Source organism: Persicirhabdus sediminis, assembly GCF_016595495.1.
GTDB classification, from domain to species: Bacteria; Verrucomicrobiota; Verrucomicrobiia; order Verrucomicrobiales; family Akkermansiaceae; genus Persicirhabdus; species Persicirhabdus sediminis.
The window spans coordinates 1-115,343 of record NZ_JAENIM010000042.1; the positions used below are offsets into that span (position 1 = coordinate 1).

The window sequence follows — 115,343 nt, forward strand, 5'->3', positions numbered from 1 at the left end:
CAGCGCACAATTCAATCTTTCCTACTCCACTTAGTTGTTTCTTCGCTTCTGAACATGCTAGTCAGAATCACAAATTACTTTGTTTCATCTGGCACACTCCTTGCTTAGAACTAGGAACTAAGTTAAGTACACTCTGTAAAAGAACTAATACGAGGAGATAAAAAACCCGACTGGCTACTGGAGCTCGTCGGCGTTTGCTTCTCTCTCGTGCCCCCTTTCGGCTGGCGGGGCGCAACCTACTCAAAATTCGGATTTGCGCAAGATAAAACTACACCGAAAGTGACAAAAAATTCACCCACCACCCGCAAAGCCCACAAAATCAACCCTTAGCGATTTTCACAAAAATCCACCACCTCACCAATCCACCCGCATCACAGCTGGCCAAAATACAATTTTGCCAAATCAACATCCACCACATCCCCAGTAAAATCGCCTAACCGCCAGCCATTTCAGCAAAATATCCAGCCAGAAACTCCCAGCCAACAAAGCCTCCCGCCTCACTCGATGTGAATAAGTGGTGAATAACTCCAGCTGGCTGGTCATCAGCTGAAATCACCAGCGCACGAAACCTCTCCCCAGAAAATTTCAGCCAACTGAGGAGCTGTAGGCAAAAGATCTGTTTCGCTCTTTCAGAGCTTTTTTCTTTAGGGCTCCTTCTCCTTGGGTTGCGTTGCCCCTTCGGGGCTGCCTTACCCAAGGCTAGGCTATTTCACGCCTTCGGCGTAGGCATGCACATAATTAACACGCTGGATATATATTGCGCTGGCCCGAATTAAACCCAGCTAGCATTGGAACCAGCTAGAATCAAACCCAGCTAGCATTATCCCAGCTAGCACTATCCCAGCTAGCATTATCCCAGCTAGCATTGAAACCCAGCCAGCATTGAAACCCAGCCAGAATCAAACCCAGCCAGAATCAAACCCAGCCAGAATCAAACCCAGCCAGCATTAAACCCAGCCAGAATGAAACCCAGCCAGCATTGAAACCCAGCCAGCATTGAGACCCAGCTAGAATGAAACCCAGCTAGAATTGAACCCAGCTAGCAATTGAACCCAGCTAGCAATTGAACCAGCCAGCATTAAACCCAGCTAGCAACTTTAACTTGCTTGGTTCCGTGATTTGCTGGAGAAATTCCCCCGCCATTCGCTGATTTCATTTCCTCATCTAATCTTGTGGCGAAATTTCTGGGCGATAATGTGCAACTTTCATATAAGTAATGTGTTCCATGCTACGTAACCACAAGGAGAGATGAAAGATCACAAGAACATTGAGGATGACCCAATCTGGGATCTCCTAGAAAAAGCCCCTAGCCAGAAAGCCAGCGGGAGCTTCAGCCAAGACGTGCTGCGCAGTGTGCGCATGCTCGAGGATGAAGGAAAATCCCTACCATGGTGGCGGCAGTTTTGGCTACCTCAGGCATTGGCTCTTGGAGCAGCGGCTTGCATTGGTTTTGTTCTGGTCGTTCAGCAGCCAGATGGTGTCGAGCCAGCAGGCATGGCTAATCATCAAAACGAATCATCAATGATTGCGGAGCCAAGTAGCGTAGCGCTTGCTGACTCACTGGTCACCAGTTCAGATAGTGACGAGTTCGGCGAATTGCTGATTGAAGAAACTTTAGCCATTGCGGCGACTAATCCCGATGAATTTACCCGCGGAGAAATTGCCGCGTTGATTGGATTCTAAGCTGGGTGTTAACTAAATATCTCTAGGCGAACCTGCAAACTTCAGCGGGTTCGCCTATTATTTTGCCCACTATTTATCAGCTCGGCACTGCCGCCATATAGCTGAAAGTTTGTTCTGACTGTGTACCTTAAAACAGTGTTTCGGTACTTTCCCTCTTCCCTTCGGAGGAATTTGGGTGTAGTTGAATGGAAACTTTGCACCCATGTCTGAACACACTGTATTAGATCACGTCGACCAATACCTACAAATCGGTAACGAGTATGAATGCTCTGACATTCACTTGGCTACCGCCTCTCCACCAATCTGGCGCCGTCACGGCAAGCTGCAACCCATTTGGGAAGATCACCAGCCTCTCTCAGAAGAGGACATGGATAGACTGACCAAATCATTCCTCAGTGAAAAGGAATGGAATCGCCTGCAAGAGATTGGCGATGTCGACTTTGCCTACCAAAATTCTCTTGGCCGCTTCCGATGTTCGGTGGTTCGCCAGCGCCTAGGCTACGACATCACCGCACGGATGATTAACCCAACGGTGAGAACCATGGCTGAGCTCGGCCTACCAGAAGAATCACTCATTCCTCTCACCCGTTACCAGAACGGACTCATCCTCGTCACCGGCCCTGTGGGATCAGGGAAATCTACCTCGCTGGCCAGCATGATCGACTTCATCAATGCTGACCGAGAAGACCACATCCTGACGCTGGAAGATCCAGTGGAATTTGTCTTTGAATCTAAAGGCTGCCAGATGACCCAGCGTGAGGTGCATACCCACACCGAGTCATTTGAGAAAGCACTGCGCGGCGCCCTGCGTGAAGATCCAGATGTCATCATGGTGGGGGAAATGCGTAACTTGGAGACCATCCAGCTGGCACTCACTGCTGCGGAAACTGGCCACCTTGTTCTCGCCACGCTGCACACTGGTAATGCGCCACGTACCCTCGACCGGGTGCTTGACGTTTTCCCAACTGACCAGCGCGAACAAATCCGCATCATGGTATCCGAATCATTGCGCGGCATCCTCTCACAAGAGCTGGTTCCACGCATCGACGGCCAAGGCCGCGAACTCGCTGTTGAGCTGCTGGTGAATACAGCTGCGGTTTCCAACTGTATTCGCGAAGGTAAAACCTTCATGCTGCCTGGCGTGATGCAGACTGGTAAAAACGTCGGCATGATCACCAAAGATGAATCGCTGCGAGACCTCTACGCTAAAGGGCTCATCAGTGCTGAAGAAGCGCTCTACCGCTGTGAAGAACCTGCGCAGATGAATGCCTTCCTGCAATCGTAACCCGTCATCAAATTTTAACTCATTTTTCTAGACTACTATGGCTACTATCGACGCCCTTTTCCAATATTTGATCGACCAAGGCGGATCCGACTTACACCTCTCAGAAGGCCAACCACCTAAACTTCGTGTGCACGGTGCGGTTTCGGCTATTCCTGAGCAGCCAGTACTCACCCACGAGTACATCAAAGACATGCTCGGTGAGATCTGCGATCCTACTGCCTTTGAAAAATACCTCGAATCAGGCGACCTCGACTTCGCTTACGAGATGAATGAAACCGCACGTTTCCGCTGCAACTACCTGAAGCAACAACACGGCCTCGGCGCAGTTTTCCGTCTCATTCCTACTAAAATCCTCACCCTCGAGCAGCTCAATGTTCCAGAAGTAATCAAAAACTTCGGCCACATGCGCTCAGGATTGGTGCTCGTCACCGGTCCTACAGGCTCTGGTAAATCCACCACGCTGGCTGCGCTGATCGACTACATCAATACCAACTACAACCGCCACATCGTGACGATTGAGGAACCGATTGAGTTTGTTCACACATCCAAGCAATCCATCATCACCCAGCGCGAAGTGCCTATCCAGACACCAAGTTTCGCCGACGGCCTGCGCGCCTCCCTGCGTGAAGATGCCGACATCGTTCTCGTGGGTGAGATGCGTGATTTGGAAACCATTTCCCTCGCGCTCACCGCTGCGGAAACCGGTCTGCTCGTCTTTGGTACCCTGCACACCAACAACGCCCGCAAAACCGTTGACCGTATTGTGGACGTTTTCCCAGCTGACCAGCAGAGCCAAGTGCGCACCATGCTCGCCGCCTCACTCAAAGGGGTAGTTGCCCAGCTGCTGATGAAGCGCAGTGACAAACCTGGCCGCTGCGCGGTCAATGAAATCATGTTCTCCAATACCGCCGTGTCCGCGATTATTCGTGAAGGTAAAACTCAGAAACTCTACGACGTCATCATCGGTGGTAAAGCCGAAGGCATGCAGTTCATGGACGAAGCCATCTGGGAAAAACTCCAGCAAGGCATGGTTTCCCCTGAAGAAGCGTACATGAAAGCGATTGATAAAACTCGCTTCAAACGATTCCTTCCAGCTGAAGCCGCCCATCTTGGCGACGCCTCTGGCGAAAACCCAATGGGACATTAAACTCATCCATTCAGACATTTGCAAAAAGCGTGTGACCAGCTGGTTACACGCTTTTTTTTGATCTTAAAATTAAACCGTTTAGACCAATTAACCAAAACGCCGACATAGATCACACAAAAAGGCAGCTATTTGTCCACGGCTGCGCGTTGATAAACGTGTCTATATAAACTCCCCACATCATCCATCTCACCATCATGAACACTTTGAAAAAATCGATTGCAGCTGGCTTTTTTGCCCTCACAGCTACGGCCATGACGTCGCAGGCGCAGCAGCCCAATATCATCGTCATTCTCACCGACGACATGTGCTACAATGCCATCAGCTACACTGGCGGCCCAGTCGCCACGCCAAACCTAGACAGCCTCTGCACCGAAGGCACCTTTTCCCCACAAGGATACTCTACCCACGCCGTCTGCGCGCCAGCTCGAGCAGGTCTGATGACTGGCCGGTTTCAGGCTAGATTTGGCTACGAAACACTCACTGATACCAACGAGATCGCCAACAAATACGACTACGGCGTGGATACCAATGAAATCATGCTGCCGCAGGTGCTCAAGGAAGTTGGCTACAAAACCAGCTTTTTTGGCAAATGGCACCTTGGAGGCAACGACAAATACGCGCCATTCAACCGCGGATTTGACTACACACTCGGCTTCGAAGGCCGCTGCTCGTACTTCAGACTCAGCTCCGGCAAATACCCACTTCTGAAAAATGGCAAACCCGTCAAAGGGCTCGCCGATGATGTCTACCTCGGCGACTACCTCGCTGAAAATGCCAGCAAGTTCATTCATGAAAATAAGGACACTCCCTTTTTCATGTACTTTGCAGACTATGCCATGCACGGGCCATTTCAGGCACCCAAGGCTGATATTCCCAAAGGAAAACATTCCTACCACGGGCTCGTCAAAGCCTTCGATCGCACCGTAGGCACCCTGCTCACCGCGCTCGATGAAAGCGGCCAGCGCGACAATACCTTGATCTTTTTCATGAGCGACAACGGCGGCATAACCAAAGAAGAAATCATTGAAGCAGGCTTCAACAATGGCCCATTGCGCGGCGGCAAAGCCCGTTATACCGAAGGCGGCATCCGCGTGCCATACGCCATCAGCTGGCCAGCTCAGTTTGGCGGCAAGGGAGATTTTGACTACCCAATCTCATCACTCGACATCTTCCCCACCTCAGTAGCCGCCGCTGGTGGAAAATTGCCAAATGACCGCGAGTACGACGGCATCAACCTACTGCCCTACCTCAAAGGCGAAAAAACCGGGCTGGAAAAACGCACACTCATGTGGCGCGCTATCGACGGCCACGCCATCCGCAAAGGTGACCATAAACTCGTCTGGGTTCGCGACAAAGCCACCACCCGTAAGCTCGACCTCAAAGAAGGCATCAATCCAAAAAAACGCCCTGAGAATTACAAAATCTTGCCGCCACGCTACCAGCACCGCAAACAAGATGGATATTATTTCCCCGCCGAACTCTACAACCTCAGCAAAGATGTAGGCGAAACCAATAACATCGCCGAGCAAAACCCTGAGATCGTCAAGGAACTCATTAAAGAGCTCGACCGCTTCGACAATCTCAGCAGCCAGCCACAATATCAGCTCAATAAATAAACTTCAGCTGGCTCGGAAAGAATCCAGCCAGCTGAACCTTCGTTAGCTCAGAGTCATCTAGCCAGATTTCCATTGATCATCTAACGATCTAATCTATCTTTTTCTCAGATGTCTGAGGAAAAGATAGATCTAGCTAGTAGTGAATATGAGCATGAGCTCGAACCGCCCAAACTAACGGCAAGATCTAAATTCAACACTATATTTCAGATCTCCCTCGCTGGCAGTTGGCTGCTGCTTGACGTTCTGCGCGACGCCCCCTTCCCTTGGCATAAGTATCTAATCATTTTAACTATCATACTTGGCTTTTTTGCGCTCGTCTACGCCCACCGACGAGCTGGCTCACCATTTTCCCACCAGCTCCAACGATTTAATGACTTTTGGAATCGTCCGGTTCAAATCATTCCTAACGAAATCAAAACAATCCAGTTCCGGCGCTGGCCAAAGAAGAGTCCGCGATATCTGATTCGCTGGAATGATCAATCGCTGTCGCTCATTAGCAAAAGTGCCGACGGTAATATCGAGGAAATCGTCCAGTCCAAATGGGACGAGCTCGTCTCTATCATTACCGATCAGGGAGGTTATGATATTCACTTCAAGGGAGGCCGATGCATTCGCCTCTATAATGACGAACTCAGCAAAGAACTCGACGACCAGCTAGAAAAACACCGAAGTAACTAAGCTGCTAACTGGCTGGAAATAAACTTCAGCTGGCTCGGAAAAATTCCAGCCAGCTGAACCTTCGTTAGCTCAGAGTCATCTAGCCAGATTTCCATTGATCACCTAACGATCTAATCTATCTTTTCCTCAGATGTCTGAGGAAAAGATAGATCTAGCTAGTAGTGAATATGAGCATGAGCTCGAGCTCAAGTCACCCGAGCTAACGGCAAGATACATATTCTTCAGAGTATGCCTGTTCGGCTTATGGTTATGGTTATGTTCCCAGTTTTTTCTGCGCTATGGTCGCTTTGAATGGCAGCAATTTCTGTTCTTCCTATCCATCATACTCGGCTTTTATGCGCTCCGCTACGCATGCAAAATAGCCTACCGACGAGCTGGCTCACCATTTGCCCACCAGCTCCAACGATTTGAGGACTTTTGGAAAAGTCCGGTTCAAATCATTCCTAACGAAATCAAAACAATCCAGTTCCGGCGCTGGCCAAAGAAGAGTCCGCGATATCTGATTCGCTGGAATGATCAATCGCTGACGCTCATTAGCAAAACTGCCGACGGTAATATCGAGGAAATCGTTCAGTCCAAATGGGACGAGCTCGCCTCTATCATTACCGACCAGGGAGGTTATGATATTCACTTCAAGGGAGGCCGATACATTCGCCTCTATAATGACCAACTCAGCAAAGAACTCTGCGACCAGCTAGAAAAACACCGAAGCAACTAAGCTGCTAACTGGCTGGAAATACGCTCACACTAACTTCCTCCAGCTAGAACCCACCATCCACGCGCCCGCGGTTCTTTTTGGTTTCGCTGCGCATTTTTTTTGCCTTCTGGCGTCGCTTCTCAGAGCCACGTGTCGGCTTAGTCGCTTTGCGTTTTTTCTGCTCCACAGTCACCCCTTTGATGAGCAAATACAGCCGCCGCAATGCCTCGTCGCGGTTTTTCTCAAAGCTGCGAAATTCCTGCGCTTTGATCACAATCACACCATCTTTAGTCAAGCGCTGGTCGCTCATCGCCAGCAGCCGCTCGCGGTAAAAATCTGGCAATACCTTGGAGTTGGTCACATCAAATCTCAAGTGCGCCGCCGAGCTCACCTTGTTGACATTTTGCCCACCAGCTCCCTGAGATCGCACCCCTTGGATTTCGATCTCATCCGCCGGAAGAGTAAGTTGGTTCGAAATTCTTAACATCTTTTACAAAATCTATCATAACTCATTTCCTCCCAGCTGAAACCTCAAAGATAGCTAAGGCTCGCGACCCTTTTAGAATAAGGGAATAACTGACACTAGAAACCCCAGTTCTAGCCATGTCTCAACCCGTGCATTTGCGCATTCTCTTCTGGGCTGAAAATATCTACCGTCCCGCCCATGAATCATCCACATCTCATCGGCCTGCTCGTTGGCGGCGTTCTGCCAGCCTTTCTGTTTGGCTTGGCCAATCTATTTCAAAAATCAGCCGGCAACCACCCCATCTCCATTGGCATCTACCTGATCATGATCAGCATTGGCGTCGCCATCGTAGGTGCCGTCATCGCCATCACCGGAGACAAACAAAACATCAGCCTAGCGGCAGCACTGCCATCCATCGGCGTTGGGCTCTTCTGGGCCGCTGGTGTCGCCTTTGTTTTTGTCGGCCTCAGGCACTATGGCGCGCCCATTTCCAAGCTGGCTCCGCTGTATAACCTCAATACCCTCGTCACCATCGCCTTCGCTTTATTCATCTTCTCAGAGTGGAAAGATACCAATTTCCCCAGCCTCATCAGTGGCTCGTTTTTCCTCATCCTCGGCGGTGTATTGATCTCCAAATAATCCCGCCGCATCGTCGGCTCAGCCAACAACAAAATCCACCCGACACCGCCTAGTCCAACAAGCGCCAGCTGCAACCGCCAGCAGCCACCAACGGCACCAAGCGCCGGCGCAAAAAAATACCTCTCACCAGAAAACGGAAAAACCGAGCGGACACCCGCCCGCTCGGCCTACCATAATATTGATGAGATAACTAGTATCGAGAGAAAATACCCCACTTCTACATCCACGCAAATGGTTTTTCTCTACAAAAATCTCCCGGGTCAAAAAACACTAAAACCCACCCCAGAAAAACCCAAAACGACCCGACCCCTTTTGCAGCTGATCCCTTTAGTTATCGCAATCTCGCGGGTTATCGCTTTCAGATGCCTGACATCTTTTTCCAGAAAAACCCAAAACGACCCGACCCATTTTGCAGCTGATCTCTTTAGTTATAGGGAATCTCGCGGGTTATCGCTTTCAGATGCCTGACATCTTTTTCTCTCTTTTTCCAGCTGGCTGGGGTTACTGCTAGTCAACTGTTCTCACGCCCCTTCAGGGCTTGTGATCTGTTTGCGGCCCGTCCCCAGCCCTGCGTTGCCCCTTCAGGCCAGCCTTGGACTGGGCTGCAATATCTCGGCCCCTTGGGCCTTTGCTTGAACCTACCGTGACATGCAAAATTCCAGCCAGCGCAAAGTTCCAGCCAGCGCAAAGTTCCAGCCAGCGCAAAGTTCCAGCCAGCGCAAAGTTCCAGCTAGCGCAAAGTTCCAGCTAGCTAGCCCGCAGGGCTAATGGACTTTAGCCGCGGGTCAGCGAGCCCCAGCGAGTGCAACCCGTGGATAACAGCCCCCGATATCGTGTTTCCCGGAGGGAAAATGGATAACCCGGCTACGTGAAGACATTGTTTCTAAAATCACAGCAGACTCGGCGCGTCAGGATGTGCCAGCCGCTAGCTGAAAGCGCCGAAGGATCGGCGCGCTCCAGAGCCTTCGGCCACAGTTGCGATGTCTCATATCGACAATTGGCAGAGCTCGTTTGGACCAGTTATATCAACAATAGGCAGAGCTAGTCTGGGCTAGCACAAAGCTCCAGCTAGCTAGCCCGCAGGGCTAATGGACTTTAGCCGCGGGTCAGCGAGCCCCAGCGAGTGCAACCCGTGGATCCCCGCCCCCGACATCATATTTCCCGGAGGGAAAATGGATAACCCGGCTACGTGAAGACATTGTTTCTAAAATCACAGCAGACTCGGCGCGTCAGGATGTACGAGCCGCTAGCTGAAAGCGCCGAAGGATCGGCGCACTCCGAGAGCCTTCGGCCTCAGTTGCGATGTCTCATATCAACAATTGGCAGAGCTAGTCTGGGTCAGCGCAAGGTTCCAGCTAGCTAGCCCGGAGGGCTAATGGACTTTAGCCGCGGGTCAGCGAACCCCAGCGAGTGCAACCCGTGGATCCCCGCCCCGACATCATATTTCCCGGAGGGAAAATGGATAACCCGGCTACGTGAAGACATTGTTTCTAAAATCACAGCAGACTCGGCGCGTCAGGATGTGCTAGCCGCTAGCTGAAAGCGCCGAAGGATCGGCGCACTCCGAGAGCCTTCGGCCTCAGTTGCGATGTCTCATATCGACAATTGGCAGAGCTCGTTTGGACCAGTTATATCAACAATAGGCAGAGCTAGTCTGGGCCAGCACAAAGCTCCAGCTAGCTAGCCCGCAGGGCTAATGGACTTTAGCCGCGGGTCAGCGAGCCCCAGCGAGTGCAACCCGTGGATCCCCGCCCCCGACATCATATTTCCCGGAGGGAAAATGGAAATCCCAGCTACTCAGAGTCAGGGCACTTCAGTTTCCGCGCCTATCTATTTCTCCTGCTTCTCAGCATGAACCGACTTATCCATCACTTGCGCTTGGACAAGCAGAGCTGCGTCTTTTTTAAACTTCGCGGTGACAGCATTTTCCATCTCAATGAACTCAGCTCCCGGCCTGAAAAAGGTCCTAACTGTGGTCATGATCAATTCAGAATCCGTGGTGCCAAAGCCAGCTTTAAGATCTGCTTCAATGAATTTCAAGCTACTAACATACCTCTTGTGCGCAAAATCAGATACTCCCCCCCCTGCTTCATCAGATGAGGCAAAACAAATGCGCCCTGACCGCCATTCACCACTTTGTATAGAGGTAGTGTGGCAGTTGAAGGGTCGGGTAGATCACCCTGAAATATGGGTGTATGGTACCACTTATCGGCAATAGTCTCCACCTTTCGTATGAACATCAATGAAGGCGCGCACTCATACATCGGCACAATACCAAAACTATGCCCATCCTCAACCAAATCTAGGACATGCACGACGGCTCTAATATTAGATAGATACTGGCCTTCATTAGCGCATACCGCGATTTCATCCTCAACAACCATACCGTCTTTCGACCACAAACATTCCTCAACCTTCAACGACTTAGTCTTACAATCGAGATTTATTTCATTTACCAATACCACGGCATCAGCATAACAGAACAAAAAGGCTAAGTTTCTCGATAAGCCACGGATTTCAAGTGGCTGCGATTGATCAATTCCATCATCATGCCCGAAATGAGCCTGCGATGGCAGAATCATGAGCCCCATCAAAAATATTAAATAATAACAATTTTTCATATTACATTACGGTTGTGAGCAACAAGACTAACACTGAATCAGGTTAGAAATCAAAGATCAATTAGCTGCCTGAAAGACCGAGAGCAAATGAAATCCAGCCAGCGCAAGATTCCAGCTAGCTAGATCATTGTCCTATGGGAAAATGGATCACCTCGGGAAAATACATGCCTCACCCGCGAGGAGAATCCTCTGAAACATGGATTTCAATCCTTTCTGGTCAACGTGCGTTCAGATGCCTGACATTCCTTACGGCAAGTTAGATATTGCTATACTAGCAACCTGCCTATCCATGCTACAATTAGACAGAAGCCTATACCAATGATTTGGGGTATATGAAAACCTGATTTTAAATAATTTTCCTCTGGTGCATCTGGGTTCACCAACAATTTAACAGATGTTCCCTTTTTATAACTTTCTAGAAAAGAATTTAATTTCTTTCGTGAAGTAAAGTGCTGAGGTGTCATCTGTAGAGATACTCCCTCATAGCTGATACCGTTAAATGTATAGTGGCATATAACTTGAGGCTCATACATTTTTTCAGATCCCATCTGAGGCGATCCTTTTCGTGCTGAGTAATAGTCTTGTATTGCTACAGTTTTTATAACCCCTAGCGTCTCCGCATAAGTGGCCCTAGCATAAAGGTGCCCTCCTAGGGTCTTAACGAGTCCGAAACAAGTAAGAATACTTCCACAGATTATAAGATAGCCAAAAAATTTCGCAAATATTGTAAGCTCTACCTTTCAGCAAAAGAAGTCCTCAAGACTGAATCCTCAGCAACATCTACAATCACCAATCCGCCGGAGCCATCACTGACAACAAAGCCTGAATTCAGTAGAGCTTGTAGTTTCTGTACATCATTTAAGGGCAAATAGGTTCCATCAAATGACGGGGGCAACAATCTAGAATTCAAAACCTTTCCTTCGAGCTCGATAAAAATTGATGCTCGGACGCCAGTTTTCAGCGGACTGGCTTTATAATCATCAGCGGATTGATAAAGGACAACTAATTGATGACTGCCATTTCCACCTTCGCCCTTGAAACTCACTTCGCCAACGCAGTAAATATCAGCGAGGGACTTATTCCTGCTGTTTTCTTTATACACTTGGGGGCTTGGGAACAGCTCTTTCGTTTTTGTAAATATTTCGTGAGCTTTCTCATTACTGTCATAAGTATCTGGAGCATGGAATGATAACCACTTATCAAAATCAATATTGGGCTTGGCCAGAGGAAACCTAGCCGCTTGCATTGCCCCAATCCAGCGTTCACTCTTCCCGTCTGGGTCTTCTTCGACTTCAGACCATAACAAGTGAACTGGATGCTCATATATCTCAAGAGATAGCTTAGCCTTAATTTCCTTGAGGTAGGTCAGCTCAGCCTCGATCTTTTCAGCGCTGAGACTCACTTGCGTAAGAAGTAAACTTCCTACATAGATGAATAATTTCTTTAATCTCATTATTGTATGGTGTGAATTTTCAATGGCTCAGTGGGAGCCACCCCAGAGAGATCTCACTTGTCAGCAGTCACCACCGAAAGTGGTTGCTTTGCCATGAGCATCGTCAGCTTGGCTGAGTCTAGCACATACTTCTTCACCACTGCATTATCCAGCGCGAGAAAGTTTTCAGCCCCTAGGGTATAGAACACTTTGATAGAATGATAGATCATTTCTCTGTCTGTGGTGCCAAACATGCTTTTGCCCTTTTTCACCTCATAGGGCTGCCCCATCTCAGCGTAGATGTCGTAGAGCCCTTCCTCTACAGCTTTAGCCTGGTGCGTCATCGTCAGGCGTCCACTACCTGCCATGACACACTTATACACCGCAGCGCCCTTCAAAGTGTCACTTTCAGCGTATGGCCCGAGATCAGTAACACTTTTCAGAAACATAAGGCTTGGAACGTTTCGATAGATTAGCATTTCCCGTTCAGATGGAGCGTCTGTATCATCTGCCACTCGTAACTGTCTCGATTCGTCTTTGTACTGAATAGAATCATTAATGATCACCAACTTAGGCTCTATCTGAGCTCCCTCACGTTGCCAAACAACATCTTGGACATCAACAGCTAAAGAAGCTGGATCTTTCAAACGATCCTCCCGCAAAACAGACACCACAACATCAGAGCTATTGAGCAAGTAGGCGAGGTTATCCCTAACTCCTGTTAGCTCCAGTGGAATTCTATTCCCGTCCTTATCATAGGTAATTTCATCTGAAGCACCGCTAGCAAAGCCCGCCAGTAAAGTACTATTCATGACCACAAACAAACTAAGAAATGCTATAAGCTTCATATTGTTATATACTCTATTATAGAGCGATAACGGATTTATAAGTATCGGACATCATCTAGCAAGTCTGTATTTAGTCTAATACAAATCAGACCCAAAAAAGGCTAACAAACACCAGCTGGATCAGGGCACAACTCGCCCCTAGCCAAAAAAACTAAATCACAGTTCGTCAGCGACGGGCTCAGATGCCAGCCAGCTAGATCTCACTTGTCAGCAGTCACCACCGAAAGTGGTTGCTTTGCCATGAGCTCCGTCAGCTTGGCTGAGTCTAGCACATACTTCTTCACCACTGCATTATCCAGCGCGAGAAAGTTTTCAGCCCCGAGGGTATAGAACACTTTGATAGAATGATAGATCATTTCTCTGTCTGTGGTGCCAAACATGCTTTTGCCCTTTTTCACCACATAGGGCTGAGTCATCTTAGCATAGACATCGAAGGTCCCTTCCTCCGCAGCTTTAGCCTGGTGCGTCATCGTCAGGCATCCACTACCTGCCATGACACACTTATAGACCGCAGCGCCCTTCAAAGTGTTACTTTTCGCGTATGGCCCAAGATCAGTAACACTTTTCAGAAACATAAGGCTTGGAACGTTTTCATAGATTAGCATTTCCCGTTCAGATGGAGCGTCCGTAACATCTGCCGCTCGTAACTGTCTCGATTCGTCTTTGTACTGAATAGAATCATTAATGATCACCAACTTAGGCTCTATCTGAGCTCCCTCACGCTGCCAAACAACATCTTGGACATCAACAGCTAAAGAGGTTGGTTCAGCCTTCAAACGATGCTCCAACAAAACAGAAACCACAACATCAGAGCTATTGAGCAAGTAGGCGAGGTTATTCCTAACTCCTGTTAGTTCAAGGGGAATTCTATTCCCGTCCTTATCATAGGTAATTTCATCTGAAGCACCGCTAGCAAAGCCCGCCAGTAAAGTACTATTCATGACCACAAACAAACTAAGAAATGCTATAAGCTTCATATTGTTATATGCTCTATTATAGAGCGATAACGGATTTATAAGTATCGGACATCATCTAGCAAGTCTGTATTTAGTCTAATACAAATCAGCCCCAAAAAAGCTAACAAACACCAGCTGGATCATTGGCCTATGGGGAAATGGATCACCTCGGGAAAAACACGTGCCTCACCCACGAGGGTGAATCCTCTGGTGCATGGATTTCAATCCTTTCTGGTCAACGTGGGTATACACCTGCGTGGTGGCAATGTCGGCGTGACCTAGCATTTCCTGAATCACTCGCAAATCCGCACCATTCTGCAGCAGATGGGTCGCAAATGAATGGCGCAACAAATGCGGGTAGATTTTGCTATCAAAGCCAGCCAGTTTGGCGCGTTGTTTCACAATCTCACGCACCCGCTCAGAGCTCAGCCTGCCACCGCGGATGCTAAGAAATAACCACGATGCCGTGCGCGATTTCACTAACTCTTTGCGCTCGCTGGCGAGGTATCGTTGAATCGCCTTCAGCGCTTGATCACCAACTGGAACCAAGCGCACCTTCTCCCCTTTGCCCGTCACCCGGATGATGCCTTCGTCGAGGTCGATGTCCTCCAGCCGCACACCACACAGCTCGCTGAGCCGCAGGCCAGATGCGTAAAACAGCTCTAACATCGCCCGGTCTCGTTTACCTAACGACCGAGTCGTATCAATGCTCTCGAGCAGCTGAGCTAGCTGGTTTTCATTCATCGTTTCCGGCAGATGCGTGGTGGTTTTCGGCGCAATCAATGGCTCAGCGGGATCACTAACTAGCTCACCACGCGACTGCAAAAAGCGGAAAAAAATCTTCAAATGCACCACCACAATGCGCTGCGTCGATGGTTGCCAGCCACGCTCTGCCGATTGCGATTTTAAAAACTCACGCAGCTCGTCTACCCCCAGCTCGCGCCATTCAGTTAGCTTACGGTCAGCGGCAAAATCAGCTAGAAAACTCAACGACTGCACCACCGAGCTCTGGTAAGCCTCAGACAAACCACGCTCAATCGCCAAGTGGCGGATAAATAAATCAATTTCTCGCTGCATGCACTAGCATCACAGTCCAGCCAGCTGGTCTGGTCAAGCACCCGATGCCCCGACCTGCGCTAGCTAGCGGATTCAGCACAGCTCTATCATCACCAATCTAGCTGAAAATTTCACCAACTAACACAACAGCTAAAGTAAATCTGCGTAATCTTAGATTAGAACATTTATCTAGCAAGCCGATGCTCCTAGATTTTCATACTATAGAGAAAGGCCCAAGGGGCCGAGATATTCCAGCCCAGTCCAAGGCCGAGCTGAAGGCTCAACGCAGGGCTGGGTTAGAGATCAAAGAAAGTTGGAGGCCTGAAGGGCCGAGAGAAAGTATAGCCCAGCCAACTCAAGTTTCCAGCCAGCTCAAGTTTCCAGCCCTCTCAAATTCCCAGCCAGATTACGTTTCCAGCTAGCTCAAGGTTCTGGCTAGAGCGAATTCTAACTAGCCCGGAGGGCTAATGGACTTTAGCCGCGGGTCAGCGAGCCCAGCGAGCGCAACCCGTGGATAGCCGCCCGTGACATCGTATTTCCCGGAGGGAAAATGGAAAAGTGGGCGACACGGAGGGTAAATGGAAAACCCGGCTACGTGGAGGCATTGTTTTTAAAATCTCAGCTGACTCGGCGCGTCAGGGTGTGCGGACCGCTAGCTGAAAGCGCCGAAGGATCGGCGCGCTCCAAAGCCTGCGGCCGCAGTTGCGATGTTTCATATCGACAATTGGCAGAGCTCGTTTGGTGCTGCTCAAGGTTCCAGCTAGCTAGCCCGGAGGGCTAATGGATTTTAGCCGCGGGTTAGCGAGCCCAGCGAGCACAACCCGTGGTAGCCGCCCATGACATCGTATTTCCCGGAGGGAAAATGGAAAAGTGGGCGACACGGAGGGAAAATGGAAAACCCGGCTACGTGCAGACATTGTTAGTCAAAATCTACACTAAGCTGGGATTAAACTAGCTGTAGATCTATCCATTCCCCAACCCATAAAGCACTCTCATCCCGATCAGCTCCTTATCATCTAATGACATCATAGACTTATATTGAATAAAGAAATCAGCTAGATCATGCAGGAACTGATGAACTTGGCTGTTATACCTCCTAACTAACTCGACATACTCTTGGTCTAAAAGATTAGATACAAGCGTGACGTCAGATAATTCTATCAATGGATATTCCCTATTCGCGCTGGATAATGGGCCATCCTTGCACTCTATCCACTCCCTGCATTTAACTATGAAATGTAGAATATAACCTGCTAAATAATACGTCCTTGGGCTCAGCGGCATATATGATAAAACCGTCCATACGGGAGTTCCCTCACTCGTATACCAAGGAAAAGCATCAAATCGGGAATGCAAAAAAACCTCCTCAAACTCTAGGTATTCATAGTCGCTGTAAAAGAATGATTCAAAGCTCTGCTCACTAGGCACAGCCATTTCTCCCCACACAACTTGCAGTTTATTTTCAAGTGCATTTAGGTCATGGACCAGCTTTGTAAAGTCGTCTTCCATCTATTAAGTCCCAGTCTTTATATTGATATCTAATTTATTGCCGGGGGAACATGAAAATGGGTCCATTAATTATCCTTGAACAAAACCAATACGAATACGCTTTAAGAGATCAGCTTGAGGATAATAGACGCCCTCCTCAATCCCATAACACACAAATCTTTGGGTCTTCTGAGCGATGCCAACATGGATAGATTCAGCTCATATTTTAATTTGTGCGTCTACTTGTCCACATAACAGCTCTTTCAATGATGTCTTTAGTGAGCTTTCCATTCTCCTTCGAGTTCTGAAATATACTTCGACATTTTGACGTCAATCGAGTCCAGATCACAAACAAAGCCTGATTTTGACTCGATTAACAACTTAGGAGTCCCTGTGATTTTAGCGGTTCCCCGCACTTTTGTCTCAGGCGTATTGGGCGACAAGATAACAATTGAGCCGATCGGCGTAATACTCACTGAGCCACTTAATTTACCAGCGAGCTTACTATGAAACTTTCTATCAAGGCTTGCATTCCCCAGCTTTCTATCCGCAGTCACCTTAATATGAATTGGTAGATCTATTGAGTAAGGAATATTCAATGTGGCCTTCTCCCAGCCTTCAATATTGTGAACATTTTCACTCCACCCTGGGGAAGCTGAATTCCTAGAGCCTTCACAATAGGTATATACTCCACTCATAAATACAGCAGCAGGGCTCTCCCCGTTGAGCTGCTTTTTGAGTTTAGTCGCACATGATTTTGCCGCCGCATCAGTTTGTCTATCAAACTCCTTGGCTCCAGCTAGAATCTGCTCTGCTAGATTCGTTGACGCTTTTGCTCTAAGATCAGCGACAAGTGCCGCATCCCATTTTTTTTCCTTCGCCATTTTATCGATCTCAGCTTTCAGCTGTGCTTGTAAAGCGGCTTCATCAATCTTCACGTTTGTCATCAGCTCTTTCATCTTAGCCGATACGCTTTGAGTGAAATCTGCCGTGATTGTGACATCGCAATAGGCTGTCTCGTTTTTCTTAATGCAAACATCGTCAGCAATCACTGATGCGGCGCCAAAGAGCAGGCAGCCTGCCGCCAATATATTTTTAAATATAGATTTCATTAGATTCAATTAGACTGAGTAAGCATCATGCTAGCAGCAAACACAATCATCATTCACGTCAACTTGTTAGCGTAAATCACTAAATTTTCACACCTACTTTGGATTTGTCATTCCTGACGGCACGGTTTCAGCACCTTCATCTTCATGGAGTAGTAAAATTGGCTCACATCAACAAGCAGCTAGCCATCTCAAACTAACACCGCCAGTCCTAACTGGGGAAATACCGACAGCTAGCCCCACCCTCAGTATCTATCTCTTTCTGTTTGACAAAAAATATCTATCGTAAAGAAACGGGATCATCAAAAATGATTAGAGACAGACCCCTTCCTCCTCGAGGATTGGCTCGCGCATATTCAACAGCCGCAATCAAATATTAGGCACCTTTACAACCGCTTACCCTACCATGTACAACACTCTCATTCTGATAGACCCAAGTACTCAGATAAATAGCGACACCCTCGCTGCCGCAATGAAGAAGGCCTTCGCCTCTAGTGAAAATCAATCCCCTGAGCTGATCAGGCAGGGCAATCAACTCACCCTAACTTGGCCGAGTTTCACTCTAAACTTAAACCTAGCAGATGATAGTCACATCCTTGAAGAGTCTCGTGAACTAGCGGCCATGTTCGCCCAAAGTCACGCAAAAGAACATGCCATTGCCTCATGCTCTACACGCGTTGAGATCCATAGCTCCGAGGACCCTTCAATGGCTCACTTCAATGATTTTTGTTTTGCGGTTTCAGCCATCGAACAGCTAGGCACGGTTTACACCTTTGACTCAGGTACGGGTAAGTTTCTAAACCTTGAAACATTAGAGAATAAACCCTTGCCTGCTACATCTCCCGTTATCAGCCCCGCTACATCACTTGGTTCAACTTGGGTATATATCATTATCGCCGTGATTATCATCAGCCTAGCCATCGCTAAGATGTCATTTGGCCAAACAAGCACCTCTAGCCCATCACCCGATAGTGATAAAAAGATGCATTCTGAGGCCTTCGCCAAAGTAGTGAACGAACTCGAGGCAAGCGGCTATTTTAGCCACCTTGCGCCAGACAAACAAATATCAGTAAAAAAATATCTCATCGAGGCGGGCTACTTCTTTCCAGAAGAAACCGAGAGGGTCTTCTCTGCCGATGCGGAAGATTTAGCTGAAATCGGGGTATTCGAATTTATTGGGCAGATATCTCCAGCCTTAGCGGCTAGAGGCGTCTATTTGCCTACACGAGAGCAAGCACTGAGGCCCATGCGAAAGTTAGACGAGTCAACAGGAGAAGTAATTACCTACACTCCGACTCGCTTAGTGCTCGACGACACATTACCGGACGATGGCGACGTAAACTACTTGAGACCATGCAAAGAGAGCCCCAACAGAGACTCGGAAGTATATGAAGTGCAAATCGGCCGCCATACTCAACTTATAATATCTGATAGTTTCCCAAGCGAACTGATATGGGAAGCCGCTATCAACCATACTATAATATTTCTTAATAAGCTCCTTGAAGACGCTAATTCAGAAGATCGAGCTTACGGGCTATACGCAGATAATGATGCTCACATCGTATTACTTTCGCCTCAACAATTTACCCTTATTCAAAAAGGCAACCTCATCCCTGACGGAGAAAAACCTTGGGAAGCTAGGTTGATAAATATCTCACAGTGAAGCGCCCCAAATAGAGTTATTAAATCAAGGCGCTAGACGCATAGATCAGCCTGCCCTGAATTTCCACATCATTGATGAAAGGCCCAAGGGGACGAGATATTACAGCCCAGTCCAAGGCCGAGCTGAAGGCTCAACGCAGGGCTGGGTTAGAGATTAAAGAAAGTTGGAGGCCTGAAGGGCCGAGAGAAAGTATAGCCCAGCTAGCCCAAGATTCCAGCTAGCTAGCCCGGAGGGCTAATGGACTTTAGCCGCGGGTCAGCGAGCCCAGCGAGCGCAACCCGTGGATAGCCGCCCATGACATCGCATTTCCCGGAGGGAAAATGGAAAATCCGGCTGGCTGTATCGCTGGTCAACGGTTGTCTCGCCCCTTCAGGGCTTCTGATCTGTTGGTGGCTATTACCCAGCCCTGCGTTGGGCTTTCAGCCCGGCCTTGGACTGGGCTGGAATCTCTCGGCCCCTTGGGCCTTTTGCTGAACCTAACATGACACCAGCAACCAAAGTCAGATGTAGGAAAGGACCACCGTCCCCCAGCCCACTCAAGTTTCCAGCCCGCTCAAGTTTCCAGCCCGCTCAAGTTTCCAGCCAGATTACGTTTCCAGCTAGCTCAAGGTTCTGGCTAGAGCGAATTCTAACTAGCCCGGAGGGCTAATGGATTTTAGCCGCGGGTCAGCGAGCGCAGCGAGCGCAACCCGTGGATAGCCACCCGTGACATAGCGTTTCCCGGAGGGAAAATGGAAAAGTGGGCGACACGGAGGGTAAATGGAAAACCCGGCTAGGAGGAGGCATTGTTTTTAAAATCTCAGGTGACTCGGCGCGTCAGGGTGTGCCAGCCGCTAGCTGAAAGCGCCGAAGGATCGGCGCACTCCAAAGCCTGCGGCCTCAGTTGCGATGTTTCATATCGACAATTGGCAGAGCTCGTTTGGTGCAGCCTTGCGGGAAAATCCTGCATTTTTAGGCATTTGCAGAAATAAAATTAGCGTCGACCAGCGGGCACCTGAGATGCCAGCCATTCAGCCATTCAGCCATTCAGCCATTCAGCCATTCAGCCATTCAGCCATTCAGCCATTCAGCCATTCAGCCATTCACGACTCAGCAATCCAGCAGACTAAGCAGCGGATTGTGGTTCCACCTCGAGTGGTGAGAGTCGGCGGAAGTGGACCACACCGACACGGCGGCCGTTTGTATTGGTCACTTTGGCTTCGTAGCCGGAGACGATGAGGCTTTCGCCGGGTTTGGGGATGCGGCCCATCTGGCGGGTGATGTAGCCACCGACGGTGCTGACTTCGCCGCTTTCCAGCGTCAGCTCAGGTTCTAGCCCGCTGAGTTCGTTGAGTGTGAGCCCGCCTTCGCAGACAAACTCACCTTCGGTGATGCGGCGGAATGATACTGATTCGTTATCAAATTCATCGTGAATGTCGCCGACGAGTTCTTCGATCACATTGTCGAGGAAGACGAGGCCAACGGGATCGCCAAACTCATCCACCACCATAGCGAGGTGGGCGTGTTCTTTGAGGAAAAACTGCAGCAGACCATCGAGGCGCATGGTCTCAGGCACTACTTTGAGCTCGCGCTTGATGCTCATGAGGTCTGGGTCTTCAGCGCTCACTAGCTTGAGGATGTCTTTGATGTGGATCAGCCCCAGGGCGCGGTCGAGATGACCTTTGACGATAGGAAAACGGGTATGCTTCGAGCGCGTGGCGGTTTCAATATTTTCCTGAAATGGCGCGTCTACATCGAGCACAATCACCTCGCTGCGCGGTGTCATTACGTCTTTTACCGACAGGTCGTTGAGCTCGAGCGCGTTGATCAGGATCTCGCGCTCGGTATCGGTGACTTCGTCTTGTTTGCCACTTTCGGCTACCAGCTCGGCGAGTTCTTCCGCGCTGTGGGCGAGGTCTGACTCACTCACTGGCTCGATGCGCAGGATGTATTTTAAAATAACATCAGCGGCCCACTGCAGCGGTTTGATCACTTTGGTGGAGAACCACGCAAAGGCGAGCAGCGGACGCGCCAGCCAGAGCGCTGTAGGCTGCGCAAATCGGATGCCAATGGTGCGCGGGATCAGCTCACCCAGAACGACGTGCAAGACCGCCAGACACATGAATGAGGCAATCAAAGCCACCACATAGATGCCCATGCCGCCAAAGATGGCGAAGTCTGAGAAAATAGGAGCGAGGAAGCTGGTGGCAAATGGCTGGCCCATAAACCCTAGCGCCAGCGAGCTCAGGGTGATGCCCCATTGGCAGACCAGCTGGTATTCAGATAAATTGTCGGCAATCGCCAGAGCGGCACGGATGCGCTTGGTGGGGCCAGTGCGCTCGTCTAGCTGAGATTTCAGCTGCGCTGGACGCACTTTGACAATGGCGTACTCAGCCGCCACAAAAAGGGCATTGAGAAATAATAATACCGCTACACCAGCGGTGTACCACGCTAGCTCGCCGGTGAATAAATCACGCGGGATAGCGAGAGCGCTTGGCGGGAGAGCTGACAAGCAGTCAGAAACACAAGATTCAGCAGCCACAATGGTCGTAGACTCGTGCATGCTTACATCTTTTCATAAACTCCATCATCGCGCTTCTCGAGCACGGTGAAACCAGCCTTCTTGGCATCGGTTTGGGAAAACGGCTTAGTCACCGTAGGAGTATTGATTTTACTAATGACTTTGCGCACAGGGTGGCGGCAAAGCGGACACTTTTCAAGTGGTGGCCGATCAACAGGACGACGTAATTCAAATCCACGCGAGCATCTAGGACAACTGTGCTCTGGGTCGTCGGGCTGTTCAGAAAGGTATTCGTAAATTGGCATAAATAGGACGCAAGGTGGGGATTTTCACCCACCTTGCGCCGAAATAATAACACGTGCTGAGAATAAATTACCAGCTCGATTTTGTAACTCCTGGGATCAGACCGTGAGACGCGAGCTCACGGAAGCTGATACGGGAGAGCTTGAAGCGACGGAGGTAACCATGACGGCGACCTGTCACTGCACAGCGATTAACAACACGAGTAGGGCTAGCATCGCGTGGCAGCATGCTCAGGCCGATGTAGTCTTTCTCGTCCTTGAGTTGCTGACGGAGCTTTGCATACTTCTCAACAGTCTTCTTTTTGCGCTCGTTGCGCGCGATCCAGCATTTCTTAGCCATAGAGGAGGCGGTGTTTAATGGTTTTCAGCCGATAAGCAAGGCTTTTTTAAAAAGTTTTGCATTTCAGCCAATATTTTTATTTTTTGCGAGCTTCTTCATCCAAGAAGATTTCAGCCATTCTGAAGCTTCGACGCGCTAACTCTCGCGCATCTTTGTCTTGAATCAAGGCCAATCCTTCTTCGTTAACTTCTCCGTAGAATATTTTCCATGCACACTTCGAGAGTTTCTCGGGGTCGTACTTAGGTTTTTGCGGTTCCGCAGGCTTTTGTTCACCATCATTGCCGCGGTTGCGGTTGCGTCCGCGGTTACGTCCACGGCGTTGGTTTGGCTGATCACCAGATTGCTCTTGGTTATCGTTGCCCTCAGCTGCTGGCTGGTCACCGGCTGCATTCCCTGCCGCTGGCTGCTCGCCACCGTCTTGTTGAGCTTGCTGCTGGTTCTGCTGCGCTTTTTTGCCGCCCTTGCGAGCTGCTTGTTTTTTGCGCTGCTGGCCTTTGCCTGAGTTTTCCTGTGCTTCGCCAGCTGGCTCAGCATTGCCGTCAGCGGCTTGCTGGTCAGACTGCTTGGCTTCGCGGCTGCGTGCATCACGCACACCCACTACAGGTCCTTTGCTCTCGCCGGCATCTGCTGGCTTAGCTGGCTCTTTTGAGGCAGGCTTGGCGGCAGGCTCTTCCTTAGCTGGCTCAGCAGCCGCAGCTGGTGCACTAGAAGCAGGCACCTTCAATGGCTCTGAGGACACTGGAATCACTCTGCTCTCCACAACTACCACAGGCTTTTCAGCTGCAGGCTTAGTCACAGGTGCTTTCTCTGATTTTGGCTCACTAGAGCTCGCAGGAACATCTTCCACAGGAGCTTTTGGTGTTTCAGAGGCGGCCACATTTGCAGAAAAGAGTTCGGGAGTTTCAGCGGCGGCTTCAGCTTCACTCTGGCGAGCGGCTTTCTTAGCAGCAGCTTTTCTCGTATTTTTTTTCTTTGCCGGAACTTGCTGGGCGTCGGATGTCTCCTCGCTCACTGGCAATTCTTCGGCTTTTGATTCTTCTGTCATTCTTTATCGGGATGAGGCTGTGAGAATGCGCAAGATATTCGTTGTGTAAAGATCAATTGTCCCGCCACTAGCAATCGTGAGAAATTTCCTCCTACGCGTTCACTCTCACAGGAACCCAACAAAAATCACCGCACCTGAATCATTGTCAAAATAACCATTCCTGATATGCCTTTAAGCATGCAAAATGAGATCGTTTCGTGGCTCCAACAACTTGTCCAAACACCCAGTGTGAACCCACTGCACAGCCAAAATCCTGACCACGCTGGAGAAGCGCGCATGGCCAAGGTCGTTAGCCAATTTCTCACCGAGGCCGGCTTTGATGTCACTCTGGAAGAAGTGGAACCAGGCCGCTGTAATGTCATTGCCCGCTGCCCTGGACCAGCTGACCGACCACGGATCTTTTTTGGCCCCCATCTGGATACCGTCAGCGTCAAAGGCATGACCATCGAGCCATTTTCTGGTGAAATCCGCGACGGCAAGCTGTGGGGACGAGGCGCCTCCGATACCAAAGGCCCCATGGCCGCCATGCTCATGGCGCTGAAAAACTGCGCCGACCACCTGAAAACTTCCGCCGTCGCTGCCGATTTTGTCGGCTTTGTCAGCGAGGAAACCGACCAAGCTGGGGCAAAACATTTTGCCAAAAATCACGCCGATGAATACAACTTTGCCGTCGTCGGTGAGCCCACCTCACTGCAAGTCGTCAACGTCACCAAAGGGTGCCTGTGGGCACAGCTAGACGCCACAGGAGTCGCCACTCACGCGTCGCAGCCGCATCTCGGGGAAAATGCCGTGCTCAAGCTCTGCAGCGCACTCACCGCCCTGCAGGCACAATTTGCTCCGCAGCTGGCAGAATTCACCCACCCAGTGCTCGGCGCCACCAGCCTGAACATTGCCACCATGCAAGGCGGCACGCTGCCCAATATCGTGCCAGCCGCAGCCAGCGCGCGGCTCGACATCCGCTTCACCCCCAGCCTGCATGACGCCGGCGGACCATTCGCCCTGCTGGAAAAATTCCTCCACGACTACCCGCTAGACATCAGCGCCAAATCACTCACCTGCAACCCACCCATGGAAGTGGCCGCAGATCACCCGATGATCACCAAACTCTGTGCCGCTGGCCCAGCCACCAGCTGCACCGGCGCACCGTGGTTCTCAGACGCCGCCCACCTCAATGCCGGCGGCATCCCCGCCATCTGCATCGGCCCCGGATCCATCGACCAAGCTCATACCTGCGACGAATTCATCCAGCTCGACGATCTCGAAGATGGGCTCACATTTTTTGAAAAATTCATCCGCTCGCTGTAAAAATCAATGAGGGCAATCAAAGCCAACAGCTAGCTAGCTAGACGATCTATTCCAGCTGGAAAACTCCGCCGAAAATAACAAATCGTCCCAGCTAGCCCATACATCGCTGATTCACGCCAGCTAGATTTCGCAATACGCCGCAGGCGTTAAACAGCCTAGCCTAGCGTAAGGCAGCTCCGAAGGAGCAACGCAACGCTGGGTCAAGACGACAACTCAAACAGAAGCTCCAGCGGAGCGAGACAGCTCGACAGGCGTCAAACTAGCTGGCAACCCCGCCACCAACGAACTCCACGGCTTCCATTTTACCTTCGGCAAATCCATACTAGCTGCGTCCAACCACGGGGGCGCTCGCAAGCTCGCTTACCCGCGGCTACAATCTTATGAGCCCTTCGGGCTTTCCGCTTCTCAGGCTACAGGAAAACAACTAACATCTACAGGCGCACGATGTCATAGACCATCACAGCTGAATAAACCTACCACAGCTTAAGCCTTGTCGGCTAAGTCTAGCTAGCTAATCATTAGGGCGCTCATTCACCGCTTCTCATGCCTAACTCTCGACATTAAACATTGAGGCGCCCACTCACTAACAACGGGGGAATGCCCGACCTATTGCTCCAAAACCATGCCATCACCTAAGCATCCAGCCTGCCCTCATTGCGCCAGCTCTGATATTGCGCCGTCCGCTAAAAAATATCGTCTCTACCCGAGCGCTCTGGTCTCCATTTTTGGTTTTGTACTGGCAATCTTTCACCGAGCGTCACTGTCTAACAACTACCTCTGCAATGACTGCCTAACACCCTTCTCCCGGCGCAGCAAAGCAGCTGGCTGTTACTACGCCCTATTTATCTTAGGCCTCATTCCTCTGGCCCTTTTCAGCTCCATAATCATTCTCACCTTATTGTTAGGCAGATAGTGCTTAGCGCAAGAATAGCTAGCTAGACGCTCTAATGATTATAGCCCGCAGGGCTGCCAGACTTTAGCCGCGGGTCAGCGAGCCCTGCGAGTGCAACCCGTGGATCCCTAGCAGCAGGTTGGTTCCCCGTAGGGGAAATGGAAGCGATACAATTCACCCTGCTCAACTTTCTTACTAGACGGAGGTCGATCACCTAAGCAAATGGTATCATTGATCGTTAGTAAGATCATGCCTGATAGATTCCAGATTAATAGCTTAGCCAAAAGCACCCCATCAAGCAGCCCATCAAGCAGCCTTGTCATTTCAGACAGAAAACATCTAACTGAATAAGTTAACCATGGATTTCACCAAGATAAACCAGCGAGTATTTGATAGAGCAATACGCCTATCATTATTGTTAGTTCTCATTTGGACGCCTACTCTATTAGCTAGGGAAAACAAGAAGCCACCTGAAGTAGTGATGGGGAAATACGATACAGATGTTATTTTCTATTTTGTCAGCCAAGAACGAGTTCCATTAGAAGCGAGCAAATATATGCAAAGCCTGCCAGCAGACAGTATCTCTAAGATATTTGACATGTTGAATACTAAGAAAATTTACGGCGGAGGAGGAATTAGGATCTATAGTTTGGCTTTTGCTCAAATGATGCGTTTCGAAGAAGAGTCAATAGATTGGAATAGGAATGAGGTGATGCCAAAAGTAGTTCGCTTTTTAGATGGATGCTTAGAAGCAGGGCATGGCATAACAGTCGCTTTCGCTCTATCTAAGTTCCCAGCGAACCAGCTCTATGAGGCGAACCTTGTGACTTTTGCAAAAAAATGTGAACTCAGTGATGATGTTTGTGCAAGTATACAGGGACGAGCATACCAAGAAGCCTATGCAGCACATCAAAAAACTCTATCCGGACAGAAGACCAAGTGAAACAGTAGGCGCCCTTTTACTTATAGCCCAGTCCCGCCACATCCCCCCACTACCACGGGAGCTCAAGCACCTAGCAGCTGGTTAATTTGCGGGCTGGCTGCATGAACTAAAGCGGTGCTAAAGCACGCGCACTCTAGACGCCGTGAGCTTAGCTAGACCATCAGCTCATGGGCAGCTGACGCGCTCGCTCAATGGCTCTGCAGCTGGTAAGCAAATACTTACTGCGGGCTATGAGAGCAGGCGTCAATCCACCCGCCAACTTCGTCCACTAATCCAGCACCATTTGCCCGCCAACAGCAGATGGCCCGATTCATGTAAACTGGCACAACGAGCCCTCTGGCATAAAATTGCTGTAGAACAGCAATAAGGCTTGCTGCGGCTGTTCCCCGCGCCCATACAAAGGTACGTAAGGTTTTTTTAGGATCACATTTTACATGAAAATATAATGCAATTAACTATTCTTTCTCGCGCCCCGCAGTGCTACTCAACTCGTAGACTTGTTGAAGCAGCTAACAACAGAGGGCACGAAGTGCTGATCCAGGACCCGTTGCGTTTCGCCATAGACATGGAAGAGGGCGAGCCAGATCTCTATTACAGAGGGAAAGCCATCGATGTTCCTGACGCTATTTTGCCGCGCATCGGCGCATCGGTCACTCGCTATGGCACCACCGTGGTTCGCCAGTTTGAGCAAATGGACGTCTATACTCCAAATACGGCGAGCGGCATTGGTAATTCTCGCGATAAATTGAGAAGTTTACAAATTTTGTCACGTCACGACATTGGCATCCCACGCACCGCATACGTCAGCCAAAAGAGTGATGTAGCTGGCGCGATCGAGCGAGTTGGTGGCACCCCAGTGATCATCAAGCTGATCGAAGGCACCCAAGGAGTTGGAGTCATTTTAGCCGACAAACCAGAAATTGCTAAGGCGATTATCGAGACATTGCACAGCGCGAACCAAAACGTTCTCATTCAGAAATTTGTCGCTGAGAGCAAGGGCAAAGATGTGCGCGCATTTGTCATCAATGACCGTGTGGTTGGTGCGATTCGCAGAACCGCTCAAGGGCAAGAATTTCGCAGCAATGTCCACCGTGGCGGCTTAGCTACCGCAATCACCTTAGATCCAGATTATGAAAAGGCAGCCGTTCGCGCAGCTCAAATCATGGGTTTAAAAGTCTGTGGCGTGGACATGCTCGAGGGCAAAGATGGCCCTCAGATTATGGAAATTAATTCATCGCCTGGTCTGGAAGGAATTGAAGGGGCCACCGGCCTTGATATCGCTGGCGAGGTGATTGATTTCATCTGCGATCAATCCAACATGCCTGAAATTGATTTGCGACAACGCTTAACCGTGAGCCGTGGCTACGGAGTGACCGATATTACGATTCACGAAGGCAGCATGTTCATCGGCAAAACGATTGGTGAAACTGGCCTGCGCGACCAAGATGTGGTAATCCTAACACTGAAGCGTGGCGACTCCGTAATATCTAACCCTAAGTCAACACGACTGCTGGAGGCCAATGATACGCTGCTTTGTTATGGCAGGGTTGATAACATGAAATCGATGATCCCAGATCGACCAAAACGTCAGCGCAAACTGAAACCGTTGCCGGCAACTCCGGTCACTGAAGGCACAACTCTTGAGGAAAAAACCACATTATGAGCAAACAGCGGCGTAAAAAATTGCCCATCGATAGCTGGGGGGATGAGAGCGTTGACCGAGGAGAGAAGAAAAACATCCTACTAAAAGCGGGTGAAACCTTTACCGGAGTAGAAGTCCTGCTGCCGCTGATGGTTTGGCGTGGCATGGAAGACGGCCCCGTGCTCGGCATCACAGCTGCGGTACATGGCGATGAAATCAATGGCACTGGAGCCATTCGCAGCCTGATTCAAGAGCCGCCATTCGAGCTGAAGCGCGGCACGCTGATTCTCGTGCCTGTGGTCAATGTCTTGGGCTTCGAGCGCCATAGCCGCTATACACCTGATCGCAGAGATCTAAACCGCACATTTCCTGGCAGTAAAAATGGCAGCCTAACGGGTCGCCTTGCTCACTTGATCATGAAAGAGGTTGTCGGTCGCTGCGATTACCTCGTAGACCTGCATACCGCAGCCGTACGCCGCACCAACTTTCCTAACGTACGTGCAAATATGGATGACGCCGACTGTGAACGTCTAGCAGAGGTTTTTGGTGCTGAGGTGATCGTCAACAATACTGGTCCTGAGGGATCGCTCCGCCATGAAGCGTGCCAAGCTGGCTGCCCAACCATCATTCTTGAAGCTGGTGAGGCATTAAAGGTCGAACCCTCCGTGCAAGGGATTACGCAAAGAGGGCTGATACACATCATGTCTGAGTTAGATATGATAGACGTATCTGATGACTTACGCCCAGATACCTCACCACACCAAATGATTGTGCAAAGCTCTAGCTGGGTGCGCGCTAGCAATGGTGGATTTTTGAAATTTCACGTCGCCCCCGGAGATACGGTGGATAAAGGTCAACCATTGGCAACAAATACAGGTTTGTTAGGTGGTGAAATCGAGACCATCGTCAGCCCATGCCAAGGGATTGTGTTAGGCATGACCACCATGCCAGCAGTTTCTCCAGGTGATCCTATTTTGCATATTGCTCTCCCTGATACTCGTAAGCAATTCAGGTCACTAGAAAAAAGTGTAGACGGGCTTGAAGAAGATACTCTCGAGAACCAAGTTCGCGATCATCTAGCTACAAATATTACCGTAGTAGATCACATCGAGCTTGATGAGGACGAGATTGAAATCAAAGAAAGTGACGAGGCATGAAGCAAATGACAACCATCGGATGGAGAGAATGGGCGAGCTTGCCAGACTGGGGAATCGTCATTCGGGCGAAGGCTGACACAGGAGCAAAGAGTAGCGCCATTGACTGCTCTAGCATCGAAGAGCTAGCTGGAGATCGAGTTCGCTTCACCTTGCGGCTGTCATTGAAAAGCAACGAAACCCTAACTCTTGAAACCCCCATTGCGATGCGTAAACATGTGCGTAGCAGCACCGGACATGGCCACGACCGTATCTTCGTAGAGACCACTCTGGAGCTCGGAGGTGCGGAAAAGAAAATCCTTGTTAGCCTGACTTGCCGCAAGAGAATGAATCACCGAATGCTGCTCGGGCGCGAGGCTCTAGCTGGGAGTTTCCTTGTCGACAGTAGCGTCGACCATTGGGCGACGCCACGCGTGAAAAAAGCGCTAAAGTGAAACTAGATCGCTGCCAATACAGCTGAGCCCAGCCAGTAGTGATAGAGATTCAAATTCCAGCTGGAGTCAAATTTCAGCTGGAGTCAAATTTCAGCTGGAACGACGCCTCAACTCCTCACTGGTTTTCATAGCCCTTGGCATAGGCACTAAAGAGCCTAGCAGCTGGTTAATTTGCGGTCTGGCTGCATGAACTAAAGCGGTGCTAAAGCACGCGCACTCTAGACGCCGTGAGCACCTCATGGCGGCTAACTAACTTTACGCTGTTGGGCCGACGATTCTGGCTGGCACGCCGCGCACTAACATGCCAGCTGGCACATCTTTGGTGACCACGCTGCCGGCGCCTATCACCACCTCATCACCCACGGTGACTCCGCCGACGATGGTCACATTGGCACCTATCCAGACTTTATTGCCAATAGTGATAGGCTGGCTGGATGTGGTATAGGGCGCATCTCCGTTAGCTGGCTCAGAGACGACGCGCTGGCTAGCATCTAGCGGATGACGCGCACAGCACAGCTGCACACCGGGACCTAACAAACAATCCGCACCAATTTTGATATTCCCCGAGTCTTGCAAAAAACAATTCACGTTGATGAACGTGCGCGGACCAATTTCCACATGCGCCCCGTATTCGCAGAAAAATGGTGGTTCTATCCAAACATCCTCAGCCAGCTGGCCGATGATGGGTTGTAGAATTTCCATGCGATCGCGGCGCGCCATCGATTGGCCAAACTCAGCTAGGGCAGCGCGCGCCCGCCAATACAGCTCAATGAGTTCGTCATCGCGGGTATTGTAGTTTTCGCCAGCTAGCATTTTTTCGCGCTCAGTCATACTCCATGTATAAATCCATCTCGCCAATCTGCAACACCATCAGCGTTTGATGATTGTTACTTGAAAATCTGGCTGGCTGGCAGCAGATTGCCCGCATGGACGATCTATTCTCGTATGCTGAAGAGCAAGCAACCCAATCCGACGATTCCCCCGCTGCGCAAATTGCCCAGCTGCGCGAACAAGTTGCCCGCCACGATAGACTTTATTACAACGAAGCTCAGCCAGAAATCTCAGATGCGGATTACGATAAACTCTTCCGCCAGCTAGAGCTGCTAGAAAAAAAACACCCCGAGTTGGATGATGCCAACTCACCAACCAAACGTGTGGGTGGCGCGCCGCTAGATTCGTTCTCACAAGTCGAGCACATCCTGCCGATGCTCTCCATCGATGATGTCTTTTCTGAAGAAGAAATGACCAGCTTCTACCAGCGCGTACAAAAGGCACTGGGAGAATCATCCATCCCAGTCGTCGTTGAACCAAAGATTGATGGTGTCGCCGTTAGTCTGGTCTACCGTCACGGTCAGCTGGATTACGCAGCTACTCGTGGTGACGGACGTCACGGCGACGACATCACTAACAACGTCAGAACGATTGGCCGCATTCCGCTCACGCTTCCAGCTGGCGCGCCTGAGCTGCTCGAAGTTCGCGGGGAAATCTTCATGCCTAACTCTGGGTTCGCTAAAATGAACGAAGAGCGCGATGAAGCTGGACTGCAGACATTTGCCAACCCACGAAATGCCACCGCTGGCACCCTCAAACAACTCGATCCTAAAGAAGTGGCCAAGCGCCCGCTAGACTTCATCGCTCACGGCATCGGCGCGTATGAAGGCGACGAGCTCGACAACGAAGATCAATTTCACAAACTGCTAGACCAGCTAGGTATCCGCCGCAACGACCCGATCTGGCACTGCGATTCACTCGATGGTGTTCTATCAGCCATCCGCGAGCTAGATGAAAAACGCCACCACTTCGACTACGGCACCGATGGCGCTGTGGTGAAACTGCTAGACTACGAACAACGTGGCGAACTGGGTGCCACCTCACGCGCACCGCGCTGGGCATCCGCCTACAAATACCCACCCGAGCAGGTAGAAACATTGCTGCGCAACATCACCATTCAGGTAGGCCGCACCGGCGTGCTCACCCCAGTTGCCGAGCTAGATCCGGTTCACGTATCCGGCACCACCGTGTCACGTGCCACTCTGCACAACGAAGAAGAAATCCAGCGCAAAGACGTTAGACTTGGCGACACCGTGGTCATTGAGAAGGCTGGCGAGATCATCCCAGCAGTGGTCAAAGTAGTGCTCGATAAACGTCCAGCTGACGCTCAGCCATTTGATCTGGTAGACTACGTCGATGGCAAATGCCCGTCGTGCTCGGGTCCAATTTCCCAACAAGAAGGCATGGTAGCCTGGCGCTGCACAAACTTCACCTGCCCGGCGCAAGCGGTCACCAAGATCGTTCACTTTGCCTCACGCAAGGCGCTCGACATCGACGGACTCGGCGAATCTATCGCCGTGAAGTTAGTTGAATACGGGCTGGCGCAAACACCGCTCGATTTGTTCCAGCTATCAGAACAGCGGCTTGCCGAACTAGAGCTCGACCCCGCAGTGAATAAATCTGGCGCCGAATCAAAAGCCCGCCGACTTGGTGAAAAACGTGCCGAAACGATTCTAACTTCACTCAACAACGCAAAGAACAAAATGCCATTAGCGCGCTGGATCTTTGCCATGGGCATTCCACAAGTGGGCGAGTCTGGCGCACGCGAGTTGTCGCGCCTGCACGCATCGCTGTTTGATCTATCAGCTAGCGAAATCCTCAAAGACATCCAGCTGGCATCCCAGCTAGAAGCCGAGCGCAAGTTTGTCTCACCAGGGAATAAATCTAACCCACCAGCTAACGAGGTGGAGAAAGAGAAACGGAAACGCCAGGTCGAAGACATCAAAGACCAGCTGGTCGTCGTCAATACCAGACTCGAGCCCTATCAGGTCAGCTCAGAAGTGGGCCCAGCCACGGTGCAGAGCCTGCTCAGCTACCTACAATCCGACGCGGGCCAGCACATGCTCGCCCATCTTCGCGAGCTAGGCATCAACCCGCAGTCAGAGAACTTTGCGCCGCTTCCAGCTGAAGCTGGCGAGTTAAAATTCACCGGCATGACCTTTGTCATCACCGGCACACTTTCGCAGCCAAGGTCGGCATTTAAGAAGCGAATCGAAGAAGCTGGCGGAAAAGTTTCAGGTTCTGTTTCAAAGAAAACCAGCTTCCTTTTATCCGGCGAAGGTGGTGGTTCAAAGTACGATAAAGCCCAGTCTCTCAACGTTTCCATCCTCGACGAAGCCGCCTTTGAGACGATGATTAATAGTTAAGTTGAATCAAATTCATCCAAAAAAACTCCCCTCCTGACAAACTTGTGTTTATCTTGGCATGTTCGCTGCTGTGCAGCTGGCATGTCCCAAGTTAAGCTCAATGTTCTTGCGGTGAAGAACCCATCAATCCGCACCCTACACTTCACGTGGATTGCGTTTTTCATCACCTTTATGGTGTGGTTTAACCACGCGCCACTCGGTTCCTTCATTACTGAAGCCTTCAATCTAACCAAGGCTCAATGGAAAGCCCTACTCATTGTTAACGTCGCCCTAACTATTCCAGCTAGGATTATCGTCGGCATCTTGGTCGACCGCTTCGGCCCCCGCCTAACTTACTCAATATTACTCTTCATTGCAGGTATCACCTGTATCGCATTCTCCCTCTCACAGAGCTACGAACAACTAGCCATCACCCGATTCCTCATGGGCTTCACCGGTGCTGGATTTGTTATTGGCATCCGCATGGTTGGTGAATGGTTCCCTGCTCGCCAAGTTGGTCTAGCAGAAGGTATCTACGGTGGCTGGGGTAACTTCGGTTCAGCAGCATCCGCCATGATTGTGCCATCACTCGCTACCTTCTTCGCCTATAAGTTTGGCGGCGAACACGGCTGGCGCTACGCCATTGCTACCACTGGCCTCATCTCCATGGTTTATTCCTTCATCTACTACGCCAACGTTCGCAATACCCCTAAAGGAGCTACTTACTTCAAGCCGAAGAAAGCTGGCGGCCTAGAAGTAAGCACACGTCGCGACTTCTACTTCCTGCTTATCATGAACATCCCGATGTACCTTGCACTCGGCCTGTTAGCATGGAAACTTTCCCCATCAGGTGTAAGCCTCATCTCCACTAACATCATGTATGTCTGTTATGCCGCTCTGCTAGCGCTGTTCATTTTCCAAGTCACCCAGCTGTACAAAGTAAACAAAGACATGCTGAAGAATGGTGTACCAGAAATGCACCGCTATCCATTCCGCCAGGTAGCCATCCTCAATGTGAACTACTTCATCACCTTTGGCTCTGAGCTCGCAGTGGTTTCTATGCTGCCATTTTTCTTCATCGACACCTTCGGGTTAGACCCAGTGAAAGCTGGCATGTTAGCCGCTGGCTTTGCATTCATGAACCTCGTTGCTCGCCCAGCTGGCGGTCTTCTGAGTGATAAATTTGGCCGTCGTGTCACCATGCAGATCTTCATGGTTGGCCTCGCCATTGGTTATTTCGCTATGAGCCAGATCGGTAGCGCATGGCCTCTAGCACTTGCTGTTGGAGCCACCATGATGTGCTCATTTTTTGTCCAGTCAGGTGAAGGTGCTGTATTTGCCATGGTCCCGCTGATCCAGCGCCGCATGACTGGGCAAATCGCCGGCATGACGGGTGCTTACGGCAATGTTGGAGCGGTGGTCTTCCTGACTGCATTCTCCTTCGTTGACGCCTCCACCTTCTTCCTTATCATTGCGGCAACTAGCGCCGTTGGCTTCGTCGCATCCATGTTCCTCAATGAACCAAAAGGACATATGAGCGAGGTTCTACCTGACGGCTCCGTCGAGCTGATCGAAGTGGGCTAGTCACTAACGAACCCGCTACATAGTGAAACTTGAACTATCATTAGGAATATGTGTTGGCCAACACTCCGCTGCAGGAGTGAAGGATGAAAACTGGGACTGCCTCGGCATCCGAGTACCTAATGATAGTTCTCTCGCAACCAAAGGAATAGCCGCCGTTCTAGCTGATGGAGTTAGCGCCGCCAGCGCTGGCAAAGAAGCCGCCGCCATCTGCGTACAAAACTTCCTCGGTGATTATTACTCTACGCCAGATAGCTGGCAGGTAAAAACCTCCGCCCAGCGCGTACTAACATCTCTCAATCGCTGGCTCTATAGCCTCACCCAGAGTGGTGGCTACGAAGAAGAAAAAGGCTACATTTCTACCATCTGTGTGGTGATCTTGAAATCCCGCACCGCTCATTTATTTCACGCTGGTGATTCGCGAATCTACCGGCTGCGTAAGGGAAAGCTCGAGCAGCTCACCAAGGACCACGACGTCCAATTTAACAAAACAACACGCTATCTCAACCGCGCCATGGGGCTGAATGTCTCACTGCGCGTCGACTACAAAACCGTCGAGTTAGAACAAGGTGACATCTTCCTAACGACGACTGATGGCATTCACGATTTTCTCAGCCTAGAAGAAATGACCAGCCAGCTAGAAGCGGCTGAGTCAGCTAGCGAGTTAGACACCATCGCTGGAAACCTAGCAGCTCAAGCTTTACTCAACGAAAGCAAAGATAACCTCAGCTGCCAGATCATTCGCGTGGATACGCTGCCCGCAGCTAACCGCGATGAATCGATGCGCCAGCTCAGCGAGCTACCATTCCCGCCCGACCTCAAAGCGGGAGACAAACTCGATGGCTTAGAAATCATCCGCACACTCACCGAGAGCCCGCGCAGCACACTCTATCTGGTGCGCGATCCAGCCAGCCAGCTGGAATATGTGCTCAAGGCACCGTCGGTCAATTTCATCGACGACCCCGCCTACATCGAGCGATTTGCCATGGAAGAATGGATAGGCAAACGGCTCGAACACAGAAACTTACTGAAAATCATTTCCCGCCCTAACGAGCGATCAGCACAGTACTACCTGATGGAGCACATCATGGGCACGCGGCTGAGTGATTGGATTGAAGCCTACGGCAAATCTCCCGACATTCAGGAAGTCATTCGCATAGCTGGCGAGATCATTTCCGGCATTCGCGCGCTGCACCGCAAGGAAACGATCCACCAAGATCTCAAACCCGACAACATCCTGCTAGATCGAGATGGGCATGTTAAAATCATCGACTACGGGTCTAGCCGCATCGCAGGCATTGACGAGATCAGCGTGAATTTCGACCGCGAAGTTGCGCTGGGAACCGTCGACTACAGCGCGCCAGAATACCGACTCAACATCGATGCCACCACCGCCGCCGATCAATTTTCCATCGCCATGATCATCTATCACATGCTCACTGGCGACCGCTCACCCTACGGGAAAAAATGGGAAAAGGCTAATAACCTGCGCGATTTCAGCCTGCTAGAATATCGACCTAGCTACCAGATCCAGCCACTTGTGCCGCTATGGATGGATCAGGCATTAGAAAAAGCACTGCGCATCAACCCAAGCCTGCGCTACGACAGTTTGTCTGAATTTCTCCAGGACCTCAAGGCACCTAACCCCGAGTTCCAACGAGCCAAATTCCAGCCACTGCTAGAGCGCAACCCACTGCTCTTGTGGAAAGGCATCAGCCTGATTTTATTTATCCTGCTAATACTCTCCCTAGTTTTTTAGCCAGCTAGATCACTGAGCGATGAGCACAGGATAGTCGCCGCTGAAATCCCAAACGGATGCATTCCAGCTGACAAATGACGACTGCTCAGCCATCTCAGCAGCGGTCAGGCCAGTCACTGAGCCAGCGGAACTTTGTTGGCCAGATCCATCGATGCTCCAATAATTACGCTTTAAATTACCCGAGGCATGAACCCCTAGCAGACCGCCAACAGAAGTCTCAGCTGTAACAAACGCCAGCGAATGGCATTCGGTGATCGCGGTATTATAGCAACTGCCCAACAGCCCGCCTACCATTTCATAGCCTGTGACATTTCCTGCCGCATAACAATATTGAACGGTGCTGTTCTCGGCCTCACCTAGCAGGCCACCAGCTCGTGTGGCGCTGGTTTTCCCAGCTAGCATAACAGAGCTCACATCCGATGAGCTATAACAATATTCGATGACACATTTGCGCTGAGCAAGGCCTACTAAGCCGCCAACAAATTCCCAGCCAGTAACCTTACCCGTAGCATATGAATTGCGAATCACAGCCTCGTTGCTAGCATCACCAACTAAACCACCCACATAGCTGTTGCTAGAGCTTACATTCCCGCTAGCCCAACAATCTTCTACCAAGCCGGTAGATCCATACATCGCGCCGACAAGACCACCTATGCCGGTCTGGGTGGCGGTAATATTTGCCGCTGAGCTAGATGATATGATTTCCGCATAATACAGAGTTCCTACCACACCTCCCACGGCATTGACTCCAGTGACGGAGCCGCCTAGCACATGGCAATTTTCAATCACCGAATCCTCGGCGTAGGCAGCTAATGCACTAACATCAGCCCACCCGACAATATTAACCTCATCCATCACCACGTTAGAAATTCTCGCATCGTAGAGTTCGCTAAACATGGCCACGCCTGATGCTTCAGGCTGATTGATCGCCAAGCCAGATATGGTGAATCCATTGCCGTCGAACTCGCCAGAAAATGGTTCCTCGAGGGTACCTACCCCAGCAGCTACCTCTACACCTGCCATAGAAACATTTCTTGTTAGTTTAAATGAATCGCCCCACAGAGAGCTGTCTGAGAATAGCTTTTGCAAATGGACTGCCGCGGCTATCTGATAGGGATCATCACTCGTTCCTGAGCCCGCGGCGAAACCGGTTGTTGGATCAGTGGTGACTTCATCTACCAATTGCTCAACTTTGTAAAACCCACAGGCAAAATCAAGCTGCTGCTGCCACGAAGCCGCGCTCCCATCAGCCAATTCATCAATCAGCTGGAAGCCATCTATCAAGTTCTCACTGAACCAGATTTTGTACCCCGAAGCCTGATCGTTAGCCTGCCAGCTGAGTACACAGTTGCCGCTGTCCAGCTGTATGCTGACATTCACTGCTGGATCATTGGCTGAGGCTCCAGCCAGACCAATAGCTAGAAATAAGGGTGTAAAAATGGCAGTATTGATAGATTTAACGTCAATCATTAACATGTTATTTGAAAATTAATTAAAATAAAAAAAAGTCAGACCAATAACAAGCTAGCGCATTGATCTACAGATAATTCACCTTCTAATCTAATTAATTTAAAACGTAACAAAAGACCTCAAGCCTATACAGTCGTTCACAACTAAACAACTAAACACCCTTACTCATTGAAAACCAACAGTGAGATTCCGCGAAAAAATACCACCCCGTTAATGCCTTGATAATAAATGGACTACAATCAAGAATCCAGTTTCTCGGTTTAGCTAAAACCTAGCAGGATAGATATTTCCCGCATCCAGCCAGCACATCCAAAGCTGATAGAAATACCAGCTGGGTGACAGCCCAACAACTAACAGCATTCTATACTGTGCTAGCTTCCAGCTCGGCAGCTAGTTGCTGTTGGCGTCTAGTCATCTTGGTGATCACGAAGTAGGCTAGGATAGCACAGGCAATATCGATCACAGAGGTCACGGCATCAAACATAGACGAAACCATCAGCTCGTCGATGGTATCCAGAGGTAGCTTGCCTGAAATGCGGCTTAGAAATCTAGCGATGATCCACGTCCACCACCAAGGGGCTAACTTCATGCCCTTTTCTAATCCAAACGCCACATCACGCATTTGTTGAACAGCTTGCAATGGCTTCCATAAATTCGCAATGGGGCAAAAATACCACGCAAGAGAGGCTACGGGAGACATCAAATGATCAGATCCCCCGTGTTTGGCCTCATTCAATGCCCACGTATTTTTCATCGCGCGGATTGTCCACATGCCAAAAGTTATAAATGTGGCGATGTAAACCACGAGTACCAGAATAGCAATACCGCCCAGAGCACGCTCCACCTGCTCAGCACGAGCATAATTCAGATCAACCTCAAAGGTAGTTAGCACCGAATAATAAAGCACGTAAGCCATACCCAGCAGAGCTGACGCCACAGCACACGCGAGCAACAGATAACCTAACACTCTACCAAGCCCCTTGATATCTCTAAAGGAACCGTACTTAGAATCCGCTCCCACACCTGGGGTTCCAGCATTCACATCTAAGCCACTAGCCGTTACGACATATGGGTTTGTTTCAGCGCTCATGGCGGAAAACTAACGAAATAACATCTCATAACAAGTCGATATTTTGCCTAAACTCGCTATTATCAGACTCTGACAGGGCCCAACAAACAGGATAGCAATACCAGCTGGTTGATGATTAAGAAAACCAAACTACCTAGCTGGATGATGGCGGCGTCAGCCAGCAGCAAGTGGTTGACGATTAGCTAAGTCCTAGAAAACCAGAGCTTGGGGAAAATGGGGCAATACAAGTGTTTGCGAATTTTCACAAAGTATTGAGAATAGCGCGTTTAAATCAAAAGTGCGGCTTGCTATTTGGCTGAAAATGTGAACATTGCCGCGCGCGCATTCCAGCCAGCGCCTTTTATTTTATGACCGAAAAGATCCGTAACATCGCCATCATCGCTCACGTTGACCATGGCAAAACCACTCTAGTGGATGTACTTCTGGCAGCAGCCGGTTCATTCCGCGAGAACCAAGCAGTCGAAGAGCGCGCCATGGATTCCATGGATCTCGAGCGTGAAAAGGGCATTACCATCAAAGCAAAAAACACATCTGTTCTGTGGAATGGCTACACCATCAACATCTGTGATACTCCAGGCCACGCCGACTTCGGTGGTGAAGTGGAACGCGTCATGAAGATGGTAGACGGCGTACTTCTTCTCGTGGATGCCTACGAAGGCCCACAAGCTCAGACACGTTTCGTACTGCGCAAGGCACTCCAGCAGGGACTTAAGCCAATCGTAGTGGTCAACAAGATCGACCGCGACCACTGCCAGCCAGCAGCTGTGCATGATCAAGTACTCGAGCTCTTCATGGAGCTGGGCGCTACCGACGAGCAGTTCGAGGCACCATTCCTCTACGGATCAGCGAAAAACAGCTTCTTCATCAACAGCCTTGATGACGAGCACAAGGACGTGACTCCACTTCTCGAGGCAATCGTTGCCAACGTTGAAGCACCAGATGCAGACGAAAACGCACCATTCCAGATGCTGGCAAGTAACATCCTCTGGGATGACTACGTTGGTCGTGTGGCTATGGGCAAAGTTCAGCAAGGTCGCGTGAAGAAAGGTGACAAAATCTGGCTGCTGCGCAAAGACGGCACCAAAGTACGCAACACCGTCACTAAAGTATTTGAGTACAGCTCACTCGCTACCGAAGGTGTAGCAGAAGGTGTAGCTGGAAACATCATCGGTGTAGCTGGCTTCGAAGACGTAGACATCGGCGAGACACTCGGCGCTACCGAAGACACTGCGCAACTTCCATTTGTGGACATCGATCCTCCTACCATCCGCATGCAGTTCTCCATCAACGATGGCCCTTACGGTGGCCGCGACGGCAAACACGTGACCTCACGTGCCATCCGCGATCGCCTGCTGCGTGAAGTGAAAACCAACATCTCCATTGAAGTAGAAGATACCAACCAGGCTGGTGTATTTGACGTTTCAGCTCGTGGCGCCATGCAGATCTCAGTATTGGTAGAAACCATGCGTCGTGAAGGCTACGAGGTACTCGTATCTCGTCCAAGCGTGATCACTCAGAAGATCGACGGCAAACTCTGCGAACCATACGAAACTCTCTTCGTAGAAATCCCAGAAGAATACCTCAGCAGCGTCATCAAGGCACTCAACGCCCGCCGCGCTCAGCTGCACAACATGGGCACCAACGCCCACGGATCTACCATCGAGGCCGTCATCTCCACACGTGGCCTCATCGGCTTCGAGTTCGAGCTGCTCAACCTCACATCAGGTCACGGTATCATGTCTCACCTGTTCAAGGAGTACGCACCACACTGTGGTGACATCGTCACTCGTACCACCGGTTGTCTCGTTTCAGGCAATACAGGTACCGCCATGACCTACTCCATGAAAGCACTCGAAGACCGCGGCAAGCTCTTCATCGAGCCAGGCGACGACATCTACGAAGGCCAAATCATCGGTGAAAGCCCACGTATGGGTGACCTCAGCGTCAACGCTATCAAAGCAAAAGCACTCACCAACCACCGTGCTGCTGGTAAAGACAACAACGGCGCACTCATGCCTCCTGTGAAATTCTCACTCGAGCGTGCTATCGAGTACATCGAGAGCGACGAGCTGCTCGAAGCTACTCCTAACCACCTGCGTATCCGTAAGCGCATCCTCTGCCCGCACGAACGTAAGCGCGCCGAGAAAAAACCAAAAACAGAAGAGTAAAATCTTCCCCAAAAAACTAACTCATTTCATCAGCCAGCTGGATCCGTCCAGCTGGCTTTTTTTTTCACAAAAGTTTTCAGTCGGAAGTTTTCAGTTTTCAGACCTTTGCATTGGCTCCTTTGCATTGGCTCCTTTGCATTGGCTCCTTTGCATTGGCTCCTTTGCATTGGCTCCTTTGCATTAGCTCCTTTGCATTGGAAGAATATCCTTCCCCATTCGACCCGCTGGATCAAACTCATCCACCTGACTAGCCTATAGTTAGGCGGCGCCGAAGGTGCCAAAGAACAAAGCCCAGGGCTTCAGCCCTGGGTAGATTCAGCAAAACAAGCGTGTCCTGAAAGGACACCAGAAAACTCCTACCACGCCAGCTAACACATACTCATCTAATCTAGCTAGCTAACTCCCAGCCAAATGCCAAAGGCATCCAACAGCCTAGCCTATGGTAAGGCAGCGCCGAAGGTGCAACGCAACCATAGGACCCAGCCACACATAAATTCTCAGCTCTGAAAGAGCGGTACAAGGCATGACCAGACAGACAAACTGAGCCCCCTCTAACAACCCGACCCAAAGTGCTCCACCTAGCTGGCCAGCCCGAAGGGCTGATGGACTCTAGCCGCGGGTAAGCGAGCCCAGCGAGCGCCACCCGTGGTTAGCCAAGCAAAGCAAAGGATTTCCCGAAGGGAAAATGGAACCCTCCAGCTAGCACATACTCATCAAACCTAGCTAGCGCCTATCTGACTAGTCTGCGCCCTACAAAAAAGCCGATGCAGTATAACATCCCTGCCTATAGTTAGGCCGCGCCGAAGGTGCCAAAGAACAAAGCCCAGGGCTTCAGCCCTGGGTAGATTCAGCAAAGCAAGAGTGTCCTGAAAGGACACCAGAAAACTCCTACCACGCCAGCTAGCTCACATTCATCCAAACTAGCTAACTCCCAGCCAAATGCCAAAGGCATCCAACAGCCTAGCCTATGGTAAGGCAGCGCCGAAGGTGCAACGCAACCATAGGTCACCAGCACCAGACACAATCCCAGCTCTGAAAGAGCGACACACAGAATATATAGACAAACAGTCTGAGGTATGGCCGTTTTCCCCTGTGCTCTGAAGCCATCCCCCCATTAGCTAACCATGTCTAACTAGCTGAAATATCCACCTAGCTGGCTAGCCCGGAGGGCTTACAGACTTTAGCCGCGGGTAAGCGAGCCCAGCGAGCGCCACCCGTGGTTAGCCAAGCAAAGCAAAGGATTTCCCGAAGGGAAAATGGAACCTACCATGCCCTTAACCAACTTGCGCACAAGGCTGCTTTTACATGATTTCCATTTCCTCGACTTCAAATAATCAAGAAACAGTCAGTTCACTTTTTTAGCAGCCAATTCGTCTAACGAATCAATTCTAGCTTTTTCGTCTTTGGCAACTAAGCCTTGATACACTCTCAGAGCCTCTTGCATCCCAGCCTTGTGATTGCTTTCAAATTTGTTTGTTGAAATCTGATAATCAACCTGACCAACAATATAAGCGCCCAGTAACTCCGTACCGTATGGATACTTCAATGTCATCCACGGCATATCATTTTGATTGATAGAAATTGATATTAAAACACTTTCCTCTGCATATGTAAAAATCTCGGCCAATGCAGCCTTAGCCTCATTGGAATAGGGATTTTCGCGGTAAATTTGAATATTTTTTCCAATATCCTCTTTCAGGTTCGCTTCCAAGACACACCCTCTAACATTACGAATAAAAGCGTCCCTTTGCTCATTAGCCTTATCCACCTCATCTTGCTTCGCATGATCAAAACTATATCGAATTTTGATGAAATGATTATTATAAATCCCAACACTAATCAGTGAGTGAGTTTGACGCGAGCTTACCTTTTCTTCTGAATTAGCATTTTTTACTATATTATAGCTAGCTGGAACGGAAATGAGTGCGAAGGAGCTACCGTCCCCCTGCACACTTGCTTTCCGCCCAATATCTACATTTTCAAACCGCCCCGCCTCTTGCATTGCTCTGATTTGCTCAGTGACGTTAGAAAGTTCTTCAATGATCAATTTATGACCAGAATCATCCTTAAGATCTTTGCGTCCAGAATCATAGAGATATATGGTTGCTGTTGAATTTTGATAATAAAAAGAAACTGATTCCCCCAGTTCCTTTTTATCAAATACATGTACTTCACCGATGCTATGCCCTGCAATTTCAGAAGGTAGTATGATTCCCGTTTCTTTGTGACAATACACATCCGCCCTCAAGGTGAATACTGGCATGAAAGCCATTAGTATTAGATAACTTATAATCTGTTTGATCTTCATTTTTCCGATGTCTTGTATTTGTTAGCCGCAAACGCTCACCATTACACTCCCTGAGAGGCCTACGCTTATCAGCCATCTGATGAGCGATCATGTGAACAAGCGCTTACCGCACAGTCAGTTAAACAATCCAACACAAACTAACAATACGTTAATCAAATAAAAGCTCATTTTGTTTAAATTTACCATGAGGGCACAGCTAAAAATACAGTCCCTAAATTTTAGGTCATCTATTCATTACCCCCGACTAATAAATTCCTGAGTAGATTCAGGTAGGAAATCTTCTGGCAAAAGCTAAATCTCAGACGATGCCATGCGCAGTCTTCACATTGAAAGCTCTTCTGCCTTCTGCTGCACCCAATAAGCCAGCTAGCCAACACCCAGCCAAATGCCGAAGGCGCCAAAGAACAAAGCCCGAGGCTTCAGCCCCGGGCAGTTTAAAAAGAACAATAATGTCCTGAAATATCACAGAAACACCACTCCGTTAGGAGGCCAATCGAACCACAACTATTTGGTATTTCTAGCCGCTAGCTTTTCTAGCAACTCGGCATGTGGAAGACCTGAATATTTATCGGCTAACTTCTGACCTTCCGCTTCTCTAGAGGGATTGGCCTTTTTGTGTTCATCAAGCTTCATGAACTTGTTATAATGTTTGGTCACAAATCTGAAGATATCTTTTTCAGCTAACTGGGCCTGTTGAACTTTGCCATTTCCAGCCAGCTTGCTAGCTAGTGATTTAGCGTCGGATTTCACCTGGCTATCACCATCAAAATCGGCCAAAAACTCAGCCCACCCGTACGCTTCCCACGGTTGATCGTCTACCATCTCCTGCGTCCACTCCCACATCACTTTAGAATATCGATCGCGGTCAGATTTTTCCGTAGAGCTGCGGTTAGCCATAAATGCCTCACCTAACACCCTAGCCATACCCTCCTCGATATAAGGAGATCCAGCCCATGAATGCCCCCCTGGGAAAAACCGCAAACGACAGCTCTTAGAGAATTTGTTATGTGTCACAGTCGCCCCTGAGCGGTTGAAACAATTGGTCCCTATCAGGCTGTAAATATAGGTAGACCTACTTATCCTAGCCTCACGAGGTTCCCCCTTATCTGGATACACTTGGTGACCAGAAGCACAGGCTAAAACGCCAGCGACACGTTTATCTAACTCAGCCATCATGAAAGCACAACGTGAGCCGCCAGAAAACCCAGTAGTCATAGCCAAGCCAGAGCTCAGCGGCAATCTATCATAAACGTCATTGAGAATCGTAGTATTGCACAGGTCACACTGGTCGAAGCCATTCTTCGATTGTACTGATAGAACTAAGATCACCCCCAAACGATCCGCTCCCTTACGGTAACGATTGAGCGGGCTGGTTTTATTCCCGCCACCAGCAGCCATGATCAACATCACTGGCCACTCGCGAGCTGTGTGGAAGCCCTCTGGTAAATACAAATGATAACTCCAACGAGAGTCTGATAGACATTTGATTTCACCGCTAACAACGCCCGGTTTGGCATCAACTCCAGACACGCTTGTCGCTCCTTTTTCCTCTTCGGGTTCAGGAAGCTCGCGCACGTATTGTTGGTCTTCCTCTGAAAGCTGACTCAATTTCAATGTCACTGACTTGCCGCCTGAACGACGCTGCAACTCTAACTGGTCACCACTACGCTTCACCAGCTTGGCTTCCAGCTGGCTGCCGGCTTTACTTGTCCAAGTTCTCCATTCCTCCGAGCTGGCTTGAGCTGAGGACAACATCAGTATCACCCAACAAGCTAACATCAACAAACTAGCACGAAACAATTTCGCCAAGCCACTACCGATCATACAAATACACATAAATTTAACAGATTTAAACGAACTGTTATTTCAATACGGAAACCTAACTAAGCCAACTAAAATCCCAACAAAATCAACAAACATGCGTTCTCGCGCTAATTATAACGCAGCTGATGGCTAGAGAGCGGTGTCGCAATTCCCTAAGCTAACTCGGCAATCTGGCAATGCGACCATTCGCATCTCCCTGTATCCTTCACCAGCCATGCAGGCCGGTGGACCGTACTCGCGCTACTTACCAATTTTTGCAGCTAGCTTTTCTAGCAACTCGGCGTGTGGCAGCCCTGGATATTTATCAGCTAACTTCTCACCTTCAGCTGCTCTGGAGCTATTGGGCTTCTTCTCGACATCAAGCGCGATGTATTTGTTATAATGCTTGCTCACAAACTTGATGATATCTTTTTCCGCCAGCTGCGCCTGTTTGACTTTGTCATTTCCAGCCAGCTTGTTAGCTAGTGATTTTGCGTCGGACTTCACCTGGCTGTCGCCATCAAAGTCGGCCAAAAACTCAGCCCAGCCATGAGCTTCCCACGGTTGATCGTCTACCATCTCCTGCGTCCACTGCCACATCACTTTGGAATATCGATCGCGGTCGGATTTTTCCGTAGAGCTACGGTGAGCCATAAATGCCTCACCTAACAACCTAGCCATTCCCTCCTCGATATAGGGAGATCCAGCCCATGAGTGACCGCTAGGAAAGAACCTCAACCTGAAGTTCTTAGACAATAAGTTGTGAGTCACTGTCGCCTCAGAGCGGTTGAAGCAGTTGGTCCCTATCAGACTGTATACATAGGTTGATTTTCTAAGCTTAGCTGACCGTGCAGGTCCACTATCAGGGTAGATACCGTGGCCAGACCCGCAGGCTAACACACCAGCGACACGCTTATCTAGCTCAGCTACCAGATAGGCACAGCGTGAGCCGCCAGAAAACCCAGTCGTCATAGCCAAGTTAGAATGCAGCGGCAGCCTATCGTAAACGTCATTGAGAATTGTCGTATTGCACAAGCCACTTTCACCAAAGCCATTTTTCGACTGTACGGATAGAACGAGGACCACGCCCAAACGATCAGCCACCTCACGATAACGGTTCATTGGATTGCTGGTTTTGCCGCCACCGGGCGACATGATCAACATCACCGGCCACTCGCGAGCCGTATGAAAACTCTCAGGTAGATATAAATAATAGCTCCAGCGAGATTCTGATAGACACTTGATTTCACCGCTAACAACACCCGGCTCAGCATCCACTCCTGATACGCTGGTGGCACCTTTTTCCTCCTCAGGCTCAGGCAGCTCACGCACGTATTGCTGGTCATCAGCTGACAGCTGGCTCAGTTTCAAAATCACTGGCTTTCCTCCTGAACGACGCTGCAACTCTAGCTGGTCGCCACTTCGTTTCACCAGCTTGGCTTCCAGCTGACTACCAGCTTTACTCGTCCAAGTCCTCCACTCGTCCGAGCTGCCATGCGCAGGTGTAGAGGTCAGCAATGCCCAACAAGCGACAAGCACCAACCCTATGCGATAGATACGACTCACCCCTTCAACACCCGAATAAATAGACATATATATTACAAATAACGAATCTTCATTCGAATACATTCAGCCTAACCAGCCAACTAAAAAGCGCACAAACAAACTAACGAACATGCGTCCACGACATCGTTAAACAGACATATCAACCTTCTCGCCACAACTTTGCTTTTCGTATGAGACGACATGAACGCCTCGGGAGTAGTGACATCTGGGAATATCGGAGCTAACAGGAATGCCAGTCGCGTCAATGATGTCGTTGCTGAATATTTCGACTTCAGCACTTTGTAGAGGCCATGCCACGTGGTGAACATCTACACGTTGAAGCTCTCTATCACCTGACATGGAATACAGGCAATATCGTTCTGTGGCCCAATGCTCAAACGTTCCCGGTATCGCAAAAAACTCTTTTGCTGTCGGTCTATATCTAGCGTGAAAACTGACGCTGTCGCTCTTTCTTTGGCTTTGGAACTCATGCCCATCCGTTAGTTTAGACAGCTTTTGCTGCGCGTAGTGATAGGGTAAATTGTAAAGGGCTCTACCGCCAATGACGATGGGGTATGAATGGGCGTCTAGACTGAAGAACCACACTCCGGGTTTGCCGTCGACCACTACATAAGTACGTAGGTTCAGCTCAGGAAATGCTGAGAAATACGGCATGTCAGGAAATGGACGTCGCATCACTCCTGACATCATGAATGGCACCAGACCAAGCCACGCGGTGCCTTCATATAAATCTAACTCGACGCCTGCGGGCAATCTCTTCTCTAGCTCTTGATTGGCCACAGTGTAGTGCAGAAACGCTAAATCTAACTATGACTGCCGCCACTTCCATGGACTGGCTGGCAATGGCCAAGGTCGGTGATCGATTTCTTTTAGCGATGGATGCATTTTTTGAGGGGTAATTAATACATCATTAGGATAATTGCTAGAAGAACAAAGATGCCAATAACAACCGACATCAATGCCTCCGATCCAGACTCTTTCCCCCAATCTAGCTTTACCTTGTTGAGAGTCACAATCCTAACAAAGACATGCCCAATCAGACTGAAAACAGTCCAAAATAGAAAATCCACAACGACTACAAAAAATATGTCTATAACTAACATGGCATGAGCTTTCTAGATGTGTTGGGTTTCACAGGTCTTGAAGATAGCGTTCGAAGCGACCGCTTTCTATTATAAAACACATCATATTTCGCATCTAGCAGAAATAAGGATTCAGTTTTCAGTTTTCAGTTTTCAGTTTTCAGTTTTCAGTTTTCAGTTTTCAGTTTTCAGACCTTTGCATTGAAACTCTGTGCCCCACCCCATTAGCTAGCCCAATATTAGCTAGGGAGAACATCCAGCCAGCTGGCGTATGGCCGCCACGCTGTGGCTCCTCCATTCTTCGGCTAGCTAACCCTGGGCGGTGCCCAGGGCTTCGATAGGTCGCCGCTCCGCGGCTAGCTGAACCTCGTATGATTGCCGCTCCGCGGCTAGCGGGAACATCCATCTAGCTGGCCAGCCCGAAGGGCTGATGGATTTTAGCCGCGGGTCAGCGAGCCCAGCGAGCGCCACCCGTGGGTCCCATGCCGAGATGACGATTTCCCCGAGGGAAAATGGAACCAAACGCTGGCTGGAACAAACCAGCCAGCTGGCGTATGGCCGCCACGCTGTGGCTCCTCCATTCTTCGGCTAGCTAACCCTGGGCGGTGCCCAGGGCTTCGATAGGTCGCCGCTCCGCGGCTAGCTGAACCTCGTATGATTCCCGTCCGCGGCTAGCTGAAACACCCATCTAGCTGGCCAGCCCGGAGGGCTGATGGATTTTAGCCGCGGGTAAGTGAGCTCAGCGAGCGCCACCCGTGGATCCCACGCCGAGAGGACGATTTCCCGGAGGGAAAATGGAACCAAGCGCTGGCTGGTACAAACCGCTACCTGGTGGATGGCCGCCACGATGTGGCTACTCCATTCTTCGGCTAGCTAACCCTGGGCGGTGCCCAGGGCTTCGATAGGTCGCCGCTCCGCGGCTAACTCGAACAAATCGCTAGCTAGGAACCAAGCGCTGGCTGGTGCAAACCACCAGCTGGTGCATGGCCGCCACGATGTGGCTCCTCCATTCTTCGGCTAGCTAACCCTGGGCGGTGCCCAGGGCTTCGATAGGTCGCCGCTCCGCGGCTAGCTGAACCTCGTATGATTGCCGCTCCGCGGCTAGCGGGAACATCCATCTAGCTGGCCAGCCCGAAGGGCTGATGGATTTTAGCCGCGGGTCAGCGAGCCCAGCGAGCGCCACCCGTGGATCCCACGGCGCACAGGAGGATTTCCCGGAGGGAAAATAGAACCAAGCGCTGGCTGAAACAAACCGCTAGCTGGCGTATGGCCGCCACGCTGTGGCTCCGCAATTCTTTGGCTAGCTAACCCTGGGCGATGCCCAGGGCTTCGATAGGTCGCCGCTCCGCGGCTAGCGGGAACATCCATCTAGCTGGTCAGCCCGAAGGGCTGATGGATTTTAGCCGCGGGTAAGTGAGCTCAGCGAGCGCCACCCGTGGATCCCACGCCGAGAGGACGATTTCCCGGAGGGAAAATGGAACCAAGCGCTGGCTGAAACAAACCGCTAGCTGGCGTATGGCCGCCACGCTGTGGCTCCTCCTTTCTTCAGCTAGCTAACCCTGGGCGGTGCCCAGGGCTTCGATAGGTCGCCGCTCCGCGGCTAACTCGAACAAATCGCTAGCTAGGAACCAAGCGCTGGCTGAAACAAACCGCTAGCTGGTGGATGGCCGCCACGCTGTGGCTCCGCAATTCTTCGGCTAGCTAACCCTGGGCGGTGCCCAGGGCTTCGATAGGTCGCCGCTCCGCGGCTAGCTGAACCTCGTATGATTGCCGCTCCGCGGCTAGCGGGAACATCCATCTAGCTGGCCAGCCCGAAGGGCTGATGGATTTTAGCCGCGGGTCAGCGAGCCCAGCGAGCGCCACCCGTGGGTCCCATGCCGAGAGGACGATTTCCCCGAGGGAAAATTGAACCAAACGCTGGCTGGAACAAACCAGCCAGCTGGCGCATGGCCGCCACGATGTGGCTACTCCATTCTTCGGCTAGCTAACCCTGGTCGATGCCCAGGGCTTCGATAGGTCGCCGCTCCGCGCTAGCGGGAACCAAGCGCTGGCTGAAACAAACCGCTAGCTGACGTATGACCGCCACGCTGTGGCTCCTCCATTCTTCGGCTAGCTAACCCTGGGCGGTGCCCAGGGCTTCGATAGGTCGCCGCTCCGCGGCTAGCTGAACCTCGTATGATTCCCGTCCGCGCTAGCTGGAACCAAGCGCTGGCTGGTACAAACCGCTAGCTGGTGTGTGGCCGCCACGCTGTGGCTCCTCCATTCTTTGGCTAGCTAACCCTGGGCGGTGCCCAGGGCTTCGATAGGTCGCCGCTCCGCGGCTAGCTGGAACAAATCGCTAGCTAGGAACCAAGCGCTAGCTGGAAGAAATTTCCAGCTCGTGTGTTCCGCCACAAGGTGCCTGCACGACTCTTCGGCTACCTTTTCCTTGGCCGATCCCATGGCTTCGCTAGCCCACCGCTCCGCGGTCAGCGCGACCTACTATGATCACCGTCCGCGGCTAGCTGGGGAAAATGCCGCCCATTCATTTCGCAAATGTTAATCAATGAGCTGCTACTTGCTGGGCACAAAAAAACAGCCATCCAGCTGGTAGCTGGATGGCTGTCAGAAAATTTACTTTTCCACGGGGATTACCCGGTTGGAAATCTTAGGCTTCAGCTGACTCAGGCTTAAGCTTCTTTGAGTCAAAACGCCAACGGATGTTGTGACGCTTAGCTGCTGTGCGGTTCTTACGAAGCTGACGTCTAGCGACAGATTCGAATGCACGGCGACGACGCATTTCTTCAAGAATGCCTTCACCGTCAAGCATTGTCTTAAGGCGCTTGAGAGCGCGATCTACTGGTTCTCCTTTTTTGAGTTCTACTCCACGCATAATATCGTTTTCTAAAAATTTTTGGGTTCTCCCTGTGGAAGGGGGGCGGAAATTAGGAGCGAAATTTAGATATGTCAAGACCGAAAGCTCAATTAATCCCCTCCGGGCAATAACTTTTTAATACTTTGGTAAATTGGACGTCCGGTAATGCGCCTGCGGAACAAATAAACAGCAACAAATGTGAATAAGATGTTGGTAAACCAAGCAGCTAAAATTGGCGGCATGGCTCCGGATTCACCAAAGGTCAAAAAGAAGGTGGATGAAAACAACATGCCTGCGCAGAGCATCACTGCCACGGCGACACCGCCACCCAGTCCACGTCTGGTAAAGACCACGCCCAGAGGTGTAGCCAGCATGATGATGACGAGGCAGATGACTGGCTGCGACCACCGATAATGCCACTGCGTAAGATAAGGCAGGGTATCTGCCCACTCGAGCCCTTCATTTTCCTTCAGCCAGCTGTTGAGATCGGGAATGCCCATGTTCTCTTCTTTCAGGCCAGGTTTGATGATCTGCCACGGCGACTCACGCCAATCGGTATAAAATGGATCTGGTGCCTCCAGCTTGGTTGGCACAGGTCGTGAGCTGAGGTCTACAAAGTTGGTGCCACGGAATTCCCACAAGCGAGTTTCGCGGTCCCAGTGGGCTGACTCAGCGGACATGCGCAGCACGGGCGCACCACCATTGGCTTCAAATGTGGTGACGAGGATATTTTCCAGCGGCAGGCCTTTATCAAAATCATAAGGGAAAAAACCCACATACCACTCGCGGTTATCCGCCACGTTCGGGTACAATACTGAGCGCGCTCGGCTAGCCTTGCGCTGAGTAGCTTCATCGAGAATAGCATCTTTATATCCAGACGCCAGCGGCGCTAGGTGGTAGTTGAAAATCAGACACACCAGCGAGCACATGGTGCCCACCACTAGCAGCGGCAGTGTGATGCGGAAAATACCACGTCCCGTCTGGATCATCGCCACAATCTCACGACCGCGCGAGAGACGCCCCAGCGCCAAGAGCAAGGAAAGCATCAGCGCGTAGGGCAAAATCAGCACAATCACCGCAGGCATCTGCGAGGTGTAAAACCGCCGCGCGTATTCTAGCGGCTGGCCGCTGTCGCGAAACTCAGATTGGTGGTTTTGAAAATCCATCAATAACCACACACTCAGCAGGCTGATGAAAACCAACGCAAAGGCATTAAAAAACTGCTTCGAGAGATAGCGATCCAAGGTGTCAGCAAATCGATACAAAACCGCCGCAATCGCCGGCAAGAAAAACAGCAAAACCAGCAAATACGGACGCAGCATGTGGCCACGAATGTCAGATTCTGGAAATACGGTAATCTGCTCGTTCACTGAAGCCAGCTCCTGAGGGACAATCCACAGCGACAAGCCAATACCTAGCGCGATAGTAATCACCGGCCAGAGCATTGTTCGCAGCAGTTTTAGTAGAGCTGACATGCGCGCAGTGTGTGCCGCCCGCTAGCCATTTGTCGAGGCCTTTTAGAGCCCAGCTAGCGCTTTCCGCTACTAGCTGGCTGAGGGGAAAAATTTCCCCCCTCTTGCACCACCATTCCAGCTGTGCTAGAAATCACGCGTATGCAGCAGCAGCCCATTTACCAATCCGCACGCCCGAGCTTCATGTCGCGCCTAGACGGTGCTCCCGTCACCAAATGGCTGCTCATTCTCAACATCGCCGTCTACTTCCTCGGCATGGCCAATGCCAACCTCGGCGAATGGCTCGCGCTCAAAGGCCACTTCAGCGTCGCCACCTTCTTTCAGCATGGTCAGCTGTGGCGCATCCTCAGCTTCCAGTTCCTCCACGCCAGCCCGTCCCACCTGCTGTTTAATATGTTTGCCATCTACATGTTTGGCGCCTTTGTCGAGCACTGGTGGCAGAGCAAAAAATTCCTCTTCTTTTACCTCATCGCTGGCTGCGGCGGCGCCCTGCTCTACAGCCTCCTTTTCCAGCTGGGTCAATTTGGCGACACCCCATTCATGTACCGTGGCACCATTTACGAGGCCGCTTACATTCCACTAGTTGGCGCCTCAGCTGGCATCTACGGCATCCTGCTTGGCGTAGCCGTCATTGCGCCAGACCAGCGCATCATGCTCATCTTCCCACCTATCCCGATGAAAATGCGCACCTTTGCGCTCGGCATCCTCGCAATCTCACTCTTCATCGTGCTCACCGACGGCAGAAACTCCGGCGGCGAAGCGGGCCACCTCGGCGGCGCCATCCTCGGCTTCATCATGATGAAAAATCCACACTGGCTGGCATTCATCGACCGCACCGGTGGTGGCCCACGCCGCCCAGCTGGAGGCACAAAATCCCGCTGGCGCCGTCCTGGCATCCGCGATGCCAAAGTAGTGCGCGAGAAAAAAATCAAACCGCGCACCATCATCGACCTCCACCATGATGACGAACTCGACGGCATTCTCGACAAAATCTCCGAGCAAGGATTTCAAAGCCTCACCGCTGAAGAACGCAAAAAACTAGACCAAGCGTCACAAAAGAAATAAGCCCAGCTGATTCTACCGCTTGAATCCCAGCCAGCTTGCCACTATCTCTCAGTCATGACCGACGACGAGATGATCCAATGCGCTGAAGACGGCAAACAAATCCAACGACTGCGCGCCATCATGCACCGGCTGCGCGCACCAGGCGGCTGCCCGTGGGATGCCGAGCAAACTCACGCCACCCTCGTTCCCCATCTCATCGAAGAAGCCTACGAAACCGTAGACACCATCAAACGACAAGACTGGAACCACCTGCAAGAAGAGCTCGGTGACCTGCTGCTGCAAGTCGTCTTCCACGCCGAAATCGCCGAGCAAGACGGACGCTACAACCTCGACGACATCGCCCGCGGCATCTCAGACAAACTCATCCGTCGCCACCCACACGTCTACGCCACCAGCCAAGCCGACGATCCAGACGCCGTGCTCAAGCAGTGGGACGAAATCAAACGCCAAGAAAAAGGCCTCACCACCCAACAAGGGTTTCTGCACGAAACCGGCAAAGGACTGCCCGCCATGCTGCGCGCCGCCAAACTACAAAAAAAAGCCGGCAAAGTTGGCTTCGACTGGCCAGATGACGCCGGTGTGGTCGACAAAATCCGTGAAGAACTCGCCGAGACTGAAGAAGTCCTCGCAGAAGGCGGTGAGCGCCTCGAAGAAGAACTCGGCGACCTGCTCTTCTCCGTCGTCAACCTCGCGCGCAAACGCAAACTCAACCCAGAGATATTGCTCGAAGCCGCCAACCAAAAATTCGAAGACAGATTCACCAAAATGCAGCTCGCGCTGGAAAATAACGGCACGTCATTAGATGACGCCGACCTCGATACCATGGAAGCCCAATGGCAAGCCGCTAAATAATCCTCACTCACTAAGCGTGCCCTCCAGCTAGCTGGAAATAAGCACCTACTAACAAACCAACTACTCTACTACTACGGCCATGATCATGGATGTCTCATTTTCCCCAAAAGAAGGAAGCCCTGCAATCTCCACTAACCAGCTCGTTGAAAAAATCCAAAACAACAGCGTAGACGCCCAGCTAGAACCAGCCAGCGGCGACCAGCCAGCCGTGCTCAAGCTCACCGACCACGCCAGCAGCTTCCACTTCACCGAAACCGACGGCGCCGTGAGCCTCATCCTGCTCAAATTCGCCCTCACCGATCCCATCGAAAAGATCGACAAAGCCGTCTACATCCTCACCCAAAATGGCTTCGTCGACGACTCCGAAGCCGACTTCATCTAAGCTCACTCAGCCACCCCCAGCTGGAAATCTAGCTAGAAAATCTAGCATCGTTTCGGCACAAGCCCTATGTAAGCCCCCACCTCCATGGCGATAACGGCCCCCAGGAATCTTTTAGAGAGCTTGCTCAAATGCTCACGCTCATTGCGCAGCTTAAATTCTTCTAGGATGGTGCCAGCTACATCAATAACACATACAGCGTGCGAACGGTCTCAAAGGTCGATGCCAATAGTAATCTGAGTCGAGGTAGTCATAGGTGAGAAGTGTATCACGCGGAGCTAGAGCCCCGCTGACGCCTTCTCATCTAATCTTGTTCGCTAGAGTCAATGCTTGCGTTTGTACATAGCGCCTAGACCAAATACATCCATATCTGGTGTTTGGATACTAATCTCTTCATCAGAATAGATGGCTATATTTATGGGAGTATTAGTGTGAATAGCAGTAGGAAAGTCAGGTGTAATCCAACGTGTAACCGCAAAAGTAGTATACTCGGTGTTTTGCGCTGAAATAGAAGGGCTGATTGTAATCTGGTTATCGGATAGATATGTGATCGTTAGCGTATTAGGTAAACCTGAGTGAGCTTCATCTTCTGAAATAATCCAGGTGCCGTCGAGGTCTTGAGCCGATTCTATAGCTAGACGATGTTGATGTAACTGCGCCGTAGGCTTTAGGATTAGGTGTAACAATGACCTTTCAGCTGCAGGTGGATAATCTGCGGTTGCTGAATGACCACTAATGTCATCAAGATCATCGTTGTAGTATGCGTAAATATAGAGAATTCCGTAGAGAAGACTTGCTGTCACGAGGGGTGATAGAATTAGTAAGAGCTTCTTCATTTGAGCGAACGTCTAGCACACCAACCGCTGACCGCTCAGCGCGCTACGTTTTGGGGTTGGGATTAAAATTGTCATAAAGGTCAGGAATTCGGCGGGGAAGCGGTTGGGTGCTGCGCCTTGTTGGGTCTATTTTTTCTCGCCCAGTCTTCCGTGCCAGTAGCCAGGCCTACGGCTGCTCGCGGCAATAGCGACAACTACCAGAATGCCATCACGAATAACGTAAGCTATGTAGTAGGGAAAAACGGGGCAATTGACGCGCCGATATCCTGCTGCCCTTTCGCGCCATAGATAAGGAGCCGAAGCAACTGTGTTCAAAATCGTTGCAACTTCGTCCCTAAGGCGTCGACCAAGTCCTCGCTCTTGATCCTCATAGTAGTCGACGGCATCAAATAGATCCCCCTTGGCCTCAGATGTTAATTCGACAGAAATCATGCCCACCTCTGATCCAATTCACGAAAAACATCGGATGCAGGGATTCTTTGCGTCAGACCTTTGTCCAAGAGCTCAATCCTCCTTACAATTTCATCGCTCCACAGGACCGCAACATCCTCTCCCTCAGTAGAGTCGGATGTCTCCAAAATACGATGAATTAGCGCAACTCTCTGGTCATCAGGAAGTTTCATCACTTCACGTTCTAATTCAGCTATCGTTGGCATGTTATGATTGTACAGCGTAATGGTTACTGCGCCAATTCTTATTATCGCCCAAGGTCATAGCGCACCAAGCCCTGACCATCAGAGACTCAAAGCCATGCATTGCAGAAACCTACATCAAAACCCTTCCCCTCTGTCAAATATCAGAGCGGGTCAGGGATTGGCTACTGCATCTTGTTATCCCTTATTTATATTGGGAAATTTTTCAGGCTTTAGCTTACGAAACTTGGAATGGTCATTAACCGACGCCTCGTTAACCCCCAATGACTCCAGCTTACCGTTGCGGAAAGAAACATACATCACCCACATTTCTTCCCACGTTCTCTTGCCGTCGTCACCAATAGGCTCAAAAAAATATTCTGTGTAAAAATATACCGTCATAGTACGGTTGCCATCCACTGCAATTCCATCAGGGCTGCCGCAATAGTGCTCAAATTGCTTTCTACTTACTATTGCCTTTTTCTCTCGAACTACTTTCTCTATAACATCAGCGTTAGCTTTAAACAGCGAGTTGTTCTTAAGCTCAGCATATGGGAGCAAGCGAACAATCTCTGGATCAAGTTTAGCTGGTGCTTTTTTAACTCCTTTTATGCCGCCGGTATCCTTCTCGGTTACTTCAGCAGCCCATTGCAAACTAGAAGAAAAAGTGAGCAATAAGAGCGAGAGTGTCGCCGCTTGAGTTTTGGTCTTCATTTTTTGGATAACGTAAAGTTCACCAGCCGCTGACCGCTCAGCGTGCGACGTTTTTGGGTTTGGATTGAAATGGTCATAAACGTCATTAATTCGGCGGGGAAGCGGTTGGGCTCTGCATATTGTTAGACCAAATTGTACCTCTGTCTAAGCCATAGGGAGTCTTCTATCACAACCTCCAAATCTCCACGCTCTAAAAAAGTTGCCCAAGGTTCAACACCCTTAACCCCATGTGTCTTCATACGATCTATCTCCTGATCGTGTATTATTGATATATTTTGTAAAACTAATTCTTTAGACACACCGTACGTTCTACAAAAGAAATCAAAACGTTCCTCTATGTCTTCTGAAGCTACTCCAGCTTCGGTTGATCGCCTTGGAGGCTTAAGAGGGATACAATGCCAAGCTACTTGTGCTAAATCTTCTAGGATTGTCCCAGGCTCAGCGAAATCCCAGTCTATCACACCAACCAATCGATCTCCCATCCACACCATATTCCATGGACCAATATCTCCATGCCGAATAATGCATGAGTCTGTAGTATCACGATCTGCAAGATGCCACTTAGCACCAATAGGTTCAAATTTAACTACTATCTGATGATATTGCTTCAGCATTCGGGCAATCTGTTCAAGTCCCGATAGTGTGCGAAGGACACTCGGCCAAGGACGTAGAGCAACCTCTCCATCAATATAGCTTAAGCACTCACGATTAGATTTTTCGTCAACACCTATGAAATCAGGAGCATACTCAAATCCTGAATGATTAAGAAACTGTAGTAACTCGTGCACACTTTTTGACCAGTACCCCATTGGTCTAAAAACGCGATCCCCACATCGAGATACGACATTGACGCTACCACTAGAACTCTCGCCATCTATGATTGAACGCTGTGTTGGTTTCATTTTTTAGCCTAACGTCTAGCACACCAACCGTTGACCGCTCAGCGTGCGACGTTTTGGGGTTGAGATTGAAATGGTCATAAAGGTCATTAATTCGGCGAGGAAGCGGCTGGGCGCTGCGCCTTGTTAGCCCGATTTGTTCTCGTAGAGCTTAGCAAAACTATACTCCTTGCTATTCGTTGAATTATAGAAAATGGTGAACGCTTGAGAATTCTTTCGAGATGATAGCTTAATGGTTACAGACGATCCATTCTTGAGTACATGACGGCTCATACCTGTACCGCACCAGTGCCAGCCTCCTGCTACCCACTTACCTTCAACAAGCTTCTTAAAGTAAAGCTGCGGGGATTGGGGGCTATAGCCATAATATGATAAATCGAATCCAGTATTATTGCTCACCTTAACTTCTATATGTTCTTTATTTGATGAAATAACCTTGATACTTGGGAGTTTCGTCAATGCGCGCTCATCCTTCGAGTGGACAATACGCTTATCCCAGCCTTCCGGTTCTTGAGCAGCAGCAAAGCTGATACATATGATGGTGAGAAATGATGTGATTGTGGCTTTCATGATATTCTTTGCTAACGTCCGAGGCCTGCCACCCCCTACTGGGAGCGCCCCTCCGATTCAGGTTTGGGGTTCTGGTTGCCCTCCGAATTCGAATCCGGAGCGGTAGCGGGTTGGTCAGCGCCGTCTTGTTCTGCCTTGGATTTGGTGTAGAGACGTCGAAGCTCCTTCTGAGCCTCTGCTAGAGAAAGTGGATCTGACGCACCACTAAGAATCAACCGGTAGCCACTCTCAGCAGGAATCACCTCTATACTGCTTCCTCCATTCTTGCCTTCGATCTCGATCTTTCCGCCCCCACAAACGCGAAGAACAATCTCAACGAGATCATCCTTGGCACCATTCTTCGCGAGCGGTAGTGAATCGATGCAGGCGCCAACTGCTATAGCCTCTTCCGGTGCTCGCCATTCCCTCAGATCCAATAGCTCATGTTCATTGAGAAGAATGTGATTCAGGAGAGATCGAATCTTAAGCGTTCCTTCGTCCATCTCTTGGACAAGCTGGGCAAATAGCTTGGGATGGGGAGCTTCCCGTATTGCTTGGATTGTTGCCGAAAGGTGTTTCAAATCAGAATCATCTGGATGCTCGTCAGCCAGAATTAAATCTCTAAGTGGCTGGGGATAGCGCTGTCGCTTTCGTGCTTTCTCTGCTTCCTCAGCAGCGAACATGTCCGCTCCGGAAAGATACACCTCGCGTTCCTTCTGGTTCGTGGGATTAGTCGGTCGAAATTTACCCCTCCGAATTACAAGTTCGTTTACCTGAGTAATTCCCTTCGCTCGCTGCTCCTCATTGAACGAAGTATGCGCAAATACACTGATATATGTAAGGCGATTCTCAGCTGACGGGCTGAAGCAAACCCACGAGTGAGAACTATGTATTCCCTTCGGGCCTCCCCATCCGGAAAAGCTTGGTCGTCCATTACCAAGCAATTCCTTGATCTCAGCAACCGTGGAGCATATGCGAATCTTCTTATTGGTAGGGATTGACTTGATGTAGACTGGAGCATCACTTCCCAGATAGCTTCCATTCGGATATGTGCGGAGAAGCGCTATCTCACCATCCATGATGCGCCCTTTCTCCAATCTCATTCTCTCAATCTTGCCATCCTCGTCGGCAATATCGCCGATCCAATCGCGGGCAAGAGAACGCGTGTCCATTGCAGTATCGGCATTGGCCTGCACCTTATCGAGCATCTCGGATAGTGTCGTAGATTCGTCCGCGACAGCCGTTGGGAGCAAGAGTGCTCCAACAACTCCTAGGAACGTCGTGAAAATTATGTGCTTCATTTCTTGGCAGAACGTCTAGCACACCAACCGCTGACCACTCAGCGCGCTAGGTTTTTGGGTTGGGATTGAAATGGTCATAAAGGTCATTAATTCGGCGGGGAAGCGGTTGGGTGCAGCGACTTGTTAGCCCAAATTATTATGAGCCGTCATAAGGTGGAAAAATTCGGCCAATAGGAAATTGGGGTAACTTCCCCTGGCCCTGAAGGGACTCGACTTGATGCTGCTTGCAAAACACGCAAAATCGAACAACCCTGTCTGAGCAACCATCAACACGGCACGATGAATCACCCTGGTCGTCCCCTAGCTTCTCGTAATAGTCGCTCATCATTGCGGAGTATATCATCATTGCGGCTGGCTGCTTATATGACTCCTCCAGCCATTCTTCTATGCTGATGGGAGGAACCTGAAATAAATATTCTTCGTCGCCAAAATTCCATTCGTGTCCACTCTGCCAGAATTGCTCGCAGCTGGGACATTGAAACAATGATAGCCGCAGCTCTGTGTTCTCACTCAGAACTACCAAAGACTTACGAATAGCTGGCGATTCTTTGATTCGTCGTTTGATGCTGATTCGGTCTAGCTCTATGGGTTGGTATTGTGTGCAATTACAGGTCATTTCTTATTATTGGCTAACAGTATTGGTTCGTAATAATGGTAAAGTGATTTAACATTCCAAAAATCCGATTAGCCGAGACTCGTAGCATTATCTATGTGGTGCTTGCGGGCGGGATATTTAGCTAGATTGATAGTTTTCATGATAGGAAAGGTTAAAATGAGTGATTGCCGATAGTACTTTTTTGGAAAGCTGAATGGTGAAGAGTGCTTGAAATCACGATAAAAGTTAGAACTAATTAGACAACTAACAAATCCGCTAATTCGAGTAAAGCGAATGAGTGATTTATTTTAGACGGCTAGAAGATAAGGATATGTTCTTATGGGTAGTATTCATGAACAGCCTGAGGGGCGGCCTGCTGATTGTAATGATCAGGCTGTGACATCTGCACAGCGGCGGCGAGGTGGCAGCCCTCCCTGCGCGTAGGTATATTGCGGAATCGCCACCGGCTGGAAGCTCGCAGCAAGGGCCAAATCAGTATCAATGGATAGAGTATAGGACTTCGGCGATGGGTAAGGTGCCAGCGGCGGCTAGATGACGCTCAGATTATATGCAGAAAGCTATAATACACGCACTCTACAAGCGCTCCTTCATCCGGCTCCAGTTGGAGAATCTAGCTAGAAAAAGACCGGCATCTACAACTAGATGCCAGTCCCAATCCCCCACACTCTCTGCAAATGCTGCCTGCCTACCGCTGGCATAGCTAGCCAACACTCTCCTAACACCATCAACATCTAGCTAGAAGTATTGGCCCGCCTACCTGTACACGAACTAGCATTTTTGACATTACACTTTAGAAATTTTCTTTCACTCTTGAAAACTGATTCATCTTCCGCATAGTGATCATTCATTACCACTTCGTAAGCCTTGCAGCACAAATCATCGCTTACAAAAAACCACGAAACCAAATATGAAACGCCTATTACCATTAGCAGCTGGGGCACTTATGCTAAGTAACCCAGTGTCTGCTGAAGAGCAGACCAAACCAAACTTCATCATGTTGCTGGCCGACGATATGGGTTGGGGTGACATTGGCAACAACGGCCACCCTTTGATAGTAACACCTAACCTAGATGCCATGGCTGACAACGGCATGAACCTGAGCCGCTGTTATGCTCCTTGTGCCACCTGCTCACCATCACGCGCTGCTATCCTAACTGGACGCAACAACCTGCGTGTTGGCCTAACCAGCTACATGAAAACTCCAGCTGATGGATTTGTTGGAAAATGGCATCTGTTGGAATCCGAAATCACCTATGCTGAAGCTCTGCGCGATGCTGGCTACGCCACTGCTCACTACGGCAAATGGCACGTTGGCTACTTATGCCAAGAGCAAACGCCAAAAAACTTCATGACTCCAGGCATGGCTGGGTTTGATGACTGGTTCACTAGTCACAACATTCTCTACACCTACGATCCGTACGCCAAACTACCTAACAACAAGGACGAGAAACATCTCTACTTTGATAACGGAAAATTCATTAGCCTAAAGGAAGGCCAAGCGCGCCCAGAACTGCGCAAAGATGACGCCACCATCGTCATGGATAAAACCTTAGGTTTTATTGAAGAACAAGCGAAAGCAAAAAAACCATTTGCCGTAGCCGTCTGGTTCCACCACGTGCACAACCCGCTTTCACAAAACCCAGAGCTGCGCAAACTCTATCCAGAGGATATGGACGACAAACTTGCCCTCTATCTCAGCAACGTAACTGCTATGGATGTGGAAGTTGGCCGACTGCGTGAAAAGCTGCGCGAACTTGGCATAGCCGACAATACCATGGTCATGTTCTCCAGTGATAACGGCCCGCGCGTTGCAGGTCCAGGCCAAGCCAAGCTCATTGCAGGCGAGGCTAACGATGGTAAATTCCGCTACGGTCCTAGCGGCTCACCTGGGCCATTCAAAGGTGGCAAATATGGCCTTTGGGAAGCAGGCACATTAGTTCCTGGCGTGATCGAGTGGCCAGCCAAGATCAAAGCCGGCAGCACATCAGCCGTGCCTACAGTACTAACTGACTACATGCCTACCGTCCTAGCAGCAGCTGGCATCCCAATGCCTAACGATCGCACATACGACGGCATCGACATCAACCCTCTGCTAGAAGGTAAAATGACCGAACGCCCTGCGCCAATTCAATTTGCAGCTGGAGGCAGCCGCTCATTGATCAAAGGCAAATATAAGCTGTTCATCGAGTCTAAGCGCAATGAGCAAAACATCATGCTATTCGACCTCGAGGCCGATCCGTATGAAGATAATAACATTGCCGCTAAGATGCCTGAGAAAGTTGAGAGCATGAAAGCAGAACTACTCAGCTGGTCAAAAGACGCCGAGGCCGACTACGAGCGCTCACTTTCCGAGTATAACGCAAAAAACTAGTACCCTAGGAAATCCATCATTTTCACATTCAGCTGGCGGTTTTTTCCCTGATAGGGGTGACAGTGAATGTGAATTGCTGGATTAAAATTCATCTCGATGATCGCATAGTTAGTCTCACTAGCTGGCTCATTGATATCGTCTATCATCATGTCCAGCCCGGTGATATTCACCCCCATCGCCGCAGCTGCACGCTCAGCAATTTCAAAATAGCTGGAGTGAATATCATCAGTGAAGTCAATGCTGTCTCCACCAGTGCTGATGTTGGAGTTCTCTCGCAGATAGACTTTTTTATCAGCTGCAGGTACGCAGTGAAAACCTAATCCCTGGGCTTGCAAAAACATCTCCTCAGCTGGCCCAGCGGCAATTTTTTCTAGTGGTGTGCGGTAACCAACACCGCGCAGTGGGTCTAAATTCTTTTCTTCTATCAGCTGAGAAATGGTGCTTTCTCCGTCGCCCAACACATTAGCAGGAACACGATGCAAGATGCCCTCCACCTTCCCATTGATAAGGAAAAATCGGAATTCGCGGCCACTGATAAATGGCTCAACCAATACACTTTTATCTTCCGCAAAGGCCATTTCCAACGCCTGCTCGTAGTTCTGCCGGCTATCATTTTCCTTCAAAATTGATATGCCTAATCCAAAGTTTGTCGATTTGGGTTTCACCACAATTGCCTCACCTTGATAGATGGCAAAATCTACCTTAGCGCGAGCCACATCGTCATAGTCACCACCCTGCGGCACTCTGATACCCGCATCAGCTAACACCTTCTTGGTAACCACCTTATTCTCCATCATCAACACCGAGCTATAGGTATCGTGTGATGTCTTAGTGGCCTGCTGCACGTATTCCACATGCCCAGCCTTTTCAAATTTCACAAAGTTCTCAGCCCGATCTATCAACTCAAATTTCACCCCACGCAAAACCGCCTCGCGCAACATCAACTGAGTGGAAAGTTCCATGTCCTGATAGGCATAAAAATTAAACCCCTGGGCCAAACTCTGAGCTCGAAAATCTTTAGCCCGCTGCAAGTTACTCGCCACGAATCCATGCTCGCGGATTTGCCTTTTTGTTAGCTCCAGCGGAGAAATTTGCCCGCCAGCTAGCTGGGCATGCAAATCAGCCAAGCTACTGCGGTATTCGCCAGCCAGCTCACCGTCATCGACGATCAAAGATTCTAACTCAGATAGAAAATCAACAACAAAGTCTTTTGCTCCATCGGCAAATGGCACGCCGTGATCATCTAGCAATTCACTATGAAACCCACAGCAAGCGGCGCGATATTGGTTTTGCACCGCCATCATTTGCTCGTCGGCGTCAAATTCCCTCGTCTCATCTTGCCCCATTGCCCACAGCATAAACAAATGCAAAAGGTGTAATGACTGCGGGCGAATGCCCACCTTTACACTTGGATCGAGGTCCAAAATCCTCAACTCCAAATGGGTCAGCTCTCCAGTCTTATGATCACACTTCAGGCGAATTGGGCTATAAAGTTCTTTTTCGTGAATCAACTTGCCCTGATCCACTAACGATCTAACTGAGCAATTGAGACCACTCTGGCTACTATAGTCCAAAATGAACTCTTCGTTGTTGCGGTAACCACACATGCTGGCTCGGATAGATACCGAATGCTCAGAGCCGCGGGCATCGCCACCGGTTTCAGGCATATCACAGCACATGCTCGCGTAGCTTTGGTGCGCGGCTGGAGCATTTCCTAACATCACCACCATCATCCAACGATAGCGCATCATATTGCGCAGTGCTCTCATGTACGCCCACGACTTAAACTCAGAAAAAGTTAGATCGTTCATCGCGAGGCGTTTTTGCATGCCACGAAGTAGCTGGTCCGACACACTGATATTCACATGAATGCCCGAAATCAGCTGCTTCCTTCTGCCATAGGTCTGTGCGAGAAACTCACGGTACTCGGTGAGCGCGCGATGCTCGTCGTCAAATACTGCTAGAGGAATTTTGCTACCATCTTCAGGTAAGGCAGGCGGCATACTCTGAGGCCACAGCAGCTCGTCAGTTAGATTCTCTACCACCACATCGTGGATCGTTTCCAAAAAACCTAATGCCTCACCCATGCTGCGCTGCGGAGGGGTAATCATTTCTAGCTGGCTCTCCGAAAAATCCACCGTGATGTAGGGATTGGCCAGCTTGTCGCCAAATGCCCTTGGATGTGGTGTGAGCGCCAAATTTCCAGCCTCATCAACCCGCACGTGCTCCTTTTCCAGCCCGAATGCACCTTCTAGTAAATACGGCTGCGCCCACGGCTCAGCAAAAATTGATGACGACTTCATATCCATACCTTTCTCTCATGAGAGGCAAATTTCAACGAATTGTTCCCCTGACAGCATAATTTATTGCCCTAGAGCAACTAAAATGGTCAACTATGCCCATGAATAACGATGCAGACCCTTCGATTTCAGAGAGTTCAGACTCAAACATCCCAGAACCTCAAATCCCGAAACCGCAGATTCCAACTCCTCAAGTACCTACCCCTAGCGTGCCCAAACCTGAAGTTCCATTCAGTGCCACTAGCAAGCCAGCTGACAGTGCTGAGGACAGCCAGCTCGAAGCAGATTCATCAGCTCCAGCTACAGAGCCAGCTGATTCTATCAACGAGCCAGAAACAGCCGAAAGCAAGCCTCCTAACATTCCAGAAAAACCAGCTGCCGCTGCGCCGCCAGAAATGCCGCAAACGCCAGCTAACACTGGCGAACCTAGCCCGCAAGATAGACAGCTGGCCATGCTGGCCCACCTCTCAGGCTTAGTCATCATGTTCCTTGGCCCCTTGCTCATCCCGCAGCTCAAGCCAGACATTCACCCGTACACTAACGAACACTGCAAAGAAGCGCTCAATTTCCAGCTAACCATATTAATTGCCTTTGTCGTTTCCTACATTGGTTTCTTCTTCTGCATTGGCGCCCTACTTCTACCAGCGGTCATTCTCATCGATATCATCTTCTGCATCATTGCTGCAATGAAGGCTAACGAAGGTCAGATGTATCGCTACCCAATGACCATTAGATTCATCAAGTAGATCATTACTTTTCAAAAAAAGCGCGATGGATTGCTCCATCGCGCTTTTTGTTTTCTAGCGAGAAAATCTATCGATTCATGGTTGGGTAATCCGTGTAACCTTTTGGTCCAGCTGCGTAGAAACGCTCTGGTTTGGCCTCGTTCAACTCGGCTCCAGCGGCAAATCGTTGCGCCAGATCAGGGTTGGCAATATAGGGAACACCAAAGGCTATAGCGTCTGCTTCACCAGATGATAGAGATTGATTGCCTAACTCGAAGGTGAACTTTTCGTTCGCAATGTAGACGCCACCAAACTTTTCTTTCAACTGCGGCCCCAACTCTGTTTTGCCATCATAATGCTCACGAGCACAGATAAAGGCGATGCCGCGCTCACCCATTTGCTCGGCCACGTAGCTGAATGTTTCTAGTGGGTTATCGTCGCCCATATCGTGAGCGTCACAGCGTGGCGCAATGTGTAAACCAACGCGCTCCGCACCCCAAACAGAAATACAGGCGTCGACGACCTCTAACATCAAACGTGCACGATTTTCTAATGCCCCACCGTATTCATCATCACGCTGGTTGGTTGAAGTTTGCAGAAATTGATCTAGCAAATAACCGTTAGCGCCATGAACTTCCACGCCATCAAATCCAGCTAGCTTAGCATTTTCAGCGCCCTGACGGTAACATTCAACAATCTTTGGAATCTCGGCCAGCTCAAGCGCCCGTGGCGTTTCAAATGCCTTCTCTGGCCGCACCAGACTAACATGTCCAGCTGCTTGCACCGCACTTGGCGCCACTGGCAACTCACCATCTAGATAGATAGGGTCTGAGATGCGCCCGACATGCCACAGCTGGAGGAAAATTCTGCCACCAGCGGCATGCACTGCGTCAGAGACTAACTTCCAGCCAGCTACTTGCTCAGCCGACCAAATCCCTGGGGTATTAGGATATCCAACACCCTGCGGCGTTACGCTGCATGCCTCAGAAATGATCAAGCCAGCGCCAGCTCGCTGCGCGTAGTATTCAGCCATCATCTCGTTAGCCACACGTCCTTCGCTGGCGCGGCAGCGCGTTAGCGGAGCCATGATGATACGGTTAGGCAGCTCAAGCGCGCCAACTTTGATAGGATCAAGTAGTGTCATGATATTGTGATTATAAAATTTCACGCCAATAGAACACAGCTGGCGAAAAGGTCAAACCAGCTGGCTCCATAGTTATTTTTTCTCCACATCACCTGAATAGACACGCTGCCACTCAGATTTCATATCGACAACTACCCAGTCATTTTCTTTGGCAGCATCTAATGCCTTATCAAATTTACCTGAGCTGGATGGGTTTCTATCATAAGCGTACTCGCGCTCACCATCGGTATGTTTAACATAAAGACCAAAGCTAGGAGACTGACCGTCCGTGATCCACTGCATCATCGCCTGGTCACCATCGCTATTGCCAAAACAGGCAATCGGACGGCGGCCAATGAAGCGGTGAATGCCAACAATCTTGCCTTCTTTATCATCATTGTGAGCAAGCTCAGGCTGCTTCACTAACACATACTTACCATCGCGCAGCTCAGCTTTGACATCGGTGTAAGAACCAATCACTTGTTCTGGCGGAATGCCATAAACTTCATTTGACCAAACTCGCATGAAATCTGCACCGCCACCAGAAACGATATAAACTTTGAAGTCATTTTCGCGCAGGTAATCTAGCACCTCCAACATTGGCTGATAGGTGAGATCGGTATATTTGACCGCAAACTTAGGGTGCTGAGCTGAAGCCGCCCAGTTAGCTACGTTAGCAGCATACTCATCGGTAGTCATGCCACTGTGTGTGACTTTCAAAATCTCCATCAGCCCTTGTTTGCCGCCAGCTTTCACCTTAGCTAAATCACCATCTATCACCGCTTTGATGATTTCACTTTTCTGCCACTCAGGATGATCCGCAGCTCGGCTCTTAATGTCGTCTATGGCGTAAAGCAGCTGGAATGGCAGTGGGTTTTCTGGCCACAATGTGCCGTCGTTATCAAACACGGCGATGCGGTCATAGGCCGGCACAAAGTCGTCTGATTTTTGATCTGTTACCTTGGTGACAAACTCGATGATAGACTTTTTGCTAGGTGAGTCTTCAGTCCATGAAGGCAGCGAATCCGCTAGACTAGTAACTACTGAGGCTAGGGCAAATGTGGAGCTAATGAGGAATGATTTCATTGTAGGAGAGAATGTATTCTCCCCTAACTATCTGGCAAGCTGCTTTAAAAGCAAGTTCACAGTTGAGCCATTTTCGTGTGTTAGCACGGGTGCCGCTGTGTCGCTGATGAATAACAAATTGCCGTCGAGCTCGATGCGAGCACGTACATTATAACGCATTGCTGGGTCAATTTTACTCGCATCGTAGTTGAGCTCAAAGGCCATTGGAGGCGCTCCAGCAGCTTGTTCGATCTGGCTGATAACTGTGGCCGCCTTATCGGCGATAGAGACATCTTCGAGCACCACTTTGAGAACTGCGCCAGCTGGCAGAGCAATGCGTTCACGGTAGCTTACTGTGCCCGTCACAGCTGGCATTTCAGCCTGATAGACTAGCAACTCAGCGGCAGAGTCATCTGACAAGACCAGCTGGTTAGCTTCGATTTTCCAGCTAGATACACGACCCAGCATCCCTGTATGTTGGCCCTCGATAGCCATCAGATGTTCAGGCCCCATCATGCGGGTGAGCATCAATGGGCCAAACTTAAGCTTCTGGCCGTCGAGCTCATAGGTGCCGCTAAAGCGGTTCACACCAGCTAGCCCGCCAAGGGTGGATTTTTCGGCATCAAAGAGGATTCTCGGAACGCGTGCCGGTTGGTCACCAGCCTGCAGGTCAATGGGCTCACCATTTATTTCCACCAGCTGCCATTGTGTGCCCTCTAGCGAAATAGCTGAGACCGCCTCCACCTTGTCTGAGTTCATTTCTTCAGCCATCAATATGCCACTAGTTAGTACCAGCGCACCGCATAAAATCGATTTCATCATGTGCCTACAGTAAGTGAATCTTAGTAAATGCAAACTGCTATTCTGCATCTTTATCAAATTTATACCCATGTGTTTCAGCCTGTTGTTTCACCGCGTCCACCACGGCATCACCTAATGTGTTAGCTTTATCCTCTTCCGCCATAGCTTTCATCTGCTCGGCGACAAACTTCTCACGCTCCTCATTCAGCTGGCGTATTTTCTCTTGCACGGATTTTCTCTCTCCAGCCATTTTTGCAATCCATGCCTGACGTTCAGCTAAGTCCATCTTGCGCATTTCTTCTGGCAGTTCATCCTCTTTGATAGACTTCAACTCGAAACCCTCCTGCTGGCTGGCATCTACAAGATCCCAGGCAGAGTTAGAATAATTCAACGACGCCTTAGTCAAAGTTCTCTGCACTGCAGCGCCGCTCTCAGACAGCCTTTCAGCCTGCTGATCTTGGCGTAATTGCTGTGTCCTTTTATGTTTCGCTTGGCTGCCATAAGATAAATAGGTCTTATTGAGTGCGGCATTACATTTGAGGATTTCAGCATCCTGAGGAGCTTTGATATGCACCACCGCCTTGTCTTGATTGATAGACATGAATTTACCGCCACTCATTTCAGCGCCTTGTTTCCAGCCAGAACTAATGCCAACTGCTTCTGCTCCGCAGTGGATGGTATTGACGATGATTCCTTTTGCCGCAGCCCGCTCTACAGCATTCATCGGCTCAACTGGTCCCTGCGTGAAGGGTTCGTTGCCAGCTATGAAAATCGCTTTATAAACGTCAGCGGAGGCATCCCATTTCAAATCCGAACTAGCGCGATCTATCACAGCTCCACAAAATTCAGCACCTCCATTAGTAGTCAGGCTAAATAAATCTTCACTGATTTGATCGAGGTCTCTACTAAGTGGCTGGATCTGACGCAACCAACGACCGTCCTTACTGAGCCCATCATTGCCATATTCGTAAAGCGCTACTTCAACAAAGGGAACCTTGCCATCTTGGCTGGCATCATTGAAGACATTAACTACTTTCCACAGCTGGGTTTTAGCCTGAGCAATCAGACCGTCCATGCTGTTGCTGGTATCTAGCAAAATGGCGATTTGCACTTTGCTAGCTTGTTCAGCTGCTAGTGGCTTTCGCACGGTTTGCTGCTCAACTGCTCTATCACTAGCTGGCCGCGCTCCTTTTGCTTCAGCTGCCGTCACGCTGGCTAAACCAGCTAACAATGAGATCACACATAGATTGATTTTCTTTTTCATAACTTGTTCTTGGATTTACAAGATCAAGCTAAGTCAAAAATCAGCAGTGTTGTGTAAAGAGTCTGTAAAGGCCTCTCGCCGGCGAGATCTCTAGCGGTGGTAGGGTTCACCACGTTTGATGGTATGCACGCGGTAAATTTGCTCCACTAACACCAATAGAGCTAACTCATGCATCATCGTCAGCGACGAGAGCCCCCAAATCATATCAGCGCGATCACGTAATGCCTGCGTATGGCCATCTGATGCGCCTATCAGGTAGGCGACTCTCTTGGTGCCACGCATCTCCCATTTATTCACCCTGGTCACTAACTCACCGGTTGTGAGTGATTCACCACGCTCATCCATAGCGACACGGAGACAGCCCTCGCTTGCAGCTAACAAACGAGCTGAGACATCTTCACTGCTACCGTCTTTAATATGCTTGATTTCAAAGTTGCCGTAACGACGTAGCCGCTTCAAATACTCAGCAACTCCATCTTTGGCATAACTCAATGATGGTTTCCCGGCGGCGATGATCAAATGCTTCACGCGCTAAGTATGACAATTTCTCCCCTGCTAGCCAGCCCAATTGCATTTCGCAATCTAACTAAGACTGTGGAAAATAGATGTCATATAATTAGATAACAGAAACAAAACACTCGTTAGACAGTGTTTACGGCTCTTGCAAAACGTTATACTAAACCGATTATTGAATTTCACCCCAGCATCATAGCGATCAATATAATGTATATCGATTCCACATTGGACCGACAAAAGTACATTATATAGCACTCTTTCATCTTTAGTTAAGATTTCTAAATATTATAAAATAACTCGGTCAAAACACTACACAAGTGTTTGATACGACTACCGAAATATGATTTACTTAGGCACTTTCATACCTCTAATTAGATATTAATTCACAGTCCTTGGGATTGTTAATTCCCCCCCTCCTCCTAGCTAGTCACTGGGAGTACAAGTGCAACTCGGTTTCCAGCTGCGCTACACACACATACTGCCGATATAAAGGTATTTATTTCACGAAAAACACAACTAGCAAACCAATGAGAGAAAAAACAAGTAAGGCGACGATGGCACTTTGCCTAGCAGGGGCGTTGATAGCGCCCCATGCTCGGGCATTAGAAATCGCCGATGGCACACGTGCGGTGCTGGAAGAATCCAATACATCAGGTGATGACTTGAATATTATCAAAGCTGATGATTTGGATGCAAGTCTGCTATGCGGACTCACCATTAAAGGCGATGGCTACTACTATGCAGCCAACAATAGGGGCACTTCTGTGGGGCGGAGCTACGCGCAGAACTGCTATCTCGAAGTCATTCAGGGAGGATCTATTAAGACTGGCTATTTCTATATTGGTAGAGATCAAAATGCTCATAACAACTGGGCTGTGGTAGACGGCGAAGGGTCTGAAGTTAACATTACTAACAAAAGCAACGGTCTACGTATCGGTGCAGGAAGTAGTTCTGAAAACTATATGATCATCCGTAACGGTGGCCGCGTTTCCGGTGGCGGTATCGTTAAGCTTGGTAAATCTGGGGTCACCGCAGGCAAGAACCGCATTGAAATGGATAATGGGACCTTGGTCACCTATCGTTTCCAGATCTATGCAGGTAATGACCTAGTGATGAAGGACTCCACTATTGAGGTAGATGGGGTAAGCACATCTTCGAACTGGGAAGAAAACGGCTGCCTATATTTTGAGCAAAACGAGCTATCTAACTACGATTTCTCAGGTAACAATACCATTGCTCTGCTGATTAACCCGGAGGAATTTGATCCTAACTTCAAGCTGTTTGCTGACATTGAAGGAATCAATTTCTACGACGAGTTTTCTTATTTCTGTAAGGATGACAATGGCGACATGCATCCGATTTCTTGGGACGGCAGTGGCTGGGTGGTACCAACTCACCGCGAGCTGGTTCTCAATAATGAAAACAAAACCTACAGCTCAGCTACTGAGGTGGGTGAGGGCAAAAGATACCAATCCATTCTCATCACCGATGGTGGCTCGCTAGATTCTAGCAGCCATATTGGTTTGGTGGACGAAGGTGAGATTGTTGTTGATAATAGCACCTTAGCAGTGAATACGCTGACTACTGATGTGGGGTCTACTCTGAGCTTCAAAGGTGATACTCAGCTCATCATCAACTCGTATAAGATTGACGCTGAACCGATCACATTGTTAGGCGATATCGAATGTTCAACTCCGCCAGTGATTGAGCTGCGCTACGATCCTAACGATTCCTATTTTGGTGACATCAGAATTTTCTCAGCTGAAACTCCAGCTGCGACGATTGATAAGTTTGCCTCATCTGAAGTTAGGCTGAGAAGTTATTACACTGATAGAACTTATTCTCTAAGCTACGTTGGCGATGGTGTATGGACGACCAATTCAGGTAGCATCTACGAGGACGATGCGATTGGGCTCACAAGCATGAGCTATAAGAGCGTCAAAGTGGGCTGGGGAAGTGTTGGCATTAATACCCGGGTGAAGAACTGGGGGCCGCTAACAGGCGACTCTATCTACTATGAAAAAGGCATTGCTTGTCATGCTGACAGTGAAGTGGTGTATGAGATCGGTGGCGAATATGCCAAATTCAGAACGATCATTGCGACGCCTAACTCAAAGAGCGGAGCTGCTATGAACATGAAGATCTACGGTGACGACCAGCTGCTCTACGACAGTGGTGTGATGGCGCGCTACGACCTACAAGAAGTGGAGGTAGACGTGACTGGTGTGCAAGAGCTACGCTTAGTCGGCGAAGACGCTAAAAATGCAGCCAATGCATTCCATAGCTGGCTGGCGCCGCGCCTCCTTCTACCAGGTGAGTATTACCACGAGTTTAACCATAATGATGGCAGCTCAGTTACCATCGACGACGATTACAACCGCTTTGGCGACATTATTATTTCAGGTGACGGCTCTGAGCTGATTCTGGGTGATGGTAGCTTGAACGAAGTCAACGGCCAAACTCAGGTCGACAATAATGGCACGATCACCATCACCGATGGTGGCATTCTTAACCTCAATGATACTCTGTGGATTGGTTCAGATGCTGGTGGTGGTACGGTTGAGTTAGAAGACGGCAGACTGGTTGTCGACCGCGTGGGCATTACTGAGGGTAGTTCTCTGAACCTCGGTGAAAACCAAACACTGGAATTTTTCCCTTATGATAGAAATGAAAACCCGCAAGATTGGGCAAACAACTCTAGCTTCCTACACATCAACGGTGAGATCAATCTCTCCGCTGGCAGCGCGATTCACCTCATCTATCCAAATAGCGACTCGATTCCTCTGGCAGTGAACCTGCTGCATTACGAGTCATCTACAAGCGCTTATGAAACGCTACAAGCGGCACCTATTTACGCCGTAGACGCCGAGACTGGCGAGCTCTACGAGTTGGTTTTCAACAAGGGTTTCTGGATTCGCCCAGGATTTTTACCCGAAGCCTTCGAGCTGCCATTCAAGGAAACTGGCAAGCGCACGGTAGCCTACATGGCTGAAGATGCCTTCTCACCTGAGCGCCTCGCAGATGGTGAAGCGATTTACATCGAAAAATGTGGTGCTTGTCACGGCCACGGTGGTGCTGACATGCCAATGTTTGGTGAGGCATTTAATGATACCCGAGTGGTTTCTAGTACCAAGAAATTCTCTGGTCCACTTGGTGACCCAGAGGCAGGCGAAAAAGTATTTGAGTTCCTGCGCTACAACCACCCTGGACCATTCCAAAGCTTTGATGACTCATTCTTGCAGTCTGGCCCATTACAAAAACGTCCTGGTGTGCTCAACCCACATCTGAACCGCTCTGAAGACTTCTATGCGGCGTGGTCAGGCCACAAGTATCCGGTGATTGAGGATGTTCATTTTGACGAAAACAAATACGACAGAACTCAGCAGTTCTCATACAAGCGCAGGCTGACATGGAACGAATGGATTCCACATTTCATTCCACCTAGCTACTCAGCAGACCCAATCGCAGCTCACATTGCTGAGAATGGTACAGGAAAATCATCTCTGAGTGACGCCGCGAAATTATTCAAGAACCTGTACAACCCATTTGGTCAAGCATCTCCTAACTATGAGTTGATGGCAGAAGGAAACTGGGATTACGATACCTTATTCATCGCCCAGATGTCGCAGGATAACTGGCTGCGTATTGCCACTTATGAAAACCAACTGCCTCGATGGGTAGACGGTCAGTGGGACAGACCTGGTAACTGGAACTTTGAACTGGGTTCAGCCATGGACCACGACGTCATCTACTACGGTACGCGTAGTGCTCACGTTGATATCGAGCGCAATGGCCGCAGACAATCAGCCTTCCAGAGAATGAAACACGGTTGGTGGGACTACAACTCAGGCATTTCTCCTGATAGGGATCCAGCCACTGGAGCTACCTCTGGCCCATGGGGCTGCTGGTGCCCAACATACGGCAAAGAAATGGAGCACTTCCACCAAACCGTACTCAGATACTTCTCTGTAAAAGGAACTGCTGCTAGCTACGCTAAAGACGGCTCCAAGTCACGCGATAGTAAGGCCTCACTTGGCTACAAACTGCATGATGATGAAGAGACTTACCTTGGCCGCCGCGCCGTGCTTGAGCACAGCGTTTATTACGACTGGAAAATCCTCATTGGCAAGGGAGATGAAACCTCTCTGGTAGGCTGCCTCGCCTGTGATGGCTCTGGCTGTAAGTACTGTGAAGATGGCTACCTGCCTCTCGGCTCAGATTGGGTAGAATGTGGTCAATGTGGCGGAGAAGGCTGCGATCACTGTGACGGCATCGGTTACCTCGTTTCTGATGACACCTCTAGCGGCCCATTCTCAGACATGTATAATTATACAGCTAAGTTTGCCCAAGACCCTGCGGAAGAAAAGTTCATGCGCGCATTTGTCCAGCGCTGGGCACGTAATCCACTGCTGCACGGCGAGCTAGACAGACCAGCGTTGCTGTGTCGTGGCACCGGTCATGTCAAAGTTGGCCAAGAATACAAACTCTACATCATGCGCGCCATGCCCTATGATGGTGATGTTACCGTGTGGGCGATCAATATGCCATCTGGCGCGAAGTTATCTCGCGAGCCAGATAACATTGGCGAGTACGATTATTTTGTCCGCTGGACACCAACCATCAATGACATCGGCGAACACAAATTCCGCGTGAAAGCGAAAAGCGACGCGCATTATTCGCAACACGCCTTCCAAGATGTTACCATCAAAGTATCATTAGACGGACCAACTCCTGAGATTGATCCATTCGACGATCACCAAATCGTCTACAGCGGCCAGAGCTTTGCCCTGCCACTGACCATTTGCTCAGATTTCCGCGAGGAAATGGAAATGGAACTCGTTGGTTCAGTCGGTGAGATTGTACAAAACCACCGCAAAAAAGGTGGCCTGTACTGGCTCCGCGCTGAAGACAAACACGTAGGTGTTCACCAGCTGACATTCATCGCACGTAGCGCCTCCGGCTTGGAAAGCAAACGTAGCATGACTCTAGAAGTACGTGCAAACAGTGCCCCAAGTCTCAAACTAGCTGAGCAGGGCCAAGGACCTGGTGGATTCAAAAACATCTTCCGCGCCCGCGCTGGTGAGAACCTAGTGGTTAAAACGCTGCTCAGCGAGCCAGATAACGACGAAGTGCGTATCAACGTCACTTACGGATTCCCTGGCGAGTACGAGCTGAATGAAGAATCAGGCACTTACGACTTCACCATGGAGGTGACCGACAAGATGGCGGCTGAATTCCCAGGACCAAACGTTCTCACCATCAATGCTGAAGACGAATGGGGCGTGAATACTCCACTTGTATTGCTTGTTTACTTTGAGCCAGCTGGCAGCAACCTCAATCACCACCCATGGGCGGTGACCGGTGGCGTACAATATGTAAACTCTGGCGATAAGGTGACTCTAGATGCATCAGCATCAGATGATCCTGATGGCGACGAGATCTACTACAAATGGGCCTACTCTCAAGACGCTGGCAAACCATCTGTAAGCCTGTCATCAACCACAAGCGTGCAGCCAACCTTCACCGCACCAAGCGTACAAGAGCCAACCACTCTGAAGTTTGCCCTCACCGTGACCGACAAACCTGGTGATAAAGATGAAAACGTTGCCCGCGTGATCGTCTATCCAAAAGGCTGGGATCTGCCTGAAATCGACAACCCATCACACGGTGGAGAACCTGACGAGGACGATACGATTGAGCTCACTGATGCAGAATTCCTCTGCTACGAAGCTGAACACGGTATCTACCTAGGTGGCCGACTCAATGACATGGAGCACGCCAGTAACCAGCAAATGGTTTACTACCTCTCCGGTACCGACGGTCGCCTCATCTGGATGCCTCAGATCGAACAAGCTGGCCGCTACCTCGTCGTACTTGATTACGAGTTTGATAACCTGAGCAATACCAAAAGGGATGGAGCCATCTACCACAATGACTCACTACTTGGTGAATTTGCCTTCAATAATATTCAAACCGTACCAAGCGGCAGTGCAGCACGTCAGACCAGTATCCGCGTAGGCACCGTGACTACCATCCAGCCAGCTGCGGTGAACCCAACTCAGCAACGCTTCATCGCTGAGCTCAGTGAAGGTACCAATACCTTCGAACTCACCATGGCTTCTGGCCACGCGCTCAATATCGACAGGCTCGTACTCGTACCGCTTCCTGATGCGGAAGACATCTCGTACGCCATCACCATTCCTACCTCTGGCAGCCAGCCAGAAGTAGCTCCAATGCCAGCTGGCGTCACCTTCCTCAGTGATCTAGAAATGGCATCAGGGTCGAAGAATGGAGAAAATGCCTTTGGCATCGATCAGCAAAATAACAACACAGGAGCCATCATCATTGCCGGCATCGAATACGAAAAAGGCATTGGCTGTAGAGCCAACTCAACCATGAACTACCAGCTCAATGGTGAGTACTCTACCTTCGTCAGTGATTTTGCTAACCTCTCAGGACGCACAGATCGCTCCATGATCATTACCATCTACGGCGATGGCAAAGAGCTGTTCTATCAGGAATCCATCTGCATCGTCGACCTGGTTCACCTCAACCTCGATGTATCCGGAGTCAATGAACTCAGCATTGTCACCAGTAGATCAAGCTCCACCGGTGGCGCCTACGCCGCATGGGCGGGTGCTTACCTCACCAAAAACGACTACGCTGGCTGGGTTGCCGGCCAAGGCAATGTCGACAAGCCGCTCGGCTTGACCACTCCTGACGACCTGCCATCAGGTGATCAGATCAGCTTCGACAAGTACGCCTTTGGCGACCACGGTGTGCATCACACATTGCGTCCAGACGGTACATGGGAAACCACACACATGAAGCGTGACAACGTCAGCTACACAACGGAGTATTCATTCGACCTCTCCAGCTGGCAGGCCGTTCCACAAGAACAGCTCAACGCCCAGTACTCATCCAGCTCAGCTGGTGAAAACATGGCTACCTTCACACTGCCGCCGCAAGACGAGCAGCCGAAGCTATTCATCCGCGTACACGCAGAAGAGGAATAATAATCCCAAGAAGTAACACTCAAAATAGACTCATCAGCTCACCCAGCTCACAAAACCATGAGTCTAGTTTGATACTTCAGGAAACATAAGCTCACTAGATGAGCCGAACACAAACAAACTCAGCCCTTGATCTCGCCTCCATAGCAGATCAAGGGCTGAATCATTTCCACCCACTAGCCATTCCCAGCTAGCTCAAATTCCCAGCTAGTTTTCGTTCCTGCTGGTTTTCGTTTCCGTGAGCTCCCATCCCAGCTGATTTTGATTCCAGCCAGCTTTCATTCCAACTAGCTGGCTAGCCCGTAGGGCTAATGGACTTTAGCCACGGGTCAGTGAGCCCAGCGAGCGCCACCCGTGGATAGCCATCCCCACAGGCAGGATTTCCCGAAGGGAAAATGGAAGCTCCAGCTGGCTGAAACACCCACAGAAAAACCCACTTTTCAGGCACGAAAAAGCGAGCAAACCCAATAACTACAAGAAACCCAATCGCACTCACAAAAAAATGCCGTGCATTATTTAGCCACGGAGTGGCGATCGTTCGCAGCCCTAGGCAACGCCTAGGGTGTGAGTTCCAGAAGCTGAGAAGCCACATCGTGGCGACCATTCACCAAACAACGCTGATAATGCCAATAAGCTCTCATTTCGGGTGAAAATGGCTTTGTCTCCCGCTGGTTTTCGTGCCCTCAGCCTCGTGGTTTCCACGAACTCCCATCCCAGCTGATTTTGATTCCAGCCAGCTTTCGTTCCAACTAGCTGGCTAGCCCGTAGGGCTAATGGACTTTAGCCACGGGTCAGCGAGCCCAGCGAGCGCCACCCGTGGATAGCCGTCCCCACAGGCAGGATTTCCCGAAGGGAAAATGGAAGCTCCAGCTGGCTGAAACACCCACAGAAAAACCCACTTTTCAGGCCCTAAAAAGCGAACAAACCCCATAACTACGATGAATCCAATCGCTCTCACCAAAAAATGCCGTGCATTATTTGCAACTAGCTGGCTAGCCCGTAGGGCTAATGGACTTTAGCCACGGGTCAGCGAGCCCAGCGAGCGCCACCCGTGGATAGCCATCCCCACAGGCAGGATTTCCCGAAGGGAAAATGGAAGCTCCAGCTGGCTAAAACACCCACAGAAAAACCCACTTTTCAGGCCCTAAAAAGCGAGCAAACCCCATAACTACGATGAATCCAATCGCTCTCACCAAAAAATGCCGTGCATTATTTAGCCAAGGAGTGGCGGTCGTTCGTAGCCCTAGGCAACGCCAAAGCAAAAAAAAACCAGAGCCATGCGGCTCTGGTTTTTGTTTTGTAAAAATAAGTCTAGCTTAGCGGCTGAGCGGTGTGCACAGGTCGAGCATAGTCTGGTCCATCTTAGGCTTCTTACCAGCCACATCGTGGATTGGAATACCACCAAATGAACCACCTTTGTACACCATGATGTCGTTGGTGCCACCATCGAGCAGAGAATCCACAGCGTTCACTGCAAATTTGTATGCCATCAGACGGTCACGCACAGTAGGAGAACCACCACGCTGAATATGGCCAAGCACGGTAAGGCGCGCGTCCATGTTCAGAGTTTCGTTGATCCAACGTGTCAGGTAGTCACCCATGTTGCAGCCTTCAGCGACGATAGCGATGAGGAAGTTACGTCCCTCTTCGATCTCCACTCTGAGACGCTCCTGGATGCTGTCGAGGTCGTACTCGATTTCCGGTACCAGACAAATCTCAGCTCCACTTGTCAGCGCACTTGCCATAGCAAGGTAACCACAGTGGCGTCCCATAGTCTCGATGACGAAACCACGGTTGAATGAGTTTGCTGTGTCACGAATACTGTCAACCGCTTCACGGATAACATTCATCGCAGTATCTACACCCAAGCAATAATCCGTACCAGCGATGTCGTTATCGATCGTTGCAGGAATACCAGCAAATGGGATTTTGAAGTCGTTGTAGAGGTCGTTAAGCGCACGGAACGAGCCGTCACCACCAATTACAATGAGCTTGTTGATGTTGCGCTCTTGTAGGTGCTTGTATGCTTGTTCACGGTACTTGTATTCAAAAAAGCGCTTTGAACGTGATGAGCGCAAGACTGTGCCGCCACGGTACATGATGCCAGAGACATCTTCACGCTTAGCTTCAACGATTTTACCGTCGATCAGGCCTCGCAGACCATCGTATACCAAAAACGGTTTCAATCCCTTAGAGCGTGCATAATCAACCGCGCACTTAATAGCGGGATTCATGCCTGCGGCATCGCCGCCAGATGTCATAATCGCAATTCCTTCCATATCAAATAAGTATGAGTCAGGGATTCACATAAAGCCTTTGGACCCTTTTGACAAGTCCACCCTGTGAAAAAAAAGAAGTGTAAAAGAGCTATTGACACCAAGCCAGAATCCTATTACTACACGCCCAGCGGCGGAGTGGCCAAGTGGTAAGGCATCGGTTTGCAAAACCGACATCGCGGGTTCGATTCCCGCCTCCGCCTCCAAATTCGTTCTAAATCAAGCGCCTCTGGCGCTTTTTTTGTGTCCGCGTCTCAGCTGATCACCTCTATTCTCACATTTCAGCTCGCCTAGATATCAAAAGCACTTTGGTGAAAACATGTGCATTTCTGCTAAATACAGTCGTTTCATCCTGTGTCATATTTCCCCCACCAGAAATCCTTCCCCTTCTGTATTTAAACACCCGATTACCCCCATCAGCAGGATTTGCAGCAGCCGAAGCAAAAAACGCACGACCCGTCAAAGCTACCAAGCCGCCGTGCAAAACCCACACTGCAAACATTATCATCCAGCTAGCTAGCCCGTCGCTGCAGCAGCACGATAGACAGCAAAACCAGCCCGCCACCTAGAGCTAGCTGCCAGCCGATAGATTCTCCATCAACAAAAAATGCCGACAAACAAACCGCACTCAGCGGAATCATAAATCGATAGCCAGCCAGCAAGTTGACAGGGAAGCGTGTAGTGAGCTCGTTCCACGTGGTAAACGCCAGCGCCGAAACCATAGACAGGTAAAAGGTAAACCCCCACACCTCTAGCGAAAATAGCTCGGCAAAACGCCCCCACGCTGGCCAGCCAGCTAGCGCCAGCATCAAACCACCCAGCAACAGCGCAAAACCTGTAGCCGTGCGCGCGCCCATATGCTGCTGCACCCCCTTTTGTAAAACAATCACCGCCAGCGCGCCCGACAGCGTAGAGGCAGCAAAACACCCCAGCCCGTGAATCGGCGAGCCAGCACTCGCGCCCGGAGCATACACCGCCACGCTTACGCCCGCGGCACCAATCAACAGCGCCAGCCATTGTTTCCAGCTGGGTTTTGCCGACTTCAACATCAACGGCGCCAAAAGTACCCACCAAAATGTCCCGCTAGACGACATCAGCCCACCGAGCACACCGCTAGAAACCGCCAGCCCCCAGTAAAAAAAGAAATACTGCACCGCCGTCTGCAGACTAGCAAAGATCAGCAGATTACCAATCGGGGCCCCTTTTAGCTGCGCAAATGGTCGCCGAGCAATCAGCAAAACCAAGGTACCAGCCAGCGAAAAACGCACGCCAGCTAGCAAAAGCCTTTCCGCCGAGCCAGCTGAGATACCAGCAGCTTCCCAAACCGCGTAGATTCCTTTAATGCCAGGAAAAGCGCTACCCCACAGTAAGGCGCAAAAGAGAACCACAAATGGCAAACTGCGCTTGGTGACCCATTTCATGGCCTCACTCTTTATCCGCATTCAGCTGCTCATCTTCCAGAGCCACGCCATCTTCATCCAGCTGAGGTTTCCCCTCAGCATCCAGTCTCACGTAATCATTACCTTCACGGTTGCGGCGGATGCCATTGATGAGAAATACAAATGTCAGACCAAGGAAAAATAGCGACACCGCCATCAGCACCGGATTGGTCAAAATAGCCAACAGTGCCTTCGACCACTCACCGAGAAATCCTGGCAGATACGAAAATACCGCCACCAGACACAAGAGCACAAAAAACACCGTCACAATCAACGAGCCCTTAACAATCTGCCGCACAAAGTCTTTGTCCATAGTCATCTCGAGCCAGCTGACCCGTCACCACCAGTGCCACGGGTCCATCCCAATAGCAAGCGCATTCCAGCCAGCTCAAACCTCCAACCAGCCACAAAAAATGCGGCTCCCCCGAACAATGAGGAGCCGCAACAAGCGATTTGATCTTTGCTATTATCTCAGCCGATTAGAAACCGAAGCCGAAACGAAGTGATCCACCAAACAGGGATACATCTTCGCCGCTAGCTGACCAGTTCTGAGCTTCTGCACCAAGGCGCACGTATGAAGGACAACCACGGAAGGCTAAGTAGTCGTACTGCAGACCGAGAGTACCTTCTGCGATGAAGAGTGACTCGCTTGAAGAAACGCTATATGGCTCGTCGAGATACGGATCGATTAGGTCATCTTCAGAGTAATTACCTTTGCGGTCATTGTCACCAAAGATCCATGATGCGCGAACACCTGCATAAACTGAGAAATTATTGCCAATTGGGCGTACTAACTCAAGACCGAATGTCGGCCCCCAGCCAGAGAACTCTGAACTCGTATAATCTTCATAACCGCTATAACGATCATTCCAATAGCTGTCCAGTTCACCCCAACGAATACCAGCTGAGTATTCACCCTGCCAAGCACCTAGCTCAAAATTATCAAAAAACTCAAGATCAGCGTATTTTGCATCCGCGTATGCTCGCTCTTCCCCACCACCGAATTCTGAATAAGACTGAAAGTCATCGGTACCGTTGAACTGAAAGTAAGTCAGGCGAACACCAAGGTTGCCAGCTTGTTTGTATGAAAGGTCTGCACGCCAAGCAAACTCATAGTCTTGCTCTGCGCCATAGTCACCGTCAACACCGTGAGCCTTCATGTAGAGAGCTTCGAGGCCGAGACCCCATGGACAATCTGCTACTGGAGCGGTTGCCATTGGCATCACTTCGCCTGCGTTTGCGCTAACTGCCATGGCAGCTACGGCACCTAATGTAAGAAATTTTTTCATCATGTATTTTGTATTAAAATTTTTGGAGAGTAATTATGTAAATAGAAACTAGCTAGCTGAATGGCTCCCCCAGAACGATGGAGGAGCCACAAACAAGCGATATGATCTATGCTATTAAATCGGGGTGATTAGAAACCGAAGCCGAAACGAAGTGATCCACCAAACAGGGATACATCTTCGCCGCTAGCGGACCAGTTCTGCGCTTCTGCACCAAGGCGCACGTAGGAAGGACAACCGCGGAAGGCGAGATAGTCATACTGCAGGCCAAGTGTACCTTCAGCGATGAAGAGTGACTCGCTTGAAGAATAAGAGTCTTCATATTCATTTCTAATAGACTCGCCGCCTACAGTTGCCTCATCAACGTCGTTATCTCCAAACAGCCATGATGCTCGTACACCGGCATATACAGAGAAATTGCTACCAATTGGTCGAACCAGCTCTAAACCAAATGTTGGCCCCCAACCTGAAAACTCAGACTGCCTGGCTTCTTCATAGATTCCAAAGCCGTCCGTTTCTGTATAACCATATTCAGAATTAAGTTCGCCCCAACGAATACCAGCGGAATATTCACCCTGCCATGCTCCTAATTCAAAAGTATCAAAAAACTCAAGGTCTCCGTACTGAACGTCAACATCAGAGTATTCAGAGCCTGTATAAAAATCATCTGTAAAATCAGCAGTGTCATCTGACCCTTCAAACCAGAAGTAAGTAAAACGGATACCGAGGTTATCAGCTTGTTTGTAGGAAAGATCCGCACGCCAAGCAAACTCATAGTCTTGCTCTGCATAACGACCGTCAACACCATGGGCTTTCATGTAGAGAGCTTCGAGACCGAGGCCCCATGGGCAATCTGCTACTGGTGCCGCTGCCATTGGCATTACTTCGCCAGCTTGTGTTGTGGCTACAAGCGCTGCAGAAGCCGCGATTGCACACCCGATAGATTTGATAGTATTTTGTGTTTTCATAATACGGCGTAAAAACTAACGTTTTATCTGCTTGATCGTCAATAACTTTTTCCATTTACCTTAAACTAATCTGTAAGATCTTTCTAACCAGAGTACATTTTCCGCCTTGCCCGTAGCTATGGCAATGCATGCGATTTCAGGACTTGCCAAGAATCGCGAAAATGCTTAACTCATGCGAGTTATCATGCCAGACGAGCCCATCAACGAGATCGAAGAAGAAGTGTACGAGGAGAGCCTCGGTGAGATGTACTCCGACTACTTTTTGGACTACGCAAGTTATGTTATTTTAGAGCGCGCCGTGCCTCATTTGGGTGACGGTTTGAAGCCCGTTCAACGACGCATCTTGCACTCCATGAAAGAGCTCGATGACGGTCGCTATAACAAGGTGGCCAACGTGGTGGGCAATACCATGAAATACCACCCACACGGTGACGCATCGATTGGTGATGCCATGGTCCAGCTGGGGCAAAAAGACCTTCTCATTGATACCCAGGGTAACTGGGGAAATACACTCACTGGCGACCCAGCTGCGGCGCCACGATACATTGAAGCCCGCCTCACCCCCTTTGCGCTTGAGGTTGCCTTCAACCCAAAAACCACCAAATGGACACGCAGCTACGACGGCCGCAACAAAGAGCCCGTCACCCTGCCGATGAAGTTTCCACTACTGCTTGCTCAAGGGGTAGAAGGCATCGCCGTGGGATTGGCCTGTAAAATCCTCCCGCACAACTTTAACGAGCTGATTGACGCCTGCATCGCCGCACTGCGCAACCAGCCAATCAACATCGTGCCCGACTTCCCAACTGGCGGGCTCATGGACGCCAGCGACTACCGCGACGGCCTGCGTTCACGCGGCAGCAAAATCCGCGTTCGTGCGCGCATCGAGGTAGCTTCAGCCAAGCTTCTGCGTATCGACGAGATTCCATTTGCCACCACCACTGGCGGACTCATCGACAGCATCGTCTCAGCCAACGAGAAAAACAAAATCAAGATCGCCCGCGTGGAGGACAATACCGCCGCCAAAGCGGAAATTCTTGTCCACCTGCCAGCTGGCACCGACGCCGAAACCATCCGCGAAGCGCTCTACGCCTTCACTGATTGCGAACTCAGCATCTCCCCCAATGCCGGCGTCATCACCGGCGACAAACCCAAATTCATGGGCGTCAGCGAGATCCTCAAGGCCAGCGCCGAAGAGACCAAGGAATTACTCCGCATCGAGCTGGAAATCCGTCTCGCTGAGCTGATGGAAAAATGGCACTTCAGCTCATTGGAGAAAATTTTCATCGAAAACCGCATCTACCGCGACATCGAAGAATGTGAGACATGGGAAGCCGTCATCGAAGCCATCGACACCGGCCTCGAACCTCACAAGAAAAAGCTCAAGCGCGAAGTCACCGAGGACGACATCGTGCGCCTCACTGAGATCCGCATCAAACGCATCTCTAAATTCGACAGCTTCAAGGCCGACTCCATCATCAAAGCGCTGGAAAATGATATCGATCAGGTTGAGAAAAACCTGCGCAGCCTCACCCGCTTTGCCATCAACTACTTCAAGAGTTTGCAGAAAAAGTACGGCAAAGGACGCGAGCGCCGCACCGAGATCACCGAGTTCTCCGTGGTCAAGCGCACGCAAGTCGCCGCCGCTACCGAGACACTTTTCCTCGACCGCAAAAATGGCTTTGCTGGCTGGGGTCTGAAAAAGGAAGAATCCATCGACAAATGCTCACGCATGGATGACATCATCACCATGCTGCCTACAGGCAAAGTCACAGTTTCTAAAATTTCAGAGAAAGCCTTTGTTGGCCAGCGCCCAGTCTACTTCAACATCTTCCGCAAAGACGAAGAGAAAATCTTCTCCGTGATGTACCGTGACGGTCGCCAAGGCACCGTGTACGCCAAACGCTTCCGCATGGGCGGCGTCACCCGCGACAAAGAATACGACCTTACACTGGGCTCCCCAGGGTCGCGAATTCTCTACTTTGCCGTGCACGACAGCGAGCAAGACAGCAACGATAACGAAGTCATCGTTCACCTCAAACCACTACTGCGCCTGCGCAACCTCGACCGCACATTCAAGTGGGAAGACATCGCCATCAAAGGTCGCAGCGTCAAAGGCAACATCGTTAGCAAACAACCGGTCGACCGCATCGTGCGCGCACCCAAAAGCGAATAATCCAGCCAGCTGGAAATAAACCTCTCTCACAGATTGAGAAAAACCATTGCCGCTAGAGCCATCTAGCGGCATATTCATTTCATGCTAAAATGGGCAACATGCCAACTGCTCCTAGCTGGCCTAGCCGCCAGCTGGTGCGTGGCCGACGAGCTGGACACATCCATTGCTCGCGGTGAAAAAATCTACCAGCAAGAATGTCTCGAGTGCCACATGGACGACGGTACCGGCGTGCCAGAAGTATTTCCCCATCTAGCTGGCTCAGCTACTTTTGCCAAATCCGCCGACCGCATCATCGACTCGATACTCGCCGGCAACGAAGGCCAGCTAGTGCTCGACGGTCAGAACTACACCGGGCTGATGCTTCCCGTGCCGCTTGAGAATGCGGAAATTCTCGACCTGCTGCGCTACATCTACGCCAGCTGGTACCCGCAGAGCAAAGTGAAGTTAGACGTGAAAATGATCCAGCTGCGGCGCGCTCTAGCAGCAGAGAAAAAACAAGAGCCGTGACCCATCAAGTCACGGCTCTAGCCAAATTTGTCTAGCATCTAGCTGGAGCCAGCTAGACGCTGCTAGGTTTCCCTATGCTTCTTTTTTGATGTTCTCCTGGCGATAGGCGCTTGGAGACATTTCCATCAGCTTGGAGAAGCTACGGTTAAACTGTGATAGTGACTGGAAGCCCACCTGATACGCCACTTCAGAGATGCGTGCGTTAGGCTTCAGGAGTTCCTTCTTTGCCCACATGATACGAGCATAGTTCACGTAGTTAGTGAAAGTCATACCAGTGGCATCCTTAAACTTACGGCAGAAGTGAGACTCACTCATGCCAGCCTCTCTAGCTACAGTAGCTAGGTGGAGAACTTGATCTAGGTTAGAGTGGATGAACTTACGCGCGCGAGTGATCGCTTGCGGCTCACTGTTGGATGAAGCCACTGCCAGCTCATCAGCTAGGCGAGTTAGCTCTTTAGCGAAGTGACCGAGCAGCTGGACAATGCTATTGTAGCGCTCAGGATCTATCGCCTGCGTCTGCAGATAGGTCTCACGCAGCTTGGCAGTTTCTTCTTCGTTGAATGGGTTTTTTCCAAACTTCCCAAGAGTTTCGTTGAAATCAGCCTCGGTTGGCGTGCGTTGGAAAACTTGACCAGTTTTCAAGTAGGCGATCACCTGTGGTCCTAGATAAACAGGAATGGCAGTCGCCATCATGCCAGCAAAGCACTTACATGATGATGGTCCTTCTACCTCAGAGCGTTTCATCAGATCGACGTTACACTCTCGGCATGCTTGGCAAGCTTCCTCACAAGCGTTGATACGCTCACAAAATTCACTCTGGTTGCGGTGATGAGATCTCAATCCCCAATCACTCGGGTCAAAGCTCTTCAAGCGCAAGGGCAAGCCCGTTGCGGAACGAAATGCATCTTTGTAAGATTGCATTTGTTCTGAGTCCCTAAGACGTTCAAAGAGCTTCGATTTAAGCTCCTCCTTTGTACTCTCAGCTGCGGTATTCGACATAAGCGTTAGTAAACTAGGCTGAATTAGTTATTTTGGCAACCCCTCGCTGCTTCAAGGCGATGGTAACAATCAATAATGTCACAACTGAGCTCAATGGCATCAGCACGGCGGCCAAGAGCGGGGTCATGTGGCCTAGTAAGCACACCACCACCGCACATAAGTTATAAACCAACGCAAAAGTGAAGGCTGTCATCACAGCCCTCTTGCGTAGTTTCGACACAACAAACAAATTCTCTAAAAACCTCAGCCCAGTGGCTAAGAAATAAAAATCGGCAATCGACTCAACCAGCCCACTTCCAGTAGCTGGAGAACCATTCACAGTAGCTGCTTCAAAAGCTAGTGTATCATTGGCTCCGTCTCCTAAATACAGCACGCCGCCATCTAGCTGGCGTACTTTTTCGGCCTTCTGCGTAGGGTTGAGCCCCGCGTAGGCGTACTCTGGCTGGATGCCTAGCATCTCAGCGGCGTGGCTCACCTTGTCAGATCTATCGCCAGAAAAGATATGCAATTTCATGCCCCACTTGCGCAGCACCCCTAAGGTTCGCTCGGCGGATGGTCTTAGTGACTCTTCAAACTCGAAGCGCTCAACGAGCTGGCCTTCATGCCGCAATTCACAATGCGGACGCAATGAACTTTCCTGATCACCAGCAGGCAATTCATCGACTTGCCCGTCCCAGCCACTTCTACCGAGTGACCATAGGGAGCTATTGGCGTCATTCATTCGTATACCTAGCGCAGGCACCTCTTCTGTTTGTTCATTATCACGCAAATACGACTGCCCGTGCGCTCCCATAGCCTCAAGAATTGAGCGTGATAATGGATGGTACGACTGCGAGCACAGTCTAGCCAGCGCCTCGCGTTCATTCTGCTGTAATCTCTGCAGCTTGTCGGCCTCGAGCAACTCAGGTCGCTCGCGAGTTAGAGTGCCTGTTTTATCAAAAGCAATGTGCTGGATGGCATGCAAGCGCGGCCAAAAATCTCTGCGGCGAATGAAAACACCCAAGCGACGCATGTGCGCACCAGCTAGCTCGTCAGCCATCGGCACCGCCACGCCCAGCGCACACGGGCAGGAAATCACAAAAACCGAAATCATCACCTGCAGGCCATGCAAAACAGAATCGTACCAGCTCCACCACAGGCCGCCAGAAATACCAATCAGCAAAACCGCCAACAAATACACCTTCAAAATCTTCTCCAAACGCGGTGATCGAGAATCCGCTGGGCTCGCATTGACCAAGCGCTGCAACATCGACTCAGCCCACGGTTCTTGCGCGCGCAAATCCAGTTCGTGTTGGCTCAGCGAAATCGCTCCCGCAGGCACAGATGCCCCCGCTTGTAGCTCCACTGGCTCAGCCTCACCATTAATCCACTCTAGGGAAACCGTAGCTCGTTCATTCTGCAGCAATGATTTTACCGGATTCGTCTGGCCAGCTAGCAGGACAAATCGATGATCCTTTTTCAGCTCCTCAAGCGCCAGCATCGCGTCACCGCTTTTTACCGTCAGCGGGATCGGCGACTGCTCCATCAGGCGATTGCGGTTCTTTTCCGCCGCCGCTGTCTGCAGATAACGGCCAATCATCATCAGAAAGATAAAAGTCGCTACAAAATCAAAATAAATCAACCGGTGGTGGTCGACAAACCAACCAATAATCGACCCCGTATAAGCGGTCACAATGCCCAGCGCAATTGGCAAATCCATGTGCAAATTGCCCGCCCGCAGGCTAATCACTGCGCGGCGAATAAACCACGATCCACCAATCAACATCGCCAAAGTGGCCGATAAAAAAGTGATCAGCTCAAAAATACGCGCAAACTCAAAATCAGCTGGCATATCTAGGTACTTCGGCAGCGAGAAAACCATCGCATTCATCGCAAAAGCACCACACAGCCCGACGCGGCCACCCAAAGATTCAGCCACCATGCCTCTAGCCGCATGCGGCAATCCCAGCTGGTAACCAAAACTTTGCATCTCCTTAGCAAAGGCCAGCAAATCACACGCTCCCTTGCTCCACAGCAGCTTCACCTTGCCAGAGCTGGGGAAAACATCCGCCCGCAGCGCGCCATCAACTCGCAAAAATAATTTTTCAATCAGCCACACACATCCGATGCATGACAAACCTTGCACGGAAAAATCCTGCGACGCCTTTTCGTGTGCCGCATCACTCTCTGCAGCGGCCACGCGTTCCTCCAGCCAGGCGTAATCTTGCGGTGCAAACGGCTGATTATTAACCGGCGTGCTCGAAATCCCCTGCTTCAGCTGGTAAAATTGATCCAAGCCTTCGTCGTGGATCAGCTGATACACGAACTCGCAACCCTTACAGCAAAAGGTTTCATCCTCCGCCGTTGGCGTGAATTCTGTGCTGCAATGTGGGCAGAGCGCCATGCGCGGCACCATAGGCAAAACGTCCTCATTGGCAAGCATACTGCGTCCATTTCACTATTTTTTCCGCACTTCTTATTTAATTAGTTTCTAGCGCAGATTACTTATGAAACCAAGATCCCCCTGCAACCGTATACAAAACCCGCCCTGAGCGCCAAATTCATTTCAATCGTTCATTTGAACTATTAATTTAAATCATGCCATCTCTTTGACATCGAGAGAATTAGGCGCACTTTCACATCATGTTCGCAATCAAGCCCTTGTCCGCAATAGCACTGACCGCCTCACTCATGCTCAGTGGTCTAGCCACACCAACGAGCGCAGCCGAACCAGCTGCCACCAGTGAGCAAAAACCATCCATCGAGTTCGCCAATGAATACTTCTATAATGACGCTGGTGAGTTTCAGGAAGAAAAAGCCAAAGACGCCATCATGGCCCTGCTCAAATATCACAACTATCCCATTTTTGATGGTATCAGAGAGCGCATCTTTGTCATGGACTACAAAGCTGGCCGATTTGCCGAAGTTGGACTTTCAGGCATCATGTACGCCAACCATCAGGTCAACCAATACATGCTGCTGGATATTTTCCTCCTTCCCAACCAAATGCTCGCCGAACACTGGCACGTCGATGGTGAAGAAACTCCAGCCAAACGCGAAGGCTGGCTAGTTAGAAACGGCATCAGCTACATCGCCGGCATTGGCGAAGACAACATGGCTGATTTCCCTGAAGTCAAAATCCCACAGATCCACTGGGATGGCAAAGTTTCCGCCAAGCACATCGTCAAAGGTGAGCCCGGCAGCTTCACCGACCTCGCTGAAATCCTCTCACGCCACTGGCAAATGGCTGGCCCTGAAGGTGCCATCATTACCGAAGTCGCTAACTACGCTGATGGCGCTGCCGTCAGACGCTCAGATCCTAAAATGAACTAAGCTAGAATCGTCAGACATTTTCATAAGCGCCGCGATCCAGCTAGCTGGATCGCGGTATTTTTTGTCTCGCCCAACTAGCAGATCCTTCTTGCCAAGAAGTAAACTTTGACTAATACGAGTAACAAGTCTGACCAATTCAGAGAGATCTCGCCCGCTGAAAGATCAATCACCCCCAAAACCACCATGTCTCTTTTGTCATTCAGCCGCCACGCCAGCATCAACCAAATCGTTTATCTAAAGTTTTCCTGTCAGTCCACACAGGAAACCCTTGACGATTAGATGATTCCAGCTATTCCATAACATACATGGCTTTACAACTTCAGACCAAACTAATTCTAGCATCTGCATCGCCTCGGCGACGCGAGATCCTAGCTGAAGCTGGCTACCACTTTTCCATCATGCCCTCACCGGCGGAAGAGATTCACGACGCCTCCATCCCACTGGAAGAACTGTGCGAACTCAACGCCAAAGCTAAAGCCAAGGCCATTGCCCTAGATCACCGCGACGCCTGTGTCATTGGTTCAGACACCTTAGTCTGCCTCGACGGCCAGCCGCTCGGCAAACCAGCGAGCAGAGAAGAAGCCATTGCCACCCTGCAAAAGCTCTCTGGCCGCACTCACCAAGTTTGTACCGGTGTCTGCGTCATCGCCGATAACATGGTGAAATGCTTCCACTGCATCTCTGAAGTCGTCTTTAAGGAACTCGATCTCGCAACCATCGAAGAATACATCAGCAAAGTCAACGTCATGGACAAAGCTGGATCATATGCCGTACAAGAACGCGGTGAAATGATCATTAAAGAATTCCGCGGTGACTTCCAAAATATCGTCGGCCTCCCTATCAAGTACCTCGAGTTTGTATTGCAGAGATTCGGTATTGAACACCGATAGATTTCGAGGCAAGCTGCCGCCATGGAGACGTCCATCCCCGTGCCTAACCGCATCCCTCTGTTATTCAATCCTAACGCCCGCAGCCAACGAGGCAGGAAAACACTCCGCTTCCTCATGGCTAACGCGCAGCGTTTCGCCCTCTACGCCACTCGCGATGTCGACGACGCGCGCCAGCTGGCTCAAAAATTAGCTAACGACGGCGAACCCATCGTCTGTGCCGCCGGTGGTGATGGCACACTCAATGCCGTCGTCCAAGGGCTCGCTGGAAGCAGCTGTGTGCTCGGTGTGCTGCCAGCGGGAACCATGAATGTTTTTGCCCGCGAGCTAGGCATTCCCTACAACAGCCTATCAAAAGCATTAGAGATCATCCAAGATGGCAACGTTAGGGAGGTGGACCTCTTTGAAGCCAACCAAAAACCATTCCTGCAAATGGCTGGCGTTGGTTTTGATGCCAAGGTGATAGAAGAAACTAGCTCAGGATCAAAAAATCTAATTGGCCCATTTGCCTACCTCGGCCCAGCCGTCAGAGTGCTGGGACAACAACCGCCAAAGGTCACCGTGACCTGCGCCGACGGCCGCGTCGAAGAAGGTGTTTGTATGCTAGCTGGTAATGGATCGCTGTACGGCGGTCAGGTCAAATTGTTCCGCAAAGCTGACAATGATGACGGCCTGCTAGACGCCCTCATTTTCAAACATTCCGGCATCCCATTCATCCGCGACTCGCTGTTAGGACTAGCCACAGGCGCGCTCGATACCGAGAAATCATCCATCACCTACCTGCAATCAGAAAGTTTCACCATCGAGAGTGACGCGCAGCTGCCACTACAAGTAGATGGCGAGTATGCTGGCCGCGCCAGCACCTTCAAACTCTGTCCAACTGGACGCAAACTACGCGTATTGGCCCCTAGCTGCGTGAAAGAAAATTGGCTACAAAATATCATTCGTGAGATCGTCAAACGATCACCGCGGCACAACAAAATCACCAGCTAATGAGCAACAAGAAGATCTCACCTAACGCGCATGCCAACTGGCAGTTCTACCTCGCCGCGGGCGCCATGGCAGCTGGCTGTGCCACGCTCATCGCCAGCTCGATTTTACTCGGCTGCAACGAGCTCGCCACCAATGCTGGCGCGGGCAAACTGTACAGCGACAGCGCTAGCATCCCGCACCGCCAAGTCGGCGTCGTGCTCGGCTGTTCAGCTAAAATTGGCCAACGTAACAACCAGTATTTCATCCGCCGCATTGATGCCGCCAGCCAGCTCTATCACGCAGGCAAAGTAGACTGTCTGATTGTATCTGGCGACAACAGCCGCCACGATTACGATGAGCCAGCTGACATGAAGCAGGCGCTCATAGAAAAAGGCGTGCCTGCTGAAAAAATTGTCTGCGACTACGCTGGCCTGCGCACACTCGACTCGATTGTGCGTGCAAAAAAAGTCTTTGGTCAGGATTCCTTCACGGTGATCTCACAGCAATTCCAAAACGAGAGGTCCGCCTACATTGCCCAAGCTCACAATATTGACTTAATAGGCTTCAATGCAGCTGGAGTCCACGGGCGAGTCGCCCGCCATACTGATCGCAGAGAATTTCTCGCACGGACCAAAATGTGGTTAGATGTGCAATTTTTCAATACCTCGCCAAAATACCTTGGACCCTTGGAGACTTTACCTATTGATAGTTAGCCAGCTAACTACCACCCACAAACTAACACCTTCAAAATTCTAGCTAGGACGAGCACTCACACAGACCTTCACTAGTGTTAAACCACTTAACTATTCCGCTTGCACGGTAAGCTGTAAATGTTTCACGCGTATTAATTGTAACGATTATAACGCTCTCAAACATGAACATCAAACTCACCTGCACAACGCTAGCTCTGACCGCAGCTACTGCCAGCCAAGTCAGCGCTGGCGAGCCGATCAAGCTGGAAAACGGCCAACTCAGCCGCGAATTCTCCACCATTGAAGATACTTTCAAAAGCTCCGCCATCGTCAATAAGATCAATGGGGAGACTCTCAAGCTTAATGATGTTAGCGAATTCCGCCTGCGCATCAGCGATGACGTCGCCAGCAAAGCACCTGACACTTGGCTCAGCTCCAATGACTTCAAAGTCATCGACATCAAAAAAGCGAGTGCTGAAAATATTATCGTCTCGTTGCAGCACCCTGGCACTCAGCTGGAAGCTGAACTTAGCTACACATTAGACTCAGCTGCTCACTACGGTCGCAAGCAACTCAAGCTAACTAATGGCGGCAAAAAACCTGTCACGGTAGAAGTTATCGAGCTGGAGTCATTTTCTAATAAAGACAACTATCAGCCGTACAAGATTCACGAAATCAACGTCGCCGGCAAGTGGAGCCCAGGCATTGGCCAGCCACTCTACACTAAAAAATCAGCGATGTTCTTTGGCGTAGAATTCCCAGCTTCTAGAAATACTGTGAGCTCAGAGCAGCTCTCATCTGCTTACTACTGGGGATTTGCCCTAGAACCAAAACAGAGCCTAACCACTCACCCTTCCGTGTTTGGTGTGGGCGACGACGGTGAGTTCATCCAAGAAGCATTCTTCAGCTACATTGACGACATCCGCGCACAGCCGCTCCGAGTGCAAATCCAGTATAACAGCTGGTTTGATGACGGCCGCGGGGTAAGCCGTGAGTCATTTGAGGAAAAGGTCACTAAGATCAACGAAGAGCTGGTTAACAAGCGTAAGCTGAAACCACTCAATGCCTACGTCATCGATGATGGTTGGCAAGATTCATCTCAAAAAGCAGCTAGCGACTGGAACAAACAATTCTGGCCAGTTAACAGCAAATTCGACCCTGACTTTGCCTCCACGAAGAAGCTGCTAGCTGACAAAGAATCTCAGTTAGGTTTATGGCTCAGCCCAGCCAGTATTTTTGGTGCTAAGAAAATGCCACCAATTCTTGAAAAGGCAGGATACGAGCGTCTCGACATGACCATGTCACTAGCTGGCCCTAAATACATGGACGAGCTGGAAAAACGACTAGTGGACCTTGCTTCCCAAGGCGTTACCTACTTCAAGTTAGATGGTCTCTTTGGTCACCTGAAAGTTCGCAACGTTGAACTTAAGCCTAACCGCGGCGTACCAATTCCTAACCTTGAAGGACTGCTTACCGACGACATCACCCCAGGATCTCCTAAGCTCGACACTCCTGAATTTGACGAGCTGAAGATGTACTACGTTTCAGCTGGTACAGCACGCTTCATCGAGACCACCAAGGCGATGCGCGAAGTGAACCCTGAGCTCTTCATCGCTATTACAAACTCTGCTTACCTCAGCCCGTGGTGGTTGCAGTACATTGATGTGATTTGGCTGATCAACTCAGGAGATTCAGCCGGCGGATCTGACCGCCTTCCTCAGCTGAGATACCGCGATGGCATCTACTACGAGATCTGGGAGAAAGAAAATACCCAGTTCCCAATGTGCTCAATTTTCAACCACGATCCAAAGAAAACGGATACTGGCGAAAGCAGAGAAGAATTCCGCGACTACCTGCTCATGCACATGAGCCGTGGCTCAGTATTCATCGAGCTCTACCTCAAAACCATGAAGCTCTCAGACGCAGACTGGGACGTGCTTGCTGACAGCCTCCAGTGGGCCCACAATAATGCCCAATACTTCAGCGGTGTACGCATGCACGGTGGTGATCCATTTGGTGACATCGACCCAACTCTATCTGCCATGGCACGTTCCCGCCAAATGCGCCAGGAAACTGAAATCACTGGTCGTGTTTACGGCTACTCAGCATGGAACAAAGACGGTGGCTATTTCTCAGTCCTCAACCCAAGCTCCAAAGATCAGACATACACCGTCACCCTAGACAGAAAACTGGGCCTGCGCCCAGACGTCAAAGGCGACTACAAAGTCACCATCGTTACCGACCAAAGCGCATCAACATTGCCAGCTACTGTGAAGTACGGTGATGAGCTCAAAATCGACCTCAAGAGCCGCGAGTTCCTCCTCTTGGAATTTGCTAAGTAATCGATAGCGACAATATCTAAACCTCATCTACAGCACTCCATTGGCCATGCCAGTGGGGTGCTTTTTTTTGCCTTATCTTTAAGCCGTCGCGCTAGCTAGCCTCACTCCAGCTGCGCTGGCATGGCTGGCGGCAGTGATGGTGGTTTCTGCAGGTAGCGCTCGTACAAGCCGTAACCGAGCGCACGTGTAGAGCTGTAATCCACCGCGTAGCCAATCACCCCACCAATCACCGGAATTGCCTGCAGCAGCAACTTCGGTGAATAACGCATCACCAACTTCAACGCCGCCTTGGCACCAAATTTTCCAGCTGACTGCACACCCGAAATGATGGCAAATTGCTGCAGTTTAAAATTTTCCGTATCCGTCTCAATGCCACCGCGCCGGCGCGCCAGAAATTCCACCAGCCGCGTCTGAATGCGGATCGAACCAAAGACATCCAGCGGCAGCGCCACAGGCAAAGTCAGCAAACCACCAAAACCTGTCACAAATCCAAGCACGCCACTGATCTTCGCCTCTTGGCGGATCACCTGGCGTACCGCTGCATCCGCATCCACACCACCGCCAAGCAACTTGGTATAACGCGCTTCCAAGGCCTCCGCATCACCGAGCAGCACGCGCCCTAGCCAGTTCTTGAACCAGAAAAAGGCCACCACCATGAGCACAAACAAAATCACCCAGACCACCGCACAAGCAATCAGCGCCCAGATGACAAAATCCCAAAAACCAAACTCCATAACCCAGCTATAACAAATTTCTCCCAGCTGACAACCACCCAAGGTCATTTGTCATCCATGAAGCTGGTAGGGAATCGTTAGGCGCATCACACCCGACCCAACAGACTCGCGACAAGTTTATTGACAAAAGAAGCTAGAGCTAGAGGATTAAAAACTGTTTATGATAGTTAGGAAAAAGCATAACTTCGTCGCCTTCGCGATGCTAGCTCTAGGCATGCAAATGATGGTTTCCTGTAAAGCGGCTGCTCCTAAATTAGAAGTAAATGTACAGGTTGTAGACGAAGATGGTCAAGTCATTGAGGCAGCAAACGTTGCTCTCGCTGGTGTGATAGGAAGTAAGCCAAATCTAGGAGGAGGATTTGCACAAAACGTTTATGACAAAACCAACAAGTTAACAGATGCGACGGGGCGAGCAACTGTCTCTGTTCACTCTTTGAGTACTGAGTACGGGCTAGATGTTAAAAAGGACGGTTACTATGAGGTAACAGTAGCGAAGCCGCGTAGCAAACCTGTCAGTGGGAAATGGGAAGTCAGCGAAAACTTAGTAGAGGTAGTTTTGAAGAAGAAAAAAAATCCCATTCCCATGCATAAGAAGCGGTTTGAGGGATACTTTGTAGAATTGAATAAGCCAATGAGCATTGACCTTTTAGTCGGAGATTGGGTCGCACCTCATGGGGAAGGCAAAGTTGCCGACCTAACTTTCACGGTGCAGAAGCCAGATTCTGCCAAATATGATTTTGATGCTACTCTACTCGTCGAGATGAATGGAGGGGAACTGGATGCATTGATTGAGTTCCCTGAAGATAACACTCATAGCGCTTTTAAAGGGCCATATGAAGTCCATGATGGCAATTGGGTCCCGAGCTTCAATTGGGTCAATGAAATCGTTCAGGATGAAAGAGGTATTAACGTTCAAAGCATCGATTTCCAACAAGACAGGCTATGGGGCTTGCGCCTGCGAACTATGGCGGATGAACAAGGCAACTTGATCCAAGCGAATTACGGCAAGATGAGTGATATCGAGTTTTATGGTTCCGTAAAATCTAAACGCAAAGGTGTGTCATTCATCAGGTTTACCTATTATTACAATCCAACAGTAAATGATAGAAATGTGGAATTTGATTCTAGCAAAAACCTCTATATCGAAAAACCACGGGGCATCCGTAAACCTTAGTTAAGAAAAATCTCGTACATTTTTCAGCTACAATGAGCTCGCTCCCCCCAAAAGCATGACAAATGATGTCAGGCATTTTTTATTAGGAAAATCCACAAACCCTTATAAATAAAGGATCCTCACCCAATTCCCGCTCTAAAATTTCGGGTTTTTCCGGGTTTTCCCCGTGGGCTCCAATCCCGCCCATCTAGCTAGCTGGAGATTCCACTTCCTCATCCGCGGGGCCAACGAGTCAGCAATTCTACAAGATACTGCTGCAAGCGCAGGCAACAAGCCAGATGATGTCAGGCATTTTTTCTTCAATAAACCCACGAACCCTCATAAATAAAGGATCTACACCCAATTTACGCTCTGTAATTTCGGGTTTTTCCGAGTTTTCCCCGAGGGCACCAATCACGCCCATCCAGCCAACTGCTGTTTCCACATCGGCTAGCAACTAAGCACCGAGCTGGCCCCCTGCGATGCGCACTTGCAGGCCGGCATTATAAGTAAAATTTTGTTAAGAAACCCTAACTTGTTTCTTAACAAACAAAAAAAAAGCGTGCCTCCCAGTGGAAGAAGACACGCTTTTCGAAATGTTGCGGATGTCGCAGATTAACGCTTGGAGAACTGGAAGCGCTTACGAGCACCTGGCTGACCAAACTTCTTACGCTCTTTCTGACGTGGGTCACGACGAAGAAGACCAGCTTCTTTGAGTGGGCCACGGAGCTCAGGGTCGTGCTGGCAGAGTGCACGTGCGATGCCGAGACGGATAGCACCAACTTGACCGTTGATACCGCCACCACTTGATACGACTTTAACGTCGTACTTGTTTACCAGCTTAGCGTGCTGGAATGGCTCAAGAATGAGGTTTTGAAGAGTTACAGTACCTACGTAATCTTCGAAGTTGCGCTTATTGATAGTGATCTTGCCAGATCCTTCTGTAAGCCATACGCGGGCTACAGCAGTCTTACGACGACCTGTTGCGCTGAGGATAGTTGCTTCGCTCATGATAATTAAAATAGTTTAGGTTAGGCGATTTCGAAAACTTCTGGATTCTGTGCCTCGTGTGCGTGCTCAGCGCCACAGTAAACTTTAAGTTTGCTGTACTGAACTTTGCCCAACTTGTTGTGAGGAATCATGCCTTTGATAGCACGCTCAAGGATAAGTTCTGGCTTACGCGCACGAACTTTCTTTGGAGTTTCTACCTTTTGGTTACCTACATACCCTGTGTAACGAGTGTAGATCTTATCAGTCTCTTTGTTACCAGTGAAGATAGCCTTGTCCGCGTTGATGATGACTACATAGTCACCACAGTCAACGTGGCTTGTGAAAATTGGCTTATGCTTACCGCGTAAAAGAGTTGCTGCCTGTACAGCTACCTGACCGACTACCTTATCGGCAGCGTCGATCACATACCACTTACGCTCTACGTCTTGAGCTTTTGCTGAAAAAGTCTTCATGTGTTCTCCTTAGATTGTCGCCCAGTTTATAAAACCCCCTGGGCGGGGAAAGGGCGGGCAAACTAGGAACCGATCTGTGATCTGTCAATGCAAATCTCAGGTAGTTTTTTAAAAAAATTCCATTTTCCGCCCCGCGGACGCAAAATATTCACTGAATTGACATTTTTTCAAGCCTAGATCATTCTATCAATCGTGAATCAAGCACCCGACCCCGAAGCCAACACGCCAATCAAGCAACGCTTGTGGGAAATTGTTTTTGAAGCAGAAACACCAGCTGGCAGGGCATTCGACGTCATTTTGATGTGGCTCATCGGTTTCAGCGTGCTCACCGTGATGCTAGAAAGCATCCCCTCGATAAATGCAAAATATTCCACCCTGATCCACGGGCTGGAGTGGTTTTTCACCATTGCTTTCACTCTTGAGTACGCATTGCGCATCTGGCTGGTGCGCCGTCCGTCTCGATATATTTTTAGTTTTTATGGCGTTGTTGACCTACTTTCCTGCCTGCCTACCTATCTAGCGCTGCTGGATCCTACCCACAGCAGCTTTGCCGTGATCCGCGTTTTGCGTCTACTGCGCATGTTCCGGGTGATGAAAATGGTCCACCACATCCGCGGCGCCAATACGCTGATGAGAGGCCTGCGCTCGGCGGCACCTAAGATCACCGTATTCTTCACCTCCGTGCTGCTGCTCTCCATCGTCGCCGGCACCATCATTTATTTTATAGAAAGTGGTGTTGAAGACACCAAGTTCACCAGCATCCCCATCAGCGTCTATTACGCCATCGTCTCCATCACCACCGTCGGCTATGGCGACATCACCGCCGTCACTGCCTTAGGGAAAATTTTCACCACCCTACTTATATTGACCGGTTACGCCATCATTGCCGTGCCCACCGGCATCGTCACCAGCGAGATGATCAATGCCCACAAACAAGATGAAACCACAGATGCCTGCCCAAGCTGCGGCGTCCACGGCCACCTCATCGATGCCAAATTCTGCCGCCGCTGCGGTGAGAAGCTGGATTAAACTCCTCCGCCATAAAGCCAGCCAGCGAGTCCTGCCGAGAAAGCGCTGTCACAGATGCAAGATCTCACTTCGCTGAGCCAGCCGCATGATCTAGCCAGCTCGGCCTCATCTTCACAGCCGTTTACGAATGACTGCTCCACCTGAGGCCTCAGCTACTTTAGTCAATATAGCGCTAGGCGACCTGCGAACGCTATGCAGGTAAAGCTTCACCTTATGCTCAGTCAGCAGCTTGTGGAGCTCTTTCAAGCTACTCTCGCTCATATCGTCATCGAGGTCGCAGAACCAATAAATCGAGTCCGCTTGGTAATTCAGAATTAACGCTTTGATCAGAGATAGGCAGTCTCGCTGGTTACAAACATAGGACAGGTAAACTTTTTCAATCGGGAAATTCTTGCAGTGAATTGCTGGACTGAATGGATAGGCTACCAAATTAGGATCTGAGAAAAACCACTCCGCATCATTTATCCCGCTGCTCGGGCTGCGGCCATTTTCACTCCACACATAGCTCGAATAATAATTTGCACCCAGCCGACAGCCACTCACCTCAAAGTAATAGACTGCAGGGAAATGTTGATAGATTTCCTCTTTCACCTCCTCAATATACTTTTCCATGCTCGGGCTATTATCCACCACCAGCCCTAGCCGGCGCGCCTGGATGGGCATGCCAAAAACTTCTTCATCAACCACCTGTGCTTTGAGATGGCTGCGATCAGGCATCTTCTTGTCAGCGTGTGGCGCCTCCGCCTGCAATAACATCTCGTGCACCCGCTTGAGGTCTTTCATATAGGCCTGAGCGTGCTCTTCATGGCTTTTGCTACTCAGCCGCCCTTCTAAAAACTTCTCTTGCTCGCGCTCCTGTTTTCTATCCAGTGGCGGCTTAAAATATTCATAATTAAGCTCAACATTCACCCCAACCTCCCGCAGGTTTGCCTGTCGTTTGCGGAAGTCTTCTTTGAAATAATCCACCATTTGCATGGTGCGCCTAGCCATCGACTCTTTTGTCCATTTGCCAGAACTCTCTTTAGCAAAAGTGCTAGCTAGCGACATCAACAAAACAGCTAACACCACCGTTACAATCCTCGAAGAAAACATAGCTAACAAACTGAGCAGAGCACACCATGGCGTCAAGAATCATCTTAACTCCAAGCACGCCACCAGCCACACCACAAAACCTAGCTAGAAATTAACCTAGCTAGAAATACCCAGCGGGAAATCTCGCCACAGTTGGTCGACCAGCTCAGCTGGCTTCACGCCGGAGTCACGCAGGCTGCGTAGGCTTTTTGATTCGTCACGTTTGGCCAGCCGCTTGCCATTTTCATCCACCACCAGCGCGTGGTGCAGGTACACCGGCTCAGCTAGCTGGAGAAGATGTTGTAAAATCCGGTGCACGTGGGTCGATGCCATCAGGTCCTCACCGCGGGTGACATGAGTGATCCGCTGGGCAGCATCATCCACCACCACAGCCAGATGGTACGAGGTGGCAATGTCTTTGCGCGCCAGCACCACATCACCTAGCAAATCCGGCTGCACCACCACCACTCCGTAGCGCAGGTCGGTGAAACTCAGTTCGCCATCAGCCAGCCAGCTAGATTTTACTTTTTCAATATCCAGCCGCCAGCAATGCTCGTCGCCAGCGGCCAATTTCTCCGCCACCACATCCGCAGCTAGCCGCTTGCAGATACCTGGGTAATGGACGCCCTCAGGGCCGTGTGGCGCATTGCCCATCGCCGCCACTTCCAGCTGGATCTCCTTGCGGGTGCAAAAACACGGATACACCACACCTAGCTCCTTGAGCTGGTCCAATGCCGCGCCGTATTCGCCCAGACGGTCTAGCTGACGCATCGGCGCTGGCTCACGCTGCCAGTTGCACCCCAGCCAGCTGAGGTCCTCTTCTATCGCCTCGTAGTACGGCTCACGCACACGCGTACGGTCGATGTCCTCATAGCGCAGCAAAAACTCACCACCGCCATCCACCGCCACCTTCTGCGCCACCATAGCCGCATAGGCATGACCGAGGTGCAAATATCCCGTTGGTGATGGAGCAAAGCGTGTGCGCATGCCCCATGCATAGAAAATCCAGCCAGCCAGCGCAACCCACGAAATTCAGCAAGTCATCAGCTCAGCCACTAGCCAGCGTGCCTTGGCCAACACGAAATCATAAATCAGCTGGTTTGAATAGAATTTGACCAACTCCCTATTTTAGCTAAAATAGGGATAACCCGCAAATCATGGAAACTATCGCAGCTACAGAAGCATCAAATCGTTTTGGCAAGCTACTAGATCTTGCCCGCCAAGAGCCTGTAACTATTGAAAAGAAGGGCCGACAAGTCGCTGTCATTCTCTCGGTTGAAGAATATAACAGGATGGAAAATACCATCGAAGATCTCCAAGATCAAAGGCTCAAGGAAAGCATTGCCGACATGGAAGCTGGCAGAGTTGAGCCAGCAGCCGAGGTATTTGCTTCGCTCAAAGAACGCTATAAGTAATGAAATACAGGGTTCTGCTCACCAAGAGGTTTGCGACGAGCTTGCAGGAAATGGGCGATTACATTGCGGCTGATAATGCACAACGTGCTATTTCGTGGCTAGCTGAAGTTGAGGCCAAGGTGATGAAATTGGACTATTTTCCTGAATCCCACCCCTACGCCAGAGAAAACGAAGACCACGCCATCGAGTTGCGCCAGCTGGTATTCGGCAGGGGCAGATATAAATACAGGGTTATTTTTACAGTTAAAGAGAGCGATGTGATCGCCCTCGACATCAGACATGCCGCACGAGAAGGACATCCCCCACAATCTCTTTAGAGGATCTTTGGGGGGAAGGCTATAGTTCTAGAACCGCTGCAAATAGCTACCCCAGCTGGAATTTTCCATCGCAGCTGAGCGCAAGAATCGGGTGGTTGGCCACCGCGCCTGTGCTAAGCTAGGCGCATGAACCACTACGCGCTCATCGAGCGGCTCATCCTCTGGCTAGGCCAGCACCGCGACCAACAACCATCTCTGAAAGAAATGGCTACAGTTGCTGGGCTCAGTGAGTTTCATTTCCACCGCCTGTTCTCCGAGTGGGCAGGCATCACCCCAAAGGGCTTTCTCCAATGCCTCAATCACCAACACGCTAGGCGGCTGCTAGAATCTGGCCAGCCAGTCTTGCAGACCTCGCTCGACCTCGGGCTCTCTGGCCCCAGCCGGCTGCACGACCTCTGCCTAACTATCGAAGCCGCCACCCCAGGAGAAATCAAATCCGCGGGCGCTGGCTGGACGATTCGCTACGGCAGCGCACTCACGCCATTTGGTCACGCGTTGATTTGCCAAAACCACCGCGGCATCTGCCACCTCGGGTTTTATTCGCAGGGGGAAATGGTCGACGCACTCGCCGAAGCCCAAGCCAGCTGGCCACGAGCGCAGTTCCAGCTAGACCAACAACTCGCCAGCAAGCTAGCCAAACAAATCTTTCTAGCCAAACCAGCCAGCCAGCTCGACCAGCCACATCCTAACAAACCACTACAAGCCTACGTCAAAGGCACCGCGCTGCAGCTCAAAGTCTGGCGTGCGCTGCTCACCATCCCCGCTGGCCAGCTCGCCAGCTACGGAGAAATTGCCTCCGCCATCGGCAATCCAAAAGCCGCTAGAGCGGTCGGCACCGCCATCGGTCGCAACCCTATCAGCTACCTCATCCCCTGCCACCGCGTCATCCAGCAATCCGGCGCCATTGGCGGCTACCGGTGGCAGCCAGAGCGCAAACAAGCGATGATCGCCTACGAAACCTGCCCGCCAACTGAATGACATGTTAGTCACTAGCAGCCTTGGCTTCTTCCAGCTGATTGGATTCGTAGACCACGATGATAGAGCCGAAGTTATTGTTGGGTTTGGCTAGCTCATCGCGACCGTACAATTGAGAAATATCACCATCCAAAAACAACGCATGATCACAGCCACGGCTTTTGAAAAACTCGGCAAATTCGTACAAGTTAGGCAACTGCTCGCTATGGCGCTTGGTGATCGCAAACACCACATCACCAGCGGCATTCACACCTACGCCATTGCGCAATAAACGCGAACTTGATTCAGCACGAAACTTTGCATGGATTTTGCCGCTCTCTAGCAACAACGGCCCCGACTGCACCGCACAGCGAACGCCATCTTTATATTTTACATAAGCTTGCGCATTCACCACCTTAGCGCCATCAGCCCCAATGAGGAACACGCCGTTAGGCTTGAGATAGAAATTCCCCTTCCCTGCAGATAAATTCAGTGGCCGCATCAACTTGCCACACTGTACCATCAGCCCAGAAGGCACTCCGCCCGGCTCGTAAATGCCTCCATTCATCATGAAGGCCACTTGTCGCTCTGGCCTATCAGCCAGCTTAAATACTTGCGAAAACTGGCGCATGATCTGCCCATCATTATTTTTCCAGAACAGATCAACATCAGCGGGTGGAACAGTTAGCACCTGATATTCGACCTCCTTGAAAACAACTTCTTCCAGCTCAACAGCTAAGGAAAACGAGCAACTGAGACACAGGCATGACAAAATTCCCTTCATCCCAGCATCCTAACACCCCATAGATAGTGCGGCAAACACTATCTACCAACCCTCCACTCTATGGCTTCGCTGGAGCAGCGCCAGCTGGCTTGGGCAGCGTGCACAAGATGAATGTCTCGCGCACTTTCGTGAGATTGCGCAGCGGCACTAACAAACCGCGAGCTGATTTATCAAACTTCTCCTGAGAGCTAGCTGCCTCCATGTTATTAAACAGACCATTAAACATCCTGAAGCTAATCATGATGCGTGGTTTCATCAGCGGCACCATCTCTTCTGGCATCGTTTCTAAGTGACCGTGAGCATTTTTGAATTCTTGCTGCCAGCCAGCGACCATTTTGCTAGGCAGCCAATGACCATCTAGCTGAGTGAATGAAATCGTCTGAGCTGAGTCACTCAGTAGGCCAGTCATCGTCAACGTCGTTAGCGTATTTCCAGCTGGATCCTTCGCATTTGTATTGCTCGCCGACTGCACTTTCACTTTGGCCAGCCGTTCAGATAGAGACTCGATACCCAAAAACTCAGCTAGCGCATCGATATCCTGTAACAGCAGCGACAATGTGCCAGCGCTCACCGTGGCGCCATCAAACTCAGCCAACTTCTCAAGGCTAGTTAGTTCGCTTTGATTCAATGTATGTAACAGCCGGCGTACCCGAGGCAAGAGCTCGGCCAGCTGTTTTTTTCGCTCAGCTGATTGATCTCCTAACTTAGAATTCAGAATGAATGTTTCTTGCTCAGCAATCACCACTTCCAAGCGTGCTAACAATCGGAACATCTCGTCATAGGCCTCGGCGTCCATCTGCCCAGCAAAACTCCTAACAAAGTGGTTAATGTCAGCTTGATAATTAGCTGGAAATGCCTGCCAGAGCACCTCGCCTTGAGCATTGCCCAAGCCATCCACCAACTGCTTAACTGCTTCAGCTGCCGAGGCGGGTTCGCCAGCATCTCCCGTGTCCGCATACTCAGCGGTGGCCACATTAAACGAGGCTATCAGGCTGGCGCAGGCGATAGCCCACTGTTTTGTCATGAAAAGATTGGCCACATTCATGTCGATCACAGCGCTATTTTTGTAATTTTTTAGCCTCAGCAATAAACTGATCGACCGACCAATCTGGCCCTTCTTCGAGGTAGGCAATCTTGCCGTCAGCATCGACTAGCAAAGTTGTTAGTGTATGGTTAATGGTGCCATTTTCCTTCATTGCTAGAATACCAAACAGAAAGCGCAAGTCGTCGACTAACTGCTCGTTAGTCCACGTCATAAAATGGTAATTTGGCTCTTCAATTTTGTATGCCTGAGCGTATGCGGCCATGATGCTAGGCGAGTCATACTCGGGATCAAATGTCACGGTCACGATGTCCAGCTGGCCAGCTTTTTGCTCGCGCCAGCTATCTTGGAGTTCCGCCATTTTGCGGGTCGACTGCGGACACATCGTCGGCGCAGCACAGCGCGTAAAGATGAAATTAAGCATATACGGCCTCCCTTTCAGCTGCGAGATTAGCCGATAATTGCCACGCTGATCAATCGCGCCAAACTCGGGCACACTATCACCAACGCCTAAGGTGGTTAATGTCAGCCGCTCGTTAGCTAGCTTATTCAATGATTCGTTATCTTGATTCGCTTGCTCAGCCAATGGCCCGTCTAGCGGAAAGACTTTCTTCAGATGCCAGCTAGAATCGTAATGCGATGCCTCAGCACGAATCTCGCGACCTACATATCCCATTGCGTAGTCAGCATAACTCACTTTGACATCCGTCACTTGCCCTTTAGCCAGCTTGCCTCCTGGCTCTAGCACCGCCACCTTGAGCAGCCGGCTTTCACCTTTTGCCAGTACACGCGCCCGCAGCTGCTCGGCGGCGAGAAGATTACCTACAAAGGTGCAGGCCACAGCGATTGATACGATCCATCCAGCTCTCACAGCCCGCTTTATAACGAATATCAATCATTCGACTCAAGCAATTAAACAGCTCAGAGCAAAATCGCTCTGAGCCGATAGGTCTAGCTAACAACCTAATCAACTAGCTGGAATTTCCCCTGATCTGGCACCGCCATCACTTCTAGCTCGGCCCCAGAACGCGCTAGTGGTTTGGCTCTCCAGTTCTCCACAGCTTGCTCGATCGGGCTGATACGATAGCTCAGGTGATAGGCTTCACCGCGCAGTTGGTATTCTTTCAAAATCATCGAGCCCCAAGAATCAATGCCACCTACACCAGCTTGGGCAAAATCAAGGTTGAGGAAAATCTCGTCCGAATAATCCATCTGGAATGTATAATCGGACTGGCTCATTTGCTCCTGGCTGTAATTTCTAGCCGTCACACTGAGGTGCTGCCCATTCCCCTCAATCAATACACCTCGCCCATCGGCCTTGGTCATGCTCAGCCAACGGACCGCCGTTTTGTTACCATTCTCTTGTGGTTTGGAATAATCCGTCCATTGCTCAGCGACCGATCCGCTAAACAATCCCACCAGTGAGAAATTTCTATCCGTGTACGTTTCCCCAGCGCGACCGAACCAAGCCATCTGTTGATACTCAGGTGCTAGCATCCACAGCGAGCCGACGCGTGAGAGCTGACGAATGGCCTCTGGCGTGTGGCCAAAGTCGTAATGCATTTCCACTAACACAGAGCCTAGTTTATTGATGGTATAGGCAGCTGAAGCGCCTGCACGCACTGCTGGCATCGTCCACTCCACACGCACTTGGATTTTATCATCCAGTCGTTCTAACTCTATCTTATCAACCACCGCGCTTGGGCCAGCCTGCGCCCATAGCGGGCTGATCTGATCACTCTGACGGCTTTCATTGTCTACCAAGGCGCGCGCTAGATCTAGTTGGCCACCAGCGGTGAAAACAACTTCGTCCTTATATGTGTATGAGCTGATCGTGCCGCTTGCTTTGTCAAAGGTAATGGCAAACTCTTCCCCCATTACTTTGATGCTGCTCGTTGAGTCTTCAGTTCCTAACTGGCGTCCTCCAGCCTCTTCTTTACCGCCGCGGATGTACTGCACGGTAGCATCGGTCATGTAAATTTGCTCCCACGCTAACAAATGAGCATTACTCACTAGCGGATGGTAATCCACCTTGGCATGAAACTCGAATGTTAGGTAATACTCGAGTCCACCTTCTTGCTCGACAATCGCGTCTGGGATAGTGATTTCGCGCGACTCCCCTGCTGGTATATCTAGCTGATCGAGCAAACCTTCAGCGACGATTCGCCCATTGGCTTGCATGTTCCAGCTGCCATAAACCAGCTCGTCTAGCTGACTAAAATCAAACCAGTTGGTAATAAGAAATGTCCCAGTTTCTTTATCAACTAACTCCACATGAACGTTGCGCTGAAGGTACTTCATCGCCTGCATGCCAGGGTGTGGTTTTTGCGCCGAGTCTAGCAGGCCATTCATGCAAAAATTGCCATCGTGGTGGATATTTTCTTTTTCCTCAAACCAGCCACCGTATGCAAAAAAGCTCTCATTCACAGCACCTTTGCCAACTTTATCACGGTGCTCGTCTGGAACTGGCTGGCGAATCCCTTGGTCCATCCAATCCCAAACAAAACCACCTTGCACGAGGTTATCTTGATAGAAAACATCCCAGTAGGCGTCAGCTCCACCGTTAGAATTTCCCATCGCGTGCATGTACTCACAGATGATGTAGGGTTTCTTCAGCCCGCTCTGCAGATAGCTCTCTATCTTTTCTGGCGTTGAGTACATCTTGTTAACGATGTCGGTATTCTCAAAACCATTCTCAGCCAGAGCACGCTCGTAGTGGATAGGCCGGCTAGGATCCTTTTGTTTGATCCATTCATAAGCAGCACGGAAATTCACCCCGTCACCAGCTTCATTGCCCATCGACCAAACGACTACACTCGGGTGGTTTTTATCCCGCTCAACCATGCGCTCGATTCTATCTAAATGAGCCGCTTGCCACGCTGGGTCTTTGGCTAGACTTTGCGCACCATAGCCCATGCCATGGCTTTCAATGTTAGCCTCGTTCCATAGGATGATGCCGTATTCGTCGCAAAGTTCATACCATTCACGCACGTTAGGGTAATGGCTTGTGCGCACCGCATTAAAGTTATTTTCCTTAAGTAGCTGGATATCGCGCACCATCGATTCACGGTCTATCACATGCCCCGTATCTGGGTGATGCTCGTGGCGGTTGACGCCTTTGATGAGAATGTCTTTGCCATTTAGGCAGAAGCGACCGTCTTTGATTTCCACTTGGCGGAAACCCACTTTCTGCGGGATCACGCTGAGCACACGCCCCTCATCATCGCAGTGGCTGATCATCAACTGATAGAGTATTGGCGATTCTGGATTCCACTTCTCTGGTGCCTCCACCTGCATTTCTAGCTGGATAGATTCAGCTGCCTCAGCCTGCGCAGTGACAAGCACATTTCCAGCTGGATCCAGCAGTTCTAACTTCACCATTCCAGCTGGCTGGACCATTTCTAAATCCACCTTCAATGTGGCATTTTCATAGTTTTCATCTAGCTGAGTTTGCACAGAATAATCGCGCACGTGTGATGGATTGCGGCTCCACAGATAGACATTGCGGTAGATGCCGCTGAGCCTCCAGAAATCTTGATCTTCAAGGTAAGATCCATCGGACCAGCGGTAAACTTCAACCGCTAGAGAATTTTCGCCCTCACGCAGATATGGCGTTAGATCGAACTCTGCGGGTGTGCGACTCCCCTGGCTATAACCAACAATTTTACCATTAACCCACAGGTAAAATGCTGAATCTACACCATCAAAAACGATGAATGTTTGCCGCCCCTGCCAGGTGCTAGGAATACCAAAATGCGTACGATATGACCCGACCGGGTTATATTCCACGGGTGCATTTGGTGGATCTTTTTTGAAAGGATATTTAATGTTGGTATAGATCGGCGTACCAAAACCGTGCATCTGCCAGTTAGATGGCACGGGAATTTTGCCCCACTGGCTATCGTCATACGTTTCTTGATAGAATGCCATTGGCCGCTCAGCTGGATTTTTTGCCCAATGGAACTTCCACTCACCATTCAGGCTCATATGCCATGCGGAGTTTTCATACTGCCCGCTGGCCGCGGCTTTAGCATCTGGGAAAACCATCATGCTGGCACGCGCAGGCTGACGATTTTGCTGTAAAATGTTCAGATCGTTCCACGCTTGCGCCCAAGCATTTATGCTCAGCACGATGCTCATGATCAATGTATAACAGTGAATTTTAGCCATCATATTTCCTTTCCGTTGCCCCTTTAGTCGCAGCTAAAGATAAACGCAAACCGTCATCTTGCCATCTGCGAGCTGCTGAAGGCTACATCGAAATAGGCTCAAACCACAGCTAGAAACAATACGATATCATTAGAAATGGCATCTAACTTCTAACACTATCAGACAAAAAACAGCCGCTACCCTCACAAACATCTAGCCAGCAATCAACAAGCACTATGGCGTAGCTAGCACATCCACTTTCCAGCGGAAAAAGCGCGCATCCAGATCCAAATCTACTTTAATGCGGATTTTGCCATCCACCACTTCGGCGACACCTGAATTTGCCCACAGCTCTAGGTCTTGAGAATATTGCCCCCGGAGCTCCACGCCCATGGTGGCTAGGTTCCCCGAAAATGGCGACTCGAGAACCAAATAACCGTCTTCGACGTATGGTTTCAGAACCGTGCCGGTATCAAATGCATTGGTGGGATCTAGGCCTAAAGCAAACTCCAGACCGTTGCCCAGGCCGTCACCGTCGTCGTCGTCGCTGAAACTATCAATGCCTGAAAAATCAGCTTCTTTCCATGCTTCCCAGCCAACAAGCGCGCCATCAGGCACCACGGTGAGCATCGGCCCGTATGGGTACCAGTAATTGCCCATGCGAGTGCGTTTGCGCAAGATGTACTGCACGCCGTCCTGCAAGCTGCCACCAGCTGAAGAACTATCAAAGCTGACAACTGAGGCGTCTCCTGAATATGAGGTTGTTCCCTGAGGAACCAGCTGCTTGCTGTTGCTAAGGCTGATATTATCAAGAAAAGCGCCATTGATGTTTGCTGTCTCTGCAGGGAAACAGAAACTCTCGGTCTTATGAATCCTGAAGCGGATTAAAACTGGCTCTCCTATATACTCCACTGGAATGGCCACCGATCTCTGAATAAACGAGCCATCGGTGATGGTCCACTGCCTAGTAGCTTCAATATACTCAGAGCTACCCGCATAATCGGCGATCGACTCCCATTTCGCGTATCCAGCGGAAATTTCTACTGATAATACCGCGGTCGGCATCATGTAAGCGCGACGTAATTTGAATGATAAGGTCGCGCCACTCTGCGGAATCATGGTTCTTTCAAAACCAAACATCTCCGAATTACGACTGTAGCGGCTAAATCCGAGCCGATAGGACCTACTCCCGTTCGCAGCTAACCAGTTCGAGGTAAGCGTATATTCAGAGCCTGTGCCGTCCCATAAATTTACAGTGGAACCACCCTCAGCGTTCCATGTCTGTGACAAAGCTCCAATTTGGGTCACTTGGAATTCGTGCTCCTCAGCATCATCAACTGACTCAAATGTGTATCTCGCGCCACTGACTGGTGGAATTTGGGTACCCGCTAATGATTGATCTTCACCCAACCCGTCGACATTAAACACTGTAACCTTGTAGCTGTAGGCCTCAGCCACTCCCCCTATTAATATATTAGAAACGGTAACGTGATATTCGGCATCTTCCGCTACTGAGTTACTGACACCATCAAGTTTCCAAACGATGCTATTATCTCCTTTGAAAACATTTGGATCCGCATCAGTAATGGTCAGAGACATTGGATTGCCGTCCTGATCTGTCACTGAGACCGCAGCGGCAGAGAAATCGGCTCCCCAACGACCCAGCGACCAATGAGTTGGGACTAGTTTATCAGGAAAATACCCTTGATTAGGCCATGGAACAAATTGTTGACTAACATCAAGTTTCTCCTCTTGGCGTTGGAAAATATATAATGCATTAGCGGCATACCTCAAAACTGAGCCTTCCACGCTGTCAATGGTATCGCCTGTCGCCATGGTGGTTGCTCTAGTATATAAGATCCAGCGTCGGTGGCCAGCTGAAGCATCAAAGGTTGCCAAAGAATCAGGATCATTCTCCCTCATGTAGGCGTCCATAGCACCAGGCCCATACAAACCAACAGACAGGTTACTATATTGGGCGCCATTCCAACCAGCGAAAGTGAACTTTGGCCAACTCGAAGATGGGTTGTGACTCGTATTGTTGCCCGCCGACATCATAAATGCGGCGCGCTGGGCGGCGGCTTGTTTGGTAGTGGCGGCTCCTGGATAGAAGGTATCGGCATCACTGCCAGCCACGGTATGGGTACTGGAGAAATCAATGTTAGCTGGCACACCAGCCATGGCGCGGTAAAAGTTCACCCGGCGCTGCACGTCATCTTTGAGTGCCTGTGTGGTAGAGCCGTGGTTATTGCCGCTGTAGCTGCCACCGTACCAATCGTTACTGCGTGTTTTGTAGGCTTCAGACTCGGCGTACACGCTGTGGTAGAAACTCGCTACATCATTGCGGCTGGTGGTATCGACGGTAAATCCGCTCACAGCAGATGCATTTCCTGGTCCTGGCTGCCATGCAAACACGGGCGCAAAAAAAGCCAGCATCGCCATGAGTGATATGGAAATGATGGTTGTAGGGGTATTACATCTTGTCGCTGGGATCGGCAAAGGTGTAAATGCGTTCTTGGGGGATGTTTTGTGTACTACAGGTGTACCAAAGAACCCTCAGGAAACAAGCGTTTTCAATCATCTAGCAAAAACGGTTTAATCAACAATGCGCGACATTTAATTTGATCAAATCTAGCGTCAATCTCGACAATCTCTTACTAGCCAACGACTAAGCTCGACTCAGCTGTTCATTTCTGACAACGGAGAGACAGAACATGGTGGCTGTCTCCACACGTAAAATAATTTCTCCCAGGCTGATGGGAGTGAAACCTGCAGCAAAAGCAGCTGCATATTCGTGGCTGGAAAAATCGCCTTCAGGGCCGACGAGGATAGCTACTTTTCCTTTACCAGACCACGCTTCCACCACTTGTTTGAGCGGCTGTGATTGGTCTGAGATGGCGGCGATGATTTCAAGTTCGCCAGCTTGGTGCTCGGCCAGCCAGCTGGCAAACCCGAGCGTGGGCAATATTTGAGGCAGGCGGTTTTGCCCGCATTGTTTGCACGCTTCTAGGGCGATGCGCTGCCACTTGGCCTGTTTTTTAGCAATGGCATCGGCGCGCGCCACGGTGTGCTCAGTGATCAGCGGCTGGATGCTGGCAACGCCGAGTTCAACGGCTTTTTGCACAATCAACTCCATGTTGCCAGACTTCGGCACCGCTTGGTAAAGCACCATTTCTGATGCGGGTTGTGGGTCATCCCGCAGCTGGTCGAGCTGCAGGGCGACTTCACTTTTCGAGGTTTTCAGCACAGTACACACCGCGCATTTTCCCTCACCATCAAATACCTCTACCTGCTGACCGACTTGGGTGCGCATCACGCGCACACAATGTTTGGCCTCCTCACCACGGATGGCGAGATTGGCCTCATTCCAGTCAGCTGGGCAGATGTAATAACGGTTCACAACTTATTCTGCGTCGGTGAAGAATCGCTTCGCTTTTTCAAAGAAGGATTCTTGAATTGGGTTGTTCTTCTGGCCAGTAGATTCAGAGAACTCAGTGAGTTTCTTTTTCTGCTCAGAGTTGAGTTTGATTGGCACTTCAATCTGAACTTCTACGTTGAGATCACCTTTGACAGATGATCCCAGATCAGTGATGCCGCGGCCACGCAGGCGGAAAACCGTACCACCTTGGGTGCCAGCTGGAATCTTGATGGATGCCTTGCCAGAAAGTGTAGGCACTTCCAGCTCACCACCGAGCGCTGCAGTAGCAAATGGCACTGGCAGCTCGCAGTAGAGGTTTGGTCCTTCGCGGTCAAATACCTCGTGCTGCTTGACGTGGATGAATACGTACAGATCACCAGAATGACCTCCGCGCATGCCTGCATCACCATTGCCGGTAGAACGCAGGCGTGTGCCTGAGCTTACGCCAGCTGGAATGCGGATTTTGATGCGTGATGACTGCTCGCGGCGACCGTCACCGTGACAGTCAGAACATGGATCGCTGATCACTTGGCCAGCTCCGTGACACTCTGGGCAGGTGGTCTGCTGGACAAAGATGCCAGCTTGGCGAGTAACTACGCCAGATCCGCCACAGCTCGTACACGGCTTGCTGCCTTTATTGCTCTTGGAACCAGTGGTTTTACAAGTTTTGCAAGGTTCGAGTTTTTCCAGCTCGAGCTCTTTTTCCACACCCTCGGCAGCTTCTTCTAGAGAAATCTCGAGGTCGTAGCGCAGATCGCTGCCTGGCTTGCGGCCATCAGGTCGGCGCTGGCGTCCACCACCAAAGATGTCTTCAAATCCACCGCCGCCACCAAAGGCGCCGCCGAATACTTGTGAGAAGATGTCTGAGGCATCGTGGAAACCACCAAAGCCGCCGCGACCACCGCCGCCGCCACCATTTTCAAAGGCATCGTGACCGTAGCGATCGTAAGCTGCGCGCTTGTCTTCATCACTGAGCACCTCGTAGGCGTGGCTCAGCTCTTTAAATTTCTCTTCAGCCTCAGCATCACCCGGGTTTTTGTCGGGGTGAAATTTCACCGCAAGCTTGCGGTAGGCTTTTTTCATTTCAGCAGCGCTGGCATCGCGGGACACGCCCAGCACTTCGTAAAAATCTCTGTTGTTGGACATGATGATTATTCGCTTTTCTCTGTGTCTTCAGCTGGGGATTCTTCAGCAGGGCCAGTGGAGACCGCTACGTTCGTTGGGCGCAGCAGGCGCTCGCCCACTTTGTATCCCTTGCGCACGGTGCGGATGATGTGGCCTTTTTCCACGCTGTCGCTAGCTTCTTGCAGCAGACCTTCGTGGATTTTTGGATCAAACTCAGCACCATCAGCGACGACGATTTCTTCGACGTTCTGGCTGGCGAGGAAACTTTCAATTTGTTGCAGCACCATGTTCATGCCCATGTAGAGCATGGATCCCTGCTCTTTTTCGGCAGCCATCATGCCCATGTTGAAATTATCAAGAACTGGCAGCAATTCTTCAAGCAGGCGCATGTTGCCGTAGCGTACTGCATCTTGCTTTTCGCGAGCCATACGCTTGCGGAAGTTTTCCAGCTCAGCCGTGGCGCGAACCGCTTTATCTTTCCATTGTGCGGCTTCTTGCTCCAGCTGCTCCCATGGGTCGAGCTCTTCAGCTGCAGCGGCTTGCTCGGTGGTCTCCTGAGCCTCTTCGTTCTCAGCTGGAAGATCATCTACAAGCTCCTCATTCTCTTTTGCAGTTTCAGATGTGTTCTCTTGCATGGCGCAACTCATAGCCAGCATGAGCGAGAGGTCAACTGCAGAGCTTCCAAAATATCATCAAATCAATCGGACCGCTTGACAAAGCGATGCAATTTTAGCACCTAAACATTTGCTTTGCCTGCACTCACCCAGCATTTTGGTAAATTTTGCACCCTACTAGCGATCCTAGGCGTACTCGATGCGCACTTGTTGATCGCCCAATGTTGGGCGTGGACGCAGATGCTTGCGGACCGCAGTGACCGCGGCATCGAGCTCGCTATCGACTCCACCTTCAATGGCGAGCACCCCTGTGCGCTTTGTTTGCAAATCAAAGCGGCCAAGGTGGAAAAAGACGAACAGCAACCGATTTCGGTACGCAGCGAAGTCTTCCAGCTGGCTGGTTTTTGTACCCCATCTGAGATGACACGCGCCATGCAAGTTTCCCCACCACCACATCGCCAGCTCAAGCTGGAGCTATGGCAACCGCTCACCCCAGCGGGTTTCATCAGCACACCTATCTCACCACCGCCACAGGTGAATTCTTGATCACCATACGCATGATTTGTCCATGCGTGCATTCATCCTAGCGGCAGCTGGCTCCATCGCCTGCGTCAGCTAGCTAGTGGATTTGCTGGAATTTCCAGCGCATCTCACTTGCGGGCTCAATGTGCCCGTCCTCCCCCCCTTTGCGGCTAGTCCGCTACGATTGCCGCCTGTCACTTCTACAGGCCAACTATTGATCAAGAATCTTACAACACGATGAAACAATTTTCACTTATCACCACCACTATCATTGCCACTGCAGCCAGCTCATTTGCCGGAGAAACTGTCAGCCAAGTCGCCAAAGAAAGCTCATGCGCGACTCATTGCCCATGCGGCACACACGCACGCCCAGACTACCATGCCCCTATCGGCGTAATGGCAGACCACG

99 protein-coding genes and 1 tRNA gene (1 of these 100 running past the window's edge) are annotated in these 115,343 nt (G+C 50.2%); 40 read left to right on the plus strand and 60 right to left on the minus strand.

Annotated features, from left to right (window positions below; all coding sequences use genetic code 11):
• Positions 1-1,248 precede the first annotated feature (1,248 nt).
• The 6 genes from JIN82_RS12325 to JIN82_RS12350 all read left to right on the plus strand — a co-directional run bounded on the left by JIN82_RS12325 (position 1,249) and on the right by JIN82_RS12350 (position 7,127).
• The gene (locus tag JIN82_RS12325; RefSeq protein ID WP_200311954.1) at positions 1,249-1,683 is read left to right on the plus strand and encodes a hypothetical protein; all 435 of its coding nucleotides are present in this window, start codon (positions 1,249-1,251) and stop codon (positions 1,681-1,683) included.
• A gap of 202 nt (positions 1,684-1,885) precedes the next feature.
• A complete protein-coding gene (locus JIN82_RS12330) occupies positions 1,886-2,968 on the plus strand; it encodes a type IV pilus twitching motility protein PilT (RefSeq protein WP_200311955.1) in 1,083 nt (360 codons plus the stop codon).
• Between the two features lie 37 nt (positions 2,969-3,005).
• Positions 3,006-4,115: a type IV pilus twitching motility protein PilT gene (locus tag JIN82_RS12335; protein ID WP_200311956.1), complete on the plus strand. Its 1,110-nt coding sequence runs from the start codon at positions 3,006-3,008 to the stop codon at positions 4,113-4,115.
• Between the two features lie 194 nt (positions 4,116-4,309).
• Positions 4,310-5,731, plus strand: a complete 1,422-nt coding sequence (locus tag JIN82_RS12340) for a sulfatase-like hydrolase/transferase (RefSeq protein ID WP_200311957.1) — start codon at positions 4,310-4,312, stop codon at positions 5,729-5,731.
• Positions 5,732-5,839: 108 nt separating this feature from the next.
• Entirely contained in the window at positions 5,840-6,409 is a 570-nt protein-coding gene (locus tag JIN82_RS12345; protein WP_200311958.1) for a hypothetical protein, read from the plus strand.
• Between the two features lie 130 nt (positions 6,410-6,539).
• On the plus strand, positions 6,540-7,127 hold the full coding sequence (locus tag JIN82_RS12350; RefSeq protein ID WP_200311959.1) for a hypothetical protein: 588 nt from the start codon (positions 6,540-6,542) through the stop codon (positions 7,125-7,127).
• Positions 7,128-7,170: 43 nt separating this feature from the next.
• On the opposite strand, the gene arfB is transcribed toward JIN82_RS12350, so the two are convergent.
• Positions 7,171-7,593 (minus strand): alternative ribosome rescue aminoacyl-tRNA hydrolase ArfB, encoded by a 423-nt coding sequence (gene arfB / locus JIN82_RS12355; RefSeq protein ID WP_200311960.1) that lies wholly within the window; start codon positions 7,591-7,593, stop codon positions 7,171-7,173.
• A 177-nt stretch (positions 7,594-7,770) separates the two neighbouring features.
• On the opposite strand from arfB, the gene JIN82_RS12360 reads away from it, so the two are divergent.
• On the plus strand, positions 7,771-8,211 hold the full coding sequence (locus JIN82_RS12360) for a hypothetical protein (RefSeq protein ID WP_200311961.1): 441 nt from the start codon (positions 7,771-7,773) through the stop codon (positions 8,209-8,211).
• Between the two features lie 1,830 nt (positions 8,212-10,041).
• Here the strand turns inward: JIN82_RS12360 and JIN82_RS12365 are convergent.
• The 9 genes from JIN82_RS12365 to JIN82_RS12405 all read right to left on the minus strand — a co-directional run bounded on the left by JIN82_RS12365 (position 10,042) and on the right by JIN82_RS12405 (position 17,724).
• Complete coding sequence (locus tag JIN82_RS12365; protein ID WP_200311962.1) at positions 10,042-10,251, minus strand: hypothetical protein; 210 nt, start codon at positions 10,249-10,251, stop codon at positions 10,042-10,044.
• Positions 10,248-10,793 carry a hypothetical protein gene (locus tag JIN82_RS12370; RefSeq protein WP_200311963.1) on the minus strand — a complete coding sequence of 182 codons (546 nt, stop codon included), beginning with the start codon at positions 10,791-10,793 and terminating at the stop codon, positions 10,248-10,250. The genes JIN82_RS12365 and JIN82_RS12370 overlap by 4 nt, the downstream gene beginning before the upstream one ends.
• A 305-nt stretch (positions 10,794-11,098) precedes the next feature.
• Positions 11,099-11,557: a DUF3592 domain-containing protein gene (locus JIN82_RS17735; protein ID WP_200312072.1), complete on the minus strand. Its 459-nt coding sequence runs from the start codon at positions 11,555-11,557 to the stop codon at positions 11,099-11,101.
• Between the two features lie 8 nt (positions 11,558-11,565).
• Complete coding sequence (locus JIN82_RS12380) at positions 11,566-12,285, minus strand: hypothetical protein (protein WP_200311964.1); 720 nt, start codon at positions 12,283-12,285, stop codon at positions 11,566-11,568.
• Positions 12,286-12,338: 53 nt separating this feature from the next.
• A complete protein-coding gene (locus JIN82_RS12385; RefSeq protein ID WP_200311965.1) occupies positions 12,339-13,076 on the minus strand; it encodes a hypothetical protein in 738 nt (245 codons plus the stop codon).
• 236 nt (positions 13,077-13,312) lie between these two features.
• On the minus strand, positions 13,313-14,089 hold the full coding sequence (locus tag JIN82_RS12390) for a hypothetical protein (protein ID WP_200311966.1): 777 nt from the start codon (positions 14,087-14,089) through the stop codon (positions 13,313-13,315).
• A 165-nt stretch (positions 14,090-14,254) separates the two neighbouring features.
• Positions 14,255-15,145 (minus strand): site-specific tyrosine recombinase/integron integrase, encoded by an 891-nt coding sequence (xerA, locus tag JIN82_RS12395; RefSeq protein ID WP_200311967.1) that lies wholly within the window; start codon positions 15,143-15,145, stop codon positions 14,255-14,257.
• A gap of 942 nt (positions 15,146-16,087) precedes the next feature.
• On the minus strand, positions 16,088-16,633 hold the full coding sequence (locus tag JIN82_RS12400; RefSeq protein ID WP_200311968.1) for a hypothetical protein: 546 nt from the start codon (positions 16,631-16,633) through the stop codon (positions 16,088-16,090).
• Between the two features lie 254 nt (positions 16,634-16,887).
• Complete coding sequence (locus tag JIN82_RS12405; protein ID WP_234041994.1) at positions 16,888-17,724, minus strand: hypothetical protein; 837 nt, start codon at positions 17,722-17,724, stop codon at positions 16,888-16,890.
• A 403-nt stretch (positions 17,725-18,127) separates the two neighbouring features.
• Between JIN82_RS12405 and JIN82_RS12410 the strand changes: the two genes are divergently transcribed.
• On the plus strand, positions 18,128-19,384 hold the full coding sequence (locus tag JIN82_RS12410) for a hypothetical protein (protein ID WP_200311970.1): 1,257 nt from the start codon (positions 18,128-18,130) through the stop codon (positions 19,382-19,384).
• 1,105 nt (positions 19,385-20,489) lie between these two features.
• Here JIN82_RS12410 and JIN82_RS12415 read toward each other — a convergent pair.
• The 4 genes from JIN82_RS12415 to JIN82_RS12430 all read right to left on the minus strand — a co-directional run bounded on the left by JIN82_RS12415 (position 20,490) and on the right by JIN82_RS12430 (position 23,571).
• Entirely contained in the window at positions 20,490-21,926 is a 1,437-nt protein-coding gene (locus tag JIN82_RS12415) for a hemolysin family protein (RefSeq protein ID WP_200311971.1), read from the minus strand.
• 2 nt (positions 21,927-21,928) lie between these two features.
• Positions 21,929-22,189, minus strand: coding sequence for an FmdB family zinc ribbon protein (locus JIN82_RS12420; RefSeq protein ID WP_200311972.1), 261 nt, complete (start codon positions 22,187-22,189; stop codon positions 21,929-21,931).
• A gap of 67 nt (positions 22,190-22,256) precedes the next feature.
• Positions 22,257-22,526: a 30S ribosomal protein S14 gene (rpsN, locus tag JIN82_RS12425; RefSeq protein ID WP_200311973.1), complete on the minus strand. Its 270-nt coding sequence runs from the start codon at positions 22,524-22,526 to the stop codon at positions 22,257-22,259.
• A gap of 76 nt (positions 22,527-22,602) precedes the next feature.
• Entirely contained in the window at positions 22,603-23,571 is a 969-nt protein-coding gene (locus JIN82_RS12430; RefSeq protein WP_200311974.1) for a hypothetical protein, read from the minus strand.
• 177 nt (positions 23,572-23,748) lie between these two features.
• Here JIN82_RS12430 and JIN82_RS12435 point away from each other — a divergent pair, with 177 nt between their 5' ends.
• The 6 genes from JIN82_RS12435 to JIN82_RS12460 all read left to right on the plus strand — a co-directional run bounded on the left by JIN82_RS12435 (position 23,749) and on the right by JIN82_RS12460 (position 29,941).
• Positions 23,749-24,876, plus strand: coding sequence for a M20 family metallopeptidase (locus JIN82_RS12435; protein ID WP_200311975.1), 1,128 nt, complete (start codon positions 23,749-23,751; stop codon positions 24,874-24,876).
• A gap of 622 nt (positions 24,877-25,498) precedes the next feature.
• Positions 25,499-25,789, plus strand: a complete 291-nt coding sequence (locus tag JIN82_RS12440) for a hypothetical protein (protein WP_200311976.1) — start codon at positions 25,499-25,501, stop codon at positions 25,787-25,789.
• A 337-nt stretch (positions 25,790-26,126) separates the two neighbouring features.
• A complete protein-coding gene (locus tag JIN82_RS12445) occupies positions 26,127-26,711 on the plus strand; it encodes a hypothetical protein (RefSeq protein ID WP_200311977.1) in 585 nt (194 codons plus the stop codon).
• A gap of 445 nt (positions 26,712-27,156) precedes the next feature.
• Positions 27,157-28,374, plus strand: a complete 1,218-nt coding sequence (locus JIN82_RS12450) for a RimK family alpha-L-glutamate ligase (protein ID WP_200311978.1) — start codon at positions 27,157-27,159, stop codon at positions 28,372-28,374.
• A complete protein-coding gene (locus JIN82_RS12455; protein WP_200311979.1) occupies positions 28,371-29,510 on the plus strand; it encodes a succinylglutamate desuccinylase/aspartoacylase family protein in 1,140 nt (379 codons plus the stop codon). The genes JIN82_RS12450 and JIN82_RS12455 overlap by 4 nt, the downstream gene beginning before the upstream one ends.
• A complete protein-coding gene (locus tag JIN82_RS12460; protein WP_200311980.1) occupies positions 29,507-29,941 on the plus strand; it encodes an ATP-dependent zinc protease family protein in 435 nt (144 codons plus the stop codon). The genes JIN82_RS12455 and JIN82_RS12460 overlap by 4 nt, the downstream gene beginning before the upstream one ends.
• A gap of 255 nt (positions 29,942-30,196) precedes the next feature.
• On the opposite strand, the gene JIN82_RS17520 is transcribed toward JIN82_RS12460, so the two are convergent.
• Positions 30,197-30,772 (minus strand): sugar O-acetyltransferase, encoded by a 576-nt coding sequence (locus JIN82_RS17520; RefSeq protein WP_325099509.1) that lies wholly within the window; start codon positions 30,770-30,772, stop codon positions 30,197-30,199.
• Positions 30,773-30,867: 95 nt separating this feature from the next.
• On the opposite strand from JIN82_RS17520, the gene ligA reads away from it, so the two are divergent.
• The 3 genes from ligA (at position 30,868) to JIN82_RS17615 (ending at position 36,457) form a co-directional block, all read left to right on the plus strand.
• Positions 30,868-33,138 carry an NAD-dependent DNA ligase LigA gene (gene ligA, locus JIN82_RS12470; RefSeq protein ID WP_200312074.1) on the plus strand — a complete coding sequence of 757 codons (2,271 nt, stop codon included), beginning with the start codon at positions 30,868-30,870 and terminating at the stop codon, positions 33,136-33,138.
• An 81-nt stretch (positions 33,139-33,219) separates the two neighbouring features.
• Positions 33,220-34,701 carry a NarK family nitrate/nitrite MFS transporter gene (locus JIN82_RS12475; RefSeq protein WP_200311981.1) on the plus strand — a complete coding sequence of 494 codons (1,482 nt, stop codon included), beginning with the start codon at positions 33,220-33,222 and terminating at the stop codon, positions 34,699-34,701.
• Between the two features lie 22 nt (positions 34,702-34,723).
• Positions 34,724-36,457 (plus strand): bifunctional protein-serine/threonine kinase/phosphatase, encoded by a 1,734-nt coding sequence (locus tag JIN82_RS17615; protein ID WP_200311982.1) that lies wholly within the window; start codon positions 34,724-34,726, stop codon positions 36,455-36,457.
• 9 nt (positions 36,458-36,466) lie between these two features.
• On the opposite strand, the gene JIN82_RS12485 is transcribed toward JIN82_RS17615, so the two are convergent.
• The gene (locus JIN82_RS12485) at positions 36,467-37,927 is read right to left on the minus strand and encodes a GLUG motif-containing protein (protein ID WP_234041995.1); all 1,461 of its coding nucleotides are present in this window, start codon (positions 37,925-37,927) and stop codon (positions 36,467-36,469) included.
• 361 nt (positions 37,928-38,288) lie between these two features.
• The gene (locus JIN82_RS12490; protein ID WP_200311984.1) at positions 38,289-39,017 is read right to left on the minus strand and encodes a DUF4328 domain-containing protein; all 729 of its coding nucleotides are present in this window, start codon (positions 39,015-39,017) and stop codon (positions 38,289-38,291) included.
• A 347-nt stretch (positions 39,018-39,364) separates the two neighbouring features.
• Here JIN82_RS12490 and typA point away from each other — a divergent pair, with 347 nt between their 5' ends.
• On the plus strand, positions 39,365-41,185 hold the full coding sequence (gene typA / locus JIN82_RS12495) for a translational GTPase TypA (RefSeq protein WP_200311985.1): 1,821 nt from the start codon (positions 39,365-39,367) through the stop codon (positions 41,183-41,185).
• Between the two features lie 1,345 nt (positions 41,186-42,530).
• On the opposite strand, the gene JIN82_RS12500 is transcribed toward typA, so the two are convergent.
• From JIN82_RS12500 to JIN82_RS12530, 9 genes are all read right to left on the minus strand, one after another.
• Positions 42,531-43,493, minus strand: coding sequence for a hypothetical protein (locus tag JIN82_RS12500; RefSeq protein WP_234041996.1), 963 nt, complete (start codon positions 43,491-43,493; stop codon positions 42,531-42,533).
• Between the two features lie 504 nt (positions 43,494-43,997).
• Positions 43,998-45,248, minus strand: a complete 1,251-nt coding sequence (locus JIN82_RS12505) for an alpha/beta hydrolase family protein (protein WP_234041997.1) — start codon at positions 45,246-45,248, stop codon at positions 43,998-44,000.
• Between the two features lie 309 nt (positions 45,249-45,557).
• Complete coding sequence (locus JIN82_RS12510) at positions 45,558-46,889, minus strand: alpha/beta hydrolase family protein (protein WP_200311988.1); 1,332 nt, start codon at positions 46,887-46,889, stop codon at positions 45,558-45,560.
• A gap of 99 nt (positions 46,890-46,988) precedes the next feature.
• Positions 46,989-47,654: a YqjF family protein gene (locus JIN82_RS12515; RefSeq protein WP_267906537.1), complete on the minus strand. Its 666-nt coding sequence runs from the start codon at positions 47,652-47,654 to the stop codon at positions 46,989-46,991.
• A 107-nt stretch (positions 47,655-47,761) separates the two neighbouring features.
• Entirely contained in the window at positions 47,762-47,965 is a 204-nt protein-coding gene (locus JIN82_RS12520; protein ID WP_200311990.1) for a hypothetical protein, read from the minus strand.
• Positions 47,966-48,253: 288 nt separating this feature from the next.
• Entirely contained in the window at positions 48,254-48,466 is a 213-nt protein-coding gene (locus tag JIN82_RS17295) for a hypothetical protein (protein ID WP_234041998.1), read from the minus strand.
• Between the two features lie 1,179 nt (positions 48,467-49,645).
• Positions 49,646-49,858: a hypothetical protein gene (locus JIN82_RS17300; RefSeq protein ID WP_234041999.1), complete on the minus strand. Its 213-nt coding sequence runs from the start codon at positions 49,856-49,858 to the stop codon at positions 49,646-49,648.
• 733 nt (positions 49,859-50,591) lie between these two features.
• Positions 50,592-50,816, minus strand: coding sequence for a 30S ribosomal protein S21 (gene rpsU, locus JIN82_RS12525; protein ID WP_200311991.1), 225 nt, complete (start codon positions 50,814-50,816; stop codon positions 50,592-50,594).
• 92 nt (positions 50,817-50,908) lie between these two features.
• Positions 50,909-52,273 carry an LptF/LptG family permease gene (locus tag JIN82_RS12530; RefSeq protein ID WP_200311992.1) on the minus strand — a complete coding sequence of 455 codons (1,365 nt, stop codon included), beginning with the start codon at positions 52,271-52,273 and terminating at the stop codon, positions 50,909-50,911.
• Between the two features lie 138 nt (positions 52,274-52,411).
• Here JIN82_RS12530 and JIN82_RS12535 point away from each other — a divergent pair, with 138 nt between their 5' ends.
• The 3 genes from JIN82_RS12535 to JIN82_RS12545 all read left to right on the plus strand — a co-directional run bounded on the left by JIN82_RS12535 (position 52,412) and on the right by JIN82_RS12545 (position 54,569).
• Complete coding sequence (locus JIN82_RS12535) at positions 52,412-53,335, plus strand: rhomboid family intramembrane serine protease (RefSeq protein ID WP_200311993.1); 924 nt, start codon at positions 52,412-52,414, stop codon at positions 53,333-53,335.
• A 54-nt stretch (positions 53,336-53,389) separates the two neighbouring features.
• Positions 53,390-54,187, plus strand: a complete 798-nt coding sequence (gene mazG, locus JIN82_RS12540) for a nucleoside triphosphate pyrophosphohydrolase (RefSeq protein ID WP_200311994.1) — start codon at positions 53,390-53,392, stop codon at positions 54,185-54,187.
• 79 nt (positions 54,188-54,266) lie between these two features.
• On the plus strand, positions 54,267-54,569 hold the full coding sequence (locus JIN82_RS12545) for a hypothetical protein (RefSeq protein WP_200311995.1): 303 nt from the start codon (positions 54,267-54,269) through the stop codon (positions 54,567-54,569).
• 320 nt (positions 54,570-54,889) lie between these two features.
• Here JIN82_RS12545 and JIN82_RS12550 read toward each other — a convergent pair whose 3' ends face one another.
• From JIN82_RS12550 to JIN82_RS12580, 7 genes are all read right to left on the minus strand, one after another.
• Positions 54,890-55,402, minus strand: coding sequence for a hypothetical protein (locus tag JIN82_RS12550; RefSeq protein ID WP_200311996.1), 513 nt, complete (start codon positions 55,400-55,402; stop codon positions 54,890-54,892).
• Positions 55,403-55,528: 126 nt separating this feature from the next.
• On the minus strand, positions 55,529-55,834 hold the full coding sequence (locus JIN82_RS12555; protein ID WP_200311997.1) for a type II toxin-antitoxin system RelE/ParE family toxin: 306 nt from the start codon (positions 55,832-55,834) through the stop codon (positions 55,529-55,531).
• Complete coding sequence (locus JIN82_RS17740) at positions 55,831-56,058, minus strand: addiction module protein (protein ID WP_200311998.1); 228 nt, start codon at positions 56,056-56,058, stop codon at positions 55,831-55,833. Before JIN82_RS17740 ends, JIN82_RS12555 begins: the two co-directional genes overlap by 4 nt.
• Before the next feature lie 174 nt (positions 56,059-56,232).
• Positions 56,233-56,748, minus strand: coding sequence for a hypothetical protein (locus tag JIN82_RS12565; RefSeq protein ID WP_200311999.1), 516 nt, complete (start codon positions 56,746-56,748; stop codon positions 56,233-56,235).
• A gap of 122 nt (positions 56,749-56,870) precedes the next feature.
• Positions 56,871-57,536 carry an aminoglycoside phosphotransferase family protein gene (locus JIN82_RS17305; RefSeq protein WP_200312000.1) on the minus strand — a complete coding sequence of 222 codons (666 nt, stop codon included), beginning with the start codon at positions 57,534-57,536 and terminating at the stop codon, positions 56,871-56,873.
• 237 nt (positions 57,537-57,773) lie between these two features.
• Complete coding sequence (locus JIN82_RS12575) at positions 57,774-58,217, minus strand: hypothetical protein (RefSeq protein ID WP_200312001.1); 444 nt, start codon at positions 58,215-58,217, stop codon at positions 57,774-57,776.
• A 35-nt stretch (positions 58,218-58,252) separates the two neighbouring features.
• Complete coding sequence (locus JIN82_RS12580) at positions 58,253-59,497, minus strand: hypothetical protein (protein WP_200312002.1); 1,245 nt, start codon at positions 59,495-59,497, stop codon at positions 58,253-58,255.
• A 1,523-nt stretch (positions 59,498-61,020) separates the two neighbouring features.
• Here JIN82_RS12580 and JIN82_RS12585 point away from each other — a divergent pair.
• A complete protein-coding gene (locus JIN82_RS12585) occupies positions 61,021-62,484 on the plus strand; it encodes a sulfatase family protein (RefSeq protein WP_200312003.1) in 1,464 nt (487 codons plus the stop codon).
• Here JIN82_RS12585 and gshAB read toward each other — a convergent pair.
• Complete coding sequence (gshAB, locus tag JIN82_RS12590) at positions 62,481-64,787, minus strand: bifunctional glutamate--cysteine ligase GshA/glutathione synthetase GshB (RefSeq protein ID WP_200312004.1); 2,307 nt, start codon at positions 64,785-64,787, stop codon at positions 62,481-62,483. The two genes, JIN82_RS12585 and gshAB, sit on opposite strands and share 4 nt — an antisense overlap.
• A gap of 98 nt (positions 64,788-64,885) precedes the next feature.
• On the opposite strand from gshAB, the gene JIN82_RS12595 reads away from it, so the two are divergent.
• Positions 64,886-65,530, plus strand: coding sequence for a DUF4870 domain-containing protein (locus JIN82_RS12595; protein WP_200312005.1), 645 nt, complete (start codon positions 64,886-64,888; stop codon positions 65,528-65,530).
• Between the two features lie 67 nt (positions 65,531-65,597).
• Here JIN82_RS12595 and JIN82_RS12600 read toward each other — a convergent pair whose 3' ends face one another.
• From JIN82_RS12600 to JIN82_RS12620, 5 genes are all read right to left on the minus strand, one after another.
• On the minus strand, positions 65,598-66,656 hold the full coding sequence (locus JIN82_RS12600) for an alkene reductase (RefSeq protein ID WP_343221744.1): 1,059 nt from the start codon (positions 66,654-66,656) through the stop codon (positions 65,598-65,600).
• Positions 66,657-66,725: 69 nt separating this feature from the next.
• Positions 66,726-67,718, minus strand: a complete 993-nt coding sequence (locus JIN82_RS12605) for an HAD family hydrolase (RefSeq protein WP_200312007.1) — start codon at positions 67,716-67,718, stop codon at positions 66,726-66,728.
• A 27-nt stretch (positions 67,719-67,745) separates the two neighbouring features.
• Positions 67,746-68,519, minus strand: a complete 774-nt coding sequence (locus JIN82_RS12610) for a YbaY family lipoprotein (protein ID WP_200312008.1) — start codon at positions 68,517-68,519, stop codon at positions 67,746-67,748.
• A 37-nt stretch (positions 68,520-68,556) separates the two neighbouring features.
• Positions 68,557-69,762: a vWA domain-containing protein gene (locus tag JIN82_RS12615; RefSeq protein ID WP_200312009.1), complete on the minus strand. Its 1,206-nt coding sequence runs from the start codon at positions 69,760-69,762 to the stop codon at positions 68,557-68,559.
• Between the two features lie 90 nt (positions 69,763-69,852).
• Positions 69,853-70,290 carry a 23S rRNA (pseudouridine(1915)-N(3))-methyltransferase RlmH gene (locus JIN82_RS12620; protein ID WP_200312010.1) on the minus strand — a complete coding sequence of 146 codons (438 nt, stop codon included), beginning with the start codon at positions 70,288-70,290 and terminating at the stop codon, positions 69,853-69,855.
• Positions 70,291-70,805: 515 nt separating this feature from the next.
• Here JIN82_RS12620 and JIN82_RS12625 point away from each other — a divergent pair.
• Positions 70,806-77,294 (plus strand): NPCBM/NEW2 domain-containing protein, encoded by a 6,489-nt coding sequence (locus JIN82_RS12625; protein WP_200312011.1) that lies wholly within the window; start codon positions 70,806-70,808, stop codon positions 77,292-77,294.
• Between the two features lie 1,313 nt (positions 77,295-78,607).
• Here JIN82_RS12625 and JIN82_RS12630 read toward each other — a convergent pair.
• Positions 78,608-79,570, minus strand: coding sequence for a 6-phosphofructokinase (locus JIN82_RS12630; protein WP_200312012.1), 963 nt, complete (start codon positions 79,568-79,570; stop codon positions 78,608-78,610).
• Between the two features lie 129 nt (positions 79,571-79,699).
• Between JIN82_RS12630 and JIN82_RS12635 the strand changes: the two genes are divergently transcribed.
• Positions 79,700-79,773: transfer RNA gene (locus JIN82_RS12635), tRNA-Cys, on the plus strand.
• Positions 79,774-80,079: 306 nt separating this feature from the next.
• Here JIN82_RS12635 and JIN82_RS12640 read toward each other — a convergent pair.
• From JIN82_RS12640 to JIN82_RS12655, 4 genes are all read right to left on the minus strand, one after another.
• Positions 80,080-80,988: a DMT family transporter gene (locus JIN82_RS12640; RefSeq protein ID WP_200312013.1), complete on the minus strand. Its 909-nt coding sequence runs from the start codon at positions 80,986-80,988 to the stop codon at positions 80,080-80,082.
• 4 nt (positions 80,989-80,992) lie between these two features.
• Positions 80,993-81,319, minus strand: coding sequence for a hypothetical protein (locus JIN82_RS12645; RefSeq protein ID WP_200312014.1), 327 nt, complete (start codon positions 81,317-81,319; stop codon positions 80,993-80,995).
• A 166-nt stretch (positions 81,320-81,485) separates the two neighbouring features.
• Entirely contained in the window at positions 81,486-82,298 is an 813-nt protein-coding gene (locus JIN82_RS12650; protein ID WP_200312015.1) for an Lpg1974 family pore-forming outer membrane protein, read from the minus strand.
• Between the two features lie 125 nt (positions 82,299-82,423).
• Entirely contained in the window at positions 82,424-83,260 is an 837-nt protein-coding gene (locus JIN82_RS12655; protein WP_200312016.1) for an Lpg1974 family pore-forming outer membrane protein, read from the minus strand.
• Positions 83,261-83,444: 184 nt separating this feature from the next.
• Between JIN82_RS12655 and JIN82_RS12660 the strand changes: the two genes are divergently transcribed.
• The gene (locus JIN82_RS12660; RefSeq protein WP_200312017.1) at positions 83,445-85,433 is read left to right on the plus strand and encodes a DNA gyrase/topoisomerase IV subunit A; all 1,989 of its coding nucleotides are present in this window, start codon (positions 83,445-83,447) and stop codon (positions 85,431-85,433) included.
• A gap of 81 nt (positions 85,434-85,514) precedes the next feature.
• Positions 85,515-85,940, plus strand: coding sequence for a c-type cytochrome (locus JIN82_RS12665; RefSeq protein WP_200312018.1), 426 nt, complete (start codon positions 85,515-85,517; stop codon positions 85,938-85,940).
• Positions 85,941-86,012: 72 nt separating this feature from the next.
• Here the strand turns inward: JIN82_RS12665 and JIN82_RS12670 are convergent, their stop codons facing one another.
• Together JIN82_RS12670 and JIN82_RS12675 are read right to left on the minus strand one after the other, a co-directional pair.
• Positions 86,013-86,939, minus strand: a complete 927-nt coding sequence (locus tag JIN82_RS12670) for a helix-turn-helix domain-containing protein (protein WP_200312019.1) — start codon at positions 86,937-86,939, stop codon at positions 86,013-86,015.
• Positions 86,940-86,952: 13 nt separating this feature from the next.
• Positions 86,953-89,361 carry a heavy metal translocating P-type ATPase gene (locus JIN82_RS12675; protein WP_200312020.1) on the minus strand — a complete coding sequence of 803 codons (2,409 nt, stop codon included), beginning with the start codon at positions 89,359-89,361 and terminating at the stop codon, positions 86,953-86,955.
• Positions 89,362-89,561: 200 nt separating this feature from the next.
• On the opposite strand from JIN82_RS12675, the gene JIN82_RS12680 reads away from it, so the two are divergent.
• The 5 genes from JIN82_RS12680 (at position 89,562) to JIN82_RS12700 (ending at position 95,144) form a co-directional block, all read left to right on the plus strand.
• On the plus strand, positions 89,562-90,251 hold the full coding sequence (locus JIN82_RS12680; protein WP_200312021.1) for a cupin domain-containing protein: 690 nt from the start codon (positions 89,562-89,564) through the stop codon (positions 90,249-90,251).
• 305 nt (positions 90,252-90,556) lie between these two features.
• The gene (locus tag JIN82_RS12685) at positions 90,557-91,141 is read left to right on the plus strand and encodes a Maf family protein (protein ID WP_200312022.1); all 585 of its coding nucleotides are present in this window, start codon (positions 90,557-90,559) and stop codon (positions 91,139-91,141) included.
• A gap of 21 nt (positions 91,142-91,162) precedes the next feature.
• A complete protein-coding gene (locus tag JIN82_RS12690) occupies positions 91,163-92,131 on the plus strand; it encodes a diacylglycerol/lipid kinase family protein (protein WP_200312023.1) in 969 nt (322 codons plus the stop codon).
• On the plus strand, positions 92,131-92,823 hold the full coding sequence (locus JIN82_RS12695; protein WP_200312024.1) for a SanA/YdcF family protein: 693 nt from the start codon (positions 92,131-92,133) through the stop codon (positions 92,821-92,823). The genes JIN82_RS12690 and JIN82_RS12695 overlap by 1 nt, the downstream gene beginning before the upstream one ends.
• Before the next feature lie 161 nt (positions 92,824-92,984).
• Positions 92,985-95,144, plus strand: a complete 2,160-nt coding sequence (locus JIN82_RS12700) for an alpha-amylase family protein (RefSeq protein ID WP_200312025.1) — start codon at positions 92,985-92,987, stop codon at positions 95,142-95,144.
• Positions 95,145-95,245: 101 nt separating this feature from the next.
• On the opposite strand, the gene JIN82_RS12705 is transcribed toward JIN82_RS12700, so the two are convergent.
• Complete coding sequence (locus tag JIN82_RS12705; protein ID WP_200312026.1) at positions 95,246-95,878, minus strand: hypothetical protein; 633 nt, start codon at positions 95,876-95,878, stop codon at positions 95,246-95,248.
• 214 nt (positions 95,879-96,092) lie between these two features.
• On the opposite strand from JIN82_RS12705, the gene JIN82_RS12710 reads away from it, so the two are divergent.
• Positions 96,093-97,052 (plus strand): carboxypeptidase-like regulatory domain-containing protein, encoded by a 960-nt coding sequence (locus JIN82_RS12710; protein ID WP_200312027.1) that lies wholly within the window; start codon positions 96,093-96,095, stop codon positions 97,050-97,052.
• A gap of 241 nt (positions 97,053-97,293) precedes the next feature.
• Here JIN82_RS12710 and JIN82_RS12715 read toward each other — a convergent pair whose 3' ends face one another.
• From JIN82_RS12715 to rplM, 3 genes are all read right to left on the minus strand, one after another.
• Positions 97,294-97,476 (minus strand): hypothetical protein, encoded by a 183-nt coding sequence (locus JIN82_RS12715; protein ID WP_200312028.1) that lies wholly within the window; start codon positions 97,474-97,476, stop codon positions 97,294-97,296.
• 170 nt (positions 97,477-97,646) lie between these two features.
• Complete coding sequence (gene rpsI / locus JIN82_RS12720) at positions 97,647-98,042, minus strand: 30S ribosomal protein S9 (RefSeq protein ID WP_200312029.1); 396 nt, start codon at positions 98,040-98,042, stop codon at positions 97,647-97,649.
• A 20-nt stretch (positions 98,043-98,062) separates the two neighbouring features.
• Positions 98,063-98,494, minus strand: a complete 432-nt coding sequence (gene rplM / locus JIN82_RS12725; RefSeq protein WP_200312030.1) for a 50S ribosomal protein L13 — start codon at positions 98,492-98,494, stop codon at positions 98,063-98,065.
• Positions 98,495-98,686: 192 nt separating this feature from the next.
• Here rplM and JIN82_RS12730 point away from each other — a divergent pair, with 192 nt between their 5' ends.
• The gene (locus tag JIN82_RS12730; protein WP_325099511.1) at positions 98,687-99,523 is read left to right on the plus strand and encodes an ion transporter; all 837 of its coding nucleotides are present in this window, start codon (positions 98,687-98,689) and stop codon (positions 99,521-99,523) included.
• Between the two features lie 111 nt (positions 99,524-99,634).
• On the opposite strand, the gene JIN82_RS12735 is transcribed toward JIN82_RS12730, so the two are convergent.
• Together JIN82_RS12735 and gluQRS are read right to left on the minus strand one after the other, a co-directional pair.
• Positions 99,635-100,615 carry a hypothetical protein gene (locus tag JIN82_RS12735; protein WP_200312031.1) on the minus strand — a complete coding sequence of 327 codons (981 nt, stop codon included), beginning with the start codon at positions 100,613-100,615 and terminating at the stop codon, positions 99,635-99,637.
• Positions 100,616-100,711: 96 nt separating this feature from the next.
• Entirely contained in the window at positions 100,712-101,581 is an 870-nt protein-coding gene (gluQRS, locus tag JIN82_RS12740) for a tRNA glutamyl-Q(34) synthetase GluQRS (protein WP_200312032.1), read from the minus strand.
• Positions 101,582-101,751: 170 nt separating this feature from the next.
• On the opposite strand from gluQRS, the gene JIN82_RS12745 reads away from it, so the two are divergent.
• From JIN82_RS12745 to JIN82_RS12755, 3 genes are all read left to right on the plus strand, one after another.
• Positions 101,752-102,009: a type II toxin-antitoxin system Phd/YefM family antitoxin gene (locus JIN82_RS12745; RefSeq protein WP_200312033.1), complete on the plus strand. Its 258-nt coding sequence runs from the start codon at positions 101,752-101,754 to the stop codon at positions 102,007-102,009.
• A complete protein-coding gene (locus tag JIN82_RS12750; protein ID WP_200312034.1) occupies positions 102,009-102,326 on the plus strand; it encodes a type II toxin-antitoxin system RelE/ParE family toxin in 318 nt (105 codons plus the stop codon). Before JIN82_RS12745 ends, JIN82_RS12750 begins: the two co-directional genes overlap by 1 nt.
• Positions 102,327-102,452: 126 nt before the next feature.
• A complete protein-coding gene (locus JIN82_RS12755; protein WP_200312035.1) occupies positions 102,453-103,304 on the plus strand; it encodes a methylated-DNA--[protein]-cysteine S-methyltransferase in 852 nt (283 codons plus the stop codon).
• A gap of 4 nt (positions 103,305-103,308) precedes the next feature.
• Here the strand turns inward: JIN82_RS12755 and JIN82_RS12760 are convergent, their stop codons facing one another.
• From JIN82_RS12760 to JIN82_RS12780, 5 genes are all read right to left on the minus strand, one after another.
• Positions 103,309-104,064 carry a phosphodiester glycosidase family protein gene (locus tag JIN82_RS12760; RefSeq protein WP_200312036.1) on the minus strand — a complete coding sequence of 252 codons (756 nt, stop codon included), beginning with the start codon at positions 104,062-104,064 and terminating at the stop codon, positions 103,309-103,311.
• 58 nt (positions 104,065-104,122) lie between these two features.
• Complete coding sequence (locus tag JIN82_RS12765) at positions 104,123-105,088, minus strand: hypothetical protein (RefSeq protein WP_200312037.1); 966 nt, start codon at positions 105,086-105,088, stop codon at positions 104,123-104,125.
• A gap of 34 nt (positions 105,089-105,122) precedes the next feature.
• Complete coding sequence (locus JIN82_RS12770; RefSeq protein ID WP_200312038.1) at positions 105,123-105,947, minus strand: SCO family protein; 825 nt, start codon at positions 105,945-105,947, stop codon at positions 105,123-105,125.
• Between the two features lie 122 nt (positions 105,948-106,069).
• Positions 106,070-109,246 carry a beta-galactosidase, LacZ type gene (gene lacZ, locus JIN82_RS12775; protein WP_234042000.1) on the minus strand — a complete coding sequence of 1,059 codons (3,177 nt, stop codon included), beginning with the start codon at positions 109,244-109,246 and terminating at the stop codon, positions 106,070-106,072.
• Positions 109,247-109,489: 243 nt separating this feature from the next.
• Complete coding sequence (locus JIN82_RS12780) at positions 109,490-111,670, minus strand: hypothetical protein (RefSeq protein ID WP_234042001.1); 2,181 nt, start codon at positions 111,668-111,670, stop codon at positions 109,490-109,492.
• A 25-nt stretch (positions 111,671-111,695) separates the two neighbouring features.
• On the opposite strand from JIN82_RS12780, the gene JIN82_RS12785 reads away from it, so the two are divergent.
• Positions 111,696-111,854, plus strand: coding sequence for a hypothetical protein (locus tag JIN82_RS12785; protein ID WP_200312041.1), 159 nt, complete (start codon positions 111,696-111,698; stop codon positions 111,852-111,854).
• 69 nt (positions 111,855-111,923) lie between these two features.
• Here JIN82_RS12785 and JIN82_RS12790 read toward each other — a convergent pair whose 3' ends face one another.
• From JIN82_RS12790 to JIN82_RS12800, 3 genes are read right to left on the minus strand one after another with little or no spacing between them, the layout of a single operon-like run.
• Complete coding sequence (locus tag JIN82_RS12790) at positions 111,924-112,655, minus strand: 16S rRNA (uracil(1498)-N(3))-methyltransferase (RefSeq protein ID WP_200312042.1); 732 nt, start codon at positions 112,653-112,655, stop codon at positions 111,924-111,926.
• Between the two features lie 3 nt (positions 112,656-112,658).
• Positions 112,659-113,819, minus strand: coding sequence for a molecular chaperone DnaJ (gene dnaJ, locus JIN82_RS12795; RefSeq protein WP_200312043.1), 1,161 nt, complete (start codon positions 113,817-113,819; stop codon positions 112,659-112,661).
• Between the two features lie 5 nt (positions 113,820-113,824).
• A complete protein-coding gene (locus JIN82_RS12800) occupies positions 113,825-114,433 on the minus strand; it encodes a nucleotide exchange factor GrpE (protein WP_200312044.1) in 609 nt (202 codons plus the stop codon).
• 114 nt (positions 114,434-114,547) lie between these two features.
• Here JIN82_RS12800 and JIN82_RS12805 point away from each other — a divergent pair, with 114 nt between their 5' ends.
• Together JIN82_RS12805 and JIN82_RS12810 are read left to right on the plus strand one after the other, a co-directional pair.
• Positions 114,548-114,958 carry a hypothetical protein gene (locus JIN82_RS12805; protein WP_200312045.1) on the plus strand — a complete coding sequence of 137 codons (411 nt, stop codon included), beginning with the start codon at positions 114,548-114,550 and terminating at the stop codon, positions 114,956-114,958.
• 213 nt (positions 114,959-115,171) lie between these two features.
• Positions 115,172-115,343, plus strand: partial view of a transporter gene (locus JIN82_RS12810; RefSeq protein ID WP_200312046.1) — the start only. The gene runs 875 nt beyond the window's last position; 172 of the gene's 1,047 nt are visible here — the first part of the coding sequence; its start codon is at positions 115,172-115,174; its stop codon lies beyond the right edge, outside the window.

What these genes read in the sequence shown, in the direction of transcription:
- JIN82_RS12390 (WP_200311966.1), bottom strand. Translation starts at nt 14,089, where the DNA reads ATGAAGCTTATAGCATTTCTTAGTTTGTTTGTGGTCATGAATAGTACT.
- JIN82_RS12370 (WP_200311963.1), bottom strand. Translation starts at nt 10,793, where the DNA reads ATGATTCTGCCATCGCAGGCTCATTTCGGGCATGATGATGGAATTGAT.
- JIN82_RS12520 (WP_200311990.1), bottom strand. Translation starts at nt 47,965, where the DNA reads ATGTTAGTTATAGACATATTTTTTGTAGTCGTTGTGGATTTTCTATTT.
- typA (WP_200311985.1), top strand. Translation starts at nt 39,365, where the DNA reads ATGACCGAAAAGATCCGTAACATCGCCATCATCGCTCACGTTGACCAT.
- JIN82_RS12490 (WP_200311984.1), bottom strand. Translation starts at nt 39,017, where the DNA reads ATGAGCGCTGAAACAAACCCATATGTCGTAACGGCTAGTGGCTTAGAT.
- gshAB (WP_200312004.1), bottom strand. Translation starts at nt 64,787, where the DNA reads ATGAAGTCGTCATCAATTTTTGCTGAGCCGTGGGCGCAGCCGTATTTA.
- rplM (WP_200312030.1), bottom strand. Translation starts at nt 98,494, where the DNA reads ATGAAGACTTTTTCAGCAAAAGCTCAAGACGTAGAGCGTAAGTGGTAT.
- JIN82_RS12380 (WP_200311964.1), bottom strand. Translation starts at nt 12,285, where the DNA reads ATGAGATTAAAGAAATTATTCATCTATGTAGGAAGTTTACTTCTTACG.
- JIN82_RS12450 (WP_200311978.1), top strand. Translation starts at nt 27,157, where the DNA reads ATGCAATTAACTATTCTTTCTCGCGCCCCGCAGTGCTACTCAACTCGT.
- JIN82_RS12440 (WP_200311976.1), top strand. Translation starts at nt 25,499, where the DNA reads ATGCCATCACCTAAGCATCCAGCCTGCCCTCATTGCGCCAGCTCTGAT.
- JIN82_RS12690 (WP_200312023.1), top strand. Translation starts at nt 91,163, where the DNA reads ATGGAGACGTCCATCCCCGTGCCTAACCGCATCCCTCTGTTATTCAAT.
- JIN82_RS17520 (WP_325099509.1), bottom strand. Translation starts at nt 30,772, where the DNA reads ATGACTGAGCGCGAAAAAATGCTAGCTGGCGAAAACTACAATACCCGC.
- JIN82_RS12565 (WP_200311999.1), bottom strand. Translation starts at nt 56,748, where the DNA reads ATGAAGACCAAAACTCAAGCGGCGACACTCTCGCTCTTATTGCTCACT.
- JIN82_RS12505 (WP_234041997.1), bottom strand. Translation starts at nt 45,248, where the DNA reads ATGTTGTCCTCAGCTCAAGCCAGCTCGGAGGAATGGAGAACTTGGACA.
- JIN82_RS12500 (WP_234041996.1), bottom strand. Translation starts at nt 43,493, where the DNA reads ATGAAGATCAAACAGATTATAAGTTATCTAATACTAATGGCTTTCATG.
- JIN82_RS12750 (WP_200312034.1), top strand. Translation starts at nt 102,009, where the DNA reads ATGAAATACAGGGTTCTGCTCACCAAGAGGTTTGCGACGAGCTTGCAG.
- JIN82_RS12645 (WP_200312014.1), bottom strand. Translation starts at nt 81,319, where the DNA reads ATGGACAAAGACTTTGTGCGGCAGATTGTTAAGGGCTCGTTGATTGTG.
- arfB (WP_200311960.1), bottom strand. Translation starts at nt 7,593, where the DNA reads ATGTTAAGAATTTCGAACCAACTTACTCTTCCGGCGGATGAGATCGAA.
- JIN82_RS12610 (WP_200312008.1), bottom strand. Translation starts at nt 68,519, where the DNA reads ATGATGAAATCGATTTTATGCGGTGCGCTGGTACTAACTAGTGGCATA.
- JIN82_RS12735 (WP_200312031.1), bottom strand. Translation starts at nt 100,615, where the DNA reads ATGTTTTCTTCGAGGATTGTAACGGTGGTGTTAGCTGTTTTGTTGATG.
- JIN82_RS12755 (WP_200312035.1), top strand. Translation starts at nt 102,453, where the DNA reads ATGAACCACTACGCGCTCATCGAGCGGCTCATCCTCTGGCTAGGCCAG.
- JIN82_RS12615 (WP_200312009.1), bottom strand. Translation starts at nt 69,762, where the DNA reads ATGAAAAAGAAAATCAATCTATGTGTGATCTCATTGTTAGCTGGTTTA.
- JIN82_RS12345 (WP_200311958.1), top strand. Translation starts at nt 5,840, where the DNA reads ATGTCTGAGGAAAAGATAGATCTAGCTAGTAGTGAATATGAGCATGAG.
- JIN82_RS12485 (WP_234041995.1), bottom strand. Translation starts at nt 37,927, where the DNA reads ATGATTGACGTTAAATCTATCAATACTGCCATTTTTACACCCTTATTT.
- JIN82_RS12360 (WP_200311961.1), top strand. Translation starts at nt 7,771, where the DNA reads ATGAATCATCCACATCTCATCGGCCTGCTCGTTGGCGGCGTTCTGCCA.
- JIN82_RS12445 (WP_200311977.1), top strand. Translation starts at nt 26,127, where the DNA reads ATGGATTTCACCAAGATAAACCAGCGAGTATTTGATAGAGCAATACGC.
- rpsU (WP_200311991.1), bottom strand. Translation starts at nt 50,816, where the DNA reads ATGCGTGGAGTAGAACTCAAAAAAGGAGAACCAGTAGATCGCGCTCTC.
- JIN82_RS12460 (WP_200311980.1), top strand. Translation starts at nt 29,507, where the DNA reads ATGAAGCAAATGACAACCATCGGATGGAGAGAATGGGCGAGCTTGCCA.
- gluQRS (WP_200312032.1), bottom strand. Translation starts at nt 101,581, where the DNA reads ATGCGCACACGCTTTGCTCCATCACCAACGGGATATTTGCACCTCGGT.
- JIN82_RS12410 (WP_200311970.1), top strand. Translation starts at nt 18,128, where the DNA reads ATGTACAACACTCTCATTCTGATAGACCCAAGTACTCAGATAAATAGC.
- JIN82_RS12530 (WP_200311992.1), bottom strand. Translation starts at nt 52,273, where the DNA reads ATGTCAGCTCTACTAAAACTGCTGCGAACAATGCTCTGGCCGGTGATT.
- JIN82_RS12675 (WP_200312020.1), bottom strand. Translation starts at nt 89,361, where the DNA reads ATGCTTGCCAATGAGGACGTTTTGCCTATGGTGCCGCGCATGGCGCTC.
- JIN82_RS12665 (WP_200312018.1), top strand. Translation starts at nt 85,515, where the DNA reads ATGCTAAAATGGGCAACATGCCAACTGCTCCTAGCTGGCCTAGCCGCC.
- JIN82_RS12605 (WP_200312007.1), bottom strand. Translation starts at nt 67,718, where the DNA reads ATGAAATCATTCCTCATTAGCTCCACATTTGCCCTAGCCTCAGTAGTT.
- JIN82_RS12475 (WP_200311981.1), top strand. Translation starts at nt 33,220, where the DNA reads ATGTCCCAAGTTAAGCTCAATGTTCTTGCGGTGAAGAACCCATCAATC.
- JIN82_RS12680 (WP_200312021.1), top strand. Translation starts at nt 89,562, where the DNA reads ATGTTCGCAATCAAGCCCTTGTCCGCAATAGCACTGACCGCCTCACTC.
- JIN82_RS12415 (WP_200311971.1), bottom strand. Translation starts at nt 21,926, where the DNA reads ATGCACGAGTCTACGACCATTGTGGCTGCTGAATCTTGTGTTTCTGAC.
- JIN82_RS12335 (WP_200311956.1), top strand. Translation starts at nt 3,006, where the DNA reads ATGGCTACTATCGACGCCCTTTTCCAATATTTGATCGACCAAGGCGGA.
- JIN82_RS12420 (WP_200311972.1), bottom strand. Translation starts at nt 22,189, where the DNA reads ATGCCAATTTACGAATACCTTTCTGAACAGCCCGACGACCCAGAGCAC.
- JIN82_RS12800 (WP_200312044.1), bottom strand. Translation starts at nt 114,433, where the DNA reads ATGCAAGAGAACACATCTGAAACTGCAAAAGAGAATGAGGAGCTTGTA.
- JIN82_RS12430 (WP_200311974.1), bottom strand. Translation starts at nt 23,571, where the DNA reads ATGACAGAAGAATCAAAAGCCGAAGAATTGCCAGTGAGCGAGGAGACA.
- JIN82_RS12595 (WP_200312005.1), top strand. Translation starts at nt 64,886, where the DNA reads ATGAATAACGATGCAGACCCTTCGATTTCAGAGAGTTCAGACTCAAAC.
- JIN82_RS12455 (WP_200311979.1), top strand. Translation starts at nt 28,371, where the DNA reads ATGAGCAAACAGCGGCGTAAAAAATTGCCCATCGATAGCTGGGGGGAT.
- JIN82_RS12510 (WP_200311988.1), bottom strand. Translation starts at nt 46,889, where the DNA reads ATGTCTATTTATTCGGGTGTTGAAGGGGTGAGTCGTATCTATCGCATA.
- xerA (WP_200311967.1), bottom strand. Translation starts at nt 15,145, where the DNA reads ATGCAGCGAGAAATTGATTTATTTATCCGCCACTTGGCGATTGAGCGT.
- rpsI (WP_200312029.1), bottom strand. Translation starts at nt 98,042, where the DNA reads ATGAGCGAAGCAACTATCCTCAGCGCAACAGGTCGTCGTAAGACTGCT.
- JIN82_RS12630 (WP_200312012.1), bottom strand. Translation starts at nt 79,570, where the DNA reads ATGGAAGGAATTGCGATTATGACATCTGGCGGCGATGCCGCAGGCATG.
- JIN82_RS12405 (WP_234041994.1), bottom strand. Translation starts at nt 17,724, where the DNA reads ATGAAATCTATATTTAAAAATATATTGGCGGCAGGCTGCCTGCTCTTT.
- JIN82_RS12655 (WP_200312016.1), bottom strand. Translation starts at nt 83,260, where the DNA reads ATGAAAACACAAAATACTATCAAATCTATCGGGTGTGCAATCGCGGCT.
- JIN82_RS12555 (WP_200311997.1), bottom strand. Translation starts at nt 55,834, where the DNA reads ATGATTTCTGTCGAATTAACATCTGAGGCCAAGGGGGATCTATTTGAT.
- JIN82_RS12670 (WP_200312019.1), bottom strand. Translation starts at nt 86,939, where the DNA reads ATGTCGAATACCGCAGCTGAGAGTACAAAGGAGGAGCTTAAATCGAAG.
- JIN82_RS12700 (WP_200312025.1), top strand. Translation starts at nt 92,985, where the DNA reads ATGAACATCAAACTCACCTGCACAACGCTAGCTCTGACCGCAGCTACT.
- JIN82_RS12585 (WP_200312003.1), top strand. Translation starts at nt 61,021, where the DNA reads ATGAAACGCCTATTACCATTAGCAGCTGGGGCACTTATGCTAAGTAAC.
- JIN82_RS12685 (WP_200312022.1), top strand. Translation starts at nt 90,557, where the DNA reads ATGGCTTTACAACTTCAGACCAAACTAATTCTAGCATCTGCATCGCCT.
- JIN82_RS12745 (WP_200312033.1), top strand. Translation starts at nt 101,752, where the DNA reads ATGGAAACTATCGCAGCTACAGAAGCATCAAATCGTTTTGGCAAGCTA.
- JIN82_RS12550 (WP_200311996.1), bottom strand. Translation starts at nt 55,402, where the DNA reads ATGAAGAAGCTCTTACTAATTCTATCACCCCTCGTGACAGCAAGTCTT.
- JIN82_RS12350 (WP_200311959.1), top strand. Translation starts at nt 6,540, where the DNA reads ATGTCTGAGGAAAAGATAGATCTAGCTAGTAGTGAATATGAGCATGAG.
- JIN82_RS12660 (WP_200312017.1), top strand. Translation starts at nt 83,445, where the DNA reads ATGCCAGACGAGCCCATCAACGAGATCGAAGAAGAAGTGTACGAGGAG.
- JIN82_RS12580 (WP_200312002.1), bottom strand. Translation starts at nt 59,497, where the DNA reads ATGAAGCACATAATTTTCACGACGTTCCTAGGAGTTGTTGGAGCACTC.
- JIN82_RS12695 (WP_200312024.1), top strand. Translation starts at nt 92,131, where the DNA reads ATGAGCAACAAGAAGATCTCACCTAACGCGCATGCCAACTGGCAGTTC.
- JIN82_RS12785 (WP_200312041.1), top strand. Translation starts at nt 111,696, where the DNA reads ATGAGTGATATGGAAATGATGGTTGTAGGGGTATTACATCTTGTCGCT.
- JIN82_RS12765 (WP_200312037.1), bottom strand. Translation starts at nt 105,088, where the DNA reads ATGACAAAACAGTGGGCTATCGCCTGCGCCAGCCTGATAGCCTCGTTT.
- JIN82_RS12625 (WP_200312011.1), top strand. Translation starts at nt 70,806, where the DNA reads ATGAGAGAAAAAACAAGTAAGGCGACGATGGCACTTTGCCTAGCAGGG.
- JIN82_RS12710 (WP_200312027.1), top strand. Translation starts at nt 96,093, where the DNA reads ATGCAAATGATGGTTTCCTGTAAAGCGGCTGCTCCTAAATTAGAAGTA.
- JIN82_RS12535 (WP_200311993.1), top strand. Translation starts at nt 52,412, where the DNA reads ATGCAGCAGCAGCCCATTTACCAATCCGCACGCCCGAGCTTCATGTCG.
- ligA (WP_200312074.1), top strand. Translation starts at nt 30,868, where the DNA reads ATGGACGATCTATTCTCGTATGCTGAAGAGCAAGCAACCCAATCCGAC.
- JIN82_RS12705 (WP_200312026.1), bottom strand. Translation starts at nt 95,878, where the DNA reads ATGGAGTTTGGTTTTTGGGATTTTGTCATCTGGGCGCTGATTGCTTGT.
- JIN82_RS12330 (WP_200311955.1), top strand. Translation starts at nt 1,886, where the DNA reads ATGTCTGAACACACTGTATTAGATCACGTCGACCAATACCTACAAATC.
- JIN82_RS12545 (WP_200311995.1), top strand. Translation starts at nt 54,267, where the DNA reads ATGATCATGGATGTCTCATTTTCCCCAAAAGAAGGAAGCCCTGCAATC.
- JIN82_RS17740 (WP_200311998.1), bottom strand. Translation starts at nt 56,058, where the DNA reads ATGCCAACGATAGCTGAATTAGAACGTGAAGTGATGAAACTTCCTGAT.
- dnaJ (WP_200312043.1), bottom strand. Translation starts at nt 113,819, where the DNA reads ATGTCCAACAACAGAGATTTTTACGAAGTGCTGGGCGTGTCCCGCGAT.
- lacZ (WP_234042000.1), bottom strand. Translation starts at nt 109,246, where the DNA reads ATGAGCATCGTGCTGAGCATAAATGCTTGGGCGCAAGCGTGGAACGAT.
- JIN82_RS12385 (WP_200311965.1), bottom strand. Translation starts at nt 13,076, where the DNA reads ATGAATAGTACTTTACTGGCGGGCTTTGCTAGCGGTGCTTCAGATGAA.
- mazG (WP_200311994.1), top strand. Translation starts at nt 53,390, where the DNA reads ATGACCGACGACGAGATGATCCAATGCGCTGAAGACGGCAAACAAATC.
- JIN82_RS12760 (WP_200312036.1), bottom strand. Translation starts at nt 104,064, where the DNA reads ATGAAGGGAATTTTGTCATGCCTGTGTCTCAGTTGCTCGTTTTCCTTA.
- JIN82_RS12340 (WP_200311957.1), top strand. Translation starts at nt 4,310, where the DNA reads ATGAACACTTTGAAAAAATCGATTGCAGCTGGCTTTTTTGCCCTCACA.
- JIN82_RS12400 (WP_200311968.1), bottom strand. Translation starts at nt 16,633, where the DNA reads ATGGAAGACGACTTTACAAAGCTGGTCCATGACCTAAATGCACTTGAA.
- JIN82_RS12435 (WP_200311975.1), top strand. Translation starts at nt 23,749, where the DNA reads ATGCAAAATGAGATCGTTTCGTGGCTCCAACAACTTGTCCAAACACCC.
- rpsN (WP_200311973.1), bottom strand. Translation starts at nt 22,526, where the DNA reads ATGGCTAAGAAATGCTGGATCGCGCGCAACGAGCGCAAAAAGAAGACT.
- JIN82_RS12650 (WP_200312015.1), bottom strand. Translation starts at nt 82,298, where the DNA reads ATGATGAAAAAATTTCTTACATTAGGTGCCGTAGCTGCCATGGCAGTT.
- JIN82_RS12325 (WP_200311954.1), top strand. Translation starts at nt 1,249, where the DNA reads ATGAAAGATCACAAGAACATTGAGGATGACCCAATCTGGGATCTCCTA.
- JIN82_RS12575 (WP_200312001.1), bottom strand. Translation starts at nt 58,217, where the DNA reads ATGAAAGCCACAATCACATCATTTCTCACCATCATATGTATCAGCTTT.
- JIN82_RS12640 (WP_200312013.1), bottom strand. Translation starts at nt 80,988, where the DNA reads ATGAAATGGGTCACCAAGCGCAGTTTGCCATTTGTGGTTCTCTTTTGC.